This is a genomic window from Alkalicoccobacillus murimartini (genome assembly GCF_030813245.1).
Classification (GTDB): domain Bacteria; phylum Bacillota; class Bacilli; order Bacillales; family Bacillaceae_D; genus Alkalicoccobacillus; species Alkalicoccobacillus murimartini.
On the sequence record NZ_JAUSUA010000009.1, the window covers coordinates 1 to 83,162 of the forward strand.

Genomic DNA, 83,162 nt, shown 5'->3' on the forward strand with positions numbered 1-83,162 from the left:
CCCCTGCGAGAGTAGAACGTTGCCGGGCACCAAAAAAGAACCCCTTCATCTGATGGTTGATCCATTGGGTGAAGGGGTTTTTTGTGTAGAGATTCGTCGGTACCAAGATAAAAAGTTCAATAGCAAGACCAAGGCTAGATAAATCAAGGTGGATCGCACTTATATCAAGAAGAGGAGGGCGACAGCAAGAGAGATGGAGGGCTAACCAAGACCAAGCGGCGATTACCAAGCTCCAGACATCTAAACGAATCCTTACCAAGCTCGACTCCTCTATACCAAGAAAGAACCTGATCATACCAACCCGCATACCGCTACATCCAGAGAAACTAACAATTTACCAAGCGCAACTCTCCCCATTTCGAGAAAAACCTCCCCCCTCATCAAAAATTACGCTCAAACAATGATTTCATAGGCACATAGACCGGCATCTGCGAATATATGTAAAGGAGAGTCAAAGTAAGGTTTGGAAAAAGGATGTATGGGCGATACTGATACAAAGGAGTGAGTCTAATGAAGAAAACAAGTGTCATACATGTTCAGCTAGGCCATACCTGTTTAATCTGTGAAACAAGGAAAACTGAAGGTTATAAGCTTTGTCATTCATTTGTTTGCGAATCTTGTGAGCGGAAAATTGTAACGACTGATGTGAGAGCGGATGATTACATGATTTTTGTGAACAAAATGCGTGGAATATTGCCTGGACAGTATTAAGTATAAGAATGAGACAAGCTACGTAGTAAAGGCTTGTTTTTTTTGTTTAGTCTCAGCTTATCATACGCTAGAATAGGAGAGAGAGTGTAGGAAATGAAAGAAGGAGAGAGACATGAAAGACGATATAATAAACGTTCCACTTGTTCGGGCGCTAAAAGAACATATGGAAACAAAGCCCGAGTCATTTCATGTACCTGGTCACAAAAACGGAAAGATTATTCCGAATGGATTAGATTCCTTCAAAGAGATCTTTCCTTACGATATGACTGAAATTGAAGGATTGGACGATCTTCATGATCCATCAGGAGCAATCAAAGAAGCGCAGAGGCTACTAGCAGAATACTATGGCTCATTAAAGAGTTACTTTCTCGTTGGAGGAAGTACTGTTGGGAACTTAGCTATGGTCTATGCGCTATGTAAGCCTGGAGATGTCGTATTGGTACAACGGAATAGCCACAAATCGATTCTCCATGCTGTTGAATTAGCAGGGGTAAAAGCAGTTTATTTAACATCAGAGAGGGATGAGGAGTCAGGGCACGTAGTTGGTCTAACGGAGGAGATTTTAACGGAGGCCCTCAACGATTATCCTCAAGCAACGGCTCTTATCATGACGTATCCTAATTATTATGGTGTCTCGCGCCATCCGGGAAAGATCATTCGTGCAGCTAAGGAAGCTGGATTGCTCGTATTAGTTGATGAGGCCCATGGTGCTCACTTTGTGTTAGGTGATCCTTTTCCTGTGTCAACGGTAAACGAAGGCGCTGATATTGTCGTGCAGTCTGCCCATAAAACTCTACCCGCCTTAACAATGGGCTCGTACCTTCATGTAAGCGAACATCTACATCAAGGTCAACTAGAAGATGTCGAACGGGCCTTATCCATGTTCCAGTCAAGTAGTCCTTCTTACCTCATTATGGCCTCCTTAGATGCTGCAAGAGGTTATTTAGAGTCTTATACAAATGAATGTCTGACTACGACAATGGTTTCTATCCAATTTTTTAAAAAAGGATTAAATGCTATACCTCAATTAGAGGTTGTGGAATGGGACAAAGGTGGGTATCAATACGACCCACTAAAGGTTACAATAAAATCAACATCTTCTTTAACTGGCTTTCAACTTCAAGAGCTATTGCATCGAGAGGGAATAGATGCTGAAATGGCTGATGAACGGCACATTCTGCTGGTTATGGGTTTAGAACCTTTGGACAATTGTGAGGATGTGCTGAAGACATTTACTCGTGTATTAGCTCCTTATGTTAGCAATCACGATGATGCAACTAAAAAAGAGAAAGTTACAGTGCCATCTTCGTCTTCTGAAGAATATAATAAGAATATACATAGCTTAAAAAAAGAACGGGTTCCTTTTAAAGAAGCGGAGGGTAGAGTGTCAGCTGAGGCTGTCACTCCATATCCTCCTGGCATCCCACTTCTGTACCCTGGTCAGAGGATTAGTAAAGAAGTGCTTCAACAAATAGAGCATCTACAGCAAGCGGGTGCTAGATTTCAGGGAACAGATGTAGTGAAAATAGGGATCTATGTGGTGAATTTGGAGGATTAATATGAATAAAGGGTCATTTATTACATTTGAAGGTGGAGAAGGAGCAGGAAAAACCACCGTCATCGCGAATGTTGAACAATGGTTTATTAAAGCAGGTCATGATATTTTGCGAACAAGAGAGCCAGGCGGAATAACCATTGCAGAAAAGATTCGAACGGTTATCTTGGATGTAGAGCATACAGAGATGGACGGAAGAACGGAAGCTCTTCTCTATGCGGCAGCTAGACGACAGCATTTAGTTGAGAAGGTTGTACCAGCGATTGAAGCGAATAAGGTTGTTCTGTGTGATCGGTTCATAGATAGCAGCCTAGCTTATCAAGGGTTTGCGAGAGGATTAGGTATAGATGAAGTTCTATCCATTAATTCATTCGCTATTGATGGACATATGCCAGATCTAACTATCTATTTCGATGTGGATCCGGAAGTTGGTCTATCTAGAATCCAACGTGACCAAGAACGAGAGTTAAACAGATTAGATCAGGAAAAGCTTGAGTTTCATCACTTAGTAAAAGAAGGGTATCGTCAAGTGAAGAGTCGCTATCCAGATCGAATTCACACAGTGAACGCGAATGAATCCATTGAAACGGTCACTGAAGAGGTGATTCGTGTGATTCAGTCGCATTTAAGCTATAATAGTAATTAAAAGAAGGAGTGGATGAGAGTGAAATTAATCATTGCGGTCGTACAGGATAAGGACAGCGCAAGGCTATCAGACGCCCTTGTTAAAGAAGACTTTAGAGCGACAAAGTTGTCTAGTACAGGTGGGTTTCTAAAAGCTGGAAATACAACGTTCCTTATTGGGATAGAAGATGAAAAAATAGGTGAACTTATGGCGATTATTAAGAAAAATTGTAAAAGCCGAGAGCAGTTGGTTGCCCCGATTTCTCCGATGGGAGGCAACGCAGATTCCTATGTGCCGTACCCAGTAGAAGTACAGGTTGGTGGCGCAACGGTCTTTACTTTGCCTGTTGAAGAGTTTGAACAATTTTAATGGCCAAAAGTAAGGAAGTGTGAACATGGCAACTTGGAGTGAGTTACAACATACACAGCCAAGAGTCGTTCCCTTTATTTTAAAAAGTCTTGAGAAGGACCGACTCTCTCACGCGTACATATTTGCCGGAGAGTCTGGTACTGGAAAAAGAGAAATAGCTCTTCAGCTAACGAAGAGCTATTTTTGCAGAGAGCGGAATGGGACAGAACCTTGCGGACAGTGTGTGGATTGTAGACGAATTGATAAAGGCAATCATCCTGATGTTCATATGATTGTGCCAGACGGAGCATCTATTAAAAAGCACCAGGTTGAATTCCTCCAGAAAGAGTTTACGTATCGTGGAGTGGAGTCATCCCATAAGATTTATGTGATATCTGAAGCGGACAAAATGACTGCTAGTGCAGCGAATAGTTTGCTAAAGTTTCTAGAAGAACCAGAATCACCAACTCTAGCACTATTGTTAACTGAAAGGGAATCAGCCCTGCTACCGACCGTACGTTCGAGAAGTCAGCAATTATCCTTTCATCCGTTATCTAAATCTGTTTTTAGTGACAAACTTCAGGAAATGGGTATGTCTCGATTGCAATCATTGCTACTTGCAGAAATTACGACAAACTTCGAACACACGAACCATTTAAATGAGGGAGATTGGATTGCACAAGCCCGAAGCGTAGTGATACAATTGATGGGAGAGCTTTATCTTAGACCGAATCAGGTTCTGCTCACATTGCAGGATAAGTGGCTTCCAATATGTAAAGACAAGGAACAGCAGGAAGCTGGTCTTGATATGATACTCTTATGGTTGAGAGACCTTCTATATATACAGACGGGAAAATCAGATACACTCGTTTTTCCAGATCAACAAGATCAATACGAACAACTTGCGCTCTCCATTTCACAGCAACAGATAAGTGAACATCTGTCCAGCGTGTTGGAGGCAAAACGTCATCTGAACGCTAACATGAATTACCAGCTTGTCATGGAGAAGCTGTTGCTCAGCATACAGGGGGTATAGACGTTGCATCAAGTTGTAGGAGTTCGCTTCAAAAAAGCGGGCAAAATCTATTACTTCTCACCAGGTGAATTTAGGTTGGATCTAGGTGAGGCAGTAATCGTTGAAACGTCACGAGGAATTGAGTTTGGGAAAGTAGTCATTGCCGAAAAACAAGTGAATGAAAATGATGTAGTCCTTCCTTTAAAACAGGTTATCCGTTTAGCGACAGCTAAGGATAAACTAACCGTAACGGAAAATGAGGAGGCAGCACTTCAAGCATTTGAGGTGTGTTCGGAAAAAATTGTGGAACATCAACTAGATATGAAATTGGTTGATGTTGAATATACATTTGACCGGAATAAAGTGCTTTTCTATTTCACGGCAGACGGACGCATTGATTTTCGCGAGCTTGTAAAGGATTTGGCAGCTATCTTCCGTACAAGAATTGAATTAAGACAAATCGGTGTAAGGGATGAAGCCAAGATGCTTGGTGGAATTGGTCCCTGCGGACGTGTACTTTGTTGTTCTTCTTTTCTTGGAGATTTTGAACCGGTATCTATTAAGATGGCCAAGGATCAAAACCTCTCATTGAATCCAGCTAAAATTTCAGGTCTATGTGGACGATTAATGTGTTGCTTGAAGTATGAGAATGACACATATGAGTCTGCAAAGAAGGAACTTCCTGATGTTGGAAGGAACATTACCACTCCAGATGGAAAAGGTAAGGTTATCGGATTGAATCTTTTAGAGCGCCTTGTACAGGTATCCATGTATGAAGGAGAGGATCAGGTGCTCGAGTTTACGCTGGATGAACTGAACGGAACACGGGCTGTATCAGCTGAATCCGCAGAATGATGGGGTGGAAACGTGGACAAGAAGGCAATCTTTAAGAAGGTTAGCCAGATGGAGGAAGGCATTGGACAGCTTCACCAAGAATTAAGTGGACTCAAAGAGCAGTTGGCTTATCTTGTGGAAGAGAACCACTACCTCCAAATAGAGAACAAGAATTTAAGGGAGCGTTTTGATTGGGAGACGCAGCAGAATGAGGAACAAGCTCCTGCCGAGCACAAAAGTAAACCTACAATTGGAGAGGGGCATGATAACTTAGCCCGTCTTTATCAAGAAGGATTTCATATTTGCAATACGCATTATGGAAGCTTACGTGCTGATGGAGAAGACTGCTTATTTTGCCTGTCTTTTCTACATCAAAAGAAATAAGTATGACTCCACCCGAAGAGAAGAGGTCAACCCGATCAAGCATATTGGGATGGCCTCTTCTTTTTATCATTTTAAGAAGGAGTGCAACAAATGAAGCTGTTAGAAAATGAACGACTAGATTATATTCCTGGTACACCTTTTTCGATTATCCAGAGTGCCGAGGTCTTTTCTTTCTCAATGGATGCAGTTCTCCTTGGGCGATTTGTTCGCATTCCTATACAGAAGGGCAAAATAATAGATCTATGCAGTGGGAATGGTATTATTGGCTTAGTCCTGAGTGAAAGAAGCAAGGCTGAGATTACATCTGTTGAACTGCAAGAGCGACTTCATGATATGGCCCTGCGTTCGGTTGACTATAATAACAAACAGGAGCAGATTCGCACTGTGAATGCAGATCTAAAAGATATGCCAACATCCATCACTGCAGGCTCCTTTGATGTGGTAACATGTAACCCGCCATACTTTGAGGCAAATGCACAATCAGATCGAAATCAAAATCATCACTTTACGATTGCACGTCATGAAGTGTATTGCACGCTTGAGGATGTCATTCGAACGGCAGCCTCACTAGTTAAACAAAAGGGAAAAGTAGCTTTAGTACACCGACCCGAACGATTAACGGATATGATTGATCTCATGAGACGCTATCGAATTGAACCTAAACGAATGCAGCTCGTCCAGCCGAATCAAAGCAAAGAAGCTAACATTGTTTTACTTGAGGGGATAAAAGATGGGAAACCAGGATTGACCTGCCTACCTTCATTAAGCGTATACGGAGATGATGGCGCATATACCGATGCGTTTCGGGAGGTTTATGAAAAAAAATGACCGAGATTCACTATGTTTATATTATTCAATGTCGAGATCATACTTGGTATACAGGATACACAAACAATTTAACAAAACGACTTGAGATGCATACCGAAGGCAAAGGGGCAAAATATACCCGTGGAAGAGGCCCATTTCAATTAATCTGGCACGAGGAATTTACGAATAAAACAGAGGCTATGCAGTTGGAATACGCATTAAAAAGAAGGTCTCGATCTAAGAAAGAAGAATACGTGAGAGAAAGGAAGGGGATGGCAGATGCAACAGCAAATCAGCTATCAGACTGAATCAGGAAAAGGAGTATTGTACTTAGTGCCGACCCCAATCGGTAACTTGGAGGACATGACTTTTCGTGCCGTACGAATGCTAAAGGAAGCAGATGTTATTGCGGCAGAGGATACACGCCAGACTCGCAAGCTATGCAGTCACTTTGATATCCATACGCCGCTTACTCGGTACGATGAGCATACAAAAGATAAGGTTGGTGCGCACCTTATTGATCAAATTAAGGAAGGAAAAACACTGGCACTAGTGAGTGATGCAGGTATGCCTGCAATATCTGACCCCGGACAAGAGATTGTGAAGCTCGCTATTTCCGAGGAAATACCGGTTATTGTTTTGCCTGGAGCTAATGCAGCCTTAACGGCACTTGTTGCATCAGGGTTATCGACAAATCAATTTCATTACTATGGATTTTTATCACGGCAGAAAAAGACAAGAAGTCAAGAACTAGAACAGCTATCCGCTATCAATGCTTCTTTAATTTTTTATGAATCACCGCATCGAATTAAAGAAACATTAGCAGCGATATATGAGGTGTTGGGTAATCGCAAAATGAGTATTGGTCGAGAGCTCACGAAGAAATTTGAAGAGTATCAAAGAGGAACAGTGGAAGAGGCTTTAACATGGGTAGAGGTCGGCACAATTAAAGGGGAATTTGTTTTGGTTGTGGAAGGTACGACAGAAGAGAAGCAGGTTGAGAAGTGGTGGTCTGAGCTTACCATTAATCAGCATGTTGATCACTATATCTCACTGGGTATGGCTTCAAAGGAAGCTATTAAGCAGGTGGCAACAGAAAGAGAAGTACCGAAAAGAGAGATCTACCAAACATATCACATTGAATAGTGAATAGTTTCAGGATCGAGTATGAATAGATTAAAAAGCTGATTTTCCCACTATGTAAAAAAGGGGAAATCAGCTTATTTTGTGATAGGATAAGCATTGAATACAAAAAAAGACTCCTATAGAAGGAGTCTTAGATAAGAATTATTTATTGTTTGTTACATATTCTTGTAGATCTTTAAGGATATCTTCAGCACCTTGTGGGCTTAGGATGATCTTACCGTTTGCAATAGATAGGTTATCATCAGAAACCTCTCCAGTGATTTGGCAAGTCATGTTTGGCTTGTATTTCTTAAGAATGATACGCTCGTTATCAACATAGATCTCAAGAGCATCTTTCTCAGCGATGTCCAACGTGCGACGAAGCTCGATTGGAATAACTACCCGTCCTAATTCATCAACCTTACGTACAATACCTGTAGATTTCATACTATATATATCTCCTCTCGAGTATAAGAGATCCAGTTCATTCTAGGAAACTATAATCCAAGAATGATAGGAACTCAATTTTATTTATTTGCGTCATAATTCGACATTTTTTATCTACACTAAGAATACCAAGGTTTCCAAATCAAGTCAAATGTTTTTTTAGAAAAAGTTTAGAATTTGTTCTACTTAATGATTGGGAAAATACATAGTATATTTAATTAGAGTAAATAAAAGGATATTATAGATTTAAGCTTTATGTCATACTAATCTTCTATACCCTGATACAATAGGTGTTAATCATTTTAAGGGGGATGAATAGCTTACTAGTAAAAAGGATGTGTTTTAAGTGGATATCGAACATGATCTAGTGGAGAAATTAAAGAACGTAGGAGAAAAGCTTCGAAATAGCTATAATCAGTCACATACCGGTAACGACACGATTCGACAAAAACTCCATAAAAGTCAGTCTGTTTTTCGACAAATGCAGCATCTAGAAAAGACGAAATTAAAGGAAATCCTTCGTAATAAAGAGATTGCTGGTGTAGATGGTTCGGTGAATCAGACAAAAGGAGAGCCACCTCATGTCATTTACTTCTTTCAATCACTAGCAAAAACAACAACGGGGCATGAGGTAAGAAAGTCTGATATATATGTACCGCTTTTAGATGATACGAATGATGAGGAAGCCGTTCAACCTCTTAAATGGAGATCACATTTACTAGCGAAACTTGAGTTACAAGCAGCCGTACAATTAATAGAAGAAAAAGAGCTCTCTTTCTTATTAATGGATGGCGCTCTCTATCATTATCGAATTGATGCCGAAGAAGATTGGGAGAAACTTCGCCAGCTAGCGTTAGATAAAGATGTCATGCTTGTTGGTGTATCTGAAGAAATAACGACGGAGAATCTAGTAAAATTGGATGCGTTCTCTGATTATGCAAATAAACCGTATTGCTATGATCGTGATATGCTGTTTGGTGTACTTGAAAAAGGAGAAAGCATTTATATAGAAGAAATCCAACATAAAGCGGGTTTGCAATCTGTTTGGACCCGGTTCGGATTAGCACCCCAGATCACAGGATTTGATATGCTAGAAGAGCAGGCACACCGTCGAGAGGAAATATCAGATTTGCTATTCACCTTAACGCCTAAAGAAGGTAGGGGCATCCCGCTTTGGCTTGATTATGTCGATCGTGACATTCGAATTACAGATAAATTGGTAGATGGATTACTAGAGCAATATTTAGATGCAGACACGCGGCATCGTTACTTTACCCGAAAGCGGAGTGACAGACCGTATTAATAGAGACAGTAGGAGATGATTCAGATGCAGATTGTGGGTGTAACCACACAGCATGAAGTGTATGTAGCTTCAAAGACTCATAAGTTTAGAATGAATGAACTGGTTGTTCTTGAGGATGCGGATTTGCATCACCCAAAAGGAGAGGTAGTTGAAACCTTCTCGTACAACCGATATATTCCAATGGGCTTTGATAAAGGACTTGCGGACCAGAGTGTACTCGAAACGTTAGAACAGATTGGCTACGATATTGGCGCTGATGATATTCATTTAGCCAAAGTACGCTTATTTGAGGAAGCTGTGCAGCCGATTCAAACAGGGGCAGTTGTTCGTCATCCGGCTTTTGAAGAGATAGAAGACCTATTAGTCACAACCTCTGCACGTGACGGCATGGTGCTAGGTGAAATCAAATCAACCGACTTTATCGCACCTTCCTTACCTGAAGAATTGGATGGATTATTGCATATGCAGGAGCAGGGTATACTGCGTAAACAAAATGGTGTGCCGTTTATTTTTGATATCCGTGCCATGCAGCAATATCCACACATTGGAGTGTTTGGCGGATCGGGATCCGGTAAGTCTTTTGGCTTACGGGTCATGCTGGAGGAGTTAATGAAGCTCAAGATTCCTACACTGGTATTTGATCCACACTTTGAGATGAATTTCTCTGCTCAATCCGAGGGTGTGGAGGATGCGCCAGGGTATTCGGATCGTTATGATGTTGTCCAAATTGGTCGGGATGTGGGAGTTGATTTCTCTGCACTTTCAACAAGAGATGTAGAACGGCTGCTCTCTGCATCAGGTTCTTTAACTGAATCAATGGTGAATGTCATCCAAAGTATACATAAGCGCCGCGACAGTTATCAATCCTTCAGTGACCGGGTCGCAAATTTATCTGAAGCACTAGAAATGGGTAAACAAAAAGTAGAGGGTATGCTGCATGATGGTGGGATGTCGAGAGATGAGATTAGTCGTTTTAGTACATTTAAATCATTATTAGACCAATATGGCAGTTTGCCTCTCTCTTCTGTAAAAGGCATTCAATGGAGAGCCAATCGTCTGAATCAGGCAGGGTTATTTCAGCAAAATATCCGAGCGATTGAAACAAGTATTCATCAAGGGAAATTGGTTGTTATCCAAGGGGCAGTCTGGTTGCTACAGGTGTTCTCTAGTTATGTGATTGGTTCACTGTACGGACAGCGACGTAGTTATCGCGACGCCAAACTGCAGCAACAACAGGGACAATTTTTCCCACCGTTTGTCGTGGTGACGGATGAAGCGCATAACTTTGCTCCAAAAGGGTTTGACGCACCAGCTAAATCTGTTTTAAAAGAAATTGCGCAGGAGGGACGGAAATACGGGGTCTTCCTCATCTTTGCGACGCAGCGGCCGACCTTGTTAGATGAAACGATTACGGCTCAGTTGAACTCTAAATTTGTCTTCCGAACCGTTCGGGGAACCGATATCCAAACCATTAAAGAAGAAACAGATCTAACGAGTGAGGAGGGCAAACGTTTGCCATATTTACGCTCTGGTGATGTCTTTGTCTCTTCAGCGATTATGGGACGGACAATGGCTGTACGTATTCGGATGGCCCATTCAACAAGTCCTCATACATTAAATCCATTTGATGAGCTTCAGCAGATGAATGCACAGGGAGACGAAACCGTACTCGAAGCATTGCATTCGCATTTGCCATTATCAGAAATGAATTTAATGAAGGAACTCACTCAGTTAAATCGCGAAGCAGGTAAGAGTTGGGATGTGTCTACCTGGAAACAAGAGCTTGAACGATTATGTCGTGATCAGAAGCTTGTTAAGCAGAAGACACCGTTTGCCACGCTTTACGACCGTGCTTGACACGGTTGGGGTTGATTCGGTATATTCTAGGATATACTGATTCATATATTCATTCCAATGAACGGATAAGTACACGTTACAGATTCACACAGAGAGCTGGGGGAGCTGAAAACCAGTTGAGGATGTAAGTGGAATATGGTCTGGGAGGATTCTGTCTTCGAGTGGCGACTTCGCCATAAGGGGAGAGCGTAGCTGGCGTTAACAGTTAAGTCATGATGACTTTATGAGCCCTTCTGTTGTGAAACGAAGGGGAACTTGGGTGGTACCACGTGAGCACAGCTCTCGTCCCGATTGCGGACGAGGGCTTTTTTGTATGGAAAAATGGAAATAAGTAGAGGGGGCATACCATGTCTGAAGAAAACAAAAGCTTTTATATTACGACACCAATTTATTACCCGAGTGGTAAGCTTCACATTGGTCATACGTACACAACAGTATCTGGAGACGCGATGGCTCGTTACAAACGTCTGCGCGGCTATGATGTTCGTTTTCTAACGGGTACGGATGAGCATGGTCAAAAGATTGAAAAGAAAGCAGCAGAAGAAGGGCTAAGTCCGCTTGAATTTACCGATAAAATGGTCGCACCAATTCAAGCATTATGGGAAAAGCTTGATATCTCCTATGATGATTTTATCCGTACAACGGAAGATCGTCATAAAGTCGTAGTGGAGAAGATCTTTGAGCAACTGTTAAAGCAGGGCGATATTTATCTTGATGAATATGAAGGCTGGTACTCGGTTCCAGATGAAACGTTTTATAGTGAGCGCCAGCTTGTTGATGTGACGAAGGACGAAAATGATAACGTAACAGGTGGAAAAAGCCCTGATTCGGGACATCCAGTTGAAAAGGTTCGCGAGCAGTCTTACTTTTTCCGGATGAGCAATTATGCTGATCGTCTCTTGGCTCATTATGAAGCCAACCCGGACTTTATCCAACCTGCTTCACGCAAAAATGAGATGATTAATAATTTCATTAAGCCTGGTCTTGAAGACTTGGCTGTGTCACGAACGACATTTACTTGGGGTGTGCAAGTGCCAAGTAATCCTAAACATGTGATTTATGTTTGGATTGATGCATTGGCGAATTACATCACAGCTCTTGGCTATGGTACTGAGGATGATTCCCTCTATCAAAAATACTGGCCATCAAATGTTCATTTAGTCGGAAAAGAAATCGTTCGATTCCATACGATTTATTGGCCGATTATGCTAATGGCGCTAGATCTACCACTCCCGAAAAAAGTATTTGGTCATGGTTGGTTCTTAACAAAGGACGGCAAAATGTCCAAATCAAAAGGGAATGTCATTGATCCAGTTCCGTTAATTGATCGTTATGGCTTAGATGCTATTCGTTACTATTTGCTACGTGAGGTACCGTTTGGTTCAGATGGCGTGTTTACACCAGATGCTTTTGTAGAGCGAGTAAATTATGATCTAGCGAATGACTTAGGGAATCTCTTAAATCGAACAGTCGCGATGATTCAGAAGTACTTTGATGGGGATATTCCGGCGTATGTGAAAAACGGAACTCCGTTTGATGAGGATTTGCTTGATTTAGTTGGAGCGACTGTTACTAAAGTAGAGAATGCGATGGAAGAGATGGAATTCTCCATTGCTCTAACAGCGATCTGGCAGCTTGTCAGCCGTACGAATAAGTACATTGACGAAACTCAGCCATGGTCACTTGCAAAGGATGAAGGGGAGAGAGAACGTCTTGGTACCGTTATGTATCACCTTGCTGAGTCTCTGCGTATTATCTCTGTTTTAATCCAGCCATTTATGACAAAGACACCAGGTAAGATCTGGGAGCAGTTGGGTATAAAAGAAGCTCAAACAAGCTGGGATTCGATTCTAGAATTCGGACAATTACCAGCGGGAACAAAGGTAAGTAAAGGTGAGCCAATCTTCCCTCGTTTAGATGTAAAAGAAGAGGTTGCCCACATTGTTGAATTAATGGGTGGTAAGGTAACAGAGGAAGAGCCTGAAGAAATAGAGGATGAGAGTCAAATTACGATTGATGACTTTACGAAGGTTGAATTACGTGTGGCTGAAGTCACGGCTGCGGAACCCGTTGAAGGAGCCGATCGTTTGTTGAAAATCCAGCTTGACCTCGGTTACGAAAAGCGTCAGGTTGTATCCGGTATTGCGAAATACTACAAGCCAGAAGACTTAGTTGGAAAGAAAGTTATCTGTGTAGCGAATTTAAAACCGGTTAAGCTACGTGGAGAGCTGTCACAGGGGATGATCTTGGCAGGCTCTAAAGGTAAAAAGCTTCAGCTTGCTACCATTGATGGTGCACTTCCAAATGGAGCGCAAGTGAAATAAATGAAAAAGCAGGACTACGCATTATTCATTGCGTGTCCTGCTTATTTTTATTCTTCTTCTATTTCTACTTTAGTAACACGTACACTGCTGACTTTCCTCGTATCGACTTCAAGTATTTCAAAATGAAGATGATCAAACGTAACCGTCTCACCGACGATCGGCAGATACCCGAATTGCTGCAGTAGAAATCCAGCGAGGTTATCCTCTCCTTCGGGAATCCGTGTGTGAAAAACAATATTTAGGCGGCGTAAGGCAATTTTTCCATCACAAATGATTTCAGTGTCTGTCTGTTTTTCGATCAACACATCATCAATATCTGTCTCATCTTCAATGTCTTGTCCAATAATGGCCTCAATGAGGTCTTCATGTGTAATGATGCCCTCAGTTCCCCCGTATTCATCTAGAACAATGGCGATATGCTTCTTTTCTTGAATCATACGTTGAAAGACGCTGTTGACCGGTTGAAATTCATTCACAAACATCGGATCGAGATCAGCGACATCTCTTGCTCTTTTTTGAGGGTCCTTAAACCAAGCAAGTACAAACTTTGAATGAAACACACCAATAATATGATCCAGGCTCTCCTCGTATACAGGATAACGTGAGTATTGATTTGTAGATAGAAGCTCTTGGGCTTCGTCAAACGTCATATCAGCAGGGATACCATGCACATCAATTCTTGGCGTTTTAAGAACATCCGCAACGTTTAATTGCTGAAAATCGAGCATGCTTTTTAATCTGTGTACTTCCTCATTTTCGAATGTTCCTTCTGTTTGCCCAATGTCAAACATGGCTCTCATCTCTTCTTTAGAAAAAGTGGTTTGATCCACGTCCTTTTGTCCAATAACCTTAATAACTAAGTGAGTTAACCCATTTAGTAAATATGTAGCTGGCTTTAAAATAATGAGCAGTAAGCGTGTTATAGGATAGACCATATACGCAATCCGATCAGGATAGGCTGCTGCTACTGATTTCGGTAATACCTCAGCAAAAATGATGATGGCTACGGTAAGGACTCCGGTAGCAATTCCAACATTAATTCCATGTTCCAAGGCTACGATGGTGACGAGGGAAGGTAGGACGATATTCGGTACATTATTTGCGACAAGTATACCGGGAATAAACTCTTCAGCATTAGATACAAGCTTTAACAATCGTTCGGATTTTTTGTCGCCGTTGGTAGCTTTACTTTGAAGTTTAATTTTATTGGCAGCAGTTAGGGCTGTTTCGCTGCCCGAGAAAAAGCTTGAAGCAATAAACAAGGCTATAATCGCAAAGATCAAGAAGGTTCCCTCCAGTTTGGCCCATAAGCCAACAGGCGAATGGACAGTTACTCATATCATATAGTTGACGAATGGTAAGGTCAAGAAAGTAGGGCAACAGTAAAAAACCACCCTGCCTTCAAATCGCTTGGCAGGGTGGTTCGTTAGATTATGATTTTATGGCTGTGGCGTGTGTGATGGTCAACATTTGTTTATCATCCACTTCGGATACATCTGTTATCGACCAATTAGGCGATAACAATGTGCGAACGGTGGTTGCTTGTTGATTCGTTAAAGGAACCTGAACAAATTGCTGTTCCTCTAATGTGTAATCAGCAGGCTCCTCTAAAGAAAACATCAGCTTCAACAATCGTTTGATGCCATACACAGACAGGAATTTTACTTGATAGCCATCTGTAATAGCTTTTTCAATCCGTTCTGAGTCATCTGTCCATGAGACATAAAGATCTTCGTAATCAAAGGTTGTATCATAGCTTTGGAACCGGGTTACATCATTCTCTTGTAGACCCTTGATGATATCTTCTCCACTTACCCCGTTATGTCTAAGGGTTTCGACCATAAATGCTTCCCATTGTGATAGGGGGATTGTCATGATGAGATTGCCTCCAAATGTTAGTTTAATGTGATGTCATCTACGTAGTATAGTTCATCCAGTCGTGGTGTGTAGTCAATACGATCACTCACACCATATCTTCCTTGTAGTTGGAATAAATACACAACGCCGCGGTCTTCGGCAAGAATTTGTTGGATTTCTTTGAATTGCTCCGCACGTTCTTCTTCGTTCATGTTCGTAGCTGCAGCATCAAGCAATGAATCAACCTCAGGATTGTCATAGCTCGTCACATTTGATTCTCTAAATAGCTCTAGTGTACTTCCGTCAAACATATCATTACCCCAACCTACAAAGACACCCTCACGTAATTCTTCATTAAATAGTCTCTCAGCAAATTGGCTTTGTTCAACAAGTTCAATATCTGCTGTGATACCTACATCGGCAAGCATACCTTCCATTACTTGAGCCATTTCCGTGTAATAGTTGTTTACGGAGATTTCAACGGTTACTCCATCTTCATAGCCAGCTTCAGCTAAGAGCTCTCTGGCACGCTCCTGATCATATTCGAATGTATCGTAAAGCGATTCGTCAGCCCCAAAGTTTCCGGGAGAAATCTGAGTACGAGTCGCCGTCCCAGCACCATTTAGGATTTCATCAATGATGACTTGATTGTTAATGGCTAGGTCGATCGCTTCACGTACAGCAGGATCTGCAGTGGCAGCTCCATCTTCTGTGGAAAGCCATAACTGAATTACTCGTTGAATAGGCTCAACAGCCACGTGCGTACCATCATTATCATCGATACGATCAAAGTCTGCGGTCGGAATATTAAAAGCGATATCGGTTCCATCAGTCAAGAGTTCAGATACTCGAGTAGAATCCTCAGGTACGACATTAAAATGAACGGTATCCCAATTGGGCTCGCCTTCAAAATAATCCTCAAATTTCACAAGCTCTACTTGTTCGTCCCGATTCCAATTGTTTAATTCATACGGACCGGTTCCTACAGGATCTTGGAAAAACTCATCACTTCCGACTTCTTCAAAGTAGGCAGCTGGAAGAATGCTAGCGCCAGCAATCGCCAGTCGACTCAACAGTTGTGGATCAGGCTCATTTGTGTGGATACGTACAGTCGAATCATCAATGACTTCAACAGAATCAATAATGTTGAAGGTAGAATACTGTTGCAAGGAATCATCCTTAGCAACACGCTCTAGGGAGAACTTAACGTCTTCTGCTGTAAAAGCATCTCCATTTTGGAATGTAACGTCAGGCTGCAAGTTAAATTCCCAGGTCTGATCATCAATAGGTTCCCAATCTGTTGCAAGGTCTGCAATGATTTCACCTGATTCATCACGCTTTACCAGTTTATTATAGATGTTCACAAGTACAGCAGATGTTGTGATGACACTGTTGTTTTGTGGATCAAGTGTTGTGATATCAGCAGGGTTAGCGATCGTTAATACGTTATTTTCTTCTGAATCATCACTAGATGTAGAGGGAGAATCAGGATCTTCTATTCCTCCGCAAGCAGTTAGAACAAGTAAGCTAGATAATACAGGGACTGATAATTTAGTCCAATTCATAATGTTTCCTCCTCATATTGTGTGTTTGAATCATTTGGGTAAAAACAAGCGTGATAGTGTCGTGTTCCATCTTCTATAAGATCAGGCGTCTTCTCTAAACACATGGGTTGTCCATATGGACATCGAGTGTAGAAGGAACAGCCACCTTTTTGTTGAAGCATGCTTGGAGGCTCTCCCTTAACGAGAACGTGTTTTTTTCGGTCTCTAGGATGAGAGGGTGGGACCGCCTGCAGCAACCCTTGAGTATAAGGGTGCTTTGGATTAGAGAATAGAGTATCTTGGTCGGCTAGTTCAACAATTCTACCTGCATACATAATCGCCACGCGGTCACTGATATGTTTAACAGCTGGCAGCCCATGAGCAATAAATAAGTAGGCCATGCCATAGTCTTGCTGTAGCTTTTTTAATAAATTTAAGATCTGAGCTTGAATAGAAACATCAAGAGCAGAGACCGGTTCATCACAGATGATCAGGTCTGGTTTTAAAGCTAAGGCTCTTGCAATACTTAAACGCTGACGTTGACCGCCGCTAAATTGATGCGGATAGCGATTTAAATGGTGTGTACCCAGTCCGACTTCTTCTAATAACTCAACTGCGCGTTCCGCTCGTTCTTGATTGGTCAGATTCTCATGAATCAATAATGGTTCAGTTACGAGATCTTTTGCCCGCATCCGAGGATTCAAAGATGAATATGGATCTTGAAAAACAGCCTGTAGGTGTTTACTGGATTGTCTTTGTTCACTAGCAGTTTGAGTGTGTAGGTTCTTCCCTTGAAAATAAACCTTTCCCCCAGTTGGTTCCAATAATCGAAGAATAAGCTTGGCGAGTGTGGACTTACCTGAACCAGATTCACCAACAATCCCAAGTGTTTCCCCGCGGTAGATGGTTAAGCTGACACCATCAACTGCCTTTAGCAGAGGCGGGTGTTTCTCTCGCCATTTTTTCTTCAGAGGAAAATGCTTCTGTAACTGCTCAACGACTAGCAAAGGTTCCGTTTTATCTGAGTTAAGCAAAGTTATTCGCCTCCTCTGATATAGGATGGATGCAGCGGACGTAATGGTTGGGCCGCTGCTCCTCTAATGCAGGGAGCTTCAAACAGGCATCTGTTGCTTTTGGACATCTAGGATGAAACGGACAGCCTTCAGGAAGCCTCGCTAGATCAGGTGCATTTCCTGAGATCACATCGAGCCACTCCTTCTGTTCATCGAGCTTAGGCACTGCTTTTAACAACCCGAGCGTGTAGGGGTGTTTAGGGTGATCAAATAGCTCAGTTACTGTTGCTTCCTCAACAATTCTACCCGCATACATTACCAGCACTCGATCAGCAATATCGGCTACAACCCCCAGGTCATGTGTGATAAATAAAACACCGGTTTCCTGTGCTTCATTTAACTCCTTTATTAACGCGAGAATTTGTGCTTGAATCGTTACATCAAGAGCCGTAGTAGGCTCATCAGCAATTAACAGCTTAGGTGATGAAGCTAAAGCGATGGCAATCATCACTCGCTGTCGCATACCACCTGATAATTGGTGAGGGTATCTGGATGCGACTTGCTCTGCATCGGGTATATCGACCTGCTGTAATAAGTTGATGGCACGCAGTTGACGCTCCTTACGGGTAAGGTCTGTATTAAGCGCTAAGGATTCTTCTATCTGTTTACTTACTCTTTGCATTGGATTGAGAGACGACATTGGTTCCTGGAAAATCATCGCCATCTCTTTTCCTCTCAGCTTTCTGCGTTTCTTTTTAGAGAGTGGAAGGATATCTTCTCCCTTGTAATAGATGGTTCCATCTGATATCTCACCACCGGACTTTAATAATCCCATAATGGATAAAGATGTAATGCTTTTTCCTGAACCAGATTCACCGACAATGGCTACTACTTCTCCGGGCGCCACATGAAAGGACACGTCGTTCACGACCGTCACGACTTGTCCTTTTCCAGCTGAAAAGGTTGTCGTTAAGTCGTTAACAGACAATAGCATCTCCTGATTTGAATCATTTGTTTGGTTCATTTTGTATCGTCTCCTTGATAAAGTCTCGGATCAAGAAAGTCTCGTAGCCAATCTCCTAAAAATGTAATGGCGAGAATCGTAATGGTAATGGCTAACCCTGGAAAGGTAGCAATCCACCAGCTGGTTGCGATGTAGTTTCGGCCGTCATTTAGCATACCTCCCCACGTAATATCAGGAGGTTGAACACCAAGACCCAGAAAACTAAGGGAAGACTCGGTCATAATTGCTGAAGCAATGCCTATCGTGGCTACGACTGTAAATGAAGACAACACGTTAGGGAAAATATGCGTTCTTATAATATGAAAATGACTAGCACCTTGGGTTTTTGATGACTGAATAAATTCACGTTCTTTTAGACTTAATGTCTCGCTGCGCACTAATCGAGTATATTGCACCCAGCTCGTTAGGCCGATGACAAGAATGAGTGTCCAAAGACTGGGTTCAAGTACAATGACTGCAACCAATACAAGCAATAATGTTGGAATAGCGAGCATGGCATCAACAAAACGCATCGTCAGTTGGTCAAACCAACTACCACCAAAATACCCGGAAACAAGGCCGAGAATAAGCCCGATACAGCCGGCAATCAATACGGAGAGAAACCCAACCAAAAGCGAGATTCTAGATCCATACACTAACCGGCTCAACACATCTCGGCCAATATTATCCGTGCCTAAGATATGCTCGAGTGACCCCCCTTCTAACCAGAATGGGGGGATTAAGCGCTGAGTGGCATCACTGGCATACGGACTGTGTGGTGCAATCCAAGGAGCTGCTAAAGCTAATAGGACAATAAGAATAAACACAATCAAACCACTTATTCCAAGAGGAGAAGGTACTCGAAAAAAGCGAGTAGAGAATAGTGTATTCGCTTTTTTTCGTTTAGTAAGCTTTTTCATCAAGCTGTCCTCCATTTAATCAAACTACTCATATTTAATACGTGGATCGAGAAACCGATAAAGTAAATCAGTCAAAATATTGACGACAATGGTTATTAAAGCAATCACAAACACGATCGCTTGAACAACGGCCATATCTTTCGCTTCCATGGCGCGAAGTAGTAATCTACCGATTCCTGGCCAAGAGAAAACCGTTTCTACTACAATGGCTCCACCAATGAGCTGTGGAAATTGCAAGCCAATGATTGTGACAACTGGAATTAACGCATTCAAAAACACGTGTTTGCTTATGACAATCCATTCCAGCTGACCTTTGCTGCGAGCTGTCTGCACGAATTCTTGATCCAGTATCTCAAGAACACTGGCTCGAATTAATCTGGTCATCTCAGCAGCTAAAGCCACACCCAGCGTAATAGAAGGCAAGACAAAGTGCATGGGAGAGCTAGCTCCAGATACAGGAAAGATCTGAAAGGTGACAGCAAAGAAAAGAATAAGCATAATACCAATCCAAAAGTTAGGCATTGCCTTGCCAACAATTGAAATGGCTGACACGAGAAAATCAATCAATGTGTTACGTTTTAAAGCAGCAATGATACCAAGCGGAATCGAAATCCCAATCGCAACGAACATGGCCATGGCAGACAGCCAGAGTGTCGCGCCTAGGCGTTCCGTCACAAGACCCAAGGCCGGCTCATTATAGAGATAGGACTCTCCAAAGTTTCCTGTTATTAAGTTCTTCATATAGTCAAAAAACTGAATATAAAAAGGTTGATCTAATCCCAATGATTTAGCCAAAATCGCTCGATCCTCAGCTGTGGCATTTTCCGGAAGCATCAAGGATACTGGGTCACCTGCAAGATAAACGAGGGCGAAAATAATAAAGGCTAAAATAATAAGACTGGGAATGATTTGTAATAATGATCGTTTGATATAGGACATGGCTCCACCCCGACTTAAATGAAATTCAATGAATCTAATTGCTTGCTATTCTTCCCCCATGTAAGCCAAAGAACTCAAATTGTACAACTTCCTTAGCTAATTCCTGTGGATTCAGATTCATTAGGTCTTCATCATCAAACAACCAACGGTGCATGATGCCTCGAACAAAGCTAGTCAGCATAATCGCTTGCATATCCGTAGACCCAGTATTCTTTAACATACCAAACTCCTTAGCTCTAAGGATATTCTGTTTAAAAGCATCTTCCATATGATAATGGATGTTGTTCACCTGATCTTGAATCACTCGATCAACATCTCTTCCACTTTCTAAGAGCAGCTTTAGAAACTCTGAATTTTCTTTAACGAATGTGAAGATATCGGTCATCAATTTTTCAGAAGAAAGAATCATGTCTTCAATGCTACCCGGGGTTTTACGATAACCCTGCTTAATGACCTCCATCAGCATTTGCTCGCCTTCATTTAAAATCTCAAGCATAATGGCCGATTTATTTTTAAAATGCCAATAGAAGGTACCTTGAGCCACTTCAGCGTGCTTTACTATAGAAGAAACTTTTGTAGAGTGGTAGCCATCACGAGCAATGAGTGTTTGAGCACTATCTAATAGCTTTCTTTTTCGGTCAATTCGATTCGACATATTCAAACCCCTTTTATGTAGATTGACAAGTCAGTCAGTTTAATATCGATAATGTTAATATATTTACTAGGGATTAAAAAGTCAATACCTATTTAAAATAGTCAGAACTAAAAAAGAACCCCTACACATAGAGGTTCTCGAAGCTTCGTGATTAAAACTCTTCATATGTAGCAGGATCTTGATCGTGGATTCGACCATCTGATCGAGTTAGTTGACTGATTGTCTGCATCTCTTCATTAGTTAATGAAAAGTCAAAAACCGATAGATTTTCCAACTGACGATCCGCGGTCGATGCCTTAGGTAGTGGCAAGGCACCGAGCTGAATATGCCAACGAAGGATAATTTGTGGTATCGACTTTTGATGTGAGTGTGCAATGGTTTGAATTTCTTTGTTTTCAAGCACATGACTTGCACGACCAAGTGGACTCCATGACTCTGTAACGATGCCATGCTCCTGATCGAAGGATCGTTGTGTTTCCTGAGAAAAATAAGGATGAAGCTCTACTTGATTGATACTTGGTGTCACTCCTGTTTCTTGAATGATGCGTTCTAAATGCTCAGGCAAGAAATTCGAGACACCAATCGAACGAATTAATCCCCATTTCTGCGCGTCGACTAAAGCCTGCCACGCTTCAACAAAGAGCTCCTGTTTTGGGTTCGGCCAATGAATTAAATAGAGATCATAATAATCTAACCCAGCACGTAACAGCGATTCCTGAATGGTTTTGACGGCTTTATGATAACTATGATGTCTACCGGGTAACTTCGATGTGATCCGAAGCTGTTCACGTGGGACAGCACTTCGTCTAATGGCTTCACCAACTGCGCCTTCATTTTCATAGTTAAACGCTGAATCAATTAACCGGTACCCGACATCAATGGCACTAGCTATCGTGTTCACACCGGCTGTTCCTTTAATATTTGCTGTACCAAATCCAATCGAGGGAATGGTTAAACCATCATTCAATGTTCTAGTAGGAATGGAGTTTGACATGGTATGACCCCTTTCAATAGTTGAATTGTAGTTCTATACCCTGAAAGAAGCTAGTTTAGTACAAGAATCTTCATAAAGTAAAAATATAGAAGTGATTGACTTGTTTTATAACCTTTCATATAATTTAATTGATATTGATAATCGTTTTCAATTAATGAGGAGGAGAGCATCATTCAACATAGAAAAAGTCTTTATTTATTCATCTTAATGGTGTTTTTATTGGTTGGCTGCAGCGAAGCAAATACAGAAAGTGAGCAAACTAGCTCAGTTGTTGATGAGAGCAGTGAAACAAATGCAGAAGATAATGAAATGAGAACGTATACGGATGTTACGGGGAGAGAAGTTGAGATTCCTGTTCATCCAGAGAGAGTTGTCACTACTCAGTATGTAGATGCCATGATTACGTTGGGTGTAGAACCGATTGGAGCCCCGTCCCATGTATTAGATCGTGAGTATCTCTCTGGTATAACAGATGATGTTGAGGATCTTGGCTTTCCATTTAGTGTAGAGAAAGTGGTTGAGCTGGCGCCAGATTTGATTATCACAGCTGATCCTGAGGAAGTTGAACAATTAAGTATGATTGCACCAACTGTTGTTGTCCCTTGGATGTACGGAGATTTCTTCACTCAATTAGAGGAAGTCGCGAGTATTCTAGGAAAAGAAAAAGAGGCAGAAAAATGGGCTGCAGAGTTTGAGGATAAACTATCTGAAGTCAAAGAAGAAGTAGCTGGCGTATTTGGAGAGGATGAAACCGTTTCAATATTCATGGCTGCCGGAAATGATAATCTGAGATTATATGGAGGTCGGAATATTGGTCATATTTTCTATCGATCTCTCGAGCTAACGCCACCTCCTTACATTCAGGAACGGATTGAAGAGGACCCTGAGTTCCAGGAGTTTGTATTTGATGACGTTTCAATGGAGATGTTACCTGAATATGCAGGTGATCACATTGTGATGCTTGTATATGATCAAGAAGCTAGAGATGAAGGCGGCATGTATAGTCAAATTGAGCAGAGTCCACTTTGGCAGAACTTAGATGCGGTCAAAAATGATCAAGTTTATTATGTAAATGAAGAACCTTGGTTCGTCTACACCTCACTTGCTATCGAAAAGTCCTTAGAAGAAGTAAGCGAAATAGTCGTAAAATAACCTACAAACCCCGATCAATCGTGATAAACGAATGGTCGGGGTTTGTTTTGCTACTCATTTGAATGGTTTACTTCATCTATAGCCTTCTTAGCAAGCTTTGTAATCGTCATGTCATCCATTGGCGGGTTATGAAGCCCTGCGCGGATATCACGATAATAGCGCTGCAATGGGCATGAAAGCTCAAGGCTTTTAGCACCAACAATACGCATTGCTTTATCAACCACATGAATACTATTATTTACGACGGTATGCTTCACGACCCCAATTTCATTATCAATATGAGGGCGAGTATGCTCATCATCATAAGCTCGCGTAACAGAGTATATGAGGTGGCGAGACTGCATCATAAGCAGTTCCATTTCACCAATAGCAGTCTGCACGTTAGGAAGCTCACTGATTGTGCCAGATATACTGTTAGGAGAGTGTTCCGTTGCATAAGTGACTGCATAATCTCTTGCAGCCTGTGCAATGCCTAAGTAGTTCGCTGGAATATGAGTCATCCACGCATTCACATGGTTTCCGCGTGAACCGTCGTTAACCTCTACTAAATAGAAATCTTCTACTTTCACATTTTTTAACACGAGATCATGACTCTCTGTGCTCCGCATCCCTACCATATCCCAGTTCTCTCGGATGGAGATGCCTTCTGTATCACGATGGATGAGGAAGAAACCAACAGCCTGTTTCTCTTCAATCCAAACACCTACTAAATAGTAGGTAAGATAAGGGGACATGGATGTGAACGTCTTTTCTCCATTAATGACCCAAGAGTCACCACTTCGCACAGCGTGTGTGCCAGGACGACCACCACGTGTTGGACTTCCGGTCTGAGCTTCACTAACGGCTCGATTCACTAAAGCCCCTTTTTTAATTTCTTTCGCAAAAAAAGAAAGCTGTTCCTCTGTCCATACACGCTTCTCGTAAATTTCTCCAACAACCCCTTGATGCCAGCTGATCGAAAGGGCTGTGGAGCCATCCATACTTCCAAGGGTTTCCTGGAAAAGTACTAAATCAGCTGTAGAAAGGCTACTGCCTTCATACGATGTTGGTAAGGCTAATGAAGTGTAGCCCATATCAATTAATGATTGAATGCTTTGTTTGGGAAAACGCGCTTGCTCATCATTCGTTTGTGCCTGTTGTTCGATTTGTTGGCGAAGCTGCTCCAATTTAGTTAGCCATTCTTGTTGAAATGAAGTTGTTGAAAATAAAGCTTTAGACACGATTTTTCATCTCCTCAATGAATCTACATTCAATTGTTTACCCTTTTTAGTAGTATTATATGACAAGTAAAACACACTTAACAGATAAGAGTTTATGAAAAGCTTATGGATAAAAGATTGTCACAGACCCCGTTCTTGCATCTATATCAAAAAAAGCGGTAAGATTCTTTTCAAAGAGTTTTTTTATGGAGGTTTATGAATGTTATTTGATACACATGTTCACTTAAATGCAGAACAGTTTAATGATGATGTTGAAGAAGTTATTGCACGTGCTAAAGATGCGGGCGTAGAGCGTATGGTTGTAGTTGGCTTTGATGAGAAGACCATCAACCGAGCGTTAGAATTAGTGGAAGCGTATGAGTTTTTATATGCAGCGGTTGGTTGGCACCCCGTGGATGCTATTGACATGACTGATAAACATTTGGAATGGCTTGAAGAATTATCTGCTCACCCTAAAGTCGTTGCGCTGGGAGAAATGGGTCTTGATTACCATTGGGACAAGTCACCAAAAGATATTCAAAAAGAAGTATTTATTAAGCAAATACACTTAGCAAAGAAGGTTAATCTTCCAATAATCATTCATAATCGTGAAGCTGATCAAGATATTGTTGATATTTTGGAGGCAGAGGGCGCCAAGGATGTTGGTGGCATCATGCATTGTTTTGGAGGCAGTGTTGAAATTGCGGATCGATGTCTTGCAATGAATTTTTATATCTCTTTGGGAGGTCCCGTCACATTCAAAAATGCTAAACGTCCTAAAGAGGTCGCTAAGCATGTGCCGATAGAAAAGCTTTTGATCGAGACGGACTGTCCATATCTTGCTCCTCATCCAAATAGAGGGAAGAGGAATGAGCCTGGCTATGTGAAGCTTGTTGCAGAAGAAATCGCGGATCTTCGAGGCATATCGTATGAAGAGCTTGCTCAACATACAACGCGTAACGCGAATGAGTTGTTTAGACTTACGAATGAGTAATAGTTCAACTAAGATAAAGTGAGGGAATATCAAGAAAAGTTGGTATGTAGAAAGGTGAGCCAGGCGTTACCAAGAGGGTAGAACATCATACAAAGATGAAACAGGATCTACCAAGAGTGGAAGGGTATTACTAAGATGAATGGGCACAAAACCAAGCGATATTTGGAATTACGAAGAAGCAAAGAACTTGACTAAGAACTACGTCATTTTCATCATGAGGAAATCCTAACTAAGTAAGATGTCATATATCACACCCATAATCTGGGCTTTTCTATGCTGTCATTCTCAAACCATGTGGATGGCAGCATATCCATTTTTTTGATAAGCATGTATCTCCAAAACAACGTTTAGAACTTTCTTTTCGAATAAATATTTCGACAGGATTTCACAGCTTGTAGTACAACCTTGTCTTATTCGTTTTTGTTCTACAGGGATATCCTTGGACATAGAAGTAAGTGTCGAGAGAAAATTCTTTTCAATTTGCAAAAGTCAAGAGATAATGAGGGCATTCTTGCATGTAATAGTGAACTTTTTCTAAAGTTTAGTTGACAAGAGGAGGGACAATCGATATACTTCAGAGCGTTAAGAGGAGGAATGTCTACATATGGAAGCGAATAAGACGTATAGGCTTCTTTTGGATAATGTTTCTAATCATAAGTACCTCATTTCGATCATTGGCTTTGTCATTGCATTAGCTGCCATTTTTTATGTCGTATATGACATGACAAAACATACAGTTACAGTAAGCATCGACGGGAATGAAGACGTTGTTCTTTCAACCCATGCTGAAACCATAGCAGATTTATTTGCCGAAGAGGATTGGGATACAAATCAACATGATTTAATAGAACCGTCATTGGATACATCAATTGACGAAGATACACAGGTTCTGTGGAAACAAGCAAAAGAAGTAGCCATGACAATTGACGGAGATACACAAGATGTTTGGACAACAGCAGACGATGTCAGTGGGTTACTCGATGAATTAGCCATTGAGTTTAAAAGTCAGGATGAACTGGAGCCTGAATTAGATACTAATATTACACATAATATGGATGTTCAGTATAAGCCCGCCTTTTTAGTTACGTTACTAAGCGATAGGGAAGAGCAGGAAATATGGACAACTTCGACGACTGTCGCTGACTTTTTGGATAGAGAAGAGATTGAACTAGGAGATCTGGATCGAGTCGAACCAATTTTAGATGACCATTTAGATAAAACAACTGACGTTCAAATTACACGCATTGAAAAAGTCACCGATGTGGTGGAAGAATCAATCTCTTATGAGACGATTACGAAAAATGATGACAAGATTAACAAAGGAACAGAGCAAGTGGAAGAGGAAGGCGAAGAAGGTGTTCTAAAGAATACGTTTGAAGTCGTTCTTGAAGACGGGGAAGAAGTTTCTCGTGAGCTTGTCAAAACAGAAACAGTTAAAGATAGTGTAGATCGTGTTGTTGCGGTTGGTTCACGTGAGGAGACTCCAGCAGTGGCTGCTGCATCTGAAGAACAGCCAGTGCGTGAGGAGAAGCAAGAAACCCAAATTGCTAGTGAAACGGTTGAAGCACCTCAGGAAGAAACCACTTCCGAGGAGAAAACGGTGACGATGACGGCCACAGCCTATACAGCAAATTGTGCAGGGTGTAGCGGTGTAACGGCAACGGGAATTGATTTAAATAATAATCGTAATATGAAAGTTATTGCGGTTGATCCGAGTGTTATTCCACTTGGTTCCAAAGTGCATGTAGAAGGCTATGGTACGGCCATTGCTGGAGATACTGGTGGAGCCATCAATGGTAACAAGATTGATCTTCATGTCCCAACTAAGGCAGAAGCTGAGAGATTCGGACGCAAACAAGTGAAGGTAACTATTGTCGAATAAGATAGAGGATAGATGGAGCCGATCCACAGAGTATACTCTGGTGATGATCGGCTTCTTTTGTTTTGACGGAAATAAGGATACAATAAGGGACAGAATGGATGAGATCGGAGCAGGAGAATGAGAATTAAGGAAATGATTGTAGTGGAAGGTCGAGATGATACAACGGCTATTCAACGGGCTGTAGATGCAGACACGATTGAAACCAATGGATCGGCGATAGGAAAGGCCGTACTCGCTCGTATAGCTTTAGCCAAGGAAAGACGTGGGGTAATCATATTAACAGACCCTGACTACCCTGGTGAACGAATTCGCCGTATCGTAAGCCAACATGTTCCTGGCTGTAAGCATGCGTTTTTGCCAAAGCATGAGGCGATCTCTAAAAAAGGGGATGACTTAGGTGTGGAGAATGCAACACCAGAAGCTATCCGTCAGGCGTTATTAACTGTTCAGGAAGAAGCTGAAGAGGCACCTGCGCTTATTTTATGGGAGGACCTTCATGCGGCTGGTCTGATCTCGGGTGAACATGCGAGAAGAAGACGAGAGCAGATTGGTGATAAGCTTTCAATTGGATATGCAAATGGAAAACAGCTGCTTAAACGGCTTCATATGTTTCAAATACAGCCCGAGGAATTTCGTGAGGCTTTGATTTCGGTTCTTAAGGAGGAACAATAAATGACGAAAGATATTGCAACCCCACTACGCACTAAACAAATATTGGCTAAGCACGGTTTTCATTTAAAGAAAAGTTTGGGTCAGAACTTTCTAATTGATACAAACATCCTCACAAACATAGTAAATGCTGCAGGAATAGATGAGGATACTGGGGTCATTGAAGTAGGTCCAGGAATTGGAGCTCTAACTGAATACTTAGCAAGAGCTGCTAAAAAAGTCGTATCGATTGAAATTGATCAAAGATTGTTACCGGTGTTAGAGGATACGTTATCCCCGTACCCAAATGCAGAAGTGATCCATTCGGATGTGCTCAAAGCAGACCTGGAGCAATTACTCATTGATAAATTTTCGGACGTGAAACAAGTAAAGGTTGTAGCAAACCTTCCTTATTACGTGACTACACCCATTTTAATGCGCTTCCTTGAAGGGAAATTAGATGTGACAAGCATTACCGTCATGATTCAGTCCGAAGTGGCTCAGCGTATTGCAGCATCTCCAGGTACAAAAGAGTACGGTGCCTTATCGATTGCAGCCCAATATTACGCAGAGGCAGAACGGGTGATGACTGTGCCAGCAAGTGTCTTTGTGCCACCGCCGCGAGTTGACTCAGCTGTCCTTCATCTAAAAGTTCGTGATGAGCCAGCAGCTAAGGTAATCGATGAAACGTACTTTTTTGAAGTTTTCCATGCAAGCTTTGCTAATCGACGGAAAACCATCCTTAACAATCTTACGCATAATTTAGGCCCGAAAGAGCGAAAGGCAGAGATAGAAGAGGCTCTTGCAGAAGCGGCCATTGATCCTAAACGACGTGGAGAGACGTTATCCATACAAGAATTTGCTGCTCTAAGTGACGCGCTTTATACCCGGCTAAAAGCCTGAATACTGCACCGTTTTCCTCCTATAATCATAGGCTGAACAGGAGGGGGCGGAGCGATGAAGCTGCAGGTGGGAGAAAGCGTTACAAGAAATTCCTATCAAAACGACATGCTGTTTCGTATTCTTCAGATTGATCATCAGACGGCTATGCTTGCTGGAGAAGAAATGAGGCTGCTGGCAGATGCTCCAATTGAAGATTTGCTTGTTGTTTCTGATATAGATAAGCGAAAAAGGCGGGAGAAAGGGAAGGAAAAGGAAGACGTTTCTTACCGATTGTTTCGCCAGGATGCAAAGTTAATGAAGAAGCGTAATGAATATGCTGCGACATCTGGCTATGAAGCGGATGCCCAGTTTTTTGAATTAAGAGGACGTGTTCTTCATCTAGATGGGGACGCCTTTTATCTTCAGCGATGTACAGAGCTTTATGAGCGTTTTGGTGTACCGGTTTATGGTGTTCATTTAGATGAGAAAAAGATGCCTGATCAGATTGCCTCTCTGCTTGAGATGGTGCAACCTGATATTGTTGTCATAACGGGACATGATGCTTATATGCAGGATAAGGGTGGAGAGGACGAAATGAGAGCCTATCGCCACACCAAGTATTTTGCTGAGTGTGTACGTATTGCCCGCAAACACTGTTCTCATCGTGATGAATTAATTATATTTGCGGGGGCCTGTCAATCTCACTTTGAGACGCTAATTAAAGCGGGCGCAAACTTTGCGAGCTCTCCTGATCGAGTCAATATTCACGCGCTTGATCCCGTGTATATTGCCGCTAAGATCAGTAGGACCTCGTACCAGGATGCGATCAAGCTGTGGGAGGTTCTTCGTAATACCATCACGGGTGAAAAGGGTGTTGGAGGAATCGAAACAAAAGGTGTCATGCGTTTAGGCATGCCACTAAAGGAATTAAAGGAATAAATTGATAGGTCGTACCGGATAAAAACACCTTAGAGGGTCAAGTTGACTTTCGTAAGGTGTTTTTTGTGTATGACAAAAAGATACATATTATTCGAGATGAGGGACAAACTACAAAAGACCAATAGTTGGAAGATTCTTTTTTTATGCAAAAATGTTGACATGTATAAGATTGGATTGTTATAATTGAAAATTTATTTGACGAATTATGGCGAATGTGTTATGATGAGCAAATAGTGAGGTGGGTGTCAGGATGGCAAAAACGTTGATTGATATCAAGCGAACACTGGATGCGAATGTTGGAAAGCGGATTACCATAAAAGCGAACGGTGGTCGTCGTAAAACGATGGAACGTTCTGGGCTTTTAGAAGAAACGTACCCGTCAGTATTTATTGTTAAGCTAGATGAAGACGAGAATGCGTTTGAACGTGTATCTTACAGCTATGCAGATGTATTAACCCAGACTGTTGAACTTCTTTTATCAGAATCAGAAGAAGGAGACAGCGAGGTAGCACTTAACGCCTAACATCATGATAATACCTAATACGATGACTTCCTGTAAGATACAGGAAGTCATATTTTTTTGTTTTTCAAGCACACTAAGTATGCTGCCGTAATTTATTTTGAAGGGGATGTTCCGGATGAGTAGGAGACGCGGAGTGATGTCTGATCGATTGAAAGTAGAACTGGCAAAAGAGCTTGGTTTTTACGAAACAGTTGAGAAAGAAGGCTGGGGCGGCATCCGTGCCAGAGACGCAGGGAATATGGTGAAACGTGCGATAGAATTGGCAGAAAACCAATTGGCAAACGAACACAACTCTAAATAGAATGAAGCGGCAGCAGCAGTCTCGGGTATCCTGAGACTGCTTTTTTTAAAAAAGTAGGTTTAGCTGTGGTGGCGCTTGGGAATACTGTATCTAACAAACTACTTACTAGATTAGGAGGTTAGGTCATGAGCTTAAAGGAATATATTGAGTCCATTAACACGATGCTGGAACAAGCAAAGGAACAAGGGCAGCTGGATGCAAATGTCAGCTCTAAATAATCGTTTATCTCATACTTAATCACCACCCATACATGATCAAAAACCTCTAAAAAAAGAGGTTTTTTTGTTTGTCTAAAATCAATTATGACCGTAAGTTTCGACTGGAATGGATATGAGGTGGTATGTTAGGGGAACTAATGATAAAATAGCGTAAGCATAAATATAGAAGGTGAAGACGTGAAATGTTCAGTAAAAGCACCCGCAAAGATTAATTTATCCCTTGATGTGTTAGGGAAAAGAGATGATGGGTATCACGAAGTAGAAATGATTATGACAACGGTTGATCTGGCCGACCGGATTGATTTAACAGAAACAGCAGATCGACGTATTACTGTGGAAGTGTCTGAAGGTTTTGTTCCGAGTGATCACCGTAACCTTGCCTGGCAGGCTGGAAACTTGCTCCAGAAGCGATTTGGTGTTGAAAAAGGCGCGCATATCTATATTACAAAACGTATTCCTGTTGCTGCAGGCCTAGCAGGTGGGAGTAGTGATGCGGCTGCCACATTAAGAGGCTTAAATGAACTGTGGTCACTGAACCTGTCTCTGGATGAGCTGGCGAAGCTTGGTGGAGAAATCGGATCAGACGTTCCATTCTGTGTCTATGGTGGTACGGCTGTTGCTACTGGTAGAGGTGAGATCATTCGGCATATCGACTCACCACCCCCATTTTGGGTCATCTTAGCTAAACCGCCTACGGGTGTATCCACGGCTGATATCTATCGAGGATTAAAGCCGGGTTCTATCACTCATCCTGATACATCGGGTATGGAAGATGCGATTCGTTCACAGAATTTTGATCAGATCTGTGATCGTCTACATAATGTACTTGAGTCGGTGACATTGGATCTGTACCCCGAGGTAGACAAGATTAAAAAACAAATGCAACGATTTGGCGCAGATGGTGTGTTAATGAGTGGAAGCGGTCCGACGGTATTTGGATTAGTTGCAAAAGAATCCAGAGTGAATCGGATTTATAACGGGTTAAGAGGGTTTTGCGATGATGTCTACGCTGTGCGTTTAATTCGTTCTGGCAACACTTGCTTAAAACCGGACAAGAATGGTATGTTATAGGTAATTATTCGGTTTTTGGCGGAGGTACTATGAAAAAACTTAAACGCAGTGGTCGCCTGGTAGATATGACGTATTACTTGTTACAACACCCTCATGAAGTCATTTCTCTCTCTCGCTTTTCTGAGAGGTATCATTCGGCAAAATCCTCAATCAGTGAGGATTTAGTCATTGTAAAAGAGATATTTGAAGAAGAGGGATACGGCTCGTTACTAACCATACCTGGTGCTAGTGGAGGGGTTACTTTTATCCCTAGGATGAATAACAAGGATGCAGCAGGACTTGTGGACAGGCTCATTCAGCAATTGTCAGATCCTGAACGTATTTTACCTGGTGGGTACTTATACATGATGGACTTATTAGGGAACCCAAGACTTATGCACGAGATTGGTCGTTTGTTTGCTTCAGTCTTGGCAGATAAACAAATTGATGCTGTATTAACTGTTGCGACAAAAGGAATTCCTTTGGCTTATGCCGTAGGACATTATTTAGATGTGCCTGTACGAATTGTACGACGTGATCTTCGGGTCATGGAAGGTTCAATGGTTAGCATTAATTATGTATCAGGGTCCTCTAAGCGAGTGCAAACGATGACACTCGCTAGGCGTAGCTTAGCCCCTGGTGCCCGTGTCTTTGTCATTGACGATTTTATGAAGGCAGGCGGAACACTTAAAGGTATGGTGGACTTGCTTGAAGAGTTTGAGGCGGATCTCGTTGCGGTTGGCGTATTAACCGAATCAGTTGGTGTGGAAGAACGCCTGATTGATGACTATATTTCCATTACACGATTAAGTGAAATGAATATTCGAGATCGGACGATTCAAATTGAAGCCGGAAATGTTCTTGAGAAGGTAAAGGACCGGTAAATTTAGGAGGAATTATGATGAAGACTGTATATACAAATCAAGCACCTGAGGCAATTGGACCATACTCACAAGGGATTATCGTTAATAATCTATTTTACAGCTCAGGTCAAATTCCACTAAAGCCAAATGGCGAGCTTTTAGAGGGAGATGTGCAGGAACAGACACATCAAGTATTTGCAAACCTTAAAGCAGTGCTATCAGAAGCAGGGTCATCATTGGATTCGGTTGTTAAGGCAACAGTTTTCATTAAAAATATGGATGAGTTTCCTCTGATCAACGAGGTTTACGGGTCTTACTTCGATACACACAAACCAGCTCGTTCTTGTGTGGAAGTGGCTAGGTTACCGAAAGATGTTTTAGTAGAAATTGAAGTCATTGCACTTGTGAAGTAAAAATCAAATAGAAACGTATGACTTTTGAATGAGCATCCTTTTGGATGCTCATTTTTTTGAATTCGACTAATTTCGTGGAAAAAATGGATAATTTCCACGATTTTTTTTAATTATTTCATATTTTTAGAAGGAAAACTCAACCTTTCATCGAAATGGTAAGTATCAAGAAAAGATTAACGGAGGGATGGCTACATGGAGATCACAGATGTCAGACTACGCCGCGTACAGACTGATGGGCGTATGAGGGCGATTGCTTCAATAACGATAGATTTTGAGTTTGTTGTTCATGATATCCGTGTTATTGATGGGAATAATGGGTTGTTTGTAGCAATGCCGAGTAAGCGGACGCCGGAGGGTGAATTTCGTGATATTGCCCATCCGATTTCTTCTAAAACGAGGGATAAGATTCAAGATGCTGTCCTGAAAGAATTTGAACGAGTCGGTGCAGCAGAAGAGGCTTCGCTTGAAGAGGCGGGCGCTTCTTAATTCGTTTATTGTGAGCTACTGCCATAGAGGCGGTGGCTTTTTTGTATGCCTTAAATCAATCAGACTACATTAGTAACAATATATCCCTATTGAAATAGGGCGATCTTTCCTTGAAATGACCTGTTATTTAGGATATATTCGTAAGGGATATAGATGATGGGGAGGAAGCCATGAGTAATCGTTATGCAGTGATTTTAGCAGCGGGGCAAGGAACGCGAATGAAATCAAAGCTTTATAAAGTACTTCATCCAGTTTGTGGAAAGCCGATGGTGCAACATGTTTCTGATGCACTAGGGCAAGTTGGATTTGACGAGACCGTTATAGTAGTAGGGCATGGAGCAGAAGCCGTAAAGGCACAGCTAGGGGATCAAATGCATTATGTTCTTCAATCCGAACAGCTTGGCACAGGGCACGCCGTACTGCAAGCAGACGACCTGTTGAAGGATAAGAAGGGTATGACGGTTGTACTTGCTGGTGATACACCTTTAATAACAGGAGAAACGATTGATGCATTAATGAAAGAGCATCAAAGTCAAAAGGCTAAAATTACAGTACTAACGGCCCTTGCTGAAGATCCAACTGGTTACGGCAGGGTCATTCGTGATGCCAATGGACTGGTTCAGAGGGTTGTCGAGCACAAGGATGCGACAGCTGAAGAGCAAAAGGTCCGTGAGATCAATACGAGTACGTACTGTTTTGATAATGAATTATTGTTTAAGGCGCTAAAGCAGGTTGGCAATCATAATTCTCAAGGAGAGTATTACTTACCTGATGTTATCGAAATCCTTCAAAAGCAAGGTGAAGTAATTGCAGCATATCAATCACCTACATTCACTGAAACATTGGGTGTAAATGATCGATTAGCCTTGTCTCAAGCAGAACAAATTATGAAGCTGCGTATCAATGAAGCTTGGATGCGTGCAGGGGTAACGATTATTAATCCTGAACAGACTTACATCTCAGCCGATGCAACAATTGGCCAAGATACGGTTATTTGGCCAGGTGCTTCGATTAAGGGTCATACCGTGATTGGTTCTGATTGTACAATTGGTGCGAACAGTGAAATATTAAATAGCACGATTGCCGATCGAGTGGAGGTCAAACAGTCAGTTATTCACGATAGTAAAGTTGCGCAAGACGTTACCATTGGACCGTTTGCTCATATTAGGCCCGGAACAGAGCTTGGTGAAGAAGTACGTATTGGGAACTTTGTAGAAGTGAAGAAATCAACCCTTGCTAAAGGATCAAAGGCCGCACACCTTAGCTATGTAGGCGACGCTGAAGTAGGTAAACATGTAAACTTAGGTTGTGGAACGATTACAGTGAATTATGATGGGGTAAACAAACACAAAACGACCATAGATGATGGTGCGTTTATCGGAAGTAATTCAAATCTCATTGCACCTGTTCACATTGGTGAAAATGCTTTGGTAGCAGCTGGGTCTACGATTACGGATGATGTACCCGGTAAAGCATTATCCATTGCAAGAGCAAGACAGGTAAATAAAGAACAATATAAGAAATAAAGCAGATTGAACTAATGTGTGGAGGGAACAAAACAATGGCGAAGTACGGCGATCCAAGCTTAAAGGTGTTTACACTCAATTCAAATAAGGATTTGGCTCAAGAAATTACAGAGAATATCGGGTTAACACTAGGTAAGAACTCTGTCATGCGTTTTAGCGACGGCGAGGTACAAATTAATATTGAAGAAAGTATCCGTGGGTGTGATATTTATCTAATTCAATCCACATCAGCTCCAGCTAATGAGCATATTATGGAGCTTCTAATTATGATTGACGCGCTTAAGCGTGCTTCTGCAAAAACGATTAATATTGTCCTTCCTTACTATGGATACGGACGTCAAGATCGAAAAGCTCGCGCTCGTGAACCAATTACGGCCAAGCTTGTTGCTAATCTGTTGGAAACTGCGGGAGCAACTCGCGTTTTAACGGTTGATCTTCACGCTACTCAAATCCAAGGATTCTTTGATATTCCAGTCGATCAACTTATGGGTGTTCCAATTTTGTCTGATTATTTTAAAGATAAAAACCTTGATGATGTAGTTGTTGTATCTCCAGACCACGGTGGTGTGGTGCGTGCGAGAAAAATGGCTGATCGCTTGAAAACACCAATTGCAATCATTGATAAAAGAAGACCGAAGCCAAACGTCTCTGAAGTCATGAATATTGTTGGTAACATTGAAGGCAAAACATGTATCATCATTGATGACATCATCGATACAGCGGGTACAATTACACTTGCGGCTAATGCTTTAGTAGAATACGGTGCGAAGGAAGTGTACGCATGCTGTACGCACCCTGTTCTGTCTGGTCCAGCTATTGAGCGTATCCATAACTCGAAGATTAAAGAACTAGTTGTAACAAATACCATTGCATTAAAAGAAGAGCAACAAATTGATAAAATTACATCTCTATCCGTTGCTCCATTACTTGCAGAAGCCATTATTCGTGTACACGAAAATTCTTCTGTTAGTACGCTGTTTGATTGATCGTCGAATAAAAGATCATAGTTTTTTTGCAAAGTCGGTTTGAAACGTTATGTTTAGGGGAACACATACAATAGAGTGTAATCTAATCAGAGGTGATAATAATGGCAGTTTTAAAAGCAGAAAAACGTACAGATATGAGAGGATCAGGAACTAGAAAGGTCCGCAACGCAGGTTTTGTACCTGGTGTATTATATGGTAATAAAGTAGAATCTACACCAGTATCCGTTGAAAGTGTAGATTTTCTAAAAACAATTCGTGAGGTTGGTCGTAACGGCTTATTCTCTCTTCAAGTTAAAGGCGGTAAAAAACACCAGGTTATGGTGCAGGAAGTACAAACGGATCCATTGAAAGATTCATTTGTCCACATCGACTTTTTCGAAGTAGATATGAAATCAGAAATGGATGCAGATGTTCCAGTTCGTCTAGAAGGTGAAGCTCCAGGAGTTAAAGAAGGTGGAGTACTTGCCCAACTGAAACACGAAATTAGTGTGAAGTGTCTTCCGGCTGACATTCCTGAAGAAGTTGTAGTAGACGTATCTGAACTTAATATCGGCGATGGAATTACGGTTGCAGATATCAAAGCATCGATTTCTGTTGACGTATCAAGTGAAGATGAAGAAACGATTGTAACGGTACAACCACCAACTGTTGAGCCAGATCCTGAAGAGGAAGAAGCAGAGAATGTTACTGCTGACCAAGTGGAAGCAACAGAAGAACGCAAAGATGAAAATAAAGATGGTCGAGTAGAGTAACAAGACTCACCCCCTCAAAAGGTATAGCCTATAAGGTTATACCTTTTTGAGGAGTATAATGTCAGAAAGTAGGGAGCAAATGAAAGTTATCGTTGGACTCGGAAACCCTGGATCAAAATATGCGGGGACGCGACACAATATTGGATTTGATATTATTGATTATATAGTCAAAGATCTAGGTATTGAATTGAATCAATCAAAATTTAAAGGTGTTTTTGGTACATATCTTCACAAAGGAGAAAAGATCTTCTTCTTAAAACCACTGACCTATATGAACTTATCAGGCGAGTCAGTTGCCCCATTATTAAACTATTATGATATTCCTTTAGAGAATTTGCTTGTTGTTTATGATGATCTCGATCTTCCGGTAGGTAAGATTCGTTTACGCCAAAAAGGTGGCGCAGGTGGTCACAATGGTATTAAATCATTACTATCTCATTTAGGAACAAACGAATTTAATCGTATTCGTGTTGGGATTGATCGGCCAGCTTCAGGGAGTGAATTGGTTCACTATGTACTTGGTGGCTATCGTCCAGAGGAAAAAGAAGCTGTTCAAGATTCAATTCATCAATCATCAAAAGCGATTGAAGCATGGCTAGACAAACCATTCCTTGAAGTGATGAACACGTTTAATTAAGTAGGCTGTATAGCACCTTTTGTCGTGGCTTATACTAACGATAAGTAGAAGCAAGGCAAAAGAGGTGATAATAATGGCTGTTCACTATACATGCAAGCACTGCAAGATGAGTATTGGTACCCTCTCACATACAGTTGAATCAAGTGAAGAACTTGGGATTAATGTATTAGATAACAGTCACCGTGATGAAGTATTGACATATGCGGAGAACGGTGATATACATGTGAGAGCAATATGTGAGGATTGCCATGAGGCGCTCACACGCAATCCGACGCTCTATGAGTTGGATTCATTCATCCAGTAAAGACGAAGACAAACCATACATTAAGCTTTGGCGAAATAAGCCAAAGCGTTTTTCTATTCAAAATAGCTTTATTCTATAGTCATAAGATAGAAGATCGTGGAGTAGCAATAAATAGAAGTGTGCAAGACCTTCGATTAAGGTTTTAAGAAACAGGGGGATCTACATGTTAGGATTGCAATCTTACTTTATAAATAGTCAGGAGCTTAAGACGGTCTCATCAAGCTTGGATACCAATATGAAAGAGCAGCTGATTTCTGGTTTAACGGGCTCTTCGCGGACTTTAGCTATGGCATCTATATACCGAGAGACTAAAAAAAGCCAGTTAGTTATCACTCATAATCTATATCAAGCTCAAAAGATTTATGAAGACCTTGTTGACCTTTTGGGGGATGAGCATGTCTATCTCTACCCAGTAAATGAACTTATATCGGCAGAAATTGCTGTAGCAAGCCCTGAAATGAAAGCACAACGCCTTGACCTGTTAAACACACTGGCTGAAGGCTTTTCTGGCGTGGTGATTGCTCCATTAGCAGGGGTAAGAAGATTACTTCCGCCTAAAGATGTGTGGCAGCAGAGCTTTTTTACATTCGAAACAGGGTTAGATATCATATCGATTGATACGTTACTTAATAAGTTAATCCGAGTCGGTTACCGCAGGGTGGACATGGTGTCTGCGCCAGGGGAAATCAGCGTGCGTGGGGGGATTATTGATCTGTATCCGCTTACAGAGGCGAATCCTGTTCGTATTGAGTTATTTGATACAGAAATTGATTCCATTCGCTCTTTTTCATTAGATACTCAACGTTCCCTTGAGAATGTAGAAAAGCTAAAGGTAGGTCCTGCTGAGGAAATTATTTTGCATGACCAACATTTTTCACAAGGAGCCAGTCGTTTAGAGGAACAGCTTGCGGTTACCCTGAAGCGAGTATCTGCTAAAACAACTAGAGCTCAGCTTGATCAAAAAATCACATCAGACATTGATAAATTAAAGCAGCGGACTAGCTTTGAAGGTATGTATAAATATATGTCCTTTTATTACGAAGAGCCTGCATCCCTGTTAAGCTATATGCCTGAAGATGCGGTATTTGTCATTGATGAAATGAGCCGTGTAAAAGAGATGGCTGACAATCTGCAAAAAGAAGAAGCTGATTGGAGTTTATCTTTGGTTGAGAACGGTGACTTAGTCCATGACGCGAATATGTCTATGGATGTTTTGTCGCAGTTTCAGAAGTCGAAGAATCCGATTATCTATCTTTCATTATTCTTGAAGCATGTGCCTTCAACGTCTCCTCAAAACGTGATTAGCTTCTCATGTAAATCCATGCAGAACTTTCACGGTCAGATGCAGTTGCTAGAGTCGGAAGTGAAACGATGGAAAAAAGCAGGATATGCGGTGTTGTTTGTAGCTGGAACAAAAGATAGGGCAGATCGTCTATCTCTTAATTTAGAAGAGGAAAAAATTGATGTCCATCAAGTAGACCGGGGGACCGAGCTGACTGAGGGTACGGTTCATATTATGCAAGGGCAACTACACTCTGGCTTTGAACTACCTGTCCAAAAGCTAGTTGTGTTAACCGAGGAAGAAGTATTCGCCAAACAAACCAAACGACCACAACGACGTCAGAAACTGACGAACGCTGAGCGAATCAAAAGCTATTCGGAGTTAAAAGTTGGCGATTTGATTGTTCATACGAATCACGGTATCGGGAAGTACCTCGGTATTGAGACACTCGAGATTAATGGACTTCATAAAGATTATCTACATTTGCGATATGCAGCAAATGATAAATTATACGTTCCGGTTGATCAGATTGACCAAGTTCAAAAATACGTGGGATCAGAAGAAAAAGATCCAAAGATCTATGCACTTGGAGGAAGCGACTGGAAAAAAGTAAAGCGCAAGGTCCAATCATCAGTAGAAGATATTGCGGATGACTTAATCAAGTTATATGCAGAGCGTGAAGCAAGTAAAGGACATGCTTTTACAAAGGATGCACATGAACAGCGGGAGTTCGAGACATCGTTCCAATATTCTGAGACAGAGGATCAACTGCGTGCTGCTGAAGAAATTAAACAAGACATGGAACGAATTCGTCCGATGGATCGTCTGTTGTGTGGTGATGTTGGTTACGGAAAAACAGAAGTGGCAATTCGTGCTGCATTTAAAGCCATTATGGATGGCAAACAAGTAGCAATACTCGTGCCAACAACAATTCTTGCTCAACAGCATTATGAAACCATTATGGAGAGGTTTTCTGAGTTTCCGATTAATATTGGGGTTCTTAGTCGATTCCGCTCGCGTAAACAGCAGAATGAAACCCTTAAAGGTGTTAAAGCAGGGTCCGTCGACTTAATTGTGGGTACCCATCGTTTATTATCTAAAGATGTAGAGTTCAAAGATCTGGGCCTACTGATTGTGGATGAAGAGCAACGATTTGGTGTGACACATAAAGAGAAAATTAAGCAGTTAAAAGCCAATATAGATGTGCTGACATTAACAGCAACGCCGATACCACGTACATTACATATGTCGATGTTAGGCGTTCGTGATTTGTCTGTCATTGAAACACCACCTGAAAATCGTTTTCCAGTTCAAACATACGTGGTGGAATTTAATGAATCACTGGTTCGTGAAGCGATTGAACGTGAATTGGCTCGTGGTGGCCAGGTTTATTTTCTCTACAATCGAGTTGAGGACATAGAACGAATGTCTGAAAAAATATCCATGCTTGTACCGGATGCAAAAGTAAGCTTTGCACATGGACAGATGAATGAACGAGAGCTTGAATCGATTATGCTTGATTTCCTTGAAGGAAACAGTGATGTGTTGGTTACAACAACCATCATTGAAACAGGAGTTGATATTCCGAATGTGAATACACTCTTTATTTATAATGCAGATAAGATGGGACTTTCTCAGCTTTACCAAATTCGTGGTCGTGTGGGTCGCTCTAATCGCGTGGCCTATGCGTACTTTACGTATCAGCGTGATAAGGTGCTCACAGAAGTGGCAGAGAAACGATTGCAGGCGATCAAAGAGTTTACGGAGCTTGGATCAGGATTTAAGATTGCGATGCGTGATTTAACCATTCGAGGTGCGGGAAATCTCCTAGGTGCCCAACAGCATGGTTTTATCGAATCTGTTGGTTTTGATCTGTACTCTCAAATGTTGAAAGAAGCCATTGAAGAGCGTAAGGGAGAAAAACCAAAAGAACCCCCATTCCAAATGGAGCTGGATGTTAATATTGATGCGTATATTCCAGAAGCCTATATTACGGATGCCAAACAGAAGATCGAAATGTACAAACGCTTTAAAGGGATTGAGGTCGTGAGTGAGCTTCAGGACTTAAAGGATGAGATGTTTGATCGCTTTGGTGAATACCCGAAGGAAGTGGATGACTTAATCCGCCTGACAAAGATCAAATTGATCGGTAATAAAGAACGTATTGAAAAAATTACTGAAAATAAAGACCAGGTCACGATCATGTTAACAGAGGAGAGCTCTGAGAATATGGACGGAAGTAAATTATTTGATCTTGTGAATAAATTCGGTCGTAATGTAACACTTGGAACAGAAGGAAAGCGAATCAAGATTGTCATTAAGACTAGACAGCTTACAAGTGAAAAGCTATTAGAAATATTGGAGAAGGCTGTGGATGCGATTCCGCGTTCTAAAAAGAAGAAAAAGACGGCGTCTCCTGCATCATAAGTTGGTGTTTATGGCAAAAACGCCCTCAAAAAATGGCTGATACATCCATGGCACTGAAACAAATTCATAAATTGGGGAATAGTTCTTATTTGTAGACAAATACTATTCTTAACCCGAGCCAAAGTTGCTGATAGAAGTGTCCAGGGATTACACCATTGAAAGTGAGGAAATACACAACATGAAAGCTACTGGAATCGTAAGACGTATTGATGATTTAGGCAGAGTCGTTATTCCTAAAGAGATTCGGAGAACGTTAAGAATCCGTGAAGGAGATCCATTAGAGATTTTTGTGGATCGGGATGGTGAAGTGATTCTGAAGAAATACTCACCTATCTCGGAGCTTGGTGATTTTGCGAAGGAATACGCAGAGGCATTATACGGAAGTCTAAACCATCATGTACTTATATCTGACCGTGATACTTTTATTGCGGTATCAGGAGCTTCCAAAAAAGAATTTGCAAATAAAGCGATAGGCGAAGTTGTTGAGGCTGCTATGGAACAAAGAAAAACCAAGGTAGAGTCCAACCCAGGTGAGTACAACTTAGTCAGCGAACACCATGATGATTATAAAGGTTTTGTGATTGCACCAATTATTGCAAATGGTGATCCAATAGGAACAGTCATTATCTTTAATAAGGAACAAGCACTTAATGGAATGTTAGAACAAAAAATGGCCGAAACGGCTGCAAGCTTCTTAGCGAGGCAAATGGAATAAAAAAAGAGAACCGTTTTCTTAAAGGCTAATTCAGCCAGAAAACGGTTCTTTTATTGTTCTATGAAGAAATATGTGCGTTCATTTCAGTTAGAATCATGCTAATGGCATCTGTTTCTTGAGAGTTTATCATCTTTTGTTTAAATGTATGCTCATTTTCTTTTAATTTAATGAGTTGGTTAAGGATCGTTTCTTTTGATAGATCCTCTTCTTCTAGTGTAAGGCTGTAACCTTTTTTCTCGAAAGAGTTAGCATTCAAAATTTGATCACCGCGGCTTTGAGCACGTGATAATGGGATAATTAACATTGGTTTTTTTAGAGCTAAAAATTCAAAGATGGCATTTGATCCACCGCGTGTGACCACATAGTTGGTCGCTGCAAGAATATCAGATAATTCATCATGAACATATTCAAATTGCTTATAGCCAGTGTGATGGTCAAGGGATGGATCTAAATGACCTTTCCCACATAGATGAACAATTTGAAAACGAGAAAGTAGCTCAGGTAAAGCTTCTCGTACGGCATCATTAATTGATTTTGCGCCCAAGCTTCCACCCATTACCGTAAGGACAGGTATACTAGAATGAAAACCAAGAAAATCAAGGCCTTGCTTGGCATTGCCTTCGAACAATTCCTTCCGAATGGGTGAACCGATCGCCTTCGTTTTGGAAGAAGGAAAATGCGCCGCAGCTTCGTCAAATGATGTAAAGATTTTTGTTGTAAAGCGCTGAGCAAGCTTATTTGCTAAACCTGGTGTTAAGTCACTTTCGTGCAGGAAAACAGGGATCTTTAAGCTTGAGGCAGCAATGACTACGGGTACAGTTACAAATCCACCTTTTGAAAAGACGAGATCTGGTTTATGTTTTTTCAGTACTTTTCGCGCATCAAAAATCCCTTTCATTACACGAAAAGCATCGGTAGCGTTTTGGAGGTCAATATAACGGCGAAGCTTCCCACTTGAGATCGCCTCGTAGGGAATCGACGTACGTCCAATTAATTCTTTTTCAATACCATTATGCGAACCTATATAAGAAATGTCCCATTCGGTTTGATCAAGCTGATCCATGATCGCAATATTTGGAGTGACGTGTCCAGCGGATCCACCACCAGTAAAAACGATTTTTTTCATTTGAATTTCTCCTTATGCAGCTCGTGTGAGCAAGCGAAATCATATAGTAGTACCTGATTTTGTTCTTCTTCACTTTACTTGAATTCCGTGGTGAGCTCAACCATTGGATTAGCCTTGGATAGCGATTTAGTTGGAAATTGAGTATGATAGAGATAGTGGTTACTGTTAGGGGGAAGGCGCTTGAATACTGAAGTTAATCAAAGGAAAACATTCCTTAAAGGCGCCGTTTTATTATCTGTTGCTGCTCTTTTAACTAAAATCATTAGTGCGGGTTATCGGATTCCATATCAGAACATGGCTGGCGATTTAGGATTTTATGTGTATCAGCAAATCTATCCATTCTATGGATTCATGGCGATTGTCTCCTTATATGGCTTCCCAGTTGTTTTATCAAGGCAATTGGCAGAAAACAATCGGGATGTGAAAGCAACAACAGGATTATATTTTATTGGACTCTTCCTATTCTCACTAGTGGCCGTTGTGCTTATGGTTAGCTTGGCCCCTTGGCTCGCTGTTTGGATGGGAGATGACAAATTAACGAGTGTACTAAGAATCACAGGATTTTCTTTTCTGTTCCTGCCATTTTTAAGTGTAGCTAGAGGTGTAACTCAAGGACAGGCAGAGATGCTTCCTACCGCTGTTTCTAATGTTGGAGAACAGCTGGTACGGGTAACGGCGATCCTACTTATTACATATCTACTTATGAGAACAAGTGCTGATGCCTATCAATTAGGCTCTGGAGCTATATTAGGCTCGTTACTTGGAAGTCTCACGGGTGTCATCATTTTATTTGTTTATCTTTATAAAATGGGCGTATCATTTGGCTTAACAGAGGTAAAATTATTTTCATTTAAAGCCGGCATGAAGCAAGTAGGGTCCTTGCTCGGACAAAGTGTGTTTATTTGCATGAATGCACTCGTCTTAATCTTGTTCCAGTTTGTCGATGTATTTTCTATGATTCATCTACTGCAAATTCATGGAGTAAGTGAGACACAGGCATATCATATTAAGGGAATATACGATCGTGGTCAGCCATTGCTTCAACTAGGCACCATTTTGGCAACAACGATGGCGTTGGCGATTGTACCAGCCCTCGCTCAAGCGAGAGCAAGAAACAATCACAAGGAAGTGCTAGGTTTTCAGGATATGGCGGTGAGGCTTGCTTTATTAATTGGTGGGGCTGCAACCATTGGATTAATTATCATTATGGGACCAGTTAATCATATGTTATTTACCGATCAACAGGGTTCGATGATTCTAAGGATATTGGTTTTATCTATTGCTCCATGTTCTATTTATTTAACTGGGGCAGCCATATTACAAGGCTATGGTCATATTCGTTTGCCTGCGTTCATCATTGGGATTGGCCTAGTTGTGAAACTACTGGCTAATGTCCTGTTGACCCCAATCTTTGGAGCTGGTGGTGCAGCGGCTGCCACAACACTAGCATTTACCGTAATGGCTTTACTTGGCCTTTATTGGATCAAAAAAGTATCAGGAAAATTATGCAGTCATCCGAAATCATATCAAGCACTGTTTCTGACACTAGCTATTCTTTCTGCTGGAGCTTCTATTGGCTACTGGTTATTGTCATGGTGGCTAGGACTTGGGCAGGGCAGGCTACTCGATACAGGAATAGCACTTGCTGTAAGTGGAGTGGGAGGAATTATCGTCCTGATCTGTATCATTCAATTACCCATATTCACCTCAAGTGAGTGGGATCAGGTACCGAAGCTTAAGAAGTTAAAAGGAATTTTGGTAAGTAGGAAGGAATGAATAGAATGGGAACCATTTATGTAATTGGACTAGGTGCAGGTGATTTGGACCAAATGCCACTGGGTCTTTATCGGCATATTAAAGAAACCAACACACTTTTTGTACGTACAGAAGACCATCCGGCCTTACAGGAGCTTGCTGGAGAAGGGTTAGTTTGGAATTCCTTTGATCATGTGTATGAGAGCCACGACCAATTTGAAGCGGTTTATGAAGAGATTGTAGAGAAACTCTTTCAGGCGGCAGGAAAAGCAGACATTACGTATGCTGTACCAGGGCATCCTTTTGTGGCTGAACGAACCATCCAACTGCTTGTTCAACAGGCGGCTGAACGTGAGATAGACGTAGAATTTCTTGGTGGCACTAGTTTTCTTGATTCAATGTATACGGCATTGAAAATTGACCCAATTGAAGGCAGTCAAATTCTTGATGGGACAAGTCTTAATAGAGATGAATTTCAACTGACTCAGCATCTTATTATCGTTCAAGTATATGACGCGATGGTCGCTTCTGATGTAAAATTAACTCTGATGGAGCGTCTCCCTGATGATTATGAAGTGGTTGTAGCGACAGCTGTAGGCTCGTCTGCCGAGAGTATTCTTCGTGTACCGTTACATGAACTTGATCGGGTCACAACGTTAAACAATTTAACGGCTGTTTATGTTCCACCCGTGCAAGATGAAGCGTTATTACGAGAGGAGTTTTCAACTTTAAGACAGGTCATCGCACAGCTTCGAGGACCAAATGGCTGCCCGTGGGATAAGAAACAAACGCACGAAACGTTAAAACCTTACCTAATTGAAGAAGCGTATGAAGTGCTTGATGCGATTGATCATGAGGATGACGAGAATCTTGTTGAAGAGCTAGGAGATGTCTTGCTACAGGTTATGCTTCATGCACAAATTGGGGAAGATGCAGGCTGGTTTTCGATTCAGGATGTGCTTTCTTCCGTGACAAACAAGATGATTCGTAGGCATCCGCATGTTTTTGGAGAGGCGGAAGCTAACTCGGCTGAAGAAGTGGTAAGCAATTGGGATGAGATTAAGAAGGCAGAAAAGGGACATGACACGTCTAGTCATTTATCCAGTATTCCAAAAGGGCTGCCTGGTTTAATGAAAGCTATCTCGTTGCAAAAGTCGGCAGCCAAGGTTGGGTTTGACTGGACGGAAGTTGACTCTATTTGGAGTAAGTTAGATGAAGAGCTTGAGGAATGTAAGGATGAACTCAAGCGAGGTAATCCACAAAAGATGGAGCAGGAGCTGGGTGATATCCTTTTTACACTTGCGAATATAGCTAGATTCTATAAGCTTGATGCTGAACAAGCGATCTCAGCAACCAATCACAAGTTTCAAAGACGCTTTGAATTTATGGAAGATCAAGTTCGTGCAAAAGGCAAGGACATGGTAGCATGCAGTATAGATGAGCTTGAAGCAATGTGGCAGGAAAGCAAAAAAACAGATAAATAAAGGAGACTTAACATGAGACTAGATAAATTTTTAAAAGTATCTCGATTGATTAAACGGAGAACACTAGCAAAGGAAGTATGTGACCAAGGTAGGATTTCGATTAATGGAAACCAAGCAAAAGCAGGCTCAGATGTGAAAGCAGGAGACGAGTTAGTCGTTCGTTTCGGACAAAAGCTAGTTACTGTGAGTATTAACGAAGTAAGAGAAACCAGCCGTAAAGACGATGCTGACAATATGTATACGATTGTTAAAGAAGAGGCGGTGAACGGATGATGAAGGCTTTTATCTTTGATATGGACGGTGTCATTATTAACAGCGAGCCTCATCATATTGAGGTAGAAATTGAAACTGCTGCACGATTTGGAGCAACCATTACAGAGGAAGACCTGTCTAAGTACATGGGTATGGTTAGTCCTGAGATGTGGAGCAGTGTGAAGAGTGAGCACGGGTTAACGGCTGAATTGGAGGAAATCTTAGATCATCAAATCGCCGAAAAACTAAAGCGATTAAAAGAGTCTGACCTAGAGCCGATTAAAGGAATACCAGGATTAATGCAAAGATTATCTGAAAAGGGTATCCCTATGGCAGTTGCATCGTCCTCTCCACGTATTTATATTGAGGCGGTACTTGAGAAGTTTGGTATTTCGGATCAATTTGTATCGATTATCAGTGGGGAAGAAGTGAACCAAGGGAAACCGGCCCCGGACATTTACCTAGAGACTGCACAAGTACTTGGTGTTGAACCTAAGGAGTGTGTGGTGCTTGAGGATTCGTATAATGGAGTACGCTCAGCAAAAGCGGCAGGTATGACATGTATTGGCTACCTTGCTCCAGATGCCGGCAGTCAAGATTTAGGGCAAGCGGATACTATTGTCCGATCTATTGAAGATATTCAACTGGATGAGCTATAACGCACAGTAAGGGAGAGATGCTCGTGGAACCACACTTATTTGGATCCGTACACCTGCTTTTTCAGAGAGAAAACGAGATCTTATTACTTCAAAGACAAAATACAGGGTTTGAGGACGGAAATTGGAGTGTCGTCGCAGGAAAAATAGATCCAAATGAAGATATGCTGACGGCTGTGCAGCGCGAGGCCAAAGAGGAAGTTGGTGTCGTCATTGATCGGCAGGACATTGAGGTAGCGGGTGTCCTGCATCGGTTGTCTGGTGAGTTGAATTGGGTTGATTTTTTTGTGCGAATTACTGAATGGAAGGGAACGCCTTATAATGCGGAACCTGATAAAAGTTCAGCATTGGCGTGGTTTCCAATAGAAGAGATGCCAGATAATACGATTCAATATGTAAGACAAGCTATTGAAAAGAAGGAACAGAAGATGTGGTATGACAGTGATGGGTGGACTTAGAACCCTCATTAAATGATTGGAGTTCTCCTCATGAAAATAGGGTTAGTCAGACATTTTAAAGTGAAACGGGGATATCCAGAAAATCGCTTAATCTCTAGCAGCGATCTAGTGAAGTGGGTCAAAGAATATGACGAATCGGAAGTAGAGGAGAACCCCGTTGAGCTTGGTGCTGTAAAGTGGGACAGCTGTTATTCAAGTGATCTTCCTCGTGCTCGTACAACAGCAGAAGCAATCTATTCAGGAGAGATCAAGGAGACAAGTAAGCTTAGGGAGATTGATCTTGTGCCTCCTTTTGATCTGTCTCTTCGTTTACCACTCTTTTTGCATCTCATTATGATTCGGCTCGCTTGGCTATTCAAGCATTCTTCTCAACCGGAAAGTAAGGATAAAACACGTAAACGGTTGGATGAAATTATTACGCAAGCAGAAGCAGAAGGTAAAGATTGTTTAATAGTCAGCCATGGTGGGGTCATGGATATCATGAGAAAAAACCTTCGTAAACGAGGGTACAAAGGTCCATACTTTAAAGTTCCTATTAACGGGAAACTATATTTATTTGAGAAATAAGAATAAACGAAATACAGTGCGACTGTATTTCGTTTATTTTGTGAGAGAGGGCTGTTTAGGCAGTACGAAATCTTTTTGAATCACAGGTTTCTTAACAATGTTACCCTGCTTGTAATAGCTGATGACTTTAGATGTGATCGCGATGGATATAATTGAAAAGAAGCCTTTAACTAAGCCAATTGCGTACAGACTAGTCAGCACAACGATTAAGTCGAAAGCAAAATTTGTTTTTCCAGGATCAAAACCATAATGCTTTTGCAAAAAGAGTGCCAAAATGTTTGAACCACCTAAAGACGAACTGTTTCGAAATAACAGACTAAGGCCAATCCCTATAACCAATCCGCCCATTAAAGCGCCAGCCCAATAAGGGATAACAAAGGATGGCAACCATGTATCAACACCCGTTAGAATAGATAGTGTCGTAACAGATAAGATGGTTGTCACCGTAAAGGATAGTCCCATACGTAACATAGAGAATAGATAAAAAGGGATATTAATAATAAAGAATAAGAGAGCAAACGGTAGATGAGTGATATAGCTAAGACTTAAAGAGAGTCCCGCTGTTCCACCAGTAACTAAATCTGAATGCTTAAGAATTATTACGCCAACTGCTGCTAATAGACAGCCAACAAAAACAAAAAACCATCGCTTCATTTGTACAATCTCCTTTCAACGATCATTCCGATCCATTTCCTTATACTATTAGAATATAAAAAGTCAGAGGTTGAGAATATATAACTTTGAAGGCATTTCTAACGAAAGTGCTTTTTTATGCAGTCTTTTATTCTATAATATGATTAAAGTGAAGGAGGAGTGAGAAATGGACCTTATCGATCAGAAAATAATTGCCTTGATTCAAGAAGATGCACGAATCACAGTTAGTGAACTTTCTAAGCTTTTGGCTTTAAGCCGACCAAGTACAGCAGAACGATTAGTCAGGCTGCAAGAAAGAGGCATAATTGAAGCATTTACAGCGAGGATTTCACTTCCAGCCATCGGTAGAGAAATCATGCTTATTATTCAAGTGAGTACACTAAAAGTACCGATCCAAGAGTTCGAGGCTATGGTCCAACAAGAACAGGCAATTATCGAATGTCATCGGGTAACAGGAGAAGTCAGTTATTTTTTAAAGGCGGCTGTTAGTGATATGAACGGTATGACGATGTTAATAGATCGGCTCATTCCATTTGGAAATATTAATACCTCAACGGTGCTCACTTCTCCAGTCCCATATCGAGTTATTTCTCCTTAATGTAAAGAGGAAAAGGCGTTGCTTTTGTAGAATATATAAAACAATTAGAGAGGGTGTTTACTCATGAAATTTTCAGAAATGCCATATGAACGTCCAGAAAAGGAAGAAGTAGAACAGGCCTTTGCTGAGCATATCCAGTTATTTAAAGAGTCCACAACGGTCGAAGAGCAGATAGAGGCGTTAAAATCCCTTCAAGCCTATTCAAACTGGCTTGATACACAAGCAAATCTAGTATCAATCCGTCATTCCATTGATACAGAGGACGCTTATTACAAGGCAGAGAAGGATTACATAGATGAGGTCATGCCCGTTATACAGGAGTTTACGACCGATTATTATCAAGCATTAGTGCAGACGCCCTTCCGAAAAGAACTTGAGGAAAAATGGGGTATTCAACTATTTAAATTGGCGGAGCTAAAGCTCAAAACATTTAGACCGGAAATTATCCCTGAGCTTCAGCTTGAGAACAAATTAACTACAGAGTACGGTCAGCTCATTGCTTCAGCAAAGATTGAGTTTGATGGTAAAGAACGCACGTTGGCTCAACTTACCCCATATGAGCAGTCAACAAATCGTGATGAACGTAGGCAAGCTTCTTCGGCTAAGTTTGGTTTTTTGGCTGAGAATGAGGAGAAGTTAGACCGTATTTATGATGACTTAGTTCAAGTTCGCACACGTATGGCTCAAAAGCTTGGCTACGACAATTACGTAGAGCTTGGTTATGCACGAATGAGTCGTACGGATTATGACGCAGAGATGGTTGCGAATTTCAGGCAACAGGTCCAGGATTACATCGTACCGGTTGCAACGAAATTGAGAGAGCGTCAGCAAAAGCGAATAGGTGTAGACACCCTGAAATACTACGATGAGAGCATTACCTTCCAGACAGGTAATGCCGTACCTAAGGGAGATGCCGAATGGATTATTGAAAACGGCAAAGTGATGTATAAAGAACTCTCCAAGGAAACAGATGAATTCTTCAGCTATATGATCAAAAATGAGTTGATGGACCTACTTAGCAAAAAAGGGAAGGAGAGCGGAGGTTACTGTACATTCCTGCCTGAATACGGCTCACCTTTTATCTTCTCTAACTTTAATGGGACATCAGGTGATATTGATGTGCTGACTCATGAAGCGGGACATGCCTTTCAAGTATTCCAAAGCCGACATCTTGGTGTGCCAGAATACAGCTTTCCTACTATGGAGGCTGCAGAGATACACTCAATGAGTATGGAGTTTTTTGCTTGGCCGTGGATGGAGCTGTTTTTCAAAGAGGATACGGAGAAATATAAATTTTCCCATTTGGCCGACTCATTGCTGTTTATCCCTTATGGGGTAGCTGTTGATGAATTTCAGCACTTTATTTATGCAAACCCTGAAGCCACACCAGCTGAGAGAAAGCTCTATTGGAGTAAGCTAGAAGAGAGATACCTGCCTCATCGTAAGTATGACGGCAATGCGTATTTAGAAGCGGGAGGTTTCTGGCAAAGACAGGCTCATATATATCAAGTGCCTTTCTATTATATTGATTATACTCTTGCGCAAATTTGTGCTTTGCAGTTCTGGCAACAAATGAACGAAGACCAGTCAAAAGCCTGGAGTCATTATTTAACGCTCTGTCAAAAGGGAGGCAGCATGTCATTCCTGAAGCTTGTTGAGGTAGCCGGATTACGTTCACCATTTGAAGAGGGTTGTGTCTCTTCCGTCATCGGCGAAATTGAAGCCTGGTTAGACGAAGTAGATGATCAACAATTGTAGTAGTATGAGAAGCAAGTCATGATCGTATGACTTGCTTCTTTCTTATTCTCTACTAAATTTATTGGAATTTGCCCTTTTCTTCTGAATAGACTCTAGCTTATAATGTATACTTATACACAGTTTAGCAGAGAGAGTAGGGTGAATAGATGGAAACAATAAATCCAACGGCTATCATAGATAGGAGCAAGATTCGTCCGTTTCATATCCTTTTTATTTTTTGGCTCTTTTTGATTATTTTATTCGATGGATATGATGTAGTTGTATACGGGGCTGTTGTTCCTTCGCTTATTGAGGACTGGGGAATTACAGATCTTTTAGCTGGGTCTATTGGCAGTTATACGGTAATAGGAATGGCGGTAGGGACTATACTTTGTGGAATATTAGCAGATAAGTATGGTCGAAAGAAAGTGATTATTGGCACAACGCTATTATTTAGTTTATTTACGATTTTATCTGGATTCGCGCCAAATGAGTATGTCTTTATTGTGTTTCGTGTCATTGCAGGACTAGGACTTGGTGGCGTTATGCCTAATGTAATTGCATTAACAACGGAGTATGCACCAAAACGGGTTCGCGCAGCATTAATCTCTTTTGTTTTTTGTGGGTATTCACTAGGTGCTATTATTGCTGCATTAGCAAGCCGATCCTTGCTACCTGAATTCGGATGGCAACCTGTTTTTTGGATAGCGGGTATACCTATTTTATTTCTTCCTTTTCTGATTAAGCATATCCCAGAATCAATCGTCTTTTTATTATTAAAGGATCGAGAACAGGAAGCAAAAAATATTTTGCAGAAAATTGCACCTGATGAGGATTTAAGCAGTGTGAAATTAGAGAGACCTGTTCGACCGAAATCGGGATCACCAGTGATCCATTTATTTAAGGAAAAGCGTGCCTTCAGTACTCTTATGTTCTGGACCTCATGTTTTTGTGCCTTTGTCTTGATTTATGCATTAAATACGTGGCTGCCAACCTTGATGATGCAGGCTGGTAATGACTTAAGCTCGAGTTTGCTCTTTACTGCGGTATTGCAGTTGGGTGCGATTGTCGGAACACTTATTTTTGGACGAGTGGTAGATAAGGTAGGCTTTAAAAAGGTGATGGTTCCACTGTTTTTCACTGGTGCTATTGCTTTATCCTTTGTAGGTATGACAACAAATGCAGTCATTGTGTTTATCCTGCTAGCTATTATCGGCGCTTCTTCCTTAGGTGTTCAAAATCTATCTAATGCCTTTGTTTCGCAATATTATCCCTCTACCATGCGCTCTACGGCGTTAGGAAGCACTATCGCCTTTGGTCGTATTGGGGGAATAGTAGCTCCAACATTTGTTGCGGTTCTCTTAACAATGAACCTGCAACCGCAATATAATTTTATGGCGCTAGGTGTTGCGGCAGTGATAGGCGGAATAGCAGTGATCTTTGTTCAAGAGCAGCATGCGGCATATACAACGGAGGCATCAGAAAAACCAATTAAAAAAACGGCTTAACAAAAAGGCATCTCCTATTAAATGTGAGATGCCTTTTCTTGTAGTTAAAGGAATATACTATAATGAATAGTAGTATTTATAGTAGATTAGGAGGGGTGTAAATGAATAAAAACAAACGGAATAAAATGATTCTTATCATTGGCAGTGCAATCTTAATCATCACCTTTATTCTACTTTTTTTGTTGATTGGAAGAAACCATCAAGAGAATATGCAGATCATAGAAGGATGTTTTGATAACTTTGATCAAAGCGACGGTGTGGTTTTGGAGAAGACGAGCTTTTGGTCTCCAGTTACTTGTGAGAAAAAATAGGATCGTTTAAACCTTTGTATCCAAGTTTTTCATACTCCTCCTTGTCTAGTCTCTTTTCAGATGAGAAAAAGCTTGTTATAATTAAGAATGAGAATCATTTTTAATGAAAAGCTACAACTATAGATGAAACTGGACAGGAATCAGGAGGGGTACTTGTGTCGACTCATGAAGATGTATTTGATGTGACCATTATAGGCGGCGGGCCTGCTGGATTATATAGTGCATTTTACAGCGGGATGCGTGCTATGAAAACCAAGATTGTGGAATATCAAGCAGAGCTGGGAGGCAAGATTTTACTTTATCCTGAGAAAATTATCTGGGATATTGGAGGATTGCCGCCTACACCGGGACAGCAGGTATTAACCAATTTAAATGACCAGGCAAGAACCTTTGAACCCACAATCTGCACAAGTGAGCAGATTACAGAGCTGACACGACGAGAGGATGGAATCTTTCTTCTGAAAGGTACATCGGGTGAGACCCACTACTCAAAGTGTATTGTTCTGGCTGTAGGACATGGAATCTTTAAAACAGCTAAGCTAGAAATTGAAGGTGCTGATCGGTACGAGGTCACAAACCTGCACTACACTGTACAGCAGCTTGATAAGTTTAAAGACAAACATGTACTTATATCTGGTGGAGGCAACTCTGCTGTGGACTGGGCGAATGCACTTGAACCACTTGCGGCCTCTGTAAAGGTTGTTCACCGTAGAGATGAGTTTGGGGGACACGAAAGCAATGTGATTCATATGAGGAATTCAAGTGTCGAAGTCCTCACACCATATTGTGTAGAAGAGCTGCATGGTGATGAGGCAGGTACAGCGATTGAACGTGTAACATTAAAACATCTTGAAACCAATGAATTATTAGAGCAACAAGTTGATGCTGTCATTGTGAATCATGGCTACAAGATGGATCTTGATTTCCTTTTAGAAAGCCCATTAACCTTTGATACAAATGAAGGCATTCTCGCGGTGAACGAGAAGATGGAAACGAGTGTGCCTGGTGTATTTGCTGCAGGTGACTTAGTGAATAATGACGGAAAACTTCGTCTGATTGCCGGTGCCTATGTTGATGGAGCAAAAGCCATTAACCAAGCCAAGTTATTTATTGAACCAGATGCAACGTCACAAGCTTATGTTTCCTCACATAATGAGCGATTTGCGAAGAAAAATGAAGAATTACTCAAAAAAGAAGATCCCGTGCACGCAGGTACACACTAAAAAGAAGAGACGCTGCCACGTCTCTTCTAGTTTTGAGGGTTATCGAACCTCAAATGTCTTACAATCTGTTTCTGCGGAATCTGTTGCTTTCGATTTATCGTGGTGATTTACCACATAAATTTCTGAAGCGCCGCAATGGTTGTCTCCAGCCCAATGTGTACAGGTTGAGACTTCACACAAAATCTGTTGTGCCACTTTACATCACCTCCTGTTTTTCTGAAATGGACCACCAGAATCAAAAAAACAGAACAGCTAGCACAGAATAAGCCCTTCTAATGGGCTTTTTTTGTGGACTGGGTGATAAATCCAGTCGAACGTATCATACCAAACGGAATAACCATAAGCAAGAAACGTAAGGGAAAAATTTACATTAATGCTCTTTGCATGTGCGTATCATTTTGTCATATTATCATGCGAAAGAATATGTAATAATAAGAGTATAGATAAAGAAGCAACAAGGTGTGGGTTTCATGAGAGGGGCGAGAAGGTTTGATTGATGCAATATTAGATTTCTTACGGGATTTTGGAGCATGGGGCCTGTTTATTCATGCCTTCGCAGATGCTGTTATTTTTCCAATCCCTGCTTTCTTTCTACAGGTATCACTCAGCCTCATTAACCCTTCTCAAGCACTGTGGCTTGCGACGGTTGGATATGTGGCCTGTATGTTAGGTACACCACTTGGATACTTAATTGGGCACTTGCTGGGAGATTCAGTTCTTCAGAAGTTCCTCAAAAAGAATGCCTTAGAGAAAGCTCAAGCATTGTTCACCAAAAATGGAGAAGCAGCTATACTAATTGGTGCATTTACTCCAATCCCTTTTAAGGTTTTTACGATCATGGCGGGAGCGATGAAATTCTCCTTATGGAAACTGATCGGTTATGCGGCCCTTGGTCGAGCCGTAAAGTTTTATGCTGTCGGTTTTTTGTTTTATTTCTATGGAAGAGCGGCAGAGAATTTAATTGATTCCTATCTAACGTATATCTTTTTAGGTATTGCTGTTTTGCTCTTTATTGGGATTATGATTAAAAGAAAAATCCAACATAATAAACGTCCGGAGACAGACGTTGAACATACGAAGGCAAAAGCCCTCAAATAAAGAGACCGTATCTGTCTCTGATGGGCAGAAGGTGCATAGCTAAAGATCACGGTGCTTTAAATTTAAAGGAAGATTTAAAGAATATACCTAGTGAAGTAGAGGACTGGGACATAACAAAATGTATGAGTGTAAAAGCGAACAAATCAAATTTATTTAATATTTACAGTAAAACTTTGCCAACCTATAAGTAACTCAAATCTTCGTACTCATCAGCCTAAACCAGCGGAGTGTATGTCCGGAGCGGTAGCCCTCCCCTTGATAATTATGATAGAAAAAAACCGAACCATTATGCTCATTAAGCAGCATGATGGTTCGGTTTTTATAATGAATAAAACAGTTCTGTCAGCACCTATCGTGTCTTCAAGCATGTAACACTGCTTTTGCTATTATACCTGTGTGCGGAAGCGTTCAAGGAAGTTACGCAGTCGATCGCTTTTTGGATTATCAAGCACTTCACTTGGTTTACCGTGCTCAACCAACTGACCATCTGCAATAAATACAATACGGTCAGAGACCTGCCAAGCAAAGTCCATTTCATGGGTTACAAGAATCATGGACATATCACCTTGCTGCGCAAGATCCTTAATGACGGCTAATACCTCGCCTACTAGCTCTGGATCAAGAGCAGAGGTTGGCTCATCAAACAGCATGACTTTAGGTCGCATCACCAATGCGCGTGCAATGGCCACACGCTGCTGCTGGCCCCCTGAGAGTTGTACAGGGTAGTTATCTACCTTATCACCAAGGCCAACCTTTTCAAGCATTTCTATTGCTCGTGTCTCTGCCTCTTTTTTTGAGAGACCTAGTACATGAATGGGTGCCTCCGTACAGTTTCTGAGAATCGTCATATGTGGAAAAAGGTTAAAGTGCTGAAACACCATGCCAACATTTGAGCGAACCTTTCGCAAATGCTTTTCATCAGCAGGAACCATCTTTCCTTTTGATTCCATTTTCCAGAGATTTTCACCTTCAACTATGATGTCTCCTCCTGATGGTTTCTCAAGTGTCATTAGCATACGAATAATGGTTGTTTTACCAGATCCACTTGGTCCGATAATTGAAACAATCTCACCAGGATCCACATCAAGTGTAAAATCTTTCATTACTTCTAATTCATCAAAGGACTTCTTAATACCTTTAAATTGAACGATTGGTTGTGTCATGTCGATGCTTGCTCCTTTTCAACTTTTTTGGCTTTTCTGCTAATGCGAGTGTTCATACGTTTCTCTGCATAACCAACAAGCAGAGAGGACGGATAACTTAGGAGAAGGAATAACAGACCAACGATCGTATAAACCTCTGTATATTGGAAGTTTGATGCACCAATTTCACGAGCGGCTGCTAGCATCTCATAAACAGAGATAGCCATTAACAATGGAGTTTCTTTAAATAAGACAATTAAGTAGTTCCCCATCATAGGAATAACAGGTGGAATGGCCTGTGGCAAGATAATATTAACCCACGTCTTTGTTCGGCCGAAATTCAAGGCGCGACCAGCTTCCCATTGCCCTTTAGGAACCGAATTAATTCCTGATCGATAGATTTCAGATAAGTAGGTAGCATAGTGAATACCAAGTGTGGCAACACCTGCTGTAACGGCACTCATAGAGACACCTACTACTGGAATTTGTGGCCATGCATAATAAACAAAAAACAATTGAACAAGAGGAGGTGTACTCCTGACGAATTGTACAAAACCATATACCGCCCAAGATAGTGGCTTAAATGATGAGCGACCTAGAAGAGTCAGTACTAAACCAAAAGTAACTGAAACGGCATACGCTCCTAGTGTAATTCCGAGTGTCACAAACATTGCTCTAAAAATAACTGGGAAGGAATCTACAACTACCTGCCAATCGATCATGTGCTAGCCACCCCCCGTGATGCTCTTTTCTCGAAGTATTTTGAGAGAAGGATAAGAGGTAACGCAACTAAGAAATACATGACTAGTAAGATTGCAAAAACGGGTAGTGCGAGACTGATATCAGCCCCTCTTAAATTCTGTCCCCAATACATCATGTCCTGCAACGTAATTAAAGCAACGAGAGAGGTACCTTTTAATAATTCAATCGAGTTATTTGTTAAGCCAGGAATCATTGTTCGAAATGCCTGTGGCAAGATCAACCGGAACATCTGTTGCCTACTAGACATATTTAAAGCAATCCCTGCTTCTGTCTGTCCCTTTGGTACGGAAAGAATTGAACTTCTGACAATCTCTGATCCGTATGCTCCGTAATTCAGACCTAATGTTATGACCCCGGCAAGAAAAGGGTCTAAACGAATACCAAATGCTTCTGGTAACACATAGTACAACCAAAACAGTTGGATGAGTAAGGAGGTACCTCTAAAAAATTCTACATAAATCAATGTACCAACGCGAACAAATTTATACTTCGATACTCTAGATATTCCTGCAATAAAAGCAATGGTGAAGGCAAGAGCGGTTGCCGTTAAGAGAAGTGAAATGGTTGTTGGCAATCCTCGCATTAGTACTTGTACAATGTCCATTGTGCTCAATTGGTTCACTCCTAACGGTTCAATTAAACAAAAACAGGGATATCTCATAGCAGCCGACCTGTGAAAAACGGCTTCTAAGTGGTAGAGACATCCCTCTTAATCAAAGCTATAAAGCTAATTATTGTGTTATCCTGCGCAAAGCTCTTCCGTTGTTACATCCGTAACCATATTATCTTCCGTAAAACCAAACGGTTCCATAATCTCTAATACACGTCCGGATTCTTTTAATTCTTCTAGCTTTTCATTGTAGGCATCTCTTAGATCTTCATCATCTGGGTGAAAAACAGCTGCTCCATAACCATAAACCTCTTCGCCATCAATGACAGGCTGTTCGAAGTCTTCAACAATTTCAATGTTATCATTATCTTGATCTTCTAAAGCTGTACGAAGGGTAAGATCAGTCATAGTGATAGAATCTGTTCGACCTGAAGTTAAAGCAGAGATGTTATCTGTAATACTAGATACTTGATCAATTTGTGATTCATCGACGCCCATCGCACGTAAATATTCTAATTCAATTGCACCAGACATCACTGTAACCGTTAAGTCTGGATTATCAGCTAAGTCTTGGTAGCTTTTAATGTCATGTGGATTACCAGGTGCTACGGCTAGTCCTTCTCCAATTCGATAGTCAGGCTGTGAGAAAATGGCATTCTCACAACGTTCAGGAGTGACATAGACGCCTGCTGTAACAGCATCAAAGTTACGGGAATTTACTCCATTAATAAGTGCATCAAACTCAACGACCGTACCTTCTAATTCATCTACACCAAGTTCCTCAAAGACAGCTCTTGCAACTTCTACTGAAGCTCCAGTTACTCCGCCATCACTTTCTTCATAACCATAAGGGCGTTCGTTCGCTACTCCTACAGTTACTTTACCTTCATCTTGGATATTCTCAAGGGTGTCTCCACCTACGCTTGAACAAGCACCAAGTAAAACAACAGATAGTAAACCTGTACATATGTATCCTAATTTCCTTTTCAAAAAACCAACCCCTTCTAATTTGGTATAAATGTAAAAAATAATATCTCTATGTTATATTTTTCACGATTTGCACTATATTAGCGTATCAAAAGCGTTATCCTATGACAAAACGTCTGAGGTGGCATATAAGCCTACCATTGGGCTTGAAAGAGTGTGAGAAGAGGAAGAGGTGCGTTGTTCATAGATTAATAGCGAGAAAACGACCGAATCGTCTGAATTGCGTCACGAACATAAGCAAAAAAAAGAGCGATTTCAAAACGTTAAAACTATAATACCCGCTGCTTTAAATAGGTAAACCACTTTTTTATATTTTTTTCTTGCTGATGATTTCGACCAAGGGGTAAAGTAGAGCTATTGATAAAAAAGGATGATGTGACATGAACCAAATAGATGAAGCAACTCAAAAACGATCCATTCCATTTTTAAGGACATTATTAATCTTAGGAAGCTTAGCTGCATTTGGTCCATTAACCATTGATATGTATCTTCCTGCTTTCCCACAGATCGAACAGGATTTCGTCACAAGTGCTTCATTTACACAGCTTAGTCTTACGGCTTGTCTCTTAGGGCTTGCTCTTGGTCAAATCATTGTTGGTCCAATTAGTGATGTTCGTGGTAGGAAAGGGCCACTAGTCATTGCACTCGTTGCATATATTATTTCTTCTATATTATGTGCTCTATCTCCTTCTATATGGATGCTAATCATACTGCGTTTTATTCAAGGACTAGCTGGTGCAGCGGGAATTGTATTATCAAGGGCGAGTATTCGAGATTTATACTCTGGAGCGGAGTTAACAAAGTTTTTTGCAATGCTAATGCTGATTACTGGTACCGCGCCAATATTGGCTCCAGTTGTTGGGGGACAGTTGCTCCAGTGGATGCCGTGGCAGGGAGTATTTTTTGTTTTAGCAGGTATTGGAATGATCGTGATGATCTCTGTCATTCTTGGACTTCCAGATACATTAGCCCCTGAAAATCGTTCAACAGGCGGGTTGCAAGAGTTAGCTCAAACATTTAAAGGGCTCGTACGGAACAAGCTTTTTATCGGTTATGCTGCTACTCAAGGACTTGTAGGTGCAGGGATGTTTTCATATATCTCAGGTTCTTCTTTTGTTCTTCAAAATGTATATGATGTAAGTGCGCAAACCTATGGGTATCTTTTTGCGGTGAACGGTGCAGGATTGATTCTTGCATCGCAAGCGACCGGGCGCCTGGCCGGTCGTTTTGGAGAGAAGCGCTTACTTGCTGTGGGTTTAATGATAGCAACAATTGGCGCGTTTATTTTACTTCTCGCTGTCTTGTTTACCAACCAGTTAATTCTAGTGATGATTGGCTTGTTTCTCGCTGTTTCGAGTGTAGGTATTGTTGGGCCATCTTGCTTCTCGTTGGCAATGCGGGATCAGCAAAAAAGTGCAGGAAGTGCAGCGGCACTCCTAGGGCTTATGCAGTACATCATAGGTGCTGCAGCAGCACCGTTTGTGGGCATTGCGGGAAGTTCAACTGCTCTTCCCATGGCGATTATTATTCTGATATGCGAGATAGGGGCGGTTATCGTTTTTCTGAGTTTAGTTAGAACAAATCAATCAGTTGATGCTTAGGTAGGACAGCATACATTCTTCATTTTGTTGCTGCATAAGATGCAGTAGGAGGGATGTTTATGCCGACTCGGTCCATAACTGTGAAGCAATCTACTCATCAGCTGACTTTGTTTGAAGACGGCCAGGTGTCGAAAACATATCCAGTTGCCTTAGGAAAGCTGGCTACAACGACGCCGTATGGTCAATTTACGATTGTAAATAAACAAGTAAATCCTGGAGGACCATTTGGTGCCTTTTGGATGGGTTTGTCAAAACCGCATTATGGGATTCATGGTACAAATGATCCCTCTTCCATAGGCAAGTCAGTCTCACATGGCTGTATCAGAATGTACAACAATGATGTTCTAGAGCTATCTAAGCTCGTCTCTATTGGTACACCCGTCTCTATTATTCCTTAATTTTTCTATGCCTGACCTCAGGTAAGTGCCCCATTTTCGGGAGAGAAAGCGCAGAACTAGAATTCGGATCATCTCTAAACCCACCTTTGCTAACTCGCAGCGTAGACTCATCAGTGTCCACAATAATTAAAGTAAATTTCTATGGAACTCTTTCATTCTAATCATATAAAAAGGGCCTAACAATGATGTGTCAGACAACATTATGGTTAGGCCCTACATTCTGTCCTAGCTTCATTTTGTTTTACTATCGTTTATGTCATGGCACTATGCACTTTTCATAAAATGATGATGCCCTTAAAGTTGATCAATCCGTTTTAAGGATGATTTCGAAGGGTACATATAAGAATAGATGAGTATATTTCTGCATGAGGAGATGAAATGAATGGGGCATTATATAGAAGTTGAGCCGAATGTGAACGTGTATGTAGAGGACGTAGGTGAAGGAAAGCCGATCGTTTTTATTCATGGATGGCCAGTCAGTCACAAAATGTTTGAGTATCAACAAATAGAGTTACCAAAGCACGGGTACAGATTCATAGGCATAGACCTTAGAGGATACGGCAAATCGGATGCGCCGTGGTCGGGGTATGATTATGACACGATAGCAGCAGATGTCCACGCAGTTGTGACAAAGCTTGAGTTAAAAGATGCAGCACTAGCTGGTTTTTCAATGGGCGGACCGATTGCCATTCGCTACTTGGCTAAATACAAAGAAAATCCAATTTCCAACTTAATTCTCTTAGGTGCTGCGGCTCCTATCTTTACGCAAAGGGATGAATACCCACATGGTCTTGAGAAGTCTGGAGTCGATGATATTATATCGAACTTGAAGAAGGATCGTCCGGCGATGCTAAAAGATTTTGGTGGGATGTTCTTTCATCAAGACATGTCTGAAGCGTTTAACGATTGGTTCTTACGACTCGGTTTGACTGCTACACCGCATGCAACGATTCATTCAGCGGAAGCATTACGAGATGAAGATGGACGAGCTGATTTAGCAAGTGTCCATGTGCCAACTTTAATCCTTCATGGTAAGAATGATGAGATTTGTCCATTTGAGTTTACAACATTTTTGAATGAAGGCATTGCTGAATCAAAGGTCGTTCCTTTTGAAAATAGTGGGCATGGTCTAGTTTTTGAAGAAAAAGAGAAAGTAAATCATGAAATTGTCCAATTCTTAAAAGGTTAAAGATAAACGTTGTAGTAAGCTGTTCGCTTTCGGGCGACAGCTTTTCTGCGCGTATATAGTGCGTGATGGCTTGTTCTATTTCTCCGCCAACAAACATATTCTTAAGTACTAAAGTTGTTGGAGGAGGAATCGGGATGGACCAGTTTGAATTTGGGGCACCGATGGGAAGAGCGAGTGAAACAAAGGATCATGATGTAACCTTAATTGGTCGTAAGCAGCTTGATATTACAGGAGTAAAACAGGTAGAAAGCTTTGATAACGAAGAGTTCTTGATGGAGACAACGATGGGCTTTCTTTCTGTACGAGGTCAAAACCTTCACATGAAAAACTTGAATGTGGAGCAAGGATTTGTCTCTATAGAAGGAAAGATTCATGATATGATTTACTTAGATCAGAATCAACAGGATAAATCTAAAGGATTTTTAGGGAAGTTATTTAAGTGAGTTTGACCATACAGCTCCAGACCATGTTGTCGATGATTACAATGGGGGTATGGCTGGGGGCTTCTCTTGATACGTATGGGAAGCTTCTTTATCAGCCTCGTTCATTTAGCTGGATTGTGGCAATTCGAGATTTTTTGTTTTGGTGTATCCAAGCCCTACTTGTATTTTATGTGCTGTACCAATCAAATTTGGGCGAGTTAAGATTTTATGTGTTTGCAGCATTACTTTGTGGTTATGCTGTCTATCGATCACTTTTGCAAACGGTCTATAATTATGTACTGGACAGGCTTATTGCTTTTGTACTCAGCATCATTCGTTTCATTAAAAAAAGCGTATATTACATTATCGTTAAGCCGATCAAATGGATATTGAATCTAGCTCTAAGCTTTTGTATGATAGTATTAACTATAGTTTGGAAGATTTGTCTAGTCCTAAGCTCAGTTGTATGGAAGCCATTATGGTGGTTGTTTCGACCGATAGCAAGATGGATCGGTGGGACAAAACAGTGGCAGAAGGTCATGCCTTTTTTGACGAAAATAAAGGAGGTTGGCCGATCTGTATGGAAAAAGAAAGACAAGAGGTGATCAGGGATGGCCAACAAGCAACCTACCATAAGGGAATTAGATTCTGCCTATATTAAGCAACGTGAGCAAGAAAAGCAACTACAGCTTAAAAGGCGTAAAGGGTTAATTAGGCGTTTAAGTGCTCTTGGCATTATAGGTTTGGTCTTACTAGGCATTATCTCCGCTACGTTAATTGCGCAAGCCTCAGCTATTAACGAGAAAAAGGAAGAACAAGCCACTCTAAAAGAAGAGGAAGAAGCGCTTGTTGCAGAGCAAGAGAGATTAGAACAGGAGATTGAGAATTACAATAATCCTGATTACATAGGAGAAGTACTCAGGAGAGACTACTTTTTGACACGTCCTGGAGAAACTTTATATAAATTACCAGAATCATCATCGGATTGACACCTTTTTTTGCTTTCGGGTATACTATAATTCAAAGTGATTTTTTACAGATATCTAAGGAGGATCTATCTTTTCATGTCAATTGAAGCAGGCAGCAAGGTGCAGGGCAAAGTGACAGGTATTACACATTTCGGTGCATTTGTAGAATTACCGGGCGGAACAACAGGACTTGTTCATATCAGTGAGGTTGCTGATAACTATGTAAAAGACATTAATGAGTTTTTGAAGGTTGGCGAGGAAGTCCTAGTCAAAGTCGTAAATGTAGAGAAAGACGGGAAAATTGGGTTATCCATTAGGAAGGCTCAAGACCGCCCAGCAAGTGCGCCAGCTCAGACATCATCACGTCCTAGTGCTGCCTCACGTCCTTCGCGGCCATATAATAATAGTCGGCCTCAAGGTGGAAATCGATCTCAAGGTGGAAATCGTAGTCCCAGAGGTAACGTTAGGCAAACTGTCACTTTTGAAGACAGAGTTAGTCGCTTCTTAAAGGATAGTGAAGAACGACTGACAACGATCAAAAGGCAGACAGAATCCAAACGTGGTGGTCGTGGTGCAAAACGAGGGTAGATTGCTGCATTGATACGCTCCTTAATTAATAGATGGAAGACAGACTTATAGTCTGTCTTTTTTTCTTGAAAAAAGATTGACTTGTGATTCGCAAAAGGGTATATTTAGTCTTGTCGCCAACGGAGCGATGCATAATTTGGCGGTGTAGCTCAGCTGGCTAGAGCGTACGGTTCATACCCGTGAGGTCGTGGGTTCGACCCCCTCCGCCGCTATAGATTACTAGATTTTTCAAAGAAGCTCGGTAGGATATATCCTACCGAGCTTCTTTGTCGTTTCATGATTAAAGGCTATGTATCAGTCTTTTTCACGTCAAAAAAAAGATAAACCTAAAACCGTATGCCAAATTATCGCAGACGTACTTAAAATAAATGATAATATGCGCGCGGGTATACATAGTTTGCTACTATCTGTGTGTCATTCCACTAGATCTGGCCGAATTGAGTCGAACGATTTTTATTTTTCCTTCTGTTATTCTGACAAATTCTTGCTTTGAACCCTGTTTATAATGAGACCACGAATCTAATAGGGTGGTGGGTCTTATGTTAAGAAAGGCTGTTAAGTTATGGAGTGAACCTGTTTGGGTAGCCAGAGTAGGTCAAGTCTATCAGAAAACCACAGATTCACTAAAACACCAAGTAGCTGTTGGTATGAATACGGCTCTATATCAATGGGGGCTTCTCGTTGCGGTCATTGGTTTTTTGTTAGGACGAGCTGTTATTTTAACAGAGTTAACACCCTTTGTTCTCCCTTTTCTAGCTGCTATCTATTTATTAAAGCGTGACAAAGCTGCCATTGCTTCTTTTTCTCTCGTTGCAGGTGCGATATTTAGTTACCATGGACAGGTTGGCTTTGTGATTGTTGGAATTATTGCGTATATCCTTATTCAAAAAGCTGTGACCAGATTCGTACCTAATCAAACACAAGCTCTCCCTTATCTCGTATTTGCTGCAAGTTTACTTTCAAGACTTGGAATTGTGTTTATAGGATCAGGAACCATATCTGGTTATGCACTTATGATGGCGGCGGTTGAATCCGGCCTCAGCTTTATCCTTACGATGATTTTTATTCAAAGTGTTCCACTCTTAACGGTGAAACGAGTTCAACGGCCATTAAAAAACGAAGAGATCATTTGTTTGATCATACTCCTTGCTTCTGTCATGACGGGTACAGTAGGTTGGGCGTGGAATGATGTAACCGTCGAGCATGTGCTTGCAAGGTATCTACTCTTGATATTTGGGTTAGTTGGAGGAGCGGCAATTGGGTCAACGGTTGGGGTTGTGACTGGATTGATTTTAAGTCTCGCAAGTCTCGCAAGCTTATACCAAATGAGTTTATTAGCGTTTTCTGGTTTGTTAGGGGGACTTCTGAAGGAAGGGAAAAAGGTTGGAGTGGCAGTGGGTCTGCTTGTTGGGACCCTTTTGATTGGCATGTATGGTGAAGGGGGACCAGGTATTTCTGCAACCGTAATAGAGACGCTTGTGGCGATTTCTTTGTTTTTCCTGACACCTAATCGGGTGATTCATAACATTGCGCGTTACATACCCGGTACAGTTGAGTACGCGACAGAGCAGCAACAGTACCTAAGAAAAATACGTGATGTGACTGCAGGACGAGTCGAACAATTTTCCACCCTATTTCAAACGTTATCTAAAAGCTTTCAAATGCCTGCTCCAAAGGAAGATATGGAGCGCGATGAAAAGGAAGTTGATTATTTTTTAAGCAATGTTACGGAAAAAACGTGCCAGACCTGCTTCAAGAAAGAACGGTGCTGGGTGCAGAACTTTAGTAAAACGTATGATTCGATGAATAAAATTATGACGGAAACAGCCAAAAATGGTGAGATAAAAGATCAATTGCTTCAACTCGAATGGAATAAGCATTGTATCCGGCCAGAAAAGGTGGTTCAAGCGATCGTCATTGAGCATAGTCACTATCAAGTGAATCAGATGCTAAGAAAACAAGTATCGGAGAGCCGCAAATTAGTCGCGGATCAATTACTCGGAGTCTCTCAAGTAATGGGCGATTTTGCAAAAGAAATTCAAAAGGAAAAGGAGGCTCATTTTCAACAAGAGGAAGAACTAATGGAGATGCTTAGAGGCGCAGGGATGGAGGTTGGTCATTTAGATATTTATAGCTTGAAGCCAGGTCAGGCTGAGATTGAGTTAAGTGTGCCTTATGATAATGGGCAAGGCATAGGAGAAAAAATCATTGCACCGATGTTGTCTTCTCTTCTAAATGAAAATGTGGTCATGCAAAAGGAAGAGCTTCATTTCTATTCAAACGGACATAGTCATATGACCTTTGGATCAGCGAAACAGTTTGTGATCGAAACAGGAGTAGCCAACGTGGCCAAGGGGGGCGCATGGATATCGGGGGATAGTTATTCTACTCTTGAGCTGGGATCAGGCCAATATGCCATTGCAATCAGTGACGGAATGGGTAATGGAGAACGAGCCCACTTAGAGAGTACGGAAACGTTACAGCTTCTCCAGAAGGTCTTAGAATCTGGAATTGAGGAAATGGTGGCAATTAAATCGGTCAATTCCGTCTTATCTTTAAGGACAACAGACGAGATCTTTTCGACCCTTGACTTGGCCATGATTGACTTACAGACAGCTAAGGCAAAGTTTTTGAAGATCGGGTCCATTCCAACTTTTATTAAACGAGGAGATAAAGTCATTAAGATTGATGCGAGTAATCTTCCTATGGGTATGTTCCAAGATTTTGATGTAGACGTAGTGAGTGAACAGTTAATGGCTGGTGATATTTTAGTCATGGTAAGCGACGGTATTTTTGATTCGCCTTCTCATGTGGAGAACAAAGATCTGTGGATGAAGCGATTGATTGCGGAGATGGAAGTAGCTGAACCACAGGAGATGGCAGATATCATTCTTGAGAGGGTCATCCGATCAGATCGTGGGATCTTAATAGAAGATGATATGACGGTGATTGTCGCTCAAATCAAGCGAAACACACCAAAGTGGGCTTCCATTCCTATCTATCGAACGCCAATGCCATTAAAAAAACGTGCGTAAAGCAAGAATGAATGAAGTATAGATTCTCTCTAAGAGGTGAAGGCTGTTACCATTCATGAAACTTGGAGGGATCAGAGAATGAAAGGTACACTTAAACAAATACTCTTAATTACGGATGGTCATTCTAATCAGGGAGAGGATCCTATTGCAATGGCTGCAATCGGAAAAGAACAAGGCATTACCCTAAATGTGATTGGCATAGTTGATGGCGATTCACTTAATGAACAAGGCATTCAAGAGGTCGAGGCCATTGCGCTGGCAGGGGGCGGCGTTAGCCAGATTGTTTACGCTAAGCAATTGGCTAAGACGGTACAAATGGTAACTAGAAAAGCGATGACTCAAACCTTACATGGTGTAGTGAATAAAGAATTACAAGATATATTGGGCAAAGGTCAGGAACTCGAGGACTTATCACCAGAGAAGAGAGGTCAGGTGATGGAGGTTGTAGATGATTTGGGTGAAACCATCTCATTAGAGGTTCTTATTTTGGTGGATACGAGCGCTAGCATGAAGGATAAGCTTCCAATGGTACAAGAAGCCTTAACCGACTTATCAATCAGCCTAACGTCTAGAGTAGGTGAAAATCGATTTGCTTTGTATTCATTTCCTGGGAAAAGACGTGAGGTTGATCGCTTATTAGAGTGGACACCGAAATTGAGTAGTCTAACAAGTGTCTTTCAAAAATTATCACCGGGTGGGACAACTCCAACGGGACCAGCGATTCAAGCAGCTGTTCGTATCTTTGATCAAAAAGGTTCGAGAAGGAGCTTGCTGAATAATGAGGAACAGCTATTCGACGAAATCGCAGATTAAGATCCCTATTGGAAGTAGGATAAAAGGAAAGTGGCATACGAAATCGTACACAGTAATACGTATGCTTGGAGAAGGAGCGACGGGTTCGGTTTACCTCTGTCAATCAAATGGTGGTTTAGTAGCAATTAAAGTGGGAATAGATAGTATGGCGATTACAACCGAGGTGAACGTCTTACGGAAGTTCTCTGAAAAACAAGGTGTAGCACTGGGACCGAAACTTCTTGATGTAGATGATTTTGTTATGGTGCAACAAGTGTTTCCCTTTTATGCGATGGAATATATAAAAGGAGAAGCTTTGATTCCTTTTATGAGGGGAAAGGGTCCAGAGTGGCTTGGACTGATTAGTTTGCAGTTGCTTGGTGATCTAGAAAAGCTTCACAAAGAAGGCTGGGTCTTTGGCGATCTGAAACCAGATAATTTACTTGTAACTGGCCCCCCTTCAAGAGTTCGTTGGCTAGATGTAGGTGGAACAACGATACTTGGAAGGTCGATTAAAGAATACACGGAGTTTTATGATAGAGGATATTGGACAATGGGGTCACGAAAAGCAGAGCCCTCTTATGATTTGTTTTCAGTAGCAATGATTATGATAAACTGTGCGTACCCTAATCGATTTGACAAAAAATCAGGTCAGCCGATACAGCAATTAAAAATGTGTATCAAAGGGCATCCACTATTAAAAACATACGAAACTGTTCTTATAAAGGCTCTTCAAGGGAACTATCCAAGTGCATCCACCATGAAAAAGGACTTAACCCTCACCATGCAACGGAACGCTCAAACAGATTTCCAACCACGAGCGCGTAAAAAAACATCTAAACAAAAACAAAAGCGCCAAGTAGGCTATAAGGTAGAAATCATTCTAAGTGGATCTTTAGTCGTTATCGGTTGCCTATTATATTTGTTTGTCTCGACGATGTAATGGTCCGGATTTTTGAGGGCCTTTTTTCTTTTGCAAAATGGACATGTTTCACGTAAAACGCGCTATAATAAATAAGAAACTAATTATGAGATTAGTCCAAATGGAAAGAATAAAAGGAGTCGTTTTGAAGTGGAGGTAGCTGTCCGTGCATTTATTAAGCATACAAATATGCTTTCTAAGGGCCAACATGTCGTAATTGCGGTTTCGGGAGGACCTGATTCGATGGCGTTGCTGCATTTCCTGTGGCAGGAAAGACGGCATTATGGCATTCATATCACTGCGGCTCACATCAATCATCAACTAAGAGGCGATGAGTCAAACAGAGATGAAGAGCTTGTAAGGGATTTTTGCTTAAAAGAGGGGATACCATGTGAGTTCGCGGCAGTGGATGTTAAAGGATATGCGAAACGAAACCAGATGGGGTCTTCTGTTGCAGCTAGAGAGCTTAGATACCAAGCGCTATTGGATATCTTAAAGAGAGTAAATGGGAATTGTCTGGCGGTCGCTCACCATGGAGATGACCAAATTGAGACAGTATTTATGAAGCTCGTACGTAGCGCAAATGCACTGCAAATACCTGGAATCGAAGCCTCACGTATGATTGGCGATGTTCCATTGATTCGACCATTGTTAGGTGTGACGAAGGCTGACATTCTACAATATTGTGTAAACTATGGTATACAATATGCTTTAGATTCAAGCAATACATCTACCGTATATACTCGTAACCGATTTCGCGAGACGGTTCTGCCGTTTGTCACTCATGAAAATCCAATGTTATTTAAGCATATCCAGCGATACCACGAGTGGCAGTCAGAGGATCAGGCTTTTCTTTTTAGTCTAGCAGAAGAACAGTTGAGTCAAATATTGATAAAAAAAAGTGAACAAATCGTTACAATTTCAAGAGATCAATTTCTCTCAGTGGCGCTCCCTTTACAAAGAAGAGTGATTCATCTAATATTAAATTATCTTTACAACGAGTCTGCCCGTATTACGTCTGTACATATTGAGCAAACGATAACAATGCTACGTGCTGAGAATCCATCAGCATCTTTAGAATTAGCAAATGGAGCAAAGCTTCTTCGAGAGTATGATCACTGTCATTTTTTGCTGGTTCCGTCTAATGTTAAGGAACAGCCCCCTTTGATGCTTGATATACCAGGTAAAGTGGTTCTTCACTTGGGAGAAGTTTCAGCAAATTGGGTAGAGCAGGAAACAAAGCAAAATCATGACCCACATATTCAATTAGATGGGGATGAATTGAAGCTACCTTTAACCGTTCGGGCTAGTTGCTCGGGTGATCGGATAGCGGCTTTGGGTATGGCAGGGACTAAAAAGCTAAATAGGCTGTTTATCGATCGAAAAGTACCAAGGTCATTACGTTCCGAGTGGCCGGTTGTTGTTGATTCACATGAACAAATAATTTGGGTTCCGCTTTTACAAAGGTCTCGTTTAGCAAAAGTAACAAGCTCTACAAAAAATATTGTAGAGTTAACGTTTTATGGAGATACTAAACGCTTGCTTGAATTCCAGTAACCGTATTAAATAGGAGGGTCTTTAACCTTTGATGAGAGATGAATTGAAAGAGATATTGATTTCAGAAGAAGAAATTCAGAATAAAGCTCGTGAATTAGGTGGCGAAATTTCGGAACACTATAAAGAAGCGTTCCCGTTATTTGTTGGTGTATTAAAAGGAGCGTTGCCTTTTATGGCAGAACTCATTAAGCATGTGGATGTACATCTAGAGATTGACTTTATGGATGTATCAAGCTACGGGAATTCAATGGTGTCCTCTGGTGAAGTGAAGATTATTAAAGACTTGAATACGTCAGTTGAAGGACGTGATGTCTTAATTGTAGAAGATATCATTGATAGTGGTCTTACACTTAAATACTTAATTGAGCTATTCCATTATAGAAAAGCAAAATCCGTCAAGGTTGTCACACTTTTAGATAAGCCAGATGGTCGCAAGGTAGACCTAGTCCCTGACATAAGTGGTTTTACTGTGCCAGATGCGTTTGTTGTAGGGTTTGGACTTGATTACGCTGAGCGTTACCGAAACCTTCCGTACATTGGCGTATTAAAACCTGAGATTTATGAGGGGTAATATTTGTGGACTTAAAGTCCAGTATGATACTATTATTGCAGCTTTATTGGACGTGGGAGGAGGTCTAGAATGAAACACCGGGTATTAAGAAATACAGTCTTTTATCTGCTTATCTTTTTGGTGATAATTGGTATTGTTAGTGTTATAAATAATGACCAAAGTGAAGTAACAGAACTTAATTACAATGAATTCACTGAGGGCTTAGAGCAAGGTACGATTGAATCATTCAGTGTAAAACCTGAACGGGATGTTTATCTAGTCCGTGGTCAACTTGTTGATGCTCCAAAGGACGAGTTTTTTGAAACATATGTCCTACGTAGTGAGCAGACTTCTGAGCTTTTAGCTCAAGCACAAAGTCAATTAGAGGTTCAGCCTGCTGATGAAGCAAATAGCTGGGTTGCTATTTTCACATCACTTATTCCGTTTGTGATTATCATTATCTTGTTTATCTTCCTTATGAGCCAGGCTCAAGGCGGCGGAAACCGTATGATGAGCTTCGGTAAAAGTAAGGCGAAATTGGTTAGTGACGACAAGAAAAAGGCTAAGTTTAAAGACGTGGCCGGTGCAGATGAAGAAAAAGCCGAGCTAGTTGAAGTAGTGGAATTCCTAAAAGATCCACGTAAATTCGCAGCTATCGGTGCCCGTATTCCTAAAGGTGTTCTTCTTGTAGGACCTCCAGGTACAGGTAAAACTCTTTTAGCACGTGCTGTTTCAGGTGAAGCAGGCGTACCATTCTTCTCTATCAGTGGTTCCGACTTTGTAGAGATGTTTGTTGGGGTCGGTGCTTCTCGAGTACGTGATCTATTTGAGAACGCAAAGAAAAATGCACCGTGTATTATCTTCATTGATGAGATTGATGCTGTAGGACGTCAGCGTGGAGCTGGTGTTGGTGGTGGTCACGATGAGCGTGAGCAGACACTAAACCAATTGCTTGTTGAGATGGACGGCTTTAGCTCAAATGAAGGAATTATTATTATTGCTGCAACGAACCGTTCTGATGTTCTTGATCCGGCTTTACTTCGTCCGGGACGTTTTGACCGTCAGATTCAAGTAAATCGTCCGGATGTTAAGGGTCGTGAGCATGTACTTCAAGTACACGCACAGAATAAACCTTTGGCTGATGACGTGAAGCTGGATGTGATTGCAACAAGAACACCTGGTTTCTCTGGAGCAGATTTAGAAAACCTTCTAAATGAAGCAGCACTAGTTGCAGCCAGAGATGATAATACTAAGATTGGAATGTCTCATGTTGAAGAAGCGATTGACCGTGTTATTGCAGGTCCTGCTAAGAAAAGCCGTGTTATTTCTCCTAAAGAGAAAAACATTGTTGCTTGGCATGAAGCAGGTCATACGGTTGTTGGTGTAAAACTTGAGGGTGCTGACATTGTTCATAAGGTAACCATTGTCCCTCGTGGTATGGCAGGCGGTTACGCTATGATGCTTCCGAAAGAAGATCGTTACTTTATGACGAAACCTGAGCTTATTGATAAGATTGTTGGATTACTTGGAGGCCGTGTGGCTGAAGAGATTCAATTCGGAGAAGTAAGTACAGGCGCTCATAACGATTTCCAACGTGCTACAGGTATTGCTCGTAAGATGGTGACTGAATACGGAATGAGTGAAAAACTTGGTCCGATGCAATTTGGTCAAAGTTCTGGAGGTCAGGTCTTCTTAGGTCGTGACATTCAGAATGAACAGAATTACAGTGATGCAATTGCACACGAAATCGATTTGGAAGTTCAAAAAATCATTAAGGATGCTTATGAAATTTGTAAGAAAATCCTTACCGAGAATAAAGAATCTCTAGATCGTGTTGCAGAATCATTAATTGAACTAGAAACATTGGATGCTGAACAAATTCTTTCATTGGTTAATGAAGGGAAGCTTCCTGAGAATCACCATGGCAACAAGCCTAAGGATTCAGATGTGAAAGTGAATATTAATGGCAAGCAAGAGGATCCACCTCAAGGTACACCATATGAGGAAACCACTAATCTCGAGCAAGGTGAGAACGAACCACCAGCTGAGGGTGGAGACCAAGATATAGACAGACGTTAATTCTTCAAAGGAGAGAAGGTGCCCATCCGGGTATCTTCTTTTTCTTGGTAGGCAAAAATTTTGCCAAACGACCTTTTTGCAATCATAATGAATACGACCTTAGGCTGGGATGGTGAATGAGTTTGATTCTTGTCATGGATGTTGGGAATTCAACCATAGTAATTGGTGTCTATCAGGATGATGAATGTATTCGCTCTTGGCGGATTGCCACAGATAGGCAAAAAACGAGTGATGAATATGCAGTGCTTATACAGTCTATGTTTGCAGGTGAAAAGATAGCATTTTCCAATATTAAGGGCATTATTATTTCGTCAGTTGTGCCACCAATCATGCATACATTAGAGCAGATGTGCAGAATGTATCTTGGTCAAAAGGCGCTTGTCATTGGACCGGGAGTAAAAACAGGATTGAATATTCTTTATGAAAATCCTCGTGAGGTTGGGTCTGATCGCATTGCCAATGCTGTAGGAGCACTAACTCATTATGGTTCACCTGTCATTATTGTTGATTTTGGAACAGCTACTACGTATTGTTACATTAATGAAAAGGAACAATATGTAGGAGGGGCTATAGCTCCAGGAATGGCTGTTGCAACAGAGGCACTTTATCTTAAAGCCTCCAAGCTACCAAAGATTGAGCTAGCGAAACCGAAGCAGGTACTTGGCAAAAATACGATTCATGCTATGCAAGCAGGAACATTTTATGGGTACATTGGGCAAGTAGAAGGAATTATTTCGCGGATACAGAAAGAAGCAAAACCTTCAAAAAAACCGATTGTGGTTGCGACTGGAGGACTGGCTTCGCTTCTTGCGCCCGAGACCCAGGTAATAGATGTAGTTGATCCCTTTTTAACGTTAAAAGGTCTTAAAGCAATTTATGAAAAAAACACCTAGAGTGGAGTGGGATAAATGAAAGATTATATCGTAAAATCAACAGCTTTTGATGGAAAAGTACGCGCGTATGCTTTAGTTGCAACTGACATGGTGAACGAGGCTGTAAGAAGGCAAGGTACTTGGCCAACTGCATCTGCTGCGCTTGGTCGCACAATGATGGCCAGTTCAATGATGGGTATGATGCTTAAAGGTGAGGAGAAGCTCACCGTAAAAGTAGAAGGCGGAGGTCCAATTGGTTCAATTGTTGCGGACAGTAATGCAAAAGGAGAAACAAGAGGATACGTTACAAATCCACAAGTACACTTTGAATTAAATGATAACGGGAAATTAGATGTGGCTCGAGCTGTTGGAACAGATGGTCCGTTATCTGTTGTTAAAGATCTTGGAATGAGAGAACCATTTACAGGCAGTATCCCTATTGTTTCTGGAGAGATTGGCGATGATTTCACGTATTACTTTGCCAACTCTGAACAAACACCTTCTTCTGTTGGTGTGGGGGTTCTTGTTAATCCTGATAATACAATTAAAGCGGCCGGTGGTTTTATCTTACAACTTATGCCGGGGGCAGATGATGAGGTTATATCAGAAATTGAGAAGCGTCTCTCCAGCATTCCGCCAATTTCTAAGCTTGTTGACCTAGGTATGCCTCCTGAAGAAATCCTTTACTCTGTATTAGGGGAAGAGGCAGTAACGATTCTTGAAACGTCACCGATAGAGTTCAAATGTAAATGCTCTAAGGAGCGGATTGCTAAAGCGATCATTAGTTTAGGTCAACCTGAAATCGAAGCTATGATCGAAGAAGACGGCGGAGCAGAGACGGTTTGTCACTTCTGTAATGAGGCGTATCAATTTTCAGTTGAAGATTTAGCTGAATTAAAAGAGCAAGCAGTTTAATAAATGTAAAATACTTCTTTTTCATTAGTAGATTCATTGACTTATGGTGAAAGTTCTGATAATATCGGGATTATAAAACCAATAAAATTACTAGGAATTAAGGAGGCGCATTATGACTGCTGTAAATTCTGTACTCGATTTAATTGGAAATACGCCATTAGTGAAATTAAACAGGTTAACGAGTGATAAGCACGCTGACATTTACCTAAAGCTGGAGTACTACAATCCAGGAAGTAGTGTTAAAGACCGGATTGGTCTAGCGATGCTTGAAGCAGCTGAAGAAGCCGGTAAAATTGCCCCTGGTGACTCATTTGTTGAACCGACAAGTGGGAATACGGGAATTGGTTTAGCGATGGTCGCTGCAGCTAAAGGTTTTAAGGCAATTCTTGTTATGCCTGAAACAATGAGCTTAGAGCGACGTAACCTTCTACGTGCTTACGGTGCAGAAGTAGTCCTAACTCCTGGTCCTGAGGGTATGGGTGGAGCTATTCGCAAAGCAACGGAGCTTGCTAATGAGCATGGATACTTTATGCCTCAACAATTCGAGAATGAAGCGAACCCTGCTATTCACCGCAACACAACAGGGAAAGAGTTGCTAGAGCAGGTAGATGGTCAACTGGATGCATTTGTATCAGGTATTGGAACAGGTGGTACGATTACAGGTGCAGGTGGTTTCTTAAAAGAGCACTTCCCTGACTTGAAAATTGTAGCGGTAGAGCCAAAGGATTCTCCTGTCCTTTCTGGAGGGAAACCTGGCCCGCATAAGATTCAAGGAATTGGTCCTGGATTTGTGCCGAAGATTTTGAATCAAGAGATCTATGATGAAGTCATTCAAGTTTCGACAGAGCAATCGTTCGAATATGCTCGTAAGGCAGCGAGAGAAGAAGGAATTCTTGGAGGAATCTCTTCTGGAGCCGCTATCTACGCTGCACTTGAAGTGGCTGAGAAGCTTGGACCAGGTAAAAAGGTCGTGGCTATTATCCCTTCAAACGGTGAGAGATATTTAAGTACAGCTCTATATCAATTCGAAGAAGAATAAGTATTAGTATAAGAAGACAGTCCTGTTTAGTAGGGACTGTCTTTTCTTATGGTTCGATGTCATGTAAAATAGAAGCCATATCTGACAGGTGAAAGAAGGAGAAGGCGTTATGTCTGGTCTAAATAAATTGGCATCTAGAATCACACGGACAAAATCGTTTTCTCTTCAAGAGAATGAATGGTTTAACCGATATAAGTCGCTCGCAGTGCATAGCCAGAGGCATGTTCTTTTGGAAAGTGGTCGAGGAGGCCGTTTTAGTATGATGGGTCTCGATCCGTTTGCGGTGATAGAAGGGCACAACCAAACACTAACTCTCACAATCGGTTCGGACACTCAAGTATGGAATGGACCTTTGCTCAAAAGTGTTGAACTTGCGATGGAGCCACTTATGATCGAAGAAGCAGGTGAAGCTACAGGTGCTATCCCATTTAAAGGCGGAGCGATCGGTTATTTCAGCTACGATGTGGTTCGGGAGATTGAACAGCTTCCATCTAAAGCTGAGGAGGATCTTCCTTTGCCCCACGTGTATTTGATGCTGTTTGAAGATGTCTTTGTTTATGATCATCAAACAGAGCTGATGCATGTGAGTGTGAACGGTTCAATGGACGAGGAAGAATCTCTTCTTGAGCGACTAGAGAAGTATCATGCTGAGTGGCTGAAGGATTCGGTTCAGACGGAATGGAAGAACAAACAGGCTGATTCAACGTCTAATGCAGGTAAGAAAAACCATGTTAGCATGACAGAAGAAGAATTTGTTCACGCGGTTAACAAGATTCAATCCTATATTGCAGAAGGCGATGTTTTTCAGGTTAACTTGTCTTTACGTGAGTCAAAGCCGTTAACGGTTGAACCTTTACATGTTTATGAGAAGTTGAGAGAGTTTAACCCTTCACCTTATATGAGTTATCTGCAGACACCTGATTTTCAGTTGGTCAGCGCATCTCCAGAATTGTTGGTCAAGAAGCAAGGGAATCGTTTAAGTACAAGACCGATTGCAGGTACCCGGTCTCGCGGAGCAACTGAGGAAGAAGATCAACAACTGGCAGACTCCCTCTTTGCGAATGAAAAAGAGCGGGCTGAGCACGTGATGCTTGTTGACTTGGAGCGAAATGACCTAGGCAGAGTGTCTAGTTATGGTTCTGTAGAGGTAGATGAACTGATGGTTATTGAACGATATTCGCACGTGATGCATCTCGTTTCTAATGTCATTGGCGAACTTGCTGAGGGAAACTCTGTTCATGATGTCATCCGCGCAGTTTTTCCTGGAGGGACCATAACGGGTGCACCTAAAGTTCGGACGATGGAGATTATTGAAGAGTTGGAACGCGTTCGACGAGGGATCTACACAGGCGCGATTGGCTGGATTGGGTATCATGGAGATATGGAGCTTAACATTACAATTCGTACAATGATCTGCTATGATGAGCTTGCACATGTGCAAGCGGGTGCGGGTATAGTGATTGATTCAAATCCATACCAAGAATATAAGGAATCATTTAAGAAGGCGCGTGCACTTTGGCGTGCGCTAGAGTTGAGTGAAGATGAGTGTAAGACGGAAACACAGACGAGCTGAGGAGGAAAAGAACATGATTCTGATGATTGATAACTATGATTCATTTACGTACAACCTTGTTCAGTACTTAGGTGAGATGGGGCAAGAGCTTGTAGTGAAAAGAAATGACCAAATAACGATTGAGGAAATAGAACAGTTGGCTCCCTCTATTCTAATGATTTCTCCAGGGCCTTGTAGTCCAAATGAGGCGGGCATTAGTATGGAAGCCATTCGCTATTTTTCTGGTAAGATTCCGATTTTTGGGGTTTGTCTTGGGCACCAATCTATTGCCCAAGTATTCGGAGGAGATGTCATTCGTGCTGAACGATTGATGCATGGAAAAACTTCAGAGATCAACCATAATGGTGAGACGATCTTTAGTGGACTGCCAACACCGATGACAGCGACTAGATACCATTCACTTATTGTGAAAAGAGAAACGTTGCCTGATTGTTTTGTTATCTCCGCGGAAACAGAAGAGGGTGAAATTATGGCGATACGTCATAAAGACTTGCCAATCGAAGGTGTGCAGTTCCACCCTGAGTCGATTATGACGGGGGACGGGAAGCGACTTTTGAAGAATTTCATTGATGCTCATTCAGGGAGTCAGAAATGTTCATCTATCTAAATGGTAGGTTTATCGACCAGTCAGAGGCCACAATATCAATTATGGACCATGGATATTTATATGGCCTTGGGTTATTTGAGACCTTTCGTATATATAACGGTCATCCTTTTTTATTGGATGACCATTTTCAACGTATGCAGCATGGACTAGATGAATTAGGTATCGATTACTCCATTTCTAGGGGGGAGGCAACAGAGATACTTAATCAGCTTCTAAGGTTAAATGAATACGAGGATGCTTATGTAAGGTGGAATGTGTCGGCAGGCTCAAAGGAACTTGGATTGTATACTGGGATCTATGAGCAACCGACTGTCTCTGTTTTAATGAAACCTCTTCCTAGTATCGTGACCGACAAAGAGATTGTCGTTTTGAACCGTGCAAGGAATACACCTGAGGGTGATAGACGTTTAAAGTCTCATCACTACTTAAACAATGTCCTCGCTAAAAGAGAGCTAGGTAACTCGCCGAACATGGAAGGTATCTTTCTTACTAAAGAAGGATGGGTGGCAGAAGGAATTGTCTCCAATGTTTTTTGGATAAAAGACGGAGTGGTGTATACGCCATCTATTGAGACGGGTATTCTAGATGGAGTCACACGAAAGTATGTAAGGTCGATCTTACAACAAAAACACATCCCATTAGTGGAGGGGTTATTTGCCGTCACTAGTTTGCTTGAAGCAGATGAAGTTTTTTTGACAAATTCAATACAAGAAGTTGTTCGGGTGGAAAGCTGTGCTGGGACAGCGTATGCTAAGGAAAGTACAATTATTAACATGCTCAAAGAATCGTTTGAGATGGAGACAACCAAGCGTTGGAGTATTGAGATATAGGAGTGTACCGTGTATGGCTGATGGACAAGCTGGTCATCCTCATGACCACCAAGCAACTCAAATAATGGGGATATTAAATATGACGCCTGATTCATTTTCAGATGGAGGGTGTTACAATCAAGTTGATTTGGCTGTCAGCCACGCTAAAGAGATGATTGCCGATGGTGCTGATATTATTGATATTGGCGGGGAATCAACAAGGCCTGGAGCAGACAAGGTTAGTAAAGAAGAAGAGTTGGAGCGTGTGATTCCTGTGATTGAAGCTTTAGTTCAGGAAGTGGATGTTCCGCTATCAATCGACACGTATAAGGCAGAGGTAGCTGAACGTGCGCTTCAAGCAGGCGCTTCTATTATAAATGATGTTTGGGGTGCTAAGGCGGATCCAAATATGGCGAAGATTGCGGCTCAAAACGGTGCAACGATCGTCCTCATGCATAATCGAGATAATAGAGAATATATCGACTTCATTGAGGAAGTTAAGTCCGATCTGAAAGAGAGTATATCACTTTGCAAAAAAGCGGGGGTTACAGATGAGCAAATCATTCTGGACCCAGGTGTTGGCTTTGTAAAATCGTACGAACAAAACCTAGAGGTCATTCGAAGACTTGATGAGCTGGTTGCGCTTGGATATCCAGTTTTACTAGGCGTATCTAGGAAGTCCTTTATCTCAAAGGCATTGGACTTACCTGTGGAAGATCGTTTGGAAGGCACTGGAGCAGCTAACTGTTTAGGAATGGCCAAAGGTGCAGGAATTATTAGAGTGCATGATGTGAAGGCGATGAGCCGTATGGCGAAAATGATGGATGCCTTGCTTGGAAAGGGGCAGTAAAACGGATGGATAAGATACGATTAACTAATATGAAGTTCTATGGGTATCATGGTGTATTTGCTGAAGAGAATCGACTTGGTCAGCGCTTTAATGTCGATATAACATTGGAGGTTGACCTGGCAGAAGCGGCTGCTACGGATGATCTAACAAAATCGATTGATTACGGTGATGTATTTTCGCGTGTTCAAAAAATTGTTGAAGGTGAACCTAAGAAATTGTTAGAAGCAGTAGCTGAGCAGATTACTACTGAATTGCTTACTGCCTATTCCATTCTACAACAATGTACGGTTGTATTGATTAAACCCGATCCTCCTATACCAGGGCACTATGATTCTGTTTCAGTAGAGATCACAAGATCTAAGGTGAAAAATGGCTAAGGTGTTTATTTCACTTGGTTCAAATATGGAGAACCGATATGCATTTATTCAAGAGGCGATTGAACGGCTGCGTGCTGTAAAAGAGATCGACGTGACTGATATCTCATCCGTTTATGAGACTGATCCGGTAGGTTATGTTGATCAACCTTCCTTTTTGAATCTTGTGGTTTGTATCCAGACAAAGCTTGAGCCTCTAGAACTTCTCTCGGAAACGCAGCATATTGAGAATCATTTGGGCAGAAAGCGTGACATTAAGTGGGGACCAAGAACAATAGATCTTGACATTCTCCTTTACGATCAAGAAAATATGAAGGTAGAGAGGTTAGAGATCCCTCACCCGAGAATGTGGCAGAGAGCCTTTGTCATTGTGCCTCTTATGGAGGTTGCGCCAGATCTATTTATACATTCATTGGACTTATCTATTAAGGATGTCCATAAGCAATTAAAGGATAAAGAGGGTGTAAGTGAGTGGAAACCTTAAACTGGGGCAGGCGTATTCGTGCATATCGCAAACTAAAAGGATACACACAGGAAAGCTTTGCAAAAGCAATTGGTGTATCTGTTTCGGTTCTTGGCGAGATTGAACGTGATACAAGGTGTCCAGATGAACAGTTGGTCAGTCACATCGCATCTTTCTTAAATATATCAATTGAGGAATTGCGTCCGTAAGTAAAAATTAATGTTGTTGAGATGATTGAGGTTGCGAAAAAGGGTACAGGCTAGTAGTAAATGCCTGCCATAAACATAGGAGATGAATGTGGAATGAGTGAAGAGTTAGAGTTACATGATCTATTGGCGGTTAGGCGTGACAAGTTAAAGCAGTTAGTGGATCAAGGTATAGATGCATTCGGTCAAAAATTTGAAAGAACACACTCGTCTACTTCAATGGTAGAAGAGTTTGATGCTTTTACAAAGGAAGAGCTTGGAGAGAAGGAAGCACCAGCTGTTCTTGCAGGACGAATTATGACCAAGCGTGGAAAAGGAAAAGCGGGCTTTGCTCATATTCAGGATTTAACAGGGCAAATTCAGATCTATGTACGTAAAGATGCGATCGGTGAAGAACAATATGCATTATTTAACTCATTAGACATAGGTGACATAATTGGTATATCTGGAACGGCATTTAAAACAAATGTAGGAGAGCTTTCGCTTAAAGTCTCTGATTTGAAGCTATTAAGCAAATCGCTTCGTCCGCTACCTGATAAGTTTCACGGATTAAAAGATGTTGAACAACGTTATCGTCAACGGTATGTTGATTTAATTGTAACGCCGGATGTTCGAAACACCTTTATTGTACGTAGCCGCATCTTGCAGTCTATGCGTCGTTATTTAGATGCGAGTGGGTACCTAGAGGTTGAAACACCTATGATGCACTCTATAGCGGGTGGAGCCTCTGCTAAACCTTTCATTACTCATCACAACACATTAGATATGACGTTATATATGCGCATCGCTATTGAGTTACATCTTAAGAGATTAATTGTTGGTGGTCTAGAAAAGGTTTATGAGATTGGTCGTGTCTTTAGAAACGAAGGAGTATCCACTCGTCACAATCCTGAGTTTACGATGATTGAGCTGTATGAGGCTTATGCAGATTATAAGGATATCATGGCGTTAACTGAAGGATTGATCTCTCATATTGCAGAGGAAGTTCTCGGTTCAAAAGTGGTTCAGTATGGAGAGTATGAGGTGGATCTAACTCCTGAGTGGAGAAGAGTTCATATGGTAGACGCTATAAAAGAACAAACAGGCGTGGATTTCTGGCAGCAAATGACGGATGAGGAAGCTCGTGCGCTTGCTAAAGAACATAAGGTGCCAGTAAAAGAAACGATGAGTTATGGACATGTTGTTAATGAATTCTTTGAGCACTTTGTAGAAGAGACGCTTATTCAGCCGACCTTTATTTATGGACATCCTTTAGCGATCTCTCCTCTTGCAAAGAAAAATCCAGAGGACGAGAGATTTACAGACCGTTTTGAATTATTTATCGTAGGTAGAGAGCATGCAAATGCATTTACTGAGTTAAATGATCCAATCGATCAGCGCGCGCGTTTTGAGCAACAGTTAGTAGAACGTGAACAAGGTGACGATGAAGCCCATATGATGGATGATGATTTCATTGAGGCGCTTGAGTACGGGATGCCTCCAACGGGTGGGTTAGGAATTGGAATTGATCGAGTGGTCATGCTGTTAACCAATTCTCCATCAATTCGTGATGTTTTATTATTCCCGCAGATGAGAAATAAAGAGCAGGGATAAGGATAAATCAATGGATGGCAAGTTCCCTCAGGGGGTGCAAACCCCCTGAGGGAACTTGTATATTTTAAACTTCTCAATATTTTTACGTTTATTTTCAAAAAGGTGTTGCATTCATTACGTCAGGATGGTATATTATTTCTTGTCGCCAAGAACGAAACGGCTTAAGAAAAATAATTATTGACAAGTTGAAAATGATTTGTTAGTATAGAAAAGTCGCAGTCAACAGTGATAAACAAGTTCTTTGAAAACTGAACAAAAGCCAAGCGTACGAAGAGATACACGGTATCTCATAGTAACAAAAAAAGTCGCAGTTCATTCTGTGCAATTGGAAAGTTGATGGAGACATCAACGCCAGCAGTTGAGCAATCAACTCACCACTTTTATGGAGAGTTT

Annotated in this window: 87 protein-coding genes, 1 tRNA gene and 1 other annotated feature; of the genes, 69 read left to right on the top strand and 19 right to left on the bottom strand. The window is 41.4% G+C overall.

Annotated elements, in window-relative coordinates; genetic code table 11:
• Positions 1-259, bottom strand: a 259-nt coding sequence (locus J2S05_RS19425; protein WP_306985791.1) for a hypothetical protein, incomplete at its 3' end; no start/stop codon positions are given.
• 251 nt (positions 260-510) lie between these two features.
• Between J2S05_RS19425 and J2S05_RS19430 the strand changes: the two genes are divergently transcribed.
• From J2S05_RS19430 to rsmI, 10 genes are all read left to right on the top strand, one after another.
• Positions 511-711, top strand: a complete 201-nt coding sequence (locus J2S05_RS19430; protein ID WP_306985793.1) for a sigma factor G inhibitor Gin — start codon at positions 511-513, stop codon at positions 709-711.
• Positions 712-823: 112 nt separating this feature from the next.
• On the top strand, positions 824-2,269 hold the full coding sequence (locus J2S05_RS19435) for an aminotransferase class I/II-fold pyridoxal phosphate-dependent enzyme (RefSeq protein ID WP_306985795.1): 1,446 nt from the start codon (positions 824-826) through the stop codon (positions 2,267-2,269).
• 1 nt (position 2,270) lies between these two features.
• Positions 2,271-2,912: a dTMP kinase gene (gene tmk / locus J2S05_RS19440; protein WP_306985797.1), complete on the top strand. Its 642-nt coding sequence runs from the start codon at positions 2,271-2,273 to the stop codon at positions 2,910-2,912.
• A gap of 18 nt (positions 2,913-2,930) precedes the next feature.
• The gene (locus tag J2S05_RS19445; protein ID WP_306985799.1) at positions 2,931-3,260 is read left to right on the top strand and encodes a cyclic-di-AMP receptor; all 330 of its coding nucleotides are present in this window, start codon (positions 2,931-2,933) and stop codon (positions 3,258-3,260) included.
• Between the two features lie 25 nt (positions 3,261-3,285).
• Positions 3,286-4,275 (top strand): DNA polymerase III subunit delta', encoded by a 990-nt coding sequence (holB, locus tag J2S05_RS19450; protein ID WP_306985801.1) that lies wholly within the window; start codon positions 3,286-3,288, stop codon positions 4,273-4,275.
• 3 nt (positions 4,276-4,278) lie between these two features.
• Complete coding sequence (locus J2S05_RS19455; RefSeq protein WP_306985803.1) at positions 4,279-5,109, top strand: PSP1 domain-containing protein; 831 nt, start codon at positions 4,279-4,281, stop codon at positions 5,107-5,109.
• Positions 5,110-5,121: 12 nt separating this feature from the next.
• Positions 5,122-5,472, top strand: coding sequence for a DNA replication initiation control protein YabA (gene yabA / locus J2S05_RS19460; protein ID WP_306985805.1), 351 nt, complete (start codon positions 5,122-5,124; stop codon positions 5,470-5,472).
• 90 nt (positions 5,473-5,562) lie between these two features.
• Complete coding sequence (locus J2S05_RS19465) at positions 5,563-6,300, top strand: tRNA1(Val) (adenine(37)-N6)-methyltransferase (RefSeq protein WP_306985807.1); 738 nt, start codon at positions 5,563-5,565, stop codon at positions 6,298-6,300.
• Positions 6,297-6,587 (top strand): GIY-YIG nuclease family protein, encoded by a 291-nt coding sequence (locus J2S05_RS19470; RefSeq protein WP_306985810.1) that lies wholly within the window; start codon positions 6,297-6,299, stop codon positions 6,585-6,587. The genes J2S05_RS19465 and J2S05_RS19470 overlap by 4 nt, the downstream gene beginning before the upstream one ends.
• A complete protein-coding gene (gene rsmI, locus J2S05_RS19475; RefSeq protein WP_306985812.1) occupies positions 6,559-7,425 on the top strand; it encodes a 16S rRNA (cytidine(1402)-2'-O)-methyltransferase in 867 nt (288 codons plus the stop codon). Before J2S05_RS19470 ends, rsmI begins: the two co-directional genes overlap by 29 nt.
• Before the next feature lie 141 nt (positions 7,426-7,566).
• Here rsmI and J2S05_RS19480 read toward each other — a convergent pair whose 3' ends face one another.
• Positions 7,567-7,851, bottom strand: coding sequence for an AbrB/MazE/SpoVT family DNA-binding domain-containing protein (locus tag J2S05_RS19480; RefSeq protein WP_306985814.1), 285 nt, complete (start codon positions 7,849-7,851; stop codon positions 7,567-7,569).
• Positions 7,852-8,197: 346 nt separating this feature from the next.
• Between J2S05_RS19480 and J2S05_RS19485 the strand changes: the two genes are divergently transcribed.
• The 3 genes from J2S05_RS19485 (at position 8,198) to metG (ending at position 13,335) form a co-directional block, all read left to right on the top strand.
• The gene (locus J2S05_RS19485) at positions 8,198-9,154 is read left to right on the top strand and encodes a DNA double-strand break repair nuclease NurA (protein WP_306985816.1); all 957 of its coding nucleotides are present in this window, start codon (positions 8,198-8,200) and stop codon (positions 9,152-9,154) included.
• A gap of 24 nt (positions 9,155-9,178) precedes the next feature.
• Positions 9,179-11,011, top strand: coding sequence for an ATP-binding protein (locus tag J2S05_RS19490; protein ID WP_306985818.1), 1,833 nt, complete (start codon positions 9,179-9,181; stop codon positions 11,009-11,011).
• Between the two features lie 48 nt (positions 11,012-11,059).
• Positions 11,060-11,304 (top strand) — a binding site (T-box leader).
• 54 nt (positions 11,305-11,358) lie between these two features.
• Positions 11,359-13,335 (top strand): methionine--tRNA ligase, encoded by a 1,977-nt coding sequence (metG, locus tag J2S05_RS19495; protein WP_306985820.1) that lies wholly within the window; start codon positions 11,359-11,361, stop codon positions 13,333-13,335.
• 47 nt (positions 13,336-13,382) lie between these two features.
• Here the strand turns inward: metG and J2S05_RS19500 are convergent, their stop codons facing one another.
• The 9 genes from J2S05_RS19500 to J2S05_RS19540 all read right to left on the bottom strand — a co-directional run bounded on the left by J2S05_RS19500 (position 13,383) and on the right by J2S05_RS19540 (position 22,260).
• Complete coding sequence (locus J2S05_RS19500; RefSeq protein WP_306985822.1) at positions 13,383-14,618, bottom strand: hemolysin family protein; 1,236 nt, start codon at positions 14,616-14,618, stop codon at positions 13,383-13,385.
• A 148-nt stretch (positions 14,619-14,766) separates the two neighbouring features.
• Entirely contained in the window at positions 14,767-15,210 is a 444-nt protein-coding gene (locus tag J2S05_RS19505; RefSeq protein ID WP_306985824.1) for a hypothetical protein, read from the bottom strand.
• 20 nt (positions 15,211-15,230) lie between these two features.
• Positions 15,231-16,757: an ABC transporter substrate-binding protein gene (locus tag J2S05_RS19510; RefSeq protein ID WP_306985826.1), complete on the bottom strand. Its 1,527-nt coding sequence runs from the start codon at positions 16,755-16,757 to the stop codon at positions 15,231-15,233.
• Positions 16,754-17,770 (bottom strand): ABC transporter ATP-binding protein, encoded by a 1,017-nt coding sequence (locus J2S05_RS19515; RefSeq protein ID WP_306985827.1) that lies wholly within the window; start codon positions 17,768-17,770, stop codon positions 16,754-16,756. Before J2S05_RS19515 ends, J2S05_RS19510 begins: the two co-directional genes overlap by 4 nt.
• Entirely contained in the window at positions 17,763-18,773 is a 1,011-nt protein-coding gene (locus tag J2S05_RS19520; protein WP_306985829.1) for an ABC transporter ATP-binding protein, read from the bottom strand. Before J2S05_RS19520 ends, J2S05_RS19515 begins: the two co-directional genes overlap by 8 nt.
• Positions 18,770-19,672, bottom strand: a complete 903-nt coding sequence (locus J2S05_RS19525) for an ABC transporter permease (RefSeq protein WP_306985831.1) — start codon at positions 19,670-19,672, stop codon at positions 18,770-18,772. Before J2S05_RS19525 ends, J2S05_RS19520 begins: the two co-directional genes overlap by 4 nt.
• Positions 19,673-19,696: 24 nt before the next feature.
• Positions 19,697-20,611, bottom strand: coding sequence for an ABC transporter permease (locus J2S05_RS19530; RefSeq protein WP_306985833.1), 915 nt, complete (start codon positions 20,609-20,611; stop codon positions 19,697-19,699).
• A gap of 34 nt (positions 20,612-20,645) precedes the next feature.
• Positions 20,646-21,266 carry a TetR/AcrR family transcriptional regulator gene (locus J2S05_RS19535; RefSeq protein WP_306985835.1) on the bottom strand — a complete coding sequence of 207 codons (621 nt, stop codon included), beginning with the start codon at positions 21,264-21,266 and terminating at the stop codon, positions 20,646-20,648.
• A gap of 151 nt (positions 21,267-21,417) precedes the next feature.
• Entirely contained in the window at positions 21,418-22,260 is an 843-nt protein-coding gene (locus tag J2S05_RS19540; RefSeq protein WP_306985838.1) for an aldo/keto reductase, read from the bottom strand.
• A gap of 210 nt (positions 22,261-22,470) precedes the next feature.
• On the opposite strand from J2S05_RS19540, the gene J2S05_RS19545 reads away from it, so the two are divergent.
• A complete protein-coding gene (locus tag J2S05_RS19545; RefSeq protein ID WP_306985952.1) occupies positions 22,471-23,412 on the top strand; it encodes an ABC transporter substrate-binding protein in 942 nt (313 codons plus the stop codon).
• 50 nt (positions 23,413-23,462) lie between these two features.
• Here J2S05_RS19545 and J2S05_RS19550 read toward each other — a convergent pair whose 3' ends face one another.
• Positions 23,463-24,632, bottom strand: coding sequence for an acyl-CoA dehydrogenase family protein (locus tag J2S05_RS19550; protein WP_306985840.1), 1,170 nt, complete (start codon positions 24,630-24,632; stop codon positions 23,463-23,465).
• A 199-nt stretch (positions 24,633-24,831) separates the two neighbouring features.
• Between J2S05_RS19550 and J2S05_RS19555 the strand changes: the two genes are divergently transcribed.
• The 18 genes from J2S05_RS19555 (at position 24,832) to spoVT (ending at position 42,439) form a co-directional block, all read left to right on the top strand.
• Entirely contained in the window at positions 24,832-25,605 is a 774-nt protein-coding gene (locus tag J2S05_RS19555; protein WP_306985843.1) for a TatD family hydrolase, read from the top strand.
• Positions 25,606-26,209: 604 nt separating this feature from the next.
• Positions 26,210-27,487, top strand: coding sequence for a G5 and 3D domain-containing protein (locus J2S05_RS19560; RefSeq protein WP_306985844.1), 1,278 nt, complete (start codon positions 26,210-26,212; stop codon positions 27,485-27,487).
• A 117-nt stretch (positions 27,488-27,604) separates the two neighbouring features.
• Positions 27,605-28,159, top strand: coding sequence for a ribonuclease M5 (gene rnmV / locus J2S05_RS19565; protein WP_306985846.1), 555 nt, complete (start codon positions 27,605-27,607; stop codon positions 28,157-28,159).
• Positions 28,160-29,038, top strand: a complete 879-nt coding sequence (rsmA, locus tag J2S05_RS19570) for a 16S rRNA (adenine(1518)-N(6)/adenine(1519)-N(6))-dimethyltransferase RsmA (protein WP_306985847.1) — start codon at positions 28,160-28,162, stop codon at positions 29,036-29,038.
• Positions 29,039-29,092: 54 nt separating this feature from the next.
• Positions 29,093-29,956 (top strand): sporulation peptidase YabG, encoded by an 864-nt coding sequence (yabG, locus tag J2S05_RS19575; RefSeq protein WP_306985850.1) that lies wholly within the window; start codon positions 29,093-29,095, stop codon positions 29,954-29,956.
• Positions 29,957-30,206: 250 nt separating this feature from the next.
• Complete coding sequence (gene veg, locus J2S05_RS19580) at positions 30,207-30,479, top strand: biofilm formation stimulator Veg (RefSeq protein WP_306985852.1); 273 nt, start codon at positions 30,207-30,209, stop codon at positions 30,477-30,479.
• Positions 30,480-30,594: 115 nt separating this feature from the next.
• Entirely contained in the window at positions 30,595-30,780 is a 186-nt protein-coding gene (locus J2S05_RS19585) for a small, acid-soluble spore protein, alpha/beta type (RefSeq protein ID WP_306985853.1), read from the top strand.
• 395 nt (positions 30,781-31,175) lie between these two features.
• Entirely contained in the window at positions 31,176-32,069 is an 894-nt protein-coding gene (gene ispE, locus J2S05_RS19590) for a 4-(cytidine 5'-diphospho)-2-C-methyl-D-erythritol kinase (protein WP_306985855.1), read from the top strand.
• Between the two features lie 29 nt (positions 32,070-32,098).
• Complete coding sequence (gene purR / locus J2S05_RS19595; protein ID WP_306985857.1) at positions 32,099-32,932, top strand: pur operon repressor; 834 nt, start codon at positions 32,099-32,101, stop codon at positions 32,930-32,932.
• A 14-nt stretch (positions 32,933-32,946) separates the two neighbouring features.
• Positions 32,947-33,324, top strand: coding sequence for a RidA family protein (locus J2S05_RS19600; protein WP_306985860.1), 378 nt, complete (start codon positions 32,947-32,949; stop codon positions 33,322-33,324).
• A 192-nt stretch (positions 33,325-33,516) separates the two neighbouring features.
• Positions 33,517-33,810: a septation regulator SpoVG gene (gene spoVG, locus J2S05_RS19605; protein ID WP_306985862.1), complete on the top strand. Its 294-nt coding sequence runs from the start codon at positions 33,517-33,519 to the stop codon at positions 33,808-33,810.
• A 170-nt stretch (positions 33,811-33,980) separates the two neighbouring features.
• Entirely contained in the window at positions 33,981-35,336 is a 1,356-nt protein-coding gene (gene glmU, locus J2S05_RS19610; protein ID WP_306985864.1) for a bifunctional UDP-N-acetylglucosamine diphosphorylase/glucosamine-1-phosphate N-acetyltransferase GlmU, read from the top strand.
• Between the two features lie 35 nt (positions 35,337-35,371).
• Positions 35,372-36,322 (top strand): ribose-phosphate diphosphokinase, encoded by a 951-nt coding sequence (locus J2S05_RS19615; RefSeq protein ID WP_306985866.1) that lies wholly within the window; start codon positions 35,372-35,374, stop codon positions 36,320-36,322.
• Positions 36,323-36,423: 101 nt separating this feature from the next.
• The gene (locus J2S05_RS19620) at positions 36,424-37,074 is read left to right on the top strand and encodes a 50S ribosomal protein L25/general stress protein Ctc (RefSeq protein ID WP_306985868.1); all 651 of its coding nucleotides are present in this window, start codon (positions 36,424-36,426) and stop codon (positions 37,072-37,074) included.
• Between the two features lie 79 nt (positions 37,075-37,153).
• Positions 37,154-37,711, top strand: coding sequence for an aminoacyl-tRNA hydrolase (gene pth, locus J2S05_RS19625; RefSeq protein WP_306985954.1), 558 nt, complete (start codon positions 37,154-37,156; stop codon positions 37,709-37,711).
• A gap of 73 nt (positions 37,712-37,784) precedes the next feature.
• Positions 37,785-38,015, top strand: a complete 231-nt coding sequence (locus J2S05_RS19630) for an anti-sigma-F factor Fin family protein (RefSeq protein ID WP_306985870.1) — start codon at positions 37,785-37,787, stop codon at positions 38,013-38,015.
• 163 nt (positions 38,016-38,178) lie between these two features.
• Positions 38,179-41,724 carry a transcription-repair coupling factor gene (mfd, locus tag J2S05_RS19635; protein WP_306985872.1) on the top strand — a complete coding sequence of 1,182 codons (3,546 nt, stop codon included), beginning with the start codon at positions 38,179-38,181 and terminating at the stop codon, positions 41,722-41,724.
• A gap of 178 nt (positions 41,725-41,902) precedes the next feature.
• Entirely contained in the window at positions 41,903-42,439 is a 537-nt protein-coding gene (spoVT, locus tag J2S05_RS19640; protein ID WP_306985873.1) for a stage V sporulation protein T, read from the top strand.
• A gap of 58 nt (positions 42,440-42,497) precedes the next feature.
• Here spoVT and J2S05_RS19645 read toward each other — a convergent pair whose 3' ends face one another.
• Positions 42,498-43,565, bottom strand: coding sequence for an undecaprenyldiphospho-muramoylpentapeptide beta-N-acetylglucosaminyltransferase (locus tag J2S05_RS19645; protein ID WP_306985875.1), 1,068 nt, complete (start codon positions 43,563-43,565; stop codon positions 42,498-42,500).
• A gap of 180 nt (positions 43,566-43,745) precedes the next feature.
• Here J2S05_RS19645 and J2S05_RS19650 point away from each other — a divergent pair, with 180 nt between their 5' ends.
• Genes J2S05_RS19650 through J2S05_RS19675 form a run of 6 tightly spaced genes read left to right on the top strand, consistent with a single transcriptional unit; the run spans position 43,746 to position 48,737 of the window.
• A complete protein-coding gene (locus J2S05_RS19650) occupies positions 43,746-45,341 on the top strand; it encodes a putative polysaccharide biosynthesis protein (protein WP_306985878.1) in 1,596 nt (531 codons plus the stop codon).
• Between the two features lie 5 nt (positions 45,342-45,346).
• Positions 45,347-46,804, top strand: a complete 1,458-nt coding sequence (gene yabN / locus J2S05_RS19655) for a bifunctional methyltransferase/pyrophosphohydrolase YabN (protein ID WP_306985880.1) — start codon at positions 45,347-45,349, stop codon at positions 46,802-46,804.
• Positions 46,805-46,816: 12 nt separating this feature from the next.
• Positions 46,817-47,077, top strand: coding sequence for an RNA-binding S4 domain-containing protein (locus J2S05_RS19660; RefSeq protein WP_306985882.1), 261 nt, complete (start codon positions 46,817-46,819; stop codon positions 47,075-47,077).
• Positions 47,074-47,715 carry an HAD family hydrolase gene (locus J2S05_RS19665; protein WP_306985885.1) on the top strand — a complete coding sequence of 214 codons (642 nt, stop codon included), beginning with the start codon at positions 47,074-47,076 and terminating at the stop codon, positions 47,713-47,715. Before J2S05_RS19660 ends, J2S05_RS19665 begins: the two co-directional genes overlap by 4 nt.
• 23 nt (positions 47,716-47,738) lie before the next feature.
• Entirely contained in the window at positions 47,739-48,170 is a 432-nt protein-coding gene (locus tag J2S05_RS19670; RefSeq protein ID WP_306985886.1) for an NUDIX hydrolase, read from the top strand.
• Between the two features lie 30 nt (positions 48,171-48,200).
• Positions 48,201-48,737, top strand: a complete 537-nt coding sequence (locus J2S05_RS19675; protein WP_306985888.1) for a histidine phosphatase family protein — start codon at positions 48,201-48,203, stop codon at positions 48,735-48,737.
• Positions 48,738-48,770: 33 nt separating this feature from the next.
• On the opposite strand, the gene J2S05_RS19680 is transcribed toward J2S05_RS19675, so the two are convergent.
• Positions 48,771-49,391, bottom strand: coding sequence for a YitT family protein (locus J2S05_RS19680; protein ID WP_306985890.1), 621 nt, complete (start codon positions 49,389-49,391; stop codon positions 48,771-48,773).
• 166 nt (positions 49,392-49,557) lie between these two features.
• On the opposite strand from J2S05_RS19680, the gene J2S05_RS19685 reads away from it, so the two are divergent.
• The 5 genes from J2S05_RS19685 (at position 49,558) to J2S05_RS19705 (ending at position 54,768) form a co-directional block, all read left to right on the top strand.
• Entirely contained in the window at positions 49,558-49,989 is a 432-nt protein-coding gene (locus J2S05_RS19685; protein ID WP_306985892.1) for an Lrp/AsnC family transcriptional regulator, read from the top strand.
• 63 nt (positions 49,990-50,052) lie between these two features.
• Positions 50,053-51,747: a M3 family oligoendopeptidase gene (locus J2S05_RS19690; protein WP_306985894.1), complete on the top strand. Its 1,695-nt coding sequence runs from the start codon at positions 50,053-50,055 to the stop codon at positions 51,745-51,747.
• Positions 51,748-51,893: 146 nt separating this feature from the next.
• Entirely contained in the window at positions 51,894-53,234 is a 1,341-nt protein-coding gene (locus tag J2S05_RS19695) for an MFS transporter (protein WP_306985896.1), read from the top strand.
• 101 nt (positions 53,235-53,335) lie between these two features.
• Positions 53,336-53,545 carry a hypothetical protein gene (locus tag J2S05_RS19700; protein ID WP_306985897.1) on the top strand — a complete coding sequence of 70 codons (210 nt, stop codon included), beginning with the start codon at positions 53,336-53,338 and terminating at the stop codon, positions 53,543-53,545.
• A 155-nt stretch (positions 53,546-53,700) separates the two neighbouring features.
• Complete coding sequence (locus J2S05_RS19705) at positions 53,701-54,768, top strand: NAD(P)/FAD-dependent oxidoreductase (protein WP_306985898.1); 1,068 nt, start codon at positions 53,701-53,703, stop codon at positions 54,766-54,768.
• Positions 54,769-54,807: 39 nt separating this feature from the next.
• Here J2S05_RS19705 and J2S05_RS19710 read toward each other — a convergent pair whose 3' ends face one another.
• The gene (locus tag J2S05_RS19710) at positions 54,808-54,963 is read right to left on the bottom strand and encodes a DUF1540 domain-containing protein (protein WP_306985899.1); all 156 of its coding nucleotides are present in this window, start codon (positions 54,961-54,963) and stop codon (positions 54,808-54,810) included.
• Positions 54,964-55,257: 294 nt separating this feature from the next.
• Between J2S05_RS19710 and J2S05_RS19715 the strand changes: the two genes are divergently transcribed.
• A complete protein-coding gene (locus tag J2S05_RS19715) occupies positions 55,258-55,866 on the top strand; it encodes a YqaA family protein (RefSeq protein WP_306985901.1) in 609 nt (202 codons plus the stop codon).
• Positions 55,867-56,252: 386 nt separating this feature from the next.
• On the opposite strand, the gene ehuA is transcribed toward J2S05_RS19715, so the two are convergent.
• The 4 genes from ehuA to ehuB form a co-directional block, all read right to left on the bottom strand.
• A complete protein-coding gene (ehuA, locus tag J2S05_RS19720; protein ID WP_306985903.1) occupies positions 56,253-57,029 on the bottom strand; it encodes an ectoine/hydroxyectoine ABC transporter ATP-binding protein EhuA in 777 nt (258 codons plus the stop codon).
• Positions 57,026-57,730, bottom strand: coding sequence for an ectoine/hydroxyectoine ABC transporter permease subunit EhuD (gene ehuD, locus J2S05_RS19725; protein WP_306985904.1), 705 nt, complete (start codon positions 57,728-57,730; stop codon positions 57,026-57,028). Before ehuD ends, ehuA begins: the two co-directional genes overlap by 4 nt.
• Complete coding sequence (gene ehuC / locus J2S05_RS19730) at positions 57,727-58,374, bottom strand: ectoine/hydroxyectoine ABC transporter permease subunit EhuC (RefSeq protein WP_306985956.1); 648 nt, start codon at positions 58,372-58,374, stop codon at positions 57,727-57,729. The genes ehuD and ehuC overlap by 4 nt, the downstream gene beginning before the upstream one ends.
• A 135-nt stretch (positions 58,375-58,509) precedes the next feature.
• Positions 58,510-59,370, bottom strand: a complete 861-nt coding sequence (gene ehuB / locus J2S05_RS19735; protein ID WP_306985906.1) for an ectoine/hydroxyectoine ABC transporter substrate-binding protein EhuB — start codon at positions 59,368-59,370, stop codon at positions 58,510-58,512.
• 377 nt (positions 59,371-59,747) lie between these two features.
• Here ehuB and J2S05_RS19740 point away from each other — a divergent pair, with 377 nt between their 5' ends.
• The 25 genes from J2S05_RS19740 (at position 59,748) to lysS (ending at position 82,769) form a co-directional block, all read left to right on the top strand.
• Entirely contained in the window at positions 59,748-60,968 is a 1,221-nt protein-coding gene (locus J2S05_RS19740) for a multidrug effflux MFS transporter (RefSeq protein WP_306985908.1), read from the top strand.
• Positions 60,969-61,027: 59 nt separating this feature from the next.
• The gene (locus J2S05_RS19745; protein WP_306985910.1) at positions 61,028-61,366 is read left to right on the top strand and encodes a L,D-transpeptidase; all 339 of its coding nucleotides are present in this window, start codon (positions 61,028-61,030) and stop codon (positions 61,364-61,366) included.
• A 382-nt stretch (positions 61,367-61,748) separates the two neighbouring features.
• Complete coding sequence (locus J2S05_RS19750) at positions 61,749-62,555, top strand: alpha/beta fold hydrolase (RefSeq protein WP_306985911.1); 807 nt, start codon at positions 61,749-61,751, stop codon at positions 62,553-62,555.
• A gap of 134 nt (positions 62,556-62,689) precedes the next feature.
• Positions 62,690-62,998: a sporulation protein YabP gene (yabP, locus tag J2S05_RS19755; RefSeq protein ID WP_306985913.1), complete on the top strand. Its 309-nt coding sequence runs from the start codon at positions 62,690-62,692 to the stop codon at positions 62,996-62,998.
• Positions 62,995-63,582, top strand: coding sequence for a spore cortex biosynthesis protein YabQ (gene yabQ, locus J2S05_RS19760; RefSeq protein WP_306985915.1), 588 nt, complete (start codon positions 62,995-62,997; stop codon positions 63,580-63,582). The genes yabP and yabQ overlap by 4 nt, the downstream gene beginning before the upstream one ends.
• Before the next feature lie 6 nt (positions 63,583-63,588).
• Positions 63,589-63,966 carry an FtsB family cell division protein gene (locus J2S05_RS19765; protein ID WP_306985917.1) on the top strand — a complete coding sequence of 126 codons (378 nt, stop codon included), beginning with the start codon at positions 63,589-63,591 and terminating at the stop codon, positions 63,964-63,966.
• 75 nt (positions 63,967-64,041) lie between these two features.
• Complete coding sequence (locus tag J2S05_RS19770; protein ID WP_306985919.1) at positions 64,042-64,533, top strand: S1 domain-containing RNA-binding protein; 492 nt, start codon at positions 64,042-64,044, stop codon at positions 64,531-64,533.
• A 138-nt stretch (positions 64,534-64,671) separates the two neighbouring features.
• Positions 64,672-64,745 (top strand) — tRNA-Met (locus tag J2S05_RS19775).
• A 327-nt stretch (positions 64,746-65,072) separates the two neighbouring features.
• Positions 65,073-67,568, top strand: coding sequence for a stage II sporulation protein E (spoIIE, locus tag J2S05_RS19780; protein WP_306985921.1), 2,496 nt, complete (start codon positions 65,073-65,075; stop codon positions 67,566-67,568).
• 78 nt (positions 67,569-67,646) lie between these two features.
• On the top strand, positions 67,647-68,381 hold the full coding sequence (locus J2S05_RS19785) for a VWA domain-containing protein (RefSeq protein WP_306985924.1): 735 nt from the start codon (positions 67,647-67,649) through the stop codon (positions 68,379-68,381).
• Positions 68,347-69,303 (top strand): protein kinase domain-containing protein, encoded by a 957-nt coding sequence (locus tag J2S05_RS19790; RefSeq protein ID WP_306985926.1) that lies wholly within the window; start codon positions 68,347-68,349, stop codon positions 69,301-69,303. The genes J2S05_RS19785 and J2S05_RS19790 overlap by 35 nt, the downstream gene beginning before the upstream one ends.
• Before the next feature lie 129 nt (positions 69,304-69,432).
• On the top strand, positions 69,433-70,839 hold the full coding sequence (gene tilS, locus J2S05_RS19795) for a tRNA lysidine(34) synthetase TilS (RefSeq protein ID WP_306985928.1): 1,407 nt from the start codon (positions 69,433-69,435) through the stop codon (positions 70,837-70,839).
• 31 nt (positions 70,840-70,870) lie between these two features.
• Positions 70,871-71,410, top strand: a complete 540-nt coding sequence (gene hpt, locus J2S05_RS19800; RefSeq protein WP_306985929.1) for a hypoxanthine phosphoribosyltransferase — start codon at positions 70,871-70,873, stop codon at positions 71,408-71,410.
• A 69-nt stretch (positions 71,411-71,479) separates the two neighbouring features.
• Positions 71,480-73,468 (top strand): ATP-dependent zinc metalloprotease FtsH, encoded by a 1,989-nt coding sequence (gene ftsH, locus J2S05_RS19805; protein ID WP_306985931.1) that lies wholly within the window; start codon positions 71,480-71,482, stop codon positions 73,466-73,468.
• Positions 73,469-73,590: 122 nt separating this feature from the next.
• Positions 73,591-74,361, top strand: coding sequence for a type III pantothenate kinase (locus J2S05_RS19810; RefSeq protein ID WP_306985958.1), 771 nt, complete (start codon positions 73,591-73,593; stop codon positions 74,359-74,361).
• 15 nt (positions 74,362-74,376) lie between these two features.
• The gene (gene hslO / locus J2S05_RS19815; protein ID WP_306985933.1) at positions 74,377-75,255 is read left to right on the top strand and encodes an Hsp33 family molecular chaperone HslO; all 879 of its coding nucleotides are present in this window, start codon (positions 74,377-74,379) and stop codon (positions 75,253-75,255) included.
• Positions 75,256-75,367: 112 nt separating this feature from the next.
• Entirely contained in the window at positions 75,368-76,294 is a 927-nt protein-coding gene (gene cysK / locus J2S05_RS19820) for a cysteine synthase A (RefSeq protein ID WP_306985935.1), read from the top strand.
• Between the two features lie 109 nt (positions 76,295-76,403).
• Positions 76,404-77,867 carry an aminodeoxychorismate synthase, component I gene (gene pabB, locus J2S05_RS19825; protein WP_306985937.1) on the top strand — a complete coding sequence of 488 codons (1,464 nt, stop codon included), beginning with the start codon at positions 76,404-76,406 and terminating at the stop codon, positions 77,865-77,867.
• A 13-nt stretch (positions 77,868-77,880) separates the two neighbouring features.
• Positions 77,881-78,474, top strand: coding sequence for an aminodeoxychorismate/anthranilate synthase component II (pabA, locus tag J2S05_RS19830; protein WP_306985939.1), 594 nt, complete (start codon positions 77,881-77,883; stop codon positions 78,472-78,474).
• Positions 78,459-79,304: an aminodeoxychorismate lyase gene (pabC, locus tag J2S05_RS19835; RefSeq protein WP_306985941.1), complete on the top strand. Its 846-nt coding sequence runs from the start codon at positions 78,459-78,461 to the stop codon at positions 79,302-79,304. The genes pabA and pabC overlap by 16 nt, the downstream gene beginning before the upstream one ends.
• Before the next feature lie 13 nt (positions 79,305-79,317).
• Entirely contained in the window at positions 79,318-80,133 is an 816-nt protein-coding gene (gene folP, locus J2S05_RS19840; RefSeq protein ID WP_306985943.1) for a dihydropteroate synthase, read from the top strand.
• Between the two features lie 5 nt (positions 80,134-80,138).
• Entirely contained in the window at positions 80,139-80,510 is a 372-nt protein-coding gene (gene folB / locus J2S05_RS19845) for a dihydroneopterin aldolase (RefSeq protein ID WP_306985945.1), read from the top strand.
• Positions 80,503-80,991: a 2-amino-4-hydroxy-6-hydroxymethyldihydropteridine diphosphokinase gene (gene folK, locus J2S05_RS19850; protein WP_306985947.1), complete on the top strand. Its 489-nt coding sequence runs from the start codon at positions 80,503-80,505 to the stop codon at positions 80,989-80,991. The genes folB and folK overlap by 8 nt, the downstream gene beginning before the upstream one ends.
• Complete coding sequence (locus J2S05_RS19855) at positions 80,979-81,179, top strand: helix-turn-helix domain-containing protein (RefSeq protein WP_306985948.1); 201 nt, start codon at positions 80,979-80,981, stop codon at positions 81,177-81,179. Before folK ends, J2S05_RS19855 begins: the two co-directional genes overlap by 13 nt.
• A gap of 93 nt (positions 81,180-81,272) precedes the next feature.
• Positions 81,273-82,769: a lysine--tRNA ligase gene (gene lysS, locus J2S05_RS19860; RefSeq protein ID WP_306985950.1), complete on the top strand. Its 1,497-nt coding sequence runs from the start codon at positions 81,273-81,275 to the stop codon at positions 82,767-82,769.
• The last annotated feature ends 393 nt before the right edge of the window (positions 82,770-83,162 follow it).

Excerpts from the sequence above, each read along its gene's own strand:
- J2S05_RS19430 (WP_306985793.1), top strand. The coding sequence starts at position 511 with ATGAAGAAAACAAGTGTCATACATGTTCAGCTAGGCCATACCTGTTTA.
- J2S05_RS19435 (WP_306985795.1), top strand. The coding sequence starts at position 824 with ATGAAAGACGATATAATAAACGTTCCACTTGTTCGGGCGCTAAAAGAA.
- tmk (WP_306985797.1), top strand. The coding sequence starts at position 2,271 with ATGAATAAAGGGTCATTTATTACATTTGAAGGTGGAGAAGGAGCAGGA.
- holB (WP_306985801.1), top strand. The coding sequence starts at position 3,286 with ATGGCAACTTGGAGTGAGTTACAACATACACAGCCAAGAGTCGTTCCC.
- J2S05_RS19465 (WP_306985807.1), top strand. The coding sequence starts at position 5,563 with ATGAAGCTGTTAGAAAATGAACGACTAGATTATATTCCTGGTACACCT.
- J2S05_RS19470 (WP_306985810.1), top strand. The coding sequence starts at position 6,297 with ATGACCGAGATTCACTATGTTTATATTATTCAATGTCGAGATCATACT.
- rsmI (WP_306985812.1), top strand. The coding sequence starts at position 6,559 with ATGCAACAGCAAATCAGCTATCAGACTGAATCAGGAAAAGGAGTATTG.
- J2S05_RS19480 (WP_306985814.1), bottom strand. The coding sequence starts at position 7,851 with ATGAAATCTACAGGTATTGTACGTAAGGTTGATGAATTAGGACGGGTA.
- J2S05_RS19490 (WP_306985818.1), top strand. The coding sequence starts at position 9,179 with ATGCAGATTGTGGGTGTAACCACACAGCATGAAGTGTATGTAGCTTCA.
- metG (WP_306985820.1), top strand. The coding sequence starts at position 11,359 with ATGTCTGAAGAAAACAAAAGCTTTTATATTACGACACCAATTTATTAC.
- J2S05_RS19505 (WP_306985824.1), bottom strand. The coding sequence starts at position 15,210 with ATGACAATCCCCCTATCACAATGGGAAGCATTTATGGTCGAAACCCTT.
- J2S05_RS19510 (WP_306985826.1), bottom strand. The coding sequence starts at position 16,757 with ATGAATTGGACTAAATTATCAGTCCCTGTATTATCTAGCTTACTTGTT.
- J2S05_RS19520 (WP_306985829.1), bottom strand. The coding sequence starts at position 18,773 with ATGAACCAAACAAATGATTCAAATCAGGAGATGCTATTGTCTGTTAAC.
- J2S05_RS19525 (WP_306985831.1), bottom strand. The coding sequence starts at position 19,672 with ATGAAAAAGCTTACTAAACGAAAAAAAGCGAATACACTATTCTCTACT.
- J2S05_RS19530 (WP_306985833.1), bottom strand. The coding sequence starts at position 20,611 with ATGTCCTATATCAAACGATCATTATTACAAATCATTCCCAGTCTTATT.
- J2S05_RS19535 (WP_306985835.1), bottom strand. The coding sequence starts at position 21,266 with ATGTCGAATCGAATTGACCGAAAAAGAAAGCTATTAGATAGTGCTCAA.
- J2S05_RS19540 (WP_306985838.1), bottom strand. The coding sequence starts at position 22,260 with ATGTCAAACTCCATTCCTACTAGAACATTGAATGATGGTTTAACCATT.
- J2S05_RS19555 (WP_306985843.1), top strand. The coding sequence starts at position 24,832 with ATGTTATTTGATACACATGTTCACTTAAATGCAGAACAGTTTAATGAT.
- J2S05_RS19560 (WP_306985844.1), top strand. The coding sequence starts at position 26,210 with ATGGAAGCGAATAAGACGTATAGGCTTCTTTTGGATAATGTTTCTAAT.
- rnmV (WP_306985846.1), top strand. The coding sequence starts at position 27,605 with ATGAGAATTAAGGAAATGATTGTAGTGGAAGGTCGAGATGATACAACG.
- rsmA (WP_306985847.1), top strand. The coding sequence starts at position 28,160 with ATGACGAAAGATATTGCAACCCCACTACGCACTAAACAAATATTGGCT.
- yabG (WP_306985850.1), top strand. The coding sequence starts at position 29,093 with ATGAAGCTGCAGGTGGGAGAAAGCGTTACAAGAAATTCCTATCAAAAC.
- veg (WP_306985852.1), top strand. The coding sequence starts at position 30,207 with ATGGCAAAAACGTTGATTGATATCAAGCGAACACTGGATGCGAATGTT.
- J2S05_RS19585 (WP_306985853.1), top strand. The coding sequence starts at position 30,595 with ATGAGTAGGAGACGCGGAGTGATGTCTGATCGATTGAAAGTAGAACTG.
- purR (WP_306985857.1), top strand. The coding sequence starts at position 32,099 with ATGAAAAAACTTAAACGCAGTGGTCGCCTGGTAGATATGACGTATTAC.
- J2S05_RS19600 (WP_306985860.1), top strand. The coding sequence starts at position 32,947 with ATGATGAAGACTGTATATACAAATCAAGCACCTGAGGCAATTGGACCA.
- spoVG (WP_306985862.1), top strand. The coding sequence starts at position 33,517 with ATGGAGATCACAGATGTCAGACTACGCCGCGTACAGACTGATGGGCGT.
- glmU (WP_306985864.1), top strand. The coding sequence starts at position 33,981 with ATGAGTAATCGTTATGCAGTGATTTTAGCAGCGGGGCAAGGAACGCGA.
- J2S05_RS19615 (WP_306985866.1), top strand. The coding sequence starts at position 35,372 with ATGGCGAAGTACGGCGATCCAAGCTTAAAGGTGTTTACACTCAATTCA.
- J2S05_RS19620 (WP_306985868.1), top strand. The coding sequence starts at position 36,424 with ATGGCAGTTTTAAAAGCAGAAAAACGTACAGATATGAGAGGATCAGGA.
- pth (WP_306985954.1), top strand. The coding sequence starts at position 37,154 with ATGAAAGTTATCGTTGGACTCGGAAACCCTGGATCAAAATATGCGGGG.
- J2S05_RS19630 (WP_306985870.1), top strand. The coding sequence starts at position 37,785 with ATGGCTGTTCACTATACATGCAAGCACTGCAAGATGAGTATTGGTACC.
- mfd (WP_306985872.1), top strand. The coding sequence starts at position 38,179 with ATGTTAGGATTGCAATCTTACTTTATAAATAGTCAGGAGCTTAAGACG.
- spoVT (WP_306985873.1), top strand. The coding sequence starts at position 41,903 with ATGAAAGCTACTGGAATCGTAAGACGTATTGATGATTTAGGCAGAGTC.
- J2S05_RS19645 (WP_306985875.1), bottom strand. The coding sequence starts at position 43,565 with ATGAAAAAAATCGTTTTTACTGGTGGTGGATCCGCTGGACACGTCACT.
- yabN (WP_306985880.1), top strand. The coding sequence starts at position 45,347 with ATGGGAACCATTTATGTAATTGGACTAGGTGCAGGTGATTTGGACCAA.
- J2S05_RS19660 (WP_306985882.1), top strand. The coding sequence starts at position 46,817 with ATGAGACTAGATAAATTTTTAAAAGTATCTCGATTGATTAAACGGAGA.
- J2S05_RS19665 (WP_306985885.1), top strand. The coding sequence starts at position 47,074 with ATGATGAAGGCTTTTATCTTTGATATGGACGGTGTCATTATTAACAGC.
- J2S05_RS19675 (WP_306985888.1), top strand. The coding sequence starts at position 48,201 with ATGAAAATAGGGTTAGTCAGACATTTTAAAGTGAAACGGGGATATCCA.
- J2S05_RS19680 (WP_306985890.1), bottom strand. The coding sequence starts at position 49,391 with ATGAAGCGATGGTTTTTTGTTTTTGTTGGCTGTCTATTAGCAGCAGTT.
- J2S05_RS19685 (WP_306985892.1), top strand. The coding sequence starts at position 49,558 with ATGGACCTTATCGATCAGAAAATAATTGCCTTGATTCAAGAAGATGCA.
- J2S05_RS19690 (WP_306985894.1), top strand. The coding sequence starts at position 50,053 with ATGAAATTTTCAGAAATGCCATATGAACGTCCAGAAAAGGAAGAAGTA.
- J2S05_RS19695 (WP_306985896.1), top strand. The coding sequence starts at position 51,894 with ATGGAAACAATAAATCCAACGGCTATCATAGATAGGAGCAAGATTCGT.
- J2S05_RS19700 (WP_306985897.1), top strand. The coding sequence starts at position 53,336 with ATGAATAAAAACAAACGGAATAAAATGATTCTTATCATTGGCAGTGCA.
- ehuA (WP_306985903.1), bottom strand. The coding sequence starts at position 57,029 with ATGACACAACCAATCGTTCAATTTAAAGGTATTAAGAAGTCCTTTGAT.
- ehuD (WP_306985904.1), bottom strand. The coding sequence starts at position 57,730 with ATGATCGATTGGCAGGTAGTTGTAGATTCCTTCCCAGTTATTTTTAGA.
- ehuC (WP_306985956.1), bottom strand. The coding sequence starts at position 58,374 with ATGGACATTGTACAAGTACTAATGCGAGGATTGCCAACAACCATTTCA.
- J2S05_RS19740 (WP_306985908.1), top strand. The coding sequence starts at position 59,748 with ATGAACCAAATAGATGAAGCAACTCAAAAACGATCCATTCCATTTTTA.
- J2S05_RS19745 (WP_306985910.1), top strand. The coding sequence starts at position 61,028 with ATGCCGACTCGGTCCATAACTGTGAAGCAATCTACTCATCAGCTGACT.
- J2S05_RS19750 (WP_306985911.1), top strand. The coding sequence starts at position 61,749 with ATGGGGCATTATATAGAAGTTGAGCCGAATGTGAACGTGTATGTAGAG.
- yabP (WP_306985913.1), top strand. The coding sequence starts at position 62,690 with ATGGACCAGTTTGAATTTGGGGCACCGATGGGAAGAGCGAGTGAAACA.
- J2S05_RS19765 (WP_306985917.1), top strand. The coding sequence starts at position 63,589 with ATGGCCAACAAGCAACCTACCATAAGGGAATTAGATTCTGCCTATATT.
- J2S05_RS19770 (WP_306985919.1), top strand. The coding sequence starts at position 64,042 with ATGTCAATTGAAGCAGGCAGCAAGGTGCAGGGCAAAGTGACAGGTATT.
- spoIIE (WP_306985921.1), top strand. The coding sequence starts at position 65,073 with ATGTTAAGAAAGGCTGTTAAGTTATGGAGTGAACCTGTTTGGGTAGCC.
- J2S05_RS19785 (WP_306985924.1), top strand. The coding sequence starts at position 67,647 with ATGAAAGGTACACTTAAACAAATACTCTTAATTACGGATGGTCATTCT.
- J2S05_RS19790 (WP_306985926.1), top strand. The coding sequence starts at position 68,347 with ATGAGGAACAGCTATTCGACGAAATCGCAGATTAAGATCCCTATTGGA.
- hpt (WP_306985929.1), top strand. The coding sequence starts at position 70,871 with ATGAGAGATGAATTGAAAGAGATATTGATTTCAGAAGAAGAAATTCAG.
- ftsH (WP_306985931.1), top strand. The coding sequence starts at position 71,480 with ATGAAACACCGGGTATTAAGAAATACAGTCTTTTATCTGCTTATCTTT.
- hslO (WP_306985933.1), top strand. The coding sequence starts at position 74,377 with ATGAAAGATTATATCGTAAAATCAACAGCTTTTGATGGAAAAGTACGC.
- cysK (WP_306985935.1), top strand. The coding sequence starts at position 75,368 with ATGACTGCTGTAAATTCTGTACTCGATTTAATTGGAAATACGCCATTA.
- pabB (WP_306985937.1), top strand. The coding sequence starts at position 76,404 with ATGTCTGGTCTAAATAAATTGGCATCTAGAATCACACGGACAAAATCG.
- pabA (WP_306985939.1), top strand. The coding sequence starts at position 77,881 with ATGATTCTGATGATTGATAACTATGATTCATTTACGTACAACCTTGTT.
- pabC (WP_306985941.1), top strand. The coding sequence starts at position 78,459 with ATGTTCATCTATCTAAATGGTAGGTTTATCGACCAGTCAGAGGCCACA.
- folP (WP_306985943.1), top strand. The coding sequence starts at position 79,318 with ATGGCTGATGGACAAGCTGGTCATCCTCATGACCACCAAGCAACTCAA.
- folB (WP_306985945.1), top strand. The coding sequence starts at position 80,139 with ATGGATAAGATACGATTAACTAATATGAAGTTCTATGGGTATCATGGT.
- folK (WP_306985947.1), top strand. The coding sequence starts at position 80,503 with ATGGCTAAGGTGTTTATTTCACTTGGTTCAAATATGGAGAACCGATAT.
- lysS (WP_306985950.1), top strand. The coding sequence starts at position 81,273 with ATGAGTGAAGAGTTAGAGTTACATGATCTATTGGCGGTTAGGCGTGAC.